Source organism: Algibacter sp. AS12 (assembly GCF_046736315.1).
Lineage (GTDB): Bacteria > Bacteroidota > Bacteroidia > Flavobacteriales > Flavobacteriaceae > Algibacter_B > Algibacter_B amylolyticus.
In genome coordinates this window covers 2782374-2897716 of record NZ_CP151841.1, presented here as the reverse complement: position 1 = coordinate 2897716, position 115343 = coordinate 2782374, and the positions used below count along the sequence as shown (strand labels likewise).

Genomic DNA, 115343 nt, shown 5'->3' with positions numbered 1-115343 from the left:
CACGTTACGTTAAAAAAATTTTTATAGCCATCGAAAAATACTTCGATAAATCGATAGACGAAACCGTGTTCCGGTCAGATTTACTCGAAGCCATCCTCTACATTATAGGAGCAGCAATTATAGCAGCACTTCTTACTTTTTTTATGAGGCAAACCATTATAAATGTGTCGCGTTATATTGAGTACGATTTAAAAAACGAAATTTATGCCCATTACCAAAAGCTATCCTTAAACTTTTATAAAAGCAACCGTACTGGGGATTTAATGAACCGCATTACCGAAGATGTATCGCGTGTTAGAATGTACGCAGGTCCTGCCCTAATGTATAGTATAAATACGCTAGCACTTTTTGTTATTGTTATTATTTATATGGTAAATGCATCGCCAAAATTAACCCTATACACTGTTGTACCGTTACCTATACTATCTATAATAATTTACAAGCTTAGTAAAGAAATACATAAGAGAAGTACAATTGTACAGGAGTACTTATCCAAATTATCCACATTCACACAAGAATCTTTTAGCGGTATTTCTGTAATAAAAGCTTATGGTATAGAGCCGCAAACATCGGTAAACTTTAAAGAACTTGCCAAACAAAGCAAAGAGAAACAAATTAGTTTAGCAAAAGTACAAGCTTGGTTTTTCCCTACCATGATATTACTTATAGGCACCAGTAACTTACTTGTTATTTACATAGGTGGTATGCAATATATAGATGGCGAAATAGAAAGTATCGGTACCATTGCAGAGTTTATTATCTACGTAAATATGCTTACATGGCCTGTAGCAACTGTAGGATGGGTAACTTCCATCGTCCAACAAGCCGAGGCTTCGCAAAAACGTATTAATGAGTTTTTAAAAATTGAACCCGAAATAAAAAACACAGTTACCCAACATACTGAAATTACGGGCGATATTGTTTTTGATAAGGTGTCATTCACCTATGGCGATACTAATATACAAGCCTTAAAAGAGGTTAGCTTTAATATTAAAGAAGGTGAAACTCTAGCTATATTAGGAAAAACAGGCTCAGGAAAATCTACAATTCTCGATTTAATTGGTCGTCTTTACGATATCGATTCAGGTTCTATAACCATCAATACTACCCAAATTGACCAACTTAACTTAAACGATTTACGAGATAGTATTGGTTACGTGCCGCAAGACGCCTTTTTGTTTTCCGACTCTATAAAAACCAATATTAAATTTGGTAAGCAAGATGCCACAGATAACGATGTTATTGAAGCTGCTAAAAACGCGCAGGTACATAAAAACATTGTTAAGTTTAATAAAGGTTACGACACCGTTTTAGGCGAACGTGGTATTACGCTTTCTGGCGGCCAAAAGCAACGTGTTTCTATTGCACGTGCATTTATTAAATCTCCAAAAATATTATTGTTAGACGATTGCTTATCGGCTGTAGATACAGAAACCGAAGAAAAGATATTAAAAAACCTCAGCAAGATCTCTAAAGGAAAAACAGCGGTTATTGTAAGTCATAGAGTTTCATCGGCTAAAAATGCAGATAAAATTATTGTTTTAGACGAAGGGAAAGTGGTGCAACAGGGCACACACGATTCCTTAATTGATGTAGATGGTTACTACAAACATTTATACCTAAAACAACTTAGCGAAACAGGCAACAATACGCCTTAATTATTTAAAACATAAGGATATAGAATTCCGTTTTCATAGAGGTCATTTTTCAAAACAATACAAAAAGCGGCAAAAATAAGAAATATCGCTACCTCTCGATTATTAAATTAAACGCAAAGAAATTTAACAATCGAAAAAGAAAATTCATTATTTATTGGTTTATATCGATTTTTTTTAGATTTTTGATACTATAATTATAAAATAAATTATGAATAACGGTATGATGGAGAAAGAGGAAATTTTTTCAAAAGTATTACGCGCAGGACGACGAACTTACTTTTTTGATGTAAGAGCAACTAAAGCAGAAGATTACTACTTAACGATTACAGAAAGTAAAAAATTCACCAACGACGACGGATCGTTTCACTACAAAAAACATAAAATATATATTTATAAAGAAGACTTCGCAGAGTTTAAAGATATATTAGCAGAAATGACTGATTATATCATTAACGAAAAAGGAGACGAAGTAATTAGTGAACGCCACCAAAAAGATTTCAAAAAGGATTTTGAAGACGACGGCTCTAGAGTTACCGAAGCCGATATTAAAACAGAACACACTGGTAGTTTTACCGATATAGATTTTGATGATATTTAATTATCATTAAAAAAGAACTAAAAAACCACAACTTAACGTTGTGGTTTTTTTTTATAGTTTAACGGCAAGTAATGCAATACATAAACTAATTAAAACATAAGCCACCGCTACGTGCCAACCTAAGGTTAGCAACAGTATTACAAATAAGCTAATTAGCCATAAGGGTGCCAATATAATAACCATAGCAAACCTAAATGTTGCTATAAACTCTATTTCTTTTATTTTGGGTTTTACCATATACCGCCATATTAAAAAAGGTAAAACATAAGCACATTTAAGCAACACTAAAAGCATCGGTTTCAAAACGCTAGAACTAACTACCTTTCCAGCAACACAATTTTGAAGGTTCGATGCTACACAAGTATTTACCGCTTTAGGATTTAAAAAATCAACCTCCAAACGCTTCAAAGCCTCTATTGTAACCTCGTAATTAGCTTTAGGAATATCTGTTGTTAATTGTCCAATTTCAGCTTGTATTTTAGCCTTTAACTTAACTACGGCAGCGTTTCTATCATTTAAATAATATGGTTTTGCTGCAATAGGTTTACCAAAATAAATAGATGCACTATCCGGAAAACTTGTTGCTTCAGCATAATTTACGCCTACAGGAACAAGTTGTAAATCGGCTGTAGGATAAGTTTCTAAAGTTTCAAAAACAATTCTTGTAAAACCTTTACTTAAGGGTCTTACCATTCTTTTTAAACTATGATTACCTTCAGGAAAAATAACCACACTAGCACCATTATTTAAAAGCTTAGAGCAGGCTTCAAAAATAGCTTCGTTATTGGATAATTTCCCCCAACCATCTCTAACTCTATAAACAGGTAGCATTTGAAAGCTCTTTAAAAGTTTTGCAACAAAAGGTTTATTAAAAACCCCTGCTCTTGTTAAAAAATACGAAAACCTTCCGCTTTTAACGGCAATTATCAAAGCATCTAATAAGGCATTTTGGTGGTTGCTTAATAATAAAGCAGGTTTGTTTTTTACAACGTTTTCAATATCATAAACCTTAATGCTTTTAAAATAGAAAAACAGTCCTGTGCCTACATAAGCGCGAATAAAATATAACCACATTAATTTCAAACCTCAACTGTTTTAATTCTTGACCAAAAGAATGCTAAAAGCAAACCAGATATAATATGCCAAATCCCCCAAAAGGCTGCTAAAATAGCCATTCCTCCTAATCCATTAAAAAATGTAAAAATTAATAACAAGCCCAAACCAGAGTTTTGTATGCCGGTTTCAATAGCCAAGGTTTTTTGATTTTGAAAAGATAATTTAAAAGCTCTCGCTACAAGAAAACCAAGTGCTAAAGCCAAAATATTGTGTCCAATTCCTACAAATAACACATGATGGATATAAGTGTTAAAAACATCCAAATTCTTTGAAAACGCAATAATAACAATAGCCACAAACACGACTATGGATAAAGGTTTAAGTAATTTTGATAATTTTATAGCCAATGCCACTTGTTTCATTCTAAACCACATACCTAAAACTAAAGGCAATCCTAAAATTAAAAGCACCAGTTTCACCAACTCCCACGAGTTAAGTTCCACAGTGTTTAATACCTGTGCTGTAGGTTCGTATAACTTACTATAAAAATGAAAATTAAAAGGCGTCATAACCACCGCCAAAAGCGTTGCAAACGCCGAAAGACTAATAGATAATGCTACATTACCCTTAGCTAATTGAGTTATAAAATTAGAAATATTACCACCAGGGCACGCTGCTACCATAAACATTCCTAAGGCAATACTTGGTTGCGGTTCTATGAGTTTTACCAATAAAAAAGTAGCCATAGGTAACAAAATAAACTGAGACAAGATACCTACAAATAATAATTTAGGTTGTTTAACGAGTATTTTAAAATCATTTACAGTAATACCTAATGCCACACCAAACATAACCACTGCAAGCGCGATATTAAGCACCCATAGCCCGTTACTGTCAAAATTAATTTGAACCTTATCTAATTCTTGCATATTTTAATTTACAGGTGTACCGTTTTTAACCTTTACTGCAGGATTTAAAAGTACTACATCATTATCTTTAACAGCGCCTAGAACTAAACATTTACTCATAAATTTTGCAATTTGTTTTTTAGGAAAATTAACCACTGCTATAATTTGTTTATTCAGCAAATCGGACTTTTTATAAAGTGTTGTTATTTGGGCCGAAGATTTTTTAACGCCTAAATCTCCAAAATCAATGCTAAGTTGATATGCTGGTTGTCTGGCCTCCGGAAAATCGTTAACTTCAATAATGGTTCCTACGCGCAAATCGACTTTAGTAAAGTCATCGAAAGTAATTGTGTTTTCCATTTTTTAAAAATACAAATTTTAACGAACTTTGAACAAATCTTTAATATGTCCGATACACCTTCAAATATGCTTCCTTTACATACCGAAGCTCCAGATTTTTCTCTTTTCGATACCGTTTCTGGTTCTGTTTTAAACTTAAGTGAGTTAAAAGGCGAAACCGGAACTGTTATTATGTTTATATGCAACCACTGCCCTTTTGTTATTCATGTAAATTCTGAAATTGTTACTATTGCAAACGCTTACGCGGAAAAAGGCATAGAGTTTATAGCCATTTCTAGTAATGATGCTGTTAATTACCCACAAGATGCTCCAGATAAAATGACGATTCACGCTAAAAAAGAAAATTATCCATTTCCTTATTTACACGATGAAAACCAACAAATTGCAAAAGCCTATGATGCCGCATGCACGCCAGATTTCTATGTATTTAACGAACAATTAAAACTAACTTATAGAGGTCAGTTGGACGATTCTAGACCAGGAAATAACATTAAAGTTACGGGTAACCATTTACGCCATGCATTAGATTGTTTAATTGAAAATAAAGAAAACATGCAATTACAAAAACCGAGTATAGGTTGTAATATTAAATGGAAAAGTTAGAGCTAATTTCGAAACCTAAATATTAAACTTTTAGTAATATTACTCAAACTTTAATTGCCAAATCCCTATATGTTGCCATTCGCCAAATTTAAAACCTACTTCTTCTAAATGCGCAACCTGTTTAAAACCAAACTTCTCATGTAGTTTTATACTAGCCGCATTGGGTATGGTTAAAACACCTAGTACGGTATGAAACTTAGCTTGTTTTAAGAGTTTTAATAATTCTGCATAAAGTGTTGTCCCTATTTTTTTACCATGAGCATTTGGTTTTACATAAACCGTAGATTCTACCACATAATAATAGGCAGGTTTAGGTCTAAACTTACTACCATAAGCATAACCTATAATGGTCTTATCTTCCTCAAAAACTATTATAGGATATTCTGTATTAATAGTTTCTAATTTATGGGTAAATGCTTCTAGAGACAAGGCTTCGAGATCGAATGTTGCCGTGGTATTTAACACATAATAGTTATAAATATCTAGTAATTGTGGTGCATCATTTAAATGAAAAGCTCTTACCATTTACAACCAATCTTTTCGTTTCATTACATTTTCAATGTGTGCGTAATGATGGTTACTATGCCACGCATAAGCACCAATATTATTGCTTAAAAAGACTTCTTTATTAGTTTCAGGATGAATAAAGCATTTATTTAAATCGGCTTCAGATAATGTTTTTAATAAATACACCAACTTAAAATGAATGGCTCTTAAATGCTGTAACGACATGTCTATGGGAGCCAATTTAGAATCAAAAAGTTCTGCCCAACGGTCTTCAAAATAAGCTTTAATAACAGGTTTATCTTCTGTTAATGCCCATTTAAAACGCGTATAACTATGGTGATGACTGTCTGATAAATGATGAACAACTTGCCTAATAGTCCAACCTTCTGGTCTGTATTGGGTATCTAGTTGCTGGTCTGATAACTGTTTTACAAGATTTTCTAAACGATTAGGAAAATGTTCTAAAATAGAGATCCAACTCTCAATATGTTGTTTAGAAATGTTTGTTGGACAATCAAACTGCCCTATTGGATATTTAAGATTTTGCAATTCTTGTTTTGTCATAGAAACAAATATATAGAATTGCTAAGAAACTTCGGCAAGTCTTTTTTCAACAAAGTTTAGAGCTTCGTAAATGGAATTAAAATGCTTAATTTTTTTAGGAAAAAATAGTTTCTCAATCATGGTATTCAAAATCCCAGATCTGTTTTGAGACACCACGCAATAGGCTTTTAAATTATAGCTTTGTTTAAAAAACTTTAACCAATCCATAGCTTGAACCGAGTAAGAGTTTATTCTATTGGATATAAACACCAAATCGTCGCCTCTACTGCCCGTAGCAGAAAAAACATCTTTTACAATTTTTTGAGCATGCTCATCCCAACCAAAATCTACATCTTCCTTTACCTCCGAAACCACACAATTTTTAAAAATAAAGACATCTCCAAAAGAATAATTAAACTCTTTAAGCACTTCAGAATATAATTCGGTTTCCTTTATACTAACCATCATGTTAATTATAATTTAGCAGTAAAATAAGTTTTTTTAATGACACAAAGTTTCATTATTACCTAAAATAAAGAAAAAGCACCTTATATAAGATGCTTTTTCGATAACATGTAAAATACTTAAGTTATATTTTAGCTTACGCCCATTAACTCAACATCAAAAATTAAAGTAGCATCTGGTGGTATAACGCCTCCAGCACCTGCACTTCCGTAAGCTAAATGGCTAGGAATTACAAAACGTGCTTTATCGCCAACTTTTAATAATCCAATACCTTCATCCCATCCTGGAATTACTTGACCAACTCCTAAAGGAAAATCTATAGGAGAGTTACGTTTGTAAGACGAATCAAAAACAGTTCCGTCAGATAATTGACCTTTATAATGCACAGAAACCGTTTGTCCTTTTTCTGCCTTTACACCATCTCCTTTTTGAAGAATTTGGTAACGTAAACCACTTTCAGTTTTATCAAAACCAGCAGCTAACTTGTTTAATTCAGCTTCGGCAGCGGCTTTAACTTCTGCTTCTCTTTTTTCTCTAGACCCTTCAAAAGTTCTAAAAGCTTCAATTGGATTAAATGCCTCGGCATCTGCTCCTACTCTTACAATTTCTAAGCTATCAATTTTATCGCCTTGAGCAATAGCATCAACAACATCTTGCCCTGTAACAACTTTACCAAAAACAGTGTGCTTACCATCTAACCAAGCAGTTTCAACGTGAGTTATAAAAAACTGACTTCCGTTAGTTCCTGGTCCTGCATTAGCCATAGATAATACTCCTGGTCCGTCGTGTTTTAAATCTGGATGAAACTCATCGTCAAACTTATAACCTGGATTTCCTGCTCCAGACCCTTGTGGACATCCACCTTGAATCATAAAATCTGGAATAACTCTATGAAACTTTAAACCATCATAATATGGTGTTCCTTGAGGTTTAACCGAGTTTTCTAAGTTTCCTTCTGCTAAAGCTACAAAATGACCAACTGTTCCTGGTGTTTTTGTATACTCTAGGTTTACAAGAATTTCTCCTTTTGTAGTATTAAATTTTGCGTATATTCCGTCTTGCATTGTTCTAATTTTTAAGATGTGCAAAGATAGGAAAGTTAGTTAAAAGTTCTTACCAAAGGAATACAAGTTTTAGAAATGCTTAACATATCGCTTTCGCGGAAAGCATAGCGTACCAAAAACAAACTTCTTTACACTTGCGTTGTATGTTTTTAAAATGGATTAAATGAAAGATTACTACTGAAGCTTAAAGTAAATCTTGTAAAGCAGGCTCTAAATAATTGTACTTAAAAGAAAATCCTTTATTCACTATATTTTTAGAACTTACCCGCTGACTTTCAAATAATAATATATGCATTTCTCCTAAAACCAACTTCATTAAACCTTTTGGAATGTTAGGCATAAATAAAGGTCTAGATAAAACATTGGCAGCCGCTTTTGTTAACTCGGTATTAGAAACCGGGTTTGGAGCAACACCATTGTAAACACCAGGTAATTTATGTTCTAAAACATATAAAAACAGGTTAGCTAAATCTTGAATATGAATCCATGATTGCCATTGCTTACCAGAACCAAATGCCGAACCTACTCCTAGTTTTATAGGTTTAACCATTTCCTTGAGCGCGCCACCTTTGTTTGATAGCACAAGGCCAATCCGGATTTTAGAAACGGGAATATTAAGCGCTTCAAAGCCATCGATAGCTTGTTCCCAAACAGACACGACTTGCCCTAAAAAGGATGTGCTAATTTCGCTAGAAGATTGATCGTAATACTTTGTTAGCGAATCGGGATAAATACCAATAGCACTTGCCGAAACCACATGTTTAACAGTATGTTTTATGGATTTTAATGTACTTATTAATAAAGTTATAGTCTCTGTTCTACTAGAAAGAATTACTTTTTTATAACTAGACGTCCACCGTTTAGAAATAGTTGCTCCAGCTAAGTTTATTATAGCATCGACACCATCAAAACAATTGGCATCGATCTCTTTTGTTTTAGGATTCCAATAGAACCCTTTATAATTTTCTTTTTGGACAATTTTAGATTTGCTAGTTGTTAAATAGTTGACTTTTATCTCCTTTTCATGACAAAGCTTAACTATTTCACTACCAACTAAACCTGTAGCTCCTGTTATTAAAACGCGCATTTTTCTTTTTTTATTAAAGTTACAAAATGCATAATCAATGTACTAGCGTTTTATATAAGGTTTAACACATTTATAGGTGGAAGACGGAAGTTCGAAGTTGAAAGACCGAAGACTCGAGGCTAAAAAATCAAAACCCCAAAAACTTTTTGCTATAAACCGCTAACTAAATACTGCTTACTGTTGACTGTTGACTGAGGACTGCATACCGCAAACTACTTACTAGCCCTTAACATTTCGCGTTTTCCTGGAGGCCCGGGAAGTCTTTCTACTTTAAACCCTACAGCTTGCATGGCTCTACGCACGCTACCTTTGGCCGAATACGTTACTAAAACGCCCTTTGGCTTTAAGGCTTTAAACATGATTTCGAAAATATCTTCTGTCCATAATTCGGGTTGAACACGTGCACCAAAGGCATCAAAATAAATGATATTATACTCCTCAACATCCTTTATTTCCGAAAAAAATTGCTGCCGCTTGGTTAATGTAAAATCATCCATTATTTTATGAGCTTCTTCCCAAGTGGTGCTATGAAGCTTATTGAAAAGTATATCGCTGTTTTCGGTTTGTAAGGTTTTGGTATAATTAAGCGCATCGATTTCCTGAGGAGAAACTGGGTAAGCTTCCACGCCAGTATAATTTATATGTAAGCCTAGTTTTTGCGCTTCTATTAAGGTAATAAAAGCATTAAGCCCAGTACCAAAGCCAATTTCTAGAATACCTATAGTTTTAGATTCTGAATCTGTTTCTTTACTGCAATATAATGTATTGTAATGCTGTAACCCATGTTTAATAAATACATGATTAGCCTCTTGTATAGCGCCATGTATGGAATGGTATTGCTCGTTCCATTCTGGAATTTGTATGGTGGTCGAGCCATCGCCTGTTATTATTATTTCGCGTTTCATGGGGTTATAGTATTAATATTATAATTATATTTTTTAATACTCGCTTCTATTTTGATGTTTGCATGACCCAATGATAGCAAATAAATAGAACTGACAGGTTGAGCATAGGTTTTAGCAAAAGGTTGCGTTAGGGATTGTAATGAAAAGCCCACAGCCCGACGTAGGAGGTGCGAGGACTTGTAATGAAAAGCCCGACCCTTGTGGTAACGCCCAAAGTATTATTAGATTATTGCGCCACTAAAACGCCATCGGCCTCGAAGGAATATGTACGTTTTGGAGTGGTTATTGCGGCAATGTCTTGAGGTGATTTTCCAGCGTCTTCGGCGTAATGCCTTTGCTCATCTACAGACACCTCGGTTACAAATGCCTTTCCGTTTATTATAACTTGCTTACCCTTAATGTCTTTCGGCACAAAAAAACCGTAGTCTTTAAATTTAACCATGACCTCGTTTTCGTTGTCTAGATTTAAACGCATCCAACAGCCTTTGGCTTGACAAACATCGTTAACCGTTGCTATAATTTTAGAGTTAATACTATCGCCACTCTTCATGGTTTTATAATGTGCCGCCATAGAAGTTGCTGCAATAGCATCGTTAGGAATTATGGCTTCTCCGAATGATGCATATTCTACTTTTTCTTGTTTTACGGTATTTTTAACCTCTTCCTTGTTTTTATTATTGCAAGAAATTAACATTAAAACGCATATTATTACTAAAGAAATTGACTTCATAGAACAAATATTTCGATTTTATTGGATTTGTGTAAATATACCGCTTTTTTAAAAACGTTTTTCTTTAAATTTGTATTAACAAATAACTTGGAATATGAATTCTATAATCAACGACATCGAGATTATAAAGACTAAAACCTCGAAAATTAACGAGGTAGATTTTGACAACTTAAAGTTTGGAAGTGTTTTTTCTGACCATATGTTAGAATGCAATTTTAAAGACGGAAAATGGCAAGCGCCAAAAGTACTGCCTTACCAACCTATTGTGTTGGATCCATCGGCTAAAATTTTTCATTATGGGCAGTCTATTTTTGAAGGCATGAAGGCTTATAAAGATGTGGATGAAAATGTCTGGTTATTTAGACCATTGGATAATTTTAAGCGTTTGAATATTTCGGCTAAACGTTTGGCAATTCCAGAATTACCTGAAAACTATTTTATGGATGGTTTAAAGGCGCTTTTGGAGGTTGACCAAGAATGGATTCCTAAAAAAGATGGAAGCTCGCTATACATAAGACCATTTGTATTTGCTTCTGGTAATGGTTTTCATGCATCGCCTGCCGATGAGTATAAATTTATTATTTGTACTGCGCCTTCTGGGGCTTATTTTGCTGGTGAAGTTCGTGTATTAATTGAAGAAAAATACTCGCGTTCTGCTAATGGTGGAGTTGGTTTTGCTAAGGCTGGTGGTAACTATGCTGGTCAGTTTTACCCAACGCAATTGGCTATTGGTAAAGGTTACCAACAGGTAATTTGGACCGACGATAATACACACGAGTATATTGAAGAGGCTGGTGCGATGAATATTTTTATTCGCATTAACGATACTTTAATTACTGGACCTACAAGCGATAGAATTCTTGATGGTATTACTCGTAAAAGTATTATTGAACTTGCTAAAAAGGAAGGTATAAACGTTGAAGTTAGAAAAATAACGGTTAGCGAAGTGGTTGAGGCCGCCAAAAACGAATCATTAAAAGAAATGTTTGGAGCTGGTACTGCTGCTGTAATTTCTCCAATAGCCGGATTTGGTTATAAGGATGAAGATTATGAACTACCTAAGTTTGATGATACATATGCTAGTTTCTTGAAAAAGCGTATTACAGATATACAAACTAATAAAGCCGAAGATATTTTTGGATGGCGTTATAAGGTTTAACCTTTATAAGTTACATATAAAATAAGGGGCCTCTAAAATTAATATTTTAGAGGCTCTTTTTATTTCTAGTTTAGACTTTCTATTTACTATTAAACTCTATATTTTTTTCAGCCAGCCATTTTTAATTCCAAATCTCATTTGATTCAGTCAAAATCATAGGGTCTTTATCTGTAATTAATATTGTTTGCTCGTGCTGAGTTACATATCCACCTTTATTACCTACCAAAGTCCAACCATCGTTTAATTCCACTGCAACAGTCGATTTTGTAGAAATGAAAGTTTCTATTGCAACCGTTGTGTTTTTCCTAAACCTTTCATGATTTGTTTTAACTCTGTAATTTAAAATATTTTCTGGTGCTTCGTGTAGACTTCTTCCAACCCCATGTCCTGCTAAATTCTTTATGACTTTAAACCCTGACTTTTTTGCTTCAGTTTCAATTATTAGTCCAATGTCAGCTATTTTCACCCCTCCCTTTATGTTAGTGATAGCTTTTTTTAAAATGTCTTTAGAAGCATTTACAAGAGATTGATGGTTATATATGTCTTTTCCAAGAACAAAAGAACCTCCATTATCTGACCAAAAACCATTCAATTCGGCCGAAACATCAATATTTACTAAGTCGCCTTCTTTAAGTATTTTATATTCCGATGGAATTCCGTGAGCAACTTCTTCATTTACGCTTATGCAAGTATAACCAGGAAAATCATAAGTTTCATAAGGTGCCGATTTAGCTCCGCACCTTTTTAAAATCTCACCACCATATTCGTCCAAATCTTTGGTTGACATACCAACTTTGGCGTATTCTCTCATTAATTTTAGTGTCGTTCCAACAACTTCACTAATTTTTTTCATTCCGATTAACTCTGATTCTTTTGTTATCGACATTTCGTTTAATATTACTTTTCTCTTTTTAATCTTACAGATGTTGCTCCTACTAAAGGTCTTACTCCGTTTAAACCATTATCGGTATAACTTGCTTTAAGAACCAATACATTATCGTCTTTTGAAGTGCTTGGTGTTATACTACCTTCTTGAGGTAATGATTTTTTATCGCCACTATTTTTTACCAACGACATAATATACGTTGCTATTTGTCTTGTTTCATCGCTAGAAATACTTGGATGTATAGGCATCATAACTTCGCCCCAAACGCCACCGCCACCATTCACAATTTTATTTTGTAAATACGGAATAATTTTTTTCTGGCGTTTATATTTTTGAGCTACGGCCAAGTAACTTGGCCCTATTGATGCTTCTTTTTCTTTGTGGCAGGCTTTGCAATCCATGGCTTGAGTTAAGGCTTTGCCTGTAATTTCGGCAGAGACTTCTTGATGTCCAAGTGCTACATTAGCTTCGTCCAAGCCTTCTAAATAATCAACCGACACAAAAATATTATCAGGGTTAATATCTGTATTGCCATCGGGATCGGTTACTGTTACTTTATACTTTATAGGTTTCCCTGAGGTAAAGGTTGATGTGTTTCCATCCAACAAATCGATATTAACTACAGGTGTTGAATTTCCTGCAACTATTGAAGATAAATTGGTATGCGTTATGCCGCCTTTATCATCCTTAACATCTAAAGCAACATTGTACTCACCAATATTGTTGTAAGTATAAGTTATTTCAGGCTCTGTGGTTTCTTTGGTTTCCCCATTACCTAAATCCCACAAAAAAGTTATACTATCACCATCGCGATCTATAGCTTTGGCTTTAGCTGTAACGGTTAACGGTATGGTTCCTGAATTTTTATTGACGGTAACGTTTTCAATTACTGGCGGTCTGTTGCCCGCATTATAAGCAATATAACCTAAAGACGAATTAAGGTTATGGCTATACCACCCGCTTCCATACTCTAAAATATAAAGTCTTCCATTTGGACCAAGTTCCATATCCATTGCCGAATTAATTTCCACATGTGGAGCAAAAGGTTCCATTTTATTAAAGCTACCATCTTCAAAATTGGTAATAGCCATCATCCAACCACGTACCCAATCGAATACAATAACTTTACCGTCGTAGTACTTTGGTAATCCGCCACCGTTAGGATACAAATCTGAATAATAGGTTGGACCAGCCATAGCATTTCGCCCACCGGTACCTAATTGCGGAAAATCGCCAGACTTAGCATAAGGGTAATACACAAAAGCAGGCATAGCCTCTGGTAATATTTTAAGTCCTGTATTGTTTCTAGAATCGTTTACGGGTTTACTAGGATTAAAGGTAATACCACTTTCTCCGGTTTCATAATCATAATCCACATACGGAATGTTATTCGCTATAAACAGCGGCCATCCAAAATTACCCGCTTTTTGAGCTTGCCCAAACTCATCGTAACCTTTTGGTCCACGATTTTTAAAATCGTCTTTTCTAGAGTCTGGACCTACTTCGCCCCAATATAAATAGCCTTTTTTAGGATCTATGGAAATACGGTATGGATTACGGTGTCCCATGGTATAAATTTCTGGCTTTGTTTTTTCAGTGCCTTCAGCAAACAAATTGCCTTCTGGAATACTATAACTACCGTCTTCATTCACTTTAATTCTTAAAATTTTACCTCTTAAATCGTTTGTGTTTCCAGATGAACGCCTGGCATCATATTGTTCATGCCCTGGTATATCGTTTAATGGCGCATAGCCACTACTTACGTATTCTACATTTTTCTCGTTAAAAGGTGTTGTATTATCTCCGGTTGAAAGATATAGTAATCCATTAGCATCAAATGCAATAGAACCTCCTGTATGGCAACAAATTTCTCTATCTGAATTGACGTCTAAAATAACTTGCTCTGATGCCATATCAAATACATCATCCTTAAACTTAAATCGAGATAAGCGGTTTACCCATGCATCACCTGTTGGGCTATAATACACGTAAATCCAATTATTGGTAGCGTAATTAGGGTCTTTCTGCAAACCCAAAACACCTTCTTCTGCGTTTACTTTAGGTGTGTTTAATGTTTTATGGTAAACATCTAAAGTGGCAACATCAATTAATTCTTTAGTTGCATCCTTGTATAATTTAATTCCTCCTCTACGTTCTGCAACAAGTACATCGTTATTTGGTAAAACTGTCATTTCTGTAGGTTCAAAAAAATCACCTTCTTTCAACGTTACTTTCGAAAAACGATCGGCATCTGGAGGGATTTGAGTCGTAGATTTGCTATAATCTAGATTTTCATTTTTCCCGATTGCATATTGAATACCTCCTAAAATATGCTTTAAGAAATCTGGTTCTTCAAAACTTTCAGCAGTATGCCCTCCACCAGTGTAAAATGCACGTCCACCATCATAATCATGATACCAAGCAATAGGATGAAAATCGCCATTTTCTCCACCTTTATAAGACGACTCATCCAGCGTTAATAGTACATTAACATCTGGGTTCATGTTTTTGTAGTTATACAATTCATCGGTTCTATGCCAAATAGTATCTTTTAAATGCTTGTTTGCTATAAAATTTTTATCTTTTACAATAAAATCGGCTTCTGGAGTGCCTCGTGGATGACTTAAAAATTGAGCGCCCGCTAATTTTGTATACCAACCCCAATCGTATTCCGTATCGGTTGCTGCATGAATACCAACGTAACCTCCACCTGCTTGAATGTATCGCTCGAAGGCTGCTTCTTGTTTATTATTTAAAACATTTCCTGTAGTACTTAAAAATATAATGGCACTATAGTTTTTTAGATTATCGTCGGTAAATAAATCGGCATTTTTTGTGGTATCTACATCAAAACCACTTTCTAAGCCTAGTTTATTAATGGCCGCTATTCCTGCTGGAATTGATTTGTGTTTGTAACCCGAAGTTTTTGAAAACACTAATACTTTTGCTACACCATCTCTTTTATTACTGCAACTGCTAATAATAAAACCGAATACAATAATTAAAACAACAACAATTTTTTTCATTTAAAATATATTTATATTCATTAATAACTTTATTTCAACTTATAAGTTTAGTAAAAATTATTTATCTAAAATAGCTTTTATATTTGGTTTAAAGTAATTTGGTCCTTTTAATACTTTTCCATCTTCGCGATAAATAGGTTCGCCATTTTCACCTAATTTACTCATATTACTACGTTGTATTTCCTCAAAAACTTCTTCTATTTTATACTGCATACCATGTTCTATAATGGTGCCACATAAAATGTAAAGCATATCGCCTAGAGCATCGGCAACCTCAACTAGATCATTATTATTTGCGGCATCAAAGTATTCTTCATTTTCTTCTTTCATTAGCTTGAAACGCAAGGTGTTTTTGTCTATCCCTAAATCGGCCTTAGGGGTTTCTCTGTGCCCTATTTTAAAAGCGGTATGAAATGCTTTTACATCTTCGATTTTATTTTTCATAAATAATTTTAATTTTTCATTTCCGTAAAGATGAAAATCTCATCCTGTTTTCATTAAATTTGCATAAAAGTAACCATATGTTTAGTAAAGGTCAAATCATTTTCGGAATTATATTCTTCATAGCGTTCGCTATTGTTATTGCCTACACTTACCGAAAGGACTTTAAACTACATAAGCGTTTTTATAGTGGTAGTATTTGGGTTTTAGTTGCCTTTATTGGTTTTATATTAATGATTTCGGCTATAAAGTTTTTCTTTAAATAGACCTTTTCTACCTGTTTAAATACTATTCATCGATTATATTATTAGTTGAAAAACATTTTGTTTTAAATTAAAAATCTCCCTTAGATTATTTTTTAGCATAGGTGGTTTCGCCTCCTATTTTTTTGTGTATGCTAAACTTAATAATCTTAATTATGAAACAACTTTTACTTTCTAAACATTTTCAATTTTTTCGAAACATAAACTTAATATTAAATTCACTCTATTTACCTTAAATTCTTTTAGCTTACCGAAATAACTAAAGTGAAATTCAAAACGATTTTATTATTTCCACGCTCTATTAAAAACACAAACACACTATTATTCAGCACATTAAAACATTCTTAAACAAAATCCCTCATGTAGCGGTTTTCTATTTTAATATTTATTGTATGTTTGAAAGCTATAATTAACCAAACCAATTAAAAATGAAAAAACTAAATTTAAATCTTTTAGTATTATTAATTTTAACTATTCCAAACCTAGTTAAAGCCCAAAGTTATGTTGGGCATTCCGTAGACAATTATTCAGGTGTACACGGATTAATTTCAAACCCATCTAATGTAGTAGACTCTAGAGTTAAAACCGATGTAAACTTGTTTTCTGCAAGTGTTTTTGGCGGAAGTGACTACTTCGGAATAAATGTAGGCGATGTAATTAAATCTGATGGCGGTTTCGATTTTGAAGCTGATGCTGAAAAGTTTCCATCTAATGCCAACAATTTCTTTTTAAATGCCGATATATTAGGCCCTTCGTTTATGTTTAACCTTACTCCAAAAAGCAGTATTGGTATGGTAAGCAGAGTTCGAGCCTTTTTTAATATTAATAATATTAGTGGAGAACTTTATGAAAACCTAGCCGATAATTTTGATACCGACGAAGATTTTATTTTTGACTCCCAAAACCTAACAGGAACCATACATGCTTGGGCCGAAGTAGGCTTAGTATATGGTCGTGTATTTATGGATAAAGAACAAAACTTCCTAAAAGGTGGTGTAACTTTAAAATACCTGCAAGGTGCAGGAGGCGTATTTATAAACAGTCCTAGCTTTACGGGTAATTACAACGCTAATGACGAAACCCTTACTACAACAGGATCCTTACAATATGGTATAAGTCAAGACTTTGATAATGACGATATTGAATTTAACAATTTAACTTCAGGTTTTGGAGCAGATGTAGGATTTACTTATGAATTTAGACCTAGCGTAGATTTAGATTCAGTATCAAGAAAGGATAACAAATACAAATTAAAGATTGGGCTTTCTATAACAGATATAGGTTCTATAGATTATAAAGAAAGTGTTGTAACCACTTATGATTTAAATGCTACAGCAGATGCATCAGATTACGATGAGGATACTGAAGATTTTTTAGATAATAATTACACAAGCACCGAAGAAACTATTGCTCAAAAAATAAACCTACCTACCGCGTTTCACTTTTTAGCAGATTATAACATTAACAATAAACTTTATGTGAGCTTACAAACCAACTTATCGTTAGTAAAGAAAAACACAGCAAGTGGTAATAACATTATTAATTCTGTAACCATAGCGCCTCGTTTAGAAACCAAATGGTTTAGCATCTATTCACCGGTAAGCTTTAGGCAATATGGAGATTTTGCTTGGGGTGGTGGCATAAGATTAGGACCATTAATGGTTGGTTCTGGATCAATACTATCTAATCTACTTTCCGACACTACAAAAACCACAGATGTTTATTTAGGTTTAAAAATTCCTATATACCAATAAACTAAAACATTATAAATATTTAAAATCCCCTTTAATGGGGATTTTTTTGTTTCTAGATTAAACTTAGTTAGAGTTTCAATAACCTATAAAATGACAGCAATAAAACCGATTATAAAAAAAATGTGTTTTTTACACGCAACCTTTTAAAGTTATTAGCATCTAGTAATTACTAAACCATACTAAAATGAATATTATATTAATTATTAGTGCTCTAATTGTTTTTAACGTCATCTTATTAGTTTTTAGTGTAAATAAAAAAACGGAGCCTTAATTACCCTTTTTTATCGATGATTTTTTTTATGTTTTTGCGATGTATTTTAAGCATGCATTCTTAAACGTTATAAATATCTTTTTAAAACTTTATTATTTACTTGTTTTAAATATAATTCTATTATTTTTTTAGTGTTAATAAATACCGTAAACACTAATTTAAACCAGGTAGTTTTTTTAGCATCATGTATTTATTTTAGCCTTAGTACATCAATTATTAAACGAAATAAAACCTTAAACCAGCAATCCATCTATCGGCTTTATTTAGTCATTTTTCTTAAAATTCTTTTAAGTAGTAAAAATCATTATATTTGATTATTAAAATCTCTCAAATAATTAATATGAAGGCTGCTAAATACATTTTATTTTTACTACTAATTGCTATAATTGGTTTAGCCATTTATATTGCTGTACAGCCTAATAATTTTGAAGTTTCACGAACAAGAACTATTAATGCTCCTGCAGCAGTAATTTATAATAACGTTATAGATTTTAAAAATTGGGAAGCTTGGTCGTCTTGGGCAGAAGCAGATTCAGAAATGACCATTACACTTGCCGAACAAACCAAAGGTGTTAATGGCGCTTACTCTTGGGAAGACAAAGATGGCATTGGAACCATGAAAACTACAGAAACCCTACCAAACAAATCGATACAACAAGAAATGCAATTTGCAGATTTTCCTGCATCGGATATTTCGTGGCTTTTTAAGCCTAACCAAAATGGATCTACCGATGTTACTTGGACTATAACCGGCAAAGATTTACCTTTTAGGTTTAAAGCCTTCGCAACTTTTACGGGCGGTATGGAAAAACAAATTGCACCTCATTACGAGCGTAGTTTAGAAAAACTAGATAGCATTGTACAAGAAAGCATGAAGGTTTACACCATTAATATTGATGATATAACCGAGTATGGTGGCGGATTTTACTTGTATAAAACCACATCGGCTACCAAAACGAACATAAGCCGAGTAATAGGTAAACAATTTGGCGAAATTATGAGTTACATGTCTCAAAACCATATTGTTGCTAATGGTATGCCGTTTACCATTTATAATGAAATGAATACCGAAAACGGTAGTGTAATAATGAGTAACGCTATACCTGTAAGAGACCGTGTAATTGTAAACGACACCAGTGAGGTGTTATGCGGCTATATACCAAAAACAACGGTTTTAAAAACAACATTAAAAGGAAATTACTCAAACTTACCAGAAGCTTGGACATCTACAATGGAGTATTTGGCTGCAAAAAACCTTGAACAGTCAGATTTAAAACCTTTTGAAATTTATGCCAACGATCCTGGTGAATTTCCTAATCCGGCCGATTGGATTACAGAAATTTATATCCCAATAAAATAACATATGAAACACATTTTATTGGTTTTTTTAGGTGGTGGTTTTGGTAGTAGTTTACGTTACATTATTGGCAAATACCTAAACAACCCCGAAACAGGAATTCCTTATGGCACTTTTGCGGCTAATATTTTAGGAAGCTTATTAATTGGCATTATTTTAGGTTTAGCGGCAAAAAACAATGCCCTATCTCAAAGCCATACATTATTGTTAGCCACAGGTTTTTGCGGTGGCTTTACAACCTTTTCTACCTTTGCTTACGAAAACCATGTATTTCTAAAATCTGGAGATTTTACAAGTTTTGCTGTGTATACTATTGCTAGTTTTGTTATAGGCTTTTTGGCGGTATTTGCAGGAATGTATTTGGTTAAATAAACACTTGACTTTATAAAAAATTTCGACTAACTTCGTTTAACGTCGGATATAAAGCATTAAAACGATTTCATATCCGTAAAAACATTGCCAATAATGCGAGAGTAAGTAAGCGTAAATAACAACAAGTAATATATTCTACGAAATTCTGTAAAATTTGAATTATCAAAAGTCCATAGCAGTCCTTCCTTTCGTCAATATGAGCAGTGATATTGATAACGAATATTTTTGCGATGGAATTACTGAAGAGATTATAAATGCACTTACAAAAGTTGACCAACTAAAAGTTATCGCAAGAACCTCATCTTTTGCCTTTAAAGGTAAGGACATTGATATTAGGGAAATTGGTAAACAATTAAACGTAAACACAATACTTGAAGGGAGTATAAAGAAATCTAACGATAAGGTTAGAATAACTGCGCAATTGATAGATGTTAGTGATGGTATACATTATTGGTCTAAAAAATATGATAGAGATCTGGTAAACATTTTCGATTTAGAAGATGAAATAAGTTTAGCAATTGCTGACGAAGTAAGAAACAATTTTGGGCATTTTGAAGTGCAAGATCATTTAATAAAACAACCCACAAATAATATTGAAGCTTACCAATTGTTTTTAAAAGGACGTTCATTACAATTAAAATGGACACCCGAAAGCATAAAAGAGGCTATTACATTTTACAACCAAGCCATTGCGCTAGATAAGAATTATGCAAAAGCATATTATGCCAATTTGCAATGCTATGGCTTATTGGCAATGTGGGGGTATATGCCTTATAAAGAAGCAATGGATTTAGCAATTAGTAATTTGTTGATCGCCAAAGAAATAGACACCTCTTTACCAGAATATCCATTATCTTTTGTAGGTAAGTTTTTCTGGGAAGAATGGGATTTTAAAAATGCTTACCTACATATAAACAAAGTCTTAGAGATAAACCCAAATCACATAGATGGTTTAGAGGCGATGGCAGAATTATGTATTGCGCTCGGTTTTTTTAATATAGCGTTACAATATGCCAACAAATTATTAGAGGTAGATCCGCTTTCGGCGAACAATCATTACACCTTAGCTCATATTTACTACTACCAACGTCAATTTGATAAAGCATTAAAAGCAATCAACTACGCGTTAACGTTGAACTCTCACCTAGAATTGGCACATCATTTAAAATGCTTTTGTTTAATATGGCTTAACAAAAAGCATGAGTTTATTACTCATATTCAAAACTCTACACTCATCGAAGAAAAAGAAATGCTGTTTAACCTTATCAATGATAATGCAATTACAGTTCCGCAACAAATTATTGATAAATGGAATATAAATAGCCATAATCAAACGATGCTAGTACCCTATGATGCATTTATTTTAAGCAACTCAAATCATAGCGATAAAGGGTTTTTACGTTTAAAGGAAATGATTAATCACAGACGAGGTCAAGTCATCAACTTTAGGCAAGAACCTTTTTTTAAACGCTTGCAAAATTTCGATGGATTTTTTGAATTGCATCAGTCAAATTTAGTTGTAGAAGATGTGAAACCCCTTCAACAAGCGCAAGAAGAACCATCTTCAATTCTATTGGATAACCAACAAATAGAAGGCCTTAAGGTAAAACTGCTCTCTTATTTTAAGGAAGACGAACCGTATTTAAATCCGCAATTAACATTAAAATTTGTAGCAAATGTTTTAGGGTTAAATACAAATAAAATGTCTTATTTAGTTAACCAAGCATTTGATGTTAATTTCAATGACTTTGTCAATTCGTATCGTTTAAATCATTTTAAAAACATAGCTTTAGATCCTAATAATGCACACCTAACCATTCTTGGATTGGCTTATGATAGTGGCTTTAATTCTAAAAGTGTATTTAATACCTACTTCAAAAAAACAGAGGGCATTACTCCTAAAGCTTGGTTAAAAACCAATTCGTAGCAAATCTTATTCAGTTCGTTTCATATTATAATTCAGAACGATTGCTTTAGTTATCTGATGAATCTTTGCATCATCATTTAATTAATAATCAAAAAACGAACAGTTATGACAACTTTACACAAAACTTTAGTAGCATTTATGGTAACTACCATAATACTTTTTACATCTTGTTCAACAGATGATGACAACAACGCACAACCAAACAATTACACAACGGTTGAAAATTTACTAACTGAAATTGATTTTCAAGGGTACGCCATTGTAACCAAAAACGGAAACGATTTAGTGAGACAAGGATTTAGACTAGCAAACCAAACCACAGCTTTGGCACAAGATTACAATCTTGATTATCGCATCGGGTCAGTGAGCAAAACATTAACCGCAGCTGGCATTGTCCAATTAAAACGTGATGGCTTAATCAATAGTTTTAATCAAACTTTAGATGAATTTGACCCTGAATTTCCAAACGGTAGTCAAATTAGTATTGCACAATTATTATCGCATCATTCGGGTATTCCAAATTATCAACTTATCGTAGAGGAGGCTTACAATCAAGGAGAAACTTTGGATGAAGAAGATATATATGAAGTAATCAAAGAATTAGTTACTGAAAATGGTCTCGATTTTACACCAGGTTCAAGTAAACAATACAGCAACTCAAACTTTCTTATTGCTGCTTTATTAATTCAAGAAGTATCTCAAATGTCTTACCACGACTATATTCAACAAAAAATACTTACACCTTTACAAATGACGGCTACTTATAAAGGCACAAATATAGTAGATGAAAATACACACGCTCAAGGCTATTTAAATGGTAGTGCGAATAGCACCTATCCAATGACAATCGCTTTTGGTGCAGGCGATTTTAGTAGTACCCCAAAAGATATGGAAACTTGGGTAAATGCAGTAAAAAACAGTTGGTTTTCAGAGGCTGAAAAAGCCGAAATATTTACTCAAAACGTACCAAGCGGTTATACCGATTTTGGCTTGGGTTGGTTTACCACCCAAGAAGGAAATACAGCAATGTATTGGCACGGTGGTGATATTAATGGCTATTGGAGTATGATTGGTTTTATTCCGGAATTTGATGCTACAATTGTACTATTAAGCAATCAACAAGACGATACAGGTATGCAACGCAATACCATTATTGAGCAATTATTAACAAATGAGTTTAATTAAAATCATAGTAAACTTATAGTAATGAAACATACCAACATATTATTAGCAGGAGCTACAGGGTATTTGGGTAGTTATTTGTTGAAAGCATTAATCGAAAATAAAAATCAAGTTCTTGCCATTGTACGAAATCCAAAAAAACTAAAAAATGATAATGAAAATTTTTTAGAGGTTAAACAAGCTAAAGTCACAAAACCTGATACCCTAAAGGATATCTGTAAAGGTATTCATACCGTAATTTCTACCGTAGGTATTACCAGACAAAAAGATGGACTTACCTATATGGATGTCGATTATCAAGCCAATATGAATTTACTTGAAGAAGCTAAAAAAGCAGATGCAAAGCATTTTGTTTATGTTTCCGCCATCAACGGAGACAAATACCGACACCTGAAAATTTTTGAAGCCAAAGAAAAATTTGTCGATGCCTTAAAAGCTTCAGGGCTGAACTATACCATAGTGCGGCCGAATGGATTTTTCTCGGATATGAAAGATTTTTTGCACATGGCTAAATCGGGTCGGGTCTATTTGTTTGGATCAGGTCATCAAAAATTTAACCCAATTCACGGTAAAGATTTGGCAACATTTATTGTGGACAATGTAGAGGAAACCAATAAAGAATTAACCATAGGAGGTCCCGATGTGTTAAGTCTGAATGAAATTAGTGAATTAGCTTTAAATACATTGAACAAACCCATAAAAATCATTCATTTACCAGATTGGATGCGAAAACTAACTATTAGGAGTTTAAGAACATTTACCTCTGTTAAAACCTATGGTCCTATTGAGTTTTTTCTAACCTTAATGGCAGAAGATAATATTGCACCAACGTATGGCCATTATTATTTAAAAGACTATTTTAGGAAAGAAGCTAATAAACTAGAAATATGAACATTCCAGATCCAAATACCGTTTTTCCATTAGCAGACTACAATAAGCTTTGTTTTCTAAAAAACATCATTAAGAATCCGAATATTATCGTGGGTGATTTTACCTATTACGATGATGTTGAAGATGTGTCTAACTTTGAAAAGAACGTCAAATACCATTTCGATTTTATAGGAGACAAACTCATTATTGGGAAATTTTGTATGATTGCTTCAGACGCTACATTTATTATGAATGGAGGTAATCATTTAGCCAAAGCCACATCTGGTTACCCATTTGCCATTTTTGGTGGTGCTTGGCAAGATGCTATGAAAGGCAAAACCTATCCAACAAAAGGAGATACTATAATTGGTAATGATGTATGGATTGGTCACGATGCTACTATTATGCCTGGTGTTCACATTGGTGATGGTGCTATTATTGCAACAAAAGCGGTGGTTACAAAAGATGTAGAACCTTATACCATTTTTGGAGGTAATCCTGCGAAACCCATCCAAAAAAACGTTTTTCTGAAGCTACCATTTCAAAGCTATTACAGTTAAAATGGTGGGATTGGGATATTAAAAAAATCACTAAAAACGTAGAAAAACTTACGTCTCATCCTGAAGCATTGCTTTAAGATAAAACCCTAAGAACTAATAAAAGGCTTAACTCTAAAATGTTAAGCCTTTTTTATGCCACTTTGTTCTGTTTGTAAAAAATACACATAGCACTCAATAGGTGCTAAATTATAATCTAAAACGATGGAAACTACTTTTCAAATCATCTTTGTCCTAGTAACGTAAAAACAATTAAAATGACTATTAAATCTACTTTATTAATATTTCTAAGTGTATTTATGTATAACATGAATGCGCAAAATATAGAAAAGGAACCTCAAAAAATAGATACATCCTACTTTGTAAAAATTGGAGGTATCGACCAATACATTAGTCTTAAAGGTATAAAGGATAAACCAATAGTATTGTATTTACACGGTGGTCCAGGAGCAGCGGCATCTGCTCATAGCGAAAAAATAACAGCATCATTAGAACAGGATTTTTTAGTGATGCATTGGGATCAAAGAGGTGCAGGGAAAACCTTAAAGCAAAATGGCTTAAAAAAAAGTCCAACATTAGCATTAATGCAATCAGATGCTGAAGAGTTGCTCGCTTATATTTTAAAGACGTTTCATCGTCAACAAATTATTTTAGTGGCAAATTCTTGGGGTACTTCGTTAGCTTTTCATTTATCAGAAACACATCCTGACAATATTTCAACATTGGTGGTCATAAGTCCAATCATAAATCTTTTGTCAAGTCAAAAAAGTCTGAATAAAACGCTTATTAGTCACTTCAGAAAAACTAAAAACCAAGAAGCGATTGAGCAGTTAAAAGCTATTAATATACCATATCATAATGCAAAGGATATGGCTATTCAATTCAAATGGCTAACTGAGTTTCAAAGACAACCAATTAGTGATAATGCCTTTAGCCAATACTTAGCGTTTTTTGAGCAATGGTACACTCAATGGGGTTTATTGTATAACCAACTTTATGAGATAAACAAACTAAAAAATAAACCTTTAATACCATGTAGAACGATTATTTTTTATGGAGATAAAGACTATACAGCTAATTATAAGTTATCCGAAAAATTCTTTAAAAGGCTAAAAGCTAAAGAAAAGGAAATTTATAGGTTTAAAGATGTAGGTCATCAAATACCAATGGAAGCATCCAATAGTATGCAAGAGCTACTTCTTAAAGTTCTGCTTAAAGGAAATTACAATTAAATAAAACTATAAGTAAAAAGGTTTGAAATCATAATTCAGGACGATAGACCTTCATTTCTGATACATCTTTGCATTATCAAATTATAAATCAAAAAACGAACTACTAAATACTTAATAAAAATGAAAAAACTATTCATCATCGGCTTAACATTTTTTACACTAAATGTTTTTGCACAAAACAACACAGAACCATCAAAACACAGTGACACGGATTTAAAATACAGAGTTAGCTTTCCTGCTATTATACTAGGAAATATTGGTAAAGGAGGAGAAAGAACCAATACCCAACATTTTGAGTTGCACATAAAAAAAGAATTAGATGCTAAAAATATTGTTGGAATTAAGTTGGCTACTTGGCGTTTATTTCAGCCTATGGGTATCCAGTGGTGGGATGGACTTACAGACAAAATAGATACGGAAACTGAATTTTATCCTGGTTATTTACGCGAAACAGGTATAGGAATATCCTATCAACGTATGCTTTGGAAAGGCTTATTTGCCTCAGTAGAAGTGTTACCACAATACAAAACCTATTTAGACCTTGACAATAAAAAAATAGCAAACGGTTTTAAGCTTTACAATTCGTTCCATCTTGGTTATCATTTTGCATTTGGTAAGAATAAACGCTTTTTTATCGAACCTCAGGTTCATTCTCAATTTTGGGTTTTTGACACCAATACACCTGATGCATTTAAACAATTAGATAATAGATGGAAAAACTATTTCCTTTTTGAGCCCAACCTTTATATAGGTATAAAATTTTAAAAAATTTAAATCAATCAAAAAACGAACAATTATGAAATCAATTAAAACACAAATCCGATTAAAAATGACATTTATGGTGTTAATCCTAATGTCAACATTAAGCTTTGCACAAAACAATTCAACATTCGATTCAACCTCAAAACGCGATGGTTTTATTTTTGAGTTTAGTCTTGGAGGTGGAGTTATAAGTATAGAAGATAGCGAAGGACTTCAAACCTTTGATAAATCTCAAGGAGCCATCAGTTTTCCTGAATTAAAATTTGGTTATATGCTCAACGATAAGTTAGCATTAACGTTATCTATGCCAGGAAATATATACGAATTTCAGGATAATGATAGACATTTTGGCGGTTTTATTCCCTCTGTGCAATACTGGGTGAAAGACCGTTGGTGGATTCATGGCGGTGTTGGTTTAGCTATAGATTCACCAGCACTTTACGACATTAAAGACAATGTTAATGACGATTGGAATTTTGGATGTGCAGTTATGGCAAGCACTGGCTACGCGATTTATAAAAAGAACAACTTTGCACTGAATGTACAATCTAAATTGATGATGGGTAGAGCGTTTTTAAAAGGTGATGCACATAGAGATGCCGTAACCTTTAATATTGGTCTAGGCTTTAGTTGGTTTTAAAAATAAAACTAACTTTATAGTAATTTTAATGGTATAATAATCAACTGATTATGAAACAAAGTACAATACTTACACTGTTAATTTTTATTTCAATGGGTGCTTTTGGTCAGCAAGACATCAAAAAGGACATTGCGCTATTATTGAATGCCGAACTTCAAAACGAGAACATAAAAAGTGGAATGCTACATGTGTATTCTGAAACTCGGGGAATCGATATGCAATTGGCTGAAAGCAAAGAAGATTCTATTTCAATACTTAGTCCATTTTACACAGCTAGTGTTACCAAAATGCTCACAGCTACATCTATTGGTATTTTAAAAGATCAAAAAAAGTTAAATTTTGAAGACAACATCGCTCAATATTTAACAGATTCATTAATGAGTAATCTTCACGTTTTAAATGGTAAAGAGTATTCAAACGACCTCACCATAGCTCATTTATTACAACACACTTCTGGTTTACCAGATTATTTTACAGATACAACCATTGATAGAAGTCCAAATATCATCAATCAATTACTCATTGACACTAGTAAATCTTGGTCAGCCCAAGAAATGATTGAGTTTACTAAACAGAAGATGAAACCTCACTTTGCACCCGGTAAAGGCTATCATTATACAGATACAGAGTATGTACTTTTAGCTTTGATTATTGAAAACGTAAGTGGTTTATCTTTAGATAAGTTCTTTAAGCAACATATTTTTCAACCATTAAAAATGCATAGTTCTTACATCAATTTAAAATCTTCTGCGATAGACAATTCACTTGATATAGCTAAATTTTATGCAAGTGAATATGAATTATCGTCTCTTAAAAGCCTAAGTGCCGATTGGGGCGGAGGCGGTTTGGTGTCAACTACCCAAGATTTAATAGGTTTTTTAAAAGCGTTCAATGAAGATCTAATTGTAACAAAAGAAACTCGTTTAGAAATGCAAAACTGGGTGAATGAAACTAAAGGGATGGAATACGGTTTTGGTATAAGAAAAGTTTCTATTGATAAGTTAACAGAAACAGAAAGCGATTTGCAACTTATTGGTCATTCTGGTAGTACAGCATCTTTTTTATGGTATTGCCCACAACTAGATATATACATATCTGGTACATTAAATCAGTTAGAAGCTTCTAAAAGTGCAATGATTTTGGTTTGTGAAATATTAAAAATAATAGAAAACAAATAAGGATATGGATTTATTTCGAAAAACAATAATTTGTTTTTTAATTGTTATTGCTTCGATGTTTAATATAATGTTAGCTCAAACAACAAATGCAATAAACTGGAAAGAGGATCTTAAAATTTATAAGACTTCATTAGAACAAAAACATATAGATATATATCATTCGATTACTAAAGAAGATTTTTTAGAAGAATGGTTTAAGATTTATAATAATGTTGAGTCATTAAGTGATTTTGAAATCATTTTAAAATTAATGCGTTTAACAAGGCGTATTAATGATGGTCATACTTCTGTATCACTGAGAAATATGTCAACGCACCGTTTTCCATTTGAGATAGAATGGATCGAGAACAAATGGTATGTTGTAAAAACATTGAATAAGAATAAACAAATTCTAAAAACTACTTTGGAATCTATTAATGGTATTCCGATTGATACAGTTACTCAAAAAATATCAGAAATAGCGCAATTTGTTGAAAATGAATATTCTTTAAAAGATAGAACAGGTAGGTATTTAACTATATCAGAAGTACTTTTTCATCTTAATTTGATTGACGCAACAAATAAAGCCACATTTAGTTTTCGTAAAAATAATAATGAATTAATAAATCTGGAATTGAACACAATTACTAATGATATTTGGGAGAATAGTAATCTTTCAATGGTAACCTTAACTGTACCAGAAATCACAATTCCCAATAATATCAATCGTGATTTATTGTTTACATCAATTTCTGACACAAAAGCGGTATATATAAATTTTGAAGGTTATCCAACTTTTGAAGAAATGCAAGTGTTTGGTGAACAATTAATATCATATATTCAAGAAAATAAAACGAAGCAGGTAATTATTGATATGCGAGAAAATGGAGGAGGCGATTTATATGTAGGAACAGTTTTGGCCTATGCACTTAATCTTGCAGATAGTATTGATTGGAAAAATGGTGTGTTCGTATTAACAAGTCATAAAACCTTTTCTGCAGCAACAAGTAATGCAGCTCTGTTTAAGCAATTGTTAAATGCAAAAGTTATTGGTCAGCCTACAGGCTCAAACCCAAATGGGTATCAAGATATGGATAGTTTTATCTTGCCAAATTCAAAATTGGTAATAACCTATTCTAAAAGATTATTTCGATTATCTAATCAAGTAAATACAGCACTTCAGCCTGATATAATAATAAATCAAAAAAAGAGTGATTTAGTTAATAATATAGACACTGTTTTGAGGGTATTATTAAATAGGTTTTAAAGGCAGGTAATAAGATGTTCGTCAGTTGTTCCATTTTGTTCCATAAAGCATAATCACAAAGCGGATTATTATATATTACAAACACTGCAAGAGTAATACCAGTTTTGCTTTAAAATTAGGCAATAAAAAGGCAGTTATTTTTTCTTTAGTCAAAAAAGAAAATGCAAGCATAGCCATAGCTACGGTTACATTTTATTTTGAAGAATAAAGGAAAAAGCCCAAGTTTTTGTGGGTAAATTTAAAGTGAAAATGGTATAACACATTTAATCAACTAGAGGCTTCTAAAAGTGCAATGATTTTGGTTTATGCTATTCTTAAAACAATTGATAACAAGAACCAACAGTAGAAATCGACTAATTATACTCAAACTTTGATTATACTTTAGGATCGTAAATATAAAAATTAAGCACTATTGGCAACAATGTGTAAAAATAATTGCTTGTGACTTGCCTACTTGGAAATTCCTGCGGAATTTCCAATGGTTCGGTTCATTTTTAGTAAGTTAGTAGCTAAACCACGCAACTATCCTTACACAAACACGTTAAACGAACCCTCCAAAATTCAAAGTATACTTAATCCTAATTAAAAGCTTTAACGCCTGCTTCTACTCTAGTTTTTAAATAATTTTTTCTTGGTACTATAGGGCAAGAATACTTATCGTTATAAGCACAATAAGGGTTGTAAGCTTTATTAAAATCGATTTGCATGGTGTTGCCTATTGGTATTCTAGCATCTAGATAACGGCCGCCGCCGTAACTTTCTAGTCCGTTAGTTTCGTCTAGAAAAGGCAGGAACAAATAGTCTTCGAAGCCTTCTTTTTCCATGAGTCCTTGATTTTGGTATATATTTAATTTAAATGCTTCACCTTTTAAATTAAAACTTAACTCGCCGTATTTCACATAAATTGGACGGCGGTCTGTTGTGGTTTTCATTTTAAAAGATTTTTCGTTTGGTGTTCTTTTAAAATTGGCGATTATCACATACGTAGAATCGAACTTAAAAAAATCTAAGCCTTTAAAGTTTTTACTGTCCTTGGCTTTTAAAGGTGATTTGCTAGCATCTTTATATTCGGCATTTAATTCTTTTTGAAATTCGGTTTCGCCTTGTATTGGGCGTTTATCTTGAGCGCAACTTGTGCATACTACAAACAAAGCTAGTAATGCCAACCATTTGCCTTTACTTTTAACTGGCTGAAATGCCCGCGTTAGGGATTGCAGTGTAAAGCCCACAGCCCGACGTAGGAGGTGCGCGGACTTGTAGCGTAAAGCCCGCCCCTTGTGGTAACGCCCAAATAATTTTAAGCTTACTGCTTGGTTACTTCCTATGGATTTAAGCATTAGTTTATGGGGTTGAATGAAGGGTTAAGATTTGTATTATAGGACTGTAATAAATCGTTTGAAAAGGCATTAAAGGTTTCGCGATCTGAAAATGACTTAATTTTTTCGGGATCGAAATTGCCCTGTAAATAATAAGCTGTAGTTTCGGTGGCAGTGCTATTAAAAATAATAGCGTGGGTTACTACAGCGCCTAATTCTACTACAGAAATAATTCGGGTATTATCGACTTCGTTTTGCCTAAAAATATCGGTATAGCCACTATTGGTTACGGCATTCATTTCATCGAGTAACGTGTTGCGCTTTAGTGCGTTTGTGTTTTGGAACTTTATGTATTTAAAATCTGAAATATTGCCAATGGCGTTTTTTACCTCGGGAGATATGTTACTTAAAACCGCCTTCATAAAATTAGGTACTTGAAAAGATGTTGCTCCCATATCGGCTTTATGATTATTATAAAAGCTTTGAAAACTACTACCACAAGACACCAGTAGAATGCTTAACAGGAGAACTAAACTTAGCTGTTTCATTTTAAAAATTTACGGTTATAAAATGCAAGTTAAAATTATTTTACCTAGATTTGAAGTATAAAAGAAATTAAAATGCGTAATAACGTCACTATTTATGGAAAGCAATGGACTTCTTGTTTAAAGACAAGTTGTTGGGCTGGTTATATATTGTGTTGATGTTTATATAAGATATTACAATATTAAAAAGTCCGACTTCGTAGTCGGACTTTTTATTTTTATACCAAATATAAATCCATTTAAATATGCAGAATAGAACACCTAGAACTTATGAAAAAACTATTACACAATTATATAGAAACGTTTAAAGGCCTATCGGAAGAAGTTTGGTGGCTTGCGTTAATCACGCTTATAAACAGGGCTGGAACCATGGTAATCCCTTTTTTGTCACTGTATTTAACCGAAGATTTAGAGTTTTCGTTAACCAATGTAGGTTCTATTATGATGTGTTTTGGATTAGGCTCTGTGGCGGGCTCATGGTTAGGTGGTAAACTAACCGATACTATTGGCTATTACAAAGTAATGGTTAGGAGTTTAATTGGCACAGGCATTCTATTTATTGCCTTACAGTTTTTAACCACTTTTTATGCCTTTTGCTTGGGTATATTTTTGGTTATGTTGGTCGCCGATATGTTTCGTCCGGCTATGTTTGTGGCATTAAGTGCTTACAGTAAACCCGAAAATAAAACACGAAGTGTAACCCTTATTAGGTTAGCCATAAACTTGGGGTTTTCGGCAGGACCTGCAGTTGGCGGTATTATTATAACAACCTTAGGTTATAGTGGTTTATTTTGGGTAGACGGCATTACATGTATACTTGCTACAGTTGTGCTTTTTAAAGTTTTAAACCCTAAAAAAATTATGGAGTTAGATAATGTGGTAGTGACTAATCCAGATTCGGCGTATAGAGACAAAGCATTCGTTATTTTTTTAGTTGCCATGTTTTTATTTGGTGTTATATTTTTACAATATTTTTCTACCATGCCTATTTATTACAGAGAGGTACATATTCTATCTAAACTAGATATTGGCTTGCTATTAGGTGCTAATGGCTTTTTAATTTTCTTGTTAGAAATGCCGCTTATAAAATGGTTGGAAAACAGTAAGTTTTCTAAAACAGACCTCATGATATTTGGGGCATTGTTAACGGCATCGAGCTTTATTATTTTAAACAGCACAACATGGTCTGGCATATTAATTATTGGTATGTTTTTAATGACTATTGGCGAAATGATTGCCTTTCCGTTTTCAAACGCATTTGCTATGGAACGGGCTAAAAAAGGGAACCAAGGCGAGTATATGGCATTGTATTCCATAGCGTTTTCTATGGCGCATATTTTTGGTCATAAAGCCGGTATGCAAATGGTTAACGATTGGGGATTTAATAACACGTGGTATATGGTTACAGCTATTGGTGCTTTTTGTGTAATATTATTACTAATTTTAAAAAGTCATTTAAATTTAAAAGTAAAATTATTAAAATGAAAGATGTTATAATTATAGGTGGTGGCCCAATTGGAATTGCTTGTGCCTTAGAGTGTAAAAAAAGAAACTGGAATTATGTTATTATTGAAAAAGGCGCACTTACCAACTCACTTTTTAATTATCCTAAAAACATGACGTTTTTCTCTACTTCTGAGAAATTAGAGGTTGACGATATTCCGTTTATAAGTAATAACCCGAAGCCAAATCGAGATGAAGCTTTGGAGTATTACAGGCGTGTAGCGACCTCTAACAAAGTAAACATTAACTTGTTTGAAACCGTTGAAACCCTAACTAAAAAGGGAAAACATTTTACAGTATCTACCAACAAAGCCAATTACGACACAAAACATATTATTTTGGCAACTGGCTTTTACGATATACCTAATTTATTAGTTGTACCGGGTGAAAACTTACCAAAAGTAACACACTATTACAAAGAAGCGCACCCTTACGCTATGCAACATAGTGTGGTGGTTGGCGCCAGTAACTCATCGGTAGATGCGGCATTAGAAATTTATAGAAAAGGCGGTCATGTTACCATGATAGTTCGTGGCGATGCTATTGGGCAACGTGTAAAATATTGGGTAAGACCAGATATTATAAACCGTATTGAAGAAGGCAGTATAAAAGCGTATTTTAATTCTGAAATCACAGAAATTAAAGCCCATGAATTAACGTTTAAATCGCCGGAAGGTTTAAAAACGATTCCAAATGATTATGTAGTGGCGCTTACGGGCTACAAACCAAATTTCGAGCTCCTAAATCAGTTAGGAGTTTCACTTAGTAACGATGATAAAAAACGACCGGAATATAACCCAGAAACCATGGAAAGCAATATTAAGGGTGTGTATTTAGCTGGTGTAATTTGTGGTGGAATGGAAACCCATAAATGGTTTATTGAAAATAGCCGTATTCATGCGAAACAAATAACAACACATATTGAAAAGACATTAAGCTAGCAGCGCCTGAAACTAAAACAGATTACAATACCGTCTTTGGAATTAGAAGAAGCAATAGAATTCTATAAAGCTTTAGGGTTGAAACTTATTGTAGTTGAAATCTCGAATTTATATGTTGCCAGGAAGAACAGAAACAATCCGCCTTGGCGTGTATATCAAACCACTATTTTATAGGAATGATACCTTTCTGTTTAACCACTCTAGACAATACAATTTGGGTTTTAGATTCGCCGTAAGTAATAAGTTGGTCTATAAAAGATTCCAAATGCTTTTGATTTTTTAAAACCACTTCCATAACAATGTTTTCGTCGCCAGTTATACGATAGCAATTAATAACCTCATCGTAGGTTTTAACCTTATCTAAAAAAGGCTTTAATTTTCCCATAAAGGCACGTAATGTAATGATGGCTTTAAATTGATATCCCATTTCGTAAGGCGAAATAATGGCCTTATAATCTTCAATAATTCCAAGATCTTCCATTTTTTTTATCCGTTCGGAAACAGCAGGCGAACTGATACCTACTTGCCTGCCAATTTCGGCATTGGAGAGTCTTGCATTTAGCTGTAAACAGCTTAGAATCTTACTGTTAATCGAGTCCACTTTCATTTAAAGGAAAATTAACACAAATAAATTAAAATTTAAAGCAAATATACGTTTTTACTTTAAATTTTAAAGTCAAATGTCATTTCTTGTGAGTAATTTTGATACAATTGCTATTAGAAAAAGATTATGTTACACAATACCCCACCAAATCTATCAGATTTACCGGTTTATCAAAAAGCACTTGAGATTTTCGCCCTATCTCAAAACATATCCACGTACCTCAATCACGACCTATCTAATTTAAAACCAGATGGTTCGGAAGATAATGATATTTATTTTTCGGGAGATATTGTGCAACAGTCCGTTTCATTAGTTCCTGAAATTTTGAATGCTGAAAGGGAGCGTTACTCAGATAGGAAGCATAGACATCTTGCTACTCTTAAACGATTAACCAATAAACTTTACAAAAACTCTTATAGATTAGAACGTTCTAACAGTAACGGAAAAGATTTTTTACCGATTCTTAGAAGCGAATTGAAAAAATTTAAAAAGCTACAAAGTAATTGGATACTCACTTTGTAATTATATTCTAGACTTACTTAATGACACATTTTACAATCTGCCTTGTCTTTAACTTCGCCTACTAAAAAGCCATCATCGTTAATTACAAAATCACAACAATCTACAAAGCCTTGTGCTATTAGTTTTCTGCCACGTTGTATTTGAGATTTTACAGTAGGTAATGGTAAATGTAATTGTTCTGCAACTTCCTGTTGCTTAAGCCCTTTTATATCGCTTAAAAACAAAGGATCTCTATATTTTTTAGGTAAACTTTTAATAATACCACGTAAGCAATCAGCCTCGGAATGTTCTAATTTTTGTTCTTCAAAAATAAAATCTTCATCGGTGGTTTCGTAAACCAATTTCTTGCTTTTAAAATAATCTAAAACCGCATGTCTAGCTATAGAAAATAACCAAGACTTCATTTTATTGTCGTCTTTTAACGTATTGAGCTTAGTATGTACTTTTATAAAAGTTTCCTGCACCAAATCATCTGCAATAGCGGTATCCTTTACTTTACTTAAAGTAAAGTATTTAATATCGTTTGCATGTAAGGTCCAAATATCTTGAGTATTCATAACTAATTATTAAAAACAACGCTAATTGTAGTATAAAGTTACTAAAATTAGCGTTGTTATTACTTGATTTAAGTCTTACTTAACAGTTGCAATTTGCACAGCTACAATTCTCGCAGGTACAATTTTTACAATTTCCTTTTGAGCAACCTTCGCAGTTGCAAGTACATTCTTTATTTTTCATGATATCTAATTTATAGGTTCATATAATAGACGAGTTCATTCTAAAAAAGATGCAAAATAATTGAAGTTTTTTTTAACTGAAGTATTTAGCTTATAGTAAGCCATCATTATAGCTGGAATTCAGGTTTTATTATTTAGCTTTAAATTTTACTGAATTTTTGCCCACAGCCTTCTATACAGGGGTACCAAAGAATTAAGTTACCACTTACTGGTAAAGTATAATATATTCTTGCGAAACGGGAATTACATGTATTTGGAATTATCTCTCCATCAAATTGTGTATCAGAATCGGTTATGGCTATATAAGTTCCCGTTTCTTTATCTCCTACGTCACCCGACATATAACATAACACACCATTTATTATTACCGTACCATCACTGAGAAATTCAATAACACGGTTGCTAGAAATGGGAGTAAATTCACCACTTCCATCTCCAGGATCTGCATATTGCTCAATAAGTTTCCATTTACCAATTAGGCCTGTATCTTGTCCTTCTTTTGGCTTACTATCATCTGTTGAGCAACTAGAAATTATAACGAGTAATACAATAAATAAATATTTTTTCATTCTAAATGAATTTTGGTTCTGCTTTATAGATGAATAAATTTAGTAATGGTTGCGTATACAACTAGTTTTAAAAAATACCGAGATAAACTCAGGATAAGCGATTCACTCACTTTTTACTAGGGCCAAAAGTGGTTTCAAAAACATTATATTCATAATAAAGATCCCGAGTTTACACTCGGAATAAGCGATTCACACACTTTTTGCTAAGGCAAAAAGTGGTTCTCTACTTACATATTTCTTCTGTACTGACCGCCTACTTCAAATAAAGCGGAAGTAATTTGCCCTAAAGAACACACCTTACAAACTTCCATTAAGGCATCAAAAATATTTTCGTTATTAATGGCTTTATGCTGCAAATCTTTCAATAAAACTTCAGAATCATTTGCTTTATGAAGATTGTTAAGGGTTTTTATTTGAAACTCTTTTTCCTCTTCGGTAGCTCTTATTACTTCCGCAGGTAAAACGGTTGGCGAACCCTTGCTACTTAAAAAGGTATTTACACCTATAATTGGAAACTTCCCATTATGCTTCAACGTTTCGTAATACAAACTTTCTTCCTGTATTTTAGAGCGCTGATACATAGTTTCCATAGCGCCTAAAACACCTCCGCGTTCGGTAATTCTATCAAACTCCAACAACACAGCTTCTTCAACTAAATCGGTTAATTCTTCAATTATAAACGATCCTTGTATTGGATTTTCGTTTTTAGCTAGCCCTAATTCTTTATTGATTATAAGCTGAATAGCCATAGCACGACGCACAGATTCTTCGGTTGGCGTAGTTATCGCTTCATCGTAGGCATTGGTATGCAATGAATTACAGTTGTCGTAGATAGCGTATAACGCCTGAAGTGTGGTACGAATATCGTTAAAATCAATTTCTTGAGCATGTAAACTTCTTCCTGAAGTTTGAATGTGATATTTAAGCATTTGCGCTCTAGCATTAGCCCCATATTTGTGCTTCATGGCTTTTGCCCAAATTTTTCTTGCCACACGCCCAATAACCGCATATTCTGGATCGATACCATTTGAGAAAAAGAAGGATAGATTAGGTCCAAACTTATTAATATCCATGCCTCTGCTTAAATAATATTCCACGTAAGTGAAACCATTGGATAACGTTAATGCTATTTGAGTAATTGGGTTCGCTCCTGCTTCTGCTATATGATAACCAGAAATAGAAACGCTATAAAAATTACGCACATTATTTTCAATAAAATATTCTTGGACATCGCCCATTAAACGCAGCGCAAATTCCGTTGAAAAAATACAGGTATTTTGCGCTTGGTCTTCCTTTAAAATATCGGCTTGCACAGTGCCTCTAACTTGAGCAATGGTGTTCTTTTTAATTTCTAAATAAATACCTTCTGGTAACACCTGGTCTCCGGTAACCCCTAAAAGCATTAAACCCAAGCCATTATTACCTTCTGGTAAATTACCATTGTATTTAGGGCGCTCTTTATGCTTATAGATCTTAGCAATTTTTGCTTCAACTTCTTTTTCTAAGCCATTTTCAAAAATATATTTTTCGCATTGTTGATCTATGGCCGCATTCATAAAAAAACCAAGTAACATTGGTGCTGGCCCATTAATGGTCATACTTACCGATGTCATAACATGGGCTAAATCAAACCCAGAATACAATTTTTTAGCATCGTCTAAACAACAAATTGATACGCCCGCATTTCCTATTTTACCATAAATATCTGGACGGTAATCGGGGTCGTTACCATATAGTGTAACACTATCAAAAGCAGTAGATAAACGTTTAGCTGGCAAACCCGCACTTACATAGTGAAAACGCTTGTTTGTGCGTTCTGGTCCACCCTCGCCAGCAAACATTCTAGCAGGATCTTCGCCCGTTCTTTTAAAAGGATATAATCCTGAAGTATATGGAAATTCTCCTGGAACATTTTCTTGTAAACACCATCTTAAAATATCTCCCCAAGCTTGGTATTTTGGCAACGCTACTTTAGGTATTGCTGTGTGCGATAAGGATTCGGTATGCGTTTCAATTTTTATTTCTTTATCTCTTACCTTAAATGTATAAATTGGATTTTTATATTTATTTACTTTCTCGTCCCAACCCGTTATTACCTCCCAGTTATAAGGATCTAAATCTAGCTTAACTCTATCAAATTCAGCAATAAGAAGTTTTACAAACACCTTATTATCCTCTTTAATTTGTTTTAGAATGCCTTCACTATTCAAGCCGTGTTTATCAAGTAGCGTTTGCTTTGTTTCAGTAAGACTTATATTAAGGACGGATTCTAAGGTTTTATAAATACCGTATAATTTTTGAGCCACTTCAACTTGCGTATCTGCTTTTTTATCGTAAGCTCTATTACTTTCTGCTATTTCAGATAAATAACGCGTTCGTGATTGCGGAATAACAAAAATCTTTTCGCTCATTTCGTTTGAAATGGTGAATGTCGATTTTAAATCTGAATCCACTTTTTCAACCAACTTATCCATAATCGCTTTGTAAAGCGTATTCATTCCTGGGTCGTTAAATTGAGACGCTATGGTTCCAAAAACAGGTAAATCATCTTGATGCACATCCCAAAGATTATTGTTGCGCATGTATTGTTTTTTAACATCGCGTAAGGCATCAAGCGAGCCCCTTTTATCAAATTTATTTATGGCTACCAAATCGGCAAAATCAAGCATGTCAATTTTTTCTAATTGTGTAGCGGCCCCAAATTCTGGAGTCATTACATATAAGGACACATCAGAATGTTCAATAATTTCTGTATCCGATTGTCCAATACCAGAAGTTTCAAGAATAATTAAATCGTATTCCGCAGCTTTTAAAACTTCAACAGCTTCATTAACATGTTTAGATAATGCTAAATTAGATTGACGTGTAGCCAAACTTCGCATATACACTCTAATGTTGTTAATGGAGTTCATTCTAATTCTATCTCCCAATAAAGCACCTCCTGTTTTTCTTTTAGAAGGATCGACCGAGATAATTCCTACGGTTTTATTAGCGAAATCTATTAAAAAGCGTCTTACTAACTCATCTACCAAACTCGATTTACCAGCACCACCAGTCCCTGTAATTCCTAATACAGGCGTTTTTGATGTTTTATTTTTAGCATGAATTGTATCTAAAATGTCTTTGGCTATTTCCGGAAAATTTTCAGCAGAAGAAATAACACGTGCAATATCCTTTGAATCTTTATTTTTTAAGTTTTTTACATCAACATTTATTTTATCACCAATAGCAAAATCAGATAACTCGACCAAATCATTAATCATGCCTTGTAATCCCATTTCACGACCATCGTCTGGCGAATAAATTCGTGAAATACCATATTCCATTAACGCTTTAATTTCTGAAGGCAAAATAACGCCGCCTCCGCCACCAAAAATCTTGATATGTTCTGCACCCTTTTCTTTTAGTAGGTCGTACATATATTTAAAGTACTCATTGTGTCCGCCTTGATAAGATGTCAGGCAAATGGCATTTACATCCTCTTGAATAGCAGTATTTACAACCTCTTCTACACTTCTATCATGTCCTAAATGAATCACCTCAACTCCAGTAGCCTGAATAATACGACGCATAATGTTAATAGAAGCATCATGACCATCAAAAAGTGATGCGGCGGTAACAATTCTAACTTTATGTTTTGGCTTATATATAGTTTGATGGTTCATTCGTAAAGATTATAGGATATTAGTCTTGCAATTTACGAAATATTCAAAAAATCTAACAGTTTACAACAAATATTATAATTTTTAATTCTCTAGTATTGCTTGAATCTTTTTTAAACTAAATTTATTGCCAATAAAAACTATTTATGAATAAGATTACCATATTAATACATTGTAAGGACAGACCTAATATTATTGCTTCGGTTACCAATTTTATAGCTAAAGAAGGCGGTAATATTGTATATATAGATCAACATGTTGATAGAGAGCAAAATATTTTCTTTATGCGTTTGGAAAGTGAGTTTGCTTCGGAATCTTTTTCTACTAATACTTTTAAAGGTGTTTTTAAAAGTGAGTTAGCCGATACCTTTGAAATGAAATGGAGAATTTACTCCTCTGAAAAGAAACCAAAAATGGCCTTATTCATTTCTAAATACGATCATTGTTTATATGATTTACTAGGGCGTTATAATTCTGGCGAACTTAATTTAGAGATACCTTTTATAATAAGTAATCATTTAGATTTAAAAACGATTGCCGATAATTTTAAAATTCCTTTTTACCATATCCCAGTAACTAAGGCCACCAAAGCTGAAGCCGAAGACCAACAGTTAAAGCTATTAGAAGCTCATAACATAGACTTTATAGTGTTAGCGAGATACATGCAAATTGTTTCTGGAAAACTTATAAATAAGTATCCAAACAAAATTATTAATATACATCATTCCTTCTTACCAGCCTTTGTAGGTGCTAAGCCTTACCATTCCGCTTATAAAAGAGGTGTGAAAATTATTGGAGCTACAAGTCATTATGTAACAGAAGAATTGGATGCGGGTCCTATAATAGAACAAGATGTAACAAGAGTAACTCATGCTCATGCTATTTCCGATTTAATTTCTAAGGGTCGCGATTTAGAAAAAATTGTGCTAGCAAACGCTGTGAAGCTACACGCAGACCGTAAAGTCATGGTGTTCAACAATAAGACTGTTATTTTTTCTTAAATTTTTGTTAAAGAAATTTCGTATTTTTTGGTTAACCAAATTTTTATTCACTAATTTTGTGACTTATTAATAATATATGTGTCTTACATATGTGGATTAATTAACCCATTAACTAAATTTTAATTTTTATGAAAACAAATTTATTTTTATGCCTAACTTTTTTATTAGGCTTAGGTTTTGCTCAAGCTCAAAACTTACCAACTAGCCCAGAACCGGGAAAATGTTATGTAAAATGTATTACTAAGGACGAATTCAAAGATGTTCAAGAAACTATCGAAGTTTACCCATCTTACACAACTTTAGAAATTGTACCTGCTACATACAAAACTGTAGAAGATCGTGTTCTTATTAAAGAAGCTTCTAAAAAATTAGTATACATCCCTGCAGTATACGAAACTGTAGAAGTTCCTTATACTAAAAAAGAAGGAAGAAGTGATTTAAACATCATTCCTGCTACATTTGGTACTAACTCAAGAACTTTTGAAACTTACCCTGCAACTTCAGGATGGGAATATAAAGAAACTGCTTGTGACTCTCCAAACAAAGAAGATTGTATGGTAGCTTGTTTTGTTGGTTATCCAGCACAATACAGAGATGTATCTTTCACTACTTTAGCTAAAGATGCTACTGTAACTAATACTCCAGTAAACGAAGTTCCTGGCACTTACACAAAGCAAGTTGTTAAGACTCCAGCTCGTATGGATCAAATTGACATTCCTGCTCAATATGCTACTATCAAACGTCAAGTTTTAGCAACTTCTGCTACTACAAGATCTAACACTATTCCTGCTAAAACTCAAACAGTAACAAGAACTGTATTAGCTAAAAAAGGTGGAATTACTACTTGGGAAGAAGTTGATTGTGGATTATTTGAAGCTAACGCTTTACCAATCTTTTACGAAACTGGTAGTGCACGTATCACTCAAGCATCTCAAAAAATCATTGACGATAACTTATTAGCTTTATTAAACAGTAAGCCAGTAAATGTTGAGATTATGTCTCATACAGATTCTAGAGGTAATGATGATTTCAACATGTCTTTATCACAACAACGTGCTAATTCTGTTGTAAACTACTTAGTATCTAAAGGTATCTCAAGAAGTCGTTTAACTGCAAGAGGATTTGGAGAATCTAGATTAGTTAACCGTTGTTCTAACGGAGTTGACTGTTCTGCTGATCAACACCAAAGAAACAGAAGAACTGAATTTAGAGTTATCAATAACTAATTCAAGTTTTTCTATAGGATATCCAATAAAGATATTTTTAAAATATATAAAGCCTGTGAAATTATTTCACAGGCTTTTTTTATGGATATAACTTAAGTATTCTACTTATCTCCTATCTCACTCTATAATAAAAAAGCAACACGATTAAAGTGTTAAGAATACGCTGTTATATTAGAAATGAATAATTACTGTAAGCCAATTAAGAACCTTAGATTGTAGAAAGAAGAAAGCAAAACATCATCACCGCTAACTAACTAACTAACTAACTAACTAACTAACTAACTAACTAACTAACTAACTAACTAACTAACTAACTAACTAACTAACTAACTAACTAACTAACTAACTAACTAACTAACTAATACAATAAATATAGCATTAGCACTAGTAACACCTCTAGAACAAAACATATAATTATTTAATAATAGGACAATCTGTAATTAAGCTATTAAAACAACAGCTTTTACATTTACGCACGACCTTTCAATAGGCACACATAAGCTTAACATATTGAATAATAATAATAATAATAATAACAATCTAGTAGGGCAGAAAAACACGAGAGCATATACACCTAGAGCAGGTATACAAAAGAATAAATTAGCAAAACGTATAGGAAAGTGATAGCTACTAAAAGAAACCTCTTTTAGTTATCACATACTTAGGATACTTAATGCTTTTCTTGGCCACATCAATACCATAACTATCCCACATTCCAGACACCATTAAATCGAAATATTTGTAGTGTATATCCCAATCATGCACAAGTTTCACATCAATATTATCATGACGCAATACTATAGGCGTATCTAACAGATTAATAAGTTTGTACTTCACTTCTTCTAAACTAACACCATCTGCTTTAATTTCGGAATCTCCTATTAAAAATTTAGGTGTATCTGGTCCCCAATCAATTTCATTATCTCCCCAAAAACGAGGATCTTTAATATCGAACACAATAACTTCGCCCTCTAATTCAGTATCCGTTTTCTTTAGTTTCAACTTCTTTAAAAGCATTTTAGTTTGCTCAAAATAAGCACGAGAATCAAGTTTAAATCGTATTTCGTAAGATTTGTTTAACTCATCTGGAATTTCAATTTGATTTCTATGGCTATTTAAAGTATAAGCAAGTATAGCTTTTAGATCACCTTTAAGTTCTAAATAAGATTTATGTTCACTTGTTCTTAATTCGCTATTATCTTCAACAAAATTTAAATTGGTAATAATAAGTTCATCTTCTTGAATCTCCTCTTCTACAACAACAAATTTCTCATATTCATGTAGCTTAATCATTTCGGACACTGGAATTGTTTTTTTGTTCTTATTTAAAAAACCACCAATTTGATAGCCTTTTAAATCGGCCGGATGTCCTTTCCAAAGTTCGTCACCATAGGCATTATAAAGAATACCATAAGGTAAACTACGTACATTATTTTTTTTGAAAGTTTCACCTTCATAATCAATAGCTACTGCTAAATTCATTTTATGCTTTTTCATAAAACGATCTACTATATCTGGACTTTCCTTAGTTAAGGACACCACATAAAAATTATTTGGGTATTGCTCTTGCAAGGATTCTAAATATTTAGACACATGAATACATGGTCCGCACCATGTTGCCCAAAAATCGACAAAATACAAAGCATTAGCATCTTGCTTAGCTAATGAGGAAGGCTGAATTTGTTCAGAAATATTTATTTGTCCAAAACTAATTTTGGCACATAATAAAAATAAAAAACTAAGCGTGATTTTATTAAATTTCATTTTTAAAGGCGACTTAATGCTATAACAATATAAACATTGCAAATATTATGCTAAAATAGTATTTTATAAATATACTTTAAAAACTAAAATATATATTTGCCAAAATATAAAACCCAAAACCATGATACGTAAAATTTTAGCTATTATTTTAGTACTTAATTTCACTGCTTGCGCAGAATTACAACAAGTTGTAAACCAATTACCACAAAGTGGGACTATTGGAAATACTGAAATAGCATCTGGCTTAAGACAAGCATTAGATTTAGGAATTGATAAACAGGTTACAAAACTAACTCAAACTGATGGTTTTTTTAAAAACGACCTAGTTAAAATTTTATTGCCAGAAGAATTAGCCAAAGTAGATAAAGCGTTACGCGATATAGGATTAAGCAATTTAGCCGATGAAGGTTTAAAAGTATTAAATAGAGCTGCTGAAGATGCTGTAAAAGAATCTACTCCAATTTTTGTTGATGCTGTAAAAAGCATAACGTTCGATGATGCAAAAAATATTTTATTAGGAGATAATGATGCCGCTACGCAGTTTTTAACATCAAAAACTCAAGATGCGCTTTACGCTAAATTTAACCCGGTAATTAAAAACTCTTTTAGTAAAGTTGGTGCCGACGAGATTTGGTCTAATTTAATTAACAAATACAACAGCATTCCATTTACAAACAATGTAAATCCTGACTTAACGGATTATGTAACAGGAGAAGCTTTAAAAGGTGTTTTTACTATGATTGCTGTTGAAGAAAAAGATATTCGAACCAAAGCATCATCTAGAACTACAGACTTATTACGTAAAGTATTTGCTTTACAAGATTAAGTTTTTACCCAAAAAAATGAATTAAAAACCGAATACACGTTATTCGGTTTTTTTTCGCCGTTATTTTAATGATTTTTTAACGTATCGATAACGTCTAAAAGCTTCATTTACACGTACTTTATACAAAAGAACGTATATGAATACACAATTTTGTAGAGTTGGTAAAATAAAACCAAACCTTAGTAAAGCCATAAGCTTAAAAGAAATAGAAAGAAGAATAGCTAATTTTGTAGATGATACTACTAAAGTGCAGTATTCTGAAGACTTAAACGGAGCGATTTAAAATAAGTAAACGCTTTTGTAAGTCTAGAACCGTACCAAGAAAACATTTCGCCATCAACTAAAACGACTTTGGCATTAGGATAATTTTCTTGCAACTCCTTTTTATGCGTTTCTTTAAACGGAAAAGGTTCAGATGAAAGTAAAACAAGGTCTACGTTTTCATTTGATGCAGGATCTAAAATATCAATTTCTGGGTATCGCATTTTTGATGCGAAAACATTTTCAAAATGATTTAGCTTAAGCAAATAGTCTATAAAAGTATTATTGGCTGCAACCATCCACGGGTTTTTCCAAATAAAATAAACGATTTTTAAAACGGGCTTATTTAGAATAAACACGTTGAAACTTTCCATTTCACTTTCAATTGTATTAGATATTAAAAGTGCTTCTTGCTTTTTATTAAATATAGAACCGTATTGCTTAATGAGCGCTACGCTATCTTCAACATTAAAAATATCCGATACATGCACGGTACAAATTAATTGGCAGGCTTCCACAATAGCCTTAGTATTTTCTTCCTTATTACAAAGAATAATATCTGGCTTAAGTGCCTTAATTTTTTCTATTTGAATTTGCTTCGTGCCACCAACCACAGCAACTTTAGTTTTAATATGATGCGGATTCACACAAAATTTAGTAACGCCCACTAAATAAGGTTCTAGACCTAAATCGCAAAGTAACTCCGTTTGACTTGGCACTAAAGATATAATGCGTTTAGGCGCGTCTTTAAAATAAATAGTTCTGTTGATTTGATCTACAAGTTCCATAGGTGGGTTCCTGACGCCACAGGAATGATAAAGATTAAAATTAATTACTTAAAATAATTTCTGTTTTTTTATCGCAAAGCCACTGGAATTCAAAATAAAATTTAGAAGTCGTCTTAACTATTTTAAAATCAAAGCCATTTCTTTTTGCAGTGCTTCAGCTTTATGGGCCGCCATTTGAGCAAAATCTTCATTATTTGAAGCGTAAATAATACCTCTTGATGAATTAATTAGCAACCCAACATTATCGTTCATTCCGTATTTACACACGTCTTGCAAATTTCCGCCTTGAGCGCCAACACCAGGAACTAAAAGAAAACTATCTGGAATAATGTTTCTAATATCTGCCAGATACTCTGCTTTTGTAGCGCCCACCACATACATTAAGTTCTCTGCATTTTTCCATAATTTAGAAGTTTCTAAAACATGCTTATACACTTCTTTACCATCAATTTGTTTAGTTTGAAAATCGAATGCACCTTCGTTGGATGTTAAGGCCAACATAATGGTATGTTTATCGTTGAAGGCTAAAAACGGCTCTACCGAATCTTTACCCATATACGGTGCAACAGTAACAGAATCGAACGCTAAATCCTCAAAAAAAGCTTTAGCATACATGGTACTCGTATTCCCAATATCGCCTCGTTTAGCATCAGCAATTGTGAATATTTCTGGGTGATTTTCGTTTATATAATTAATTGTTTTCTCTAAAGCTTGCCAACCTTTAATACCGTAAGCCTCGTAAAAGGCTGTATTAGGTTTATAAGCCACACATAAGTGATTTGTAGCATCAATAACAGCTTTATTGAAAGCAAAAATGGGATCATCCTCCTTTAAAAGATGCTGTGGTATTTTATTTAAATCTACATCCAATCCAATACATAGAAAGGATTTCTTTTTTTTGATTTGCTGAACTAATTGGCTTGTTGTCACTTAGTTGTTTTTTAAATTTGATCACTTCCAGCCTTCAACTTCTCAGTATTGTCAGCTAATTGTAATTCATCTATAATTTTTTGAATATCGCCATTTACGATATTAGACAAGTCGTAAAGTGTTAATCCGATTCTGTGATCTGTAACACGTCCTTGTGAATAATTATACGTTCTAATTTTAGCACTTCTATCACCACTAGTTACCATGGTACCACGTAAGGCAGCATCTTCTTCTAATTTCTTAGCAAGTTCTAAATCGTATAAACGAGAACGTAATACTTTAAATGCTTTCTCTTTATTTTTATGCTGCGATTTTTGATCTTGACATTGCGCCACTAAACCTGTTGGTATATGTGTTAAACGCACCGCTGAATACGTCGTATTTACAGACTGACCTCCAGGACCAGAAGAACAGAAAAAATCGATTCTTACATCTTTAGGGTTTATTTCCACATCAAACTCTTCGGCTTCTGGAAACACCATTACCGTTGCTGCACTTGTATGCACACGACCTTGAGTTTCGGTTTGAGGTACACGTTGCACACGATGTACACCGGCTTCAAACTTTAAAGTACCGTAAACATCATTACCAGTAACTTCAAACTGAATTTCTTTAAAACCACCATTGGTTCCTTCACTAAAATCTACAGTATCTACTTTCCAGCCTTTACTCTCACAGTATTTAGTATACATTCTAAAAAGATCGCCTGCAAAAATACTCGCTTCATCTCCACCGGTTCCTGCACGTAACTCAACAACCGCATTTTTAGAATCTGTTGGATCTTTAGGGATTAATAGTACTTTTATCTCTTCTTCTAATTTAGCAATGCTTTCTTTAGCTTCATCATACTGCATTTTGGCCATTTCTACCATTTCTGCATCACTGCCATCAGAAATTATTTCTTCTGCCTCAGCCAAATTATTGGTAAGTTCTATATATAACTCGCGCTTATCCATTAATAAACGTAAGTCTTTGTACTCTCTATTTAGTTCAACATAGCGTTTTTGATCTGTAATAATATCTGGTTGAATAATTAAATCACTAACCTCATCAAAACGCTGTTTTACTATTTGTAATTTCTCTAACATCTGCCTTTTTTAATTGGATATCAAAAATACGATAATTTATGAATTTATCATTATTAAAAATTTCTTTACCACTTTGAAAAATATATTCAGTTACACAAACGTTATGCGCTATATGTTACAGCAGTTTAAAGCCATATTAATATATTACAAAGCACTTGCCATGTGGTCTTTTTTCGCTACTATTATCCTCACCGCGGTAGTACCACAAATATTACCTGCGCTTTTAACTAAGCTCTTTTTAATGTTTATATACTATTGGATTATAAACGATATAAATATGAGAAAAAGAATAGGATTCTATAAAATGGTTGGTGTTTCTAATTTAAAACTAGTAGCGCAGCTTTATATAATTGACAGTATTTTAACCTGTAGTTTCTTGGTAGTGATTAAGTGTTATATTTAGTTTTTTACGGCTTGATTTATAGCGTAAGGTACTATAAAATTTAAACAATTAGCACAATGTGCTTTTGTATAGAACTCTAAAAATCTACAGCAAAACCAACTCCTAAAAATTGTTTCCATTGCACTTTTGCACCTGCCTCGTCAAATTCCCCTTCAATTTCTGTTGGAACTTGAGTTTTAACATCGTCGTCGTACCTAATATGCGATCCTAGAGTAGCCCTAACAAAAGAGTTTACTTTAAAATCAAAATCTATTCGCCAATCTAAATCTACGTTTCCAAAGTTATTAACGTAATCGGAATATAAACTTACTTGGTTTTTTACGTTAATGTTTTCAATGATTTCCATTTCGTAACTATTGGTAACCAAAACACCAACTTCCTTTCTAACCTTATCTCCTGGAACAATAATATTTCCTTCAGAATCAAGAACCGCTGGTGTAACACCAAAGGATCCTGCGTTAGCCAAATCTTCATCTAAAACAAAAGTAGCTTTTAAGGTAATTGGCGAAAAGTAAAACGATAACTTATCGATGTTTTTACCGTACTCCATACCACCTCCAAAAAACAAATATCCTGGAGCTAGCAGTCTTGAAATAGGATCTTTTTTATTGGGATAATTAAAACCGTTGGTTAGCTGTGTTCTAAAATTAAGACGCGCGGAGTAAAACCAGTTTGAAATACCATCGTTTGGGTTATATCCCAAATTAGAATTTACCTCAAATAAATCGTCGGTTTTTCTAGTTTCTCTTGCCTCTTGCTTATTTATTCCGTAACGAATGTTAACGTTATTTTTCCAGTTGAAGAATTTATCTGTGTAATTTAAAGACGACACCAAACCTAACAAACCCGAAATAGATGTACTACCACCAGAATTCCAATTAGTAAATGAGACTTGATTAATATCGACTGTACCTTTATTTTCTTGTTTCCACTGTGGGCCAACATATTTAACCTTTTTTTCTTTTATAAAAAGAGAATCTGGTTGTGCATTTGAAAACTGAAAACAGAGCGTAATTAAAATAACTAATAAATACTTCATTGTTGTTGGGTTAGCATTAAATTTTTTTTAGCATCAAAAACTATTCCGTAATTGACTAAAATTGAATAATTTTAATACTTAAACTCCCCAAACTCCGATTTTATTGTAAGCTGTTTATTTTTTGAAGCTTCTACCCTACCAATAATTTGAGCATTTACATTAAATGATTTAGAAATTTCGATAATACTATCGGCTACTTCTGGTGAGACATATAATTCCATTCGGTGTCCGCAATTAAACACTTGGTACATTTCTTTCCAATCGGTTTTAGATTGTTCTTGTATTAATTTGAATAGTGGAGGAATTGGAAACATATTATCCTTTACAATATGAAACTCATCAACAAAGTGAAGAATTTTAGTTTGTGCTCCTCCCGAGCAATGTACCATACCATGTATGGAATCGCCATTATACTCTGATAATATTTTCTTTATAATTGGGGCATATGTTCTTGTTGGCGATAATACTAGTTTACCAGCATCAATAGGTGCATTTTCAACCGAATCGGTTAATTTAACACCGCCAGAATATACCAAATCTTCAGGTACCGAAGAATCAAAACTTTCTGGATATTTTTCGGCCAAATATTTACTAAACACGTCGTGGCGGGCAGAAGTTAATCCGTTACTTCCCATACCACCGTTATATGCTTTTTCGTAAGAGGCTTGACCAAAACTTTCTAAACCAACAATAACATCGCCAGCTTTAATATTGGCATTATCAATAACATCGGCACGTTTCATTCTTGCCGTTACTGTAGAATCTACAATAATAGTTCGCACTAAATCGCCAACATCGGCAGTTTCGCCTCCTGTAGAATGAATGGTTACACCAAAGGATTTTAAATCAGCAAGCAGCTCTTCTGTTCCATTAATAATAGCCGAAAGCACTTCGCCAGGAATTAAATTTTTATTTCTTCCTATGGTTGACGATAGCATAATGTTATCTGTTGCGCCTACGCAAAGTAAATCGTCAATATTCATAATTAACGCATCTTGAGCAATACCTTTCCAAACCGATACATCGCCAGTTTCTTTCCAGTACATATAGGCTAAAGACGATTTTGTACCAGCACCATCGGCATGCATGATTAAGCAATAATCATCATCGTTGGTTAAATAATCTGGAACTATTTTACAGAATGCCTTAGGAAATAATCCTTTGTCTATATTCTTAATAGCATTGTGAACATCTTCTTTTGATGCCGAAACACCTCGTTGTGCGTATCGTTTTGAAACTTCTTGACTCATAATGTTGTATTGTTTTGCAAAAGTAAAGCAATATTTTAAAAATAACAGGCATTAATTGAAATATGAAACAGGTTTTATTAACCGGTTTTAAACCATTAAGAAAACACTTTGTTGGCGTAAGAAAAATTATTCATACTTACAAGATGTGAAACATATAGGCAACACTACAACAAATTATTGCCAATGTGGAAGCAACATTTCTGAATAGAGTAAAACATGAATACAAGACCGAGAATAGAATTAAAATTAACAAAACCTAGCAATCAAACCAGCGTTAGGGATTGAAACGGCATCCTTTTTTTAAACTAATAAACATAGACTTTATTTATGTCTTTAATATAACAGATAGGCACGTCCTTTTTGCTGGCTACACCATTTAAAAAAAGATATAGTGAAAAGCCCGACTCTTTTCGGGTAACGCCCAACTTCTTGATACATCTCAGAGTAACAACAAACTACCTAGTAAAAAGCATTTCGCGGTACTTGGTTAGTGGCCAAATCTCGTCATCGACCAACAACTCTAGTTTATCGCAATGGTAACGAATATCATCAAACAAAGGTTTTACTTTATGGCAATAAGCGTCTGCTTTCTTTTCTATATCTTTTAAGGCATTGGCTGCTTTTCGGGCGTCAATCATTTTATTTACATTAACGTTAATGCCCTCTATATGGCTCGATATATCCTCTATAAGATTTATTTGCTCCTTAGATACGCTGTTGTATTTTTCTTCGAAAATCTCCTTTAATCCGCGTACGTTTTCAACCAAAATATTTTGATATTTTACAGCTGTTGGCACAATATGGTTTCGTGCAATATCGCCTAAAACTCGACTTTCTATTTGTATGTGCATAATGTAGGCTTCAACCTCGATTTCGTATCTAGCTTCGGTTTCTATTTTACTCATGACATTCATTTCTTCAAATAAGGCAATGGATGCTTTCGACACTCTTGCTTTTAAGGCTTCGGGCGTGTTTCGGTTATTACTTAATCCGCGTTTTTTAGCTTCCTTTTCCCACTCGGCACCATAACCGTTACCTTCAAATAAAATAGGGCGACACGATTTAATATATTCTCTTAAAACATTAAAAACAGCTTCGTCCTTTTTTAAATCTTTTTTATCGATAAGGGCATCCACCTCTATTTTAAAATCCTGAAGTTGTTTGGCTACTATAGTGTTTAAAACCGTCATTGGGTTACCACAATTAGCCAATGAACCTACGGCTCTAAACTCAAATTTGTTACCCGTAAATGCGAATGGCGACGTACGATTTCTATCGGTATTATCCAATAAAACATCGGGTATCTTACCTACTACATTTAGTTTTAATTCGGTTTTTTCTTGAGGCGATAATTTACCTTTTGTAACACCTTCTAGCTCCTCTAAAACTTTAGTTAATTGCTCGCCAATAAACACTGATATTATTGCTGGTGGCGCCTCGTTTGCCCCTAACCTATGATCATTACTAGCCGATGCTATGGCTGCTCTTAACAAGGCCTCGTGCGTATGTACCGCTTTTATGGTATTTATAAAAAAGGCTAAAAATTGCAGGTTGCTCATTGGTGTTTTTCCTGGTGCTAATAAATTTACACCGGTATCGGTTGATAAGGACCAGTTATTATGCTTCCCAGAGCCATTTACGCCTGCAAAAGGTTTTTCGTGTAATAGCACTTTAAAATTATGGCGCGATGCTATACGCCCCATAATATCCATTAATAAGGAATTATGATCGACAGCCAAATTAGCCTCCTCATAAATAGGCGCCAACTCAAATTGGTTTGGTGCTACTTCGTTATGTCTAGTTTTTACAGGGATTCCTAAAAGCATACACTCGGTTTCCAGTTCGCGCATAAAATTTAAAGCGCGTGTAGGGATAGAACCAAAATAATGATCGTCTAACTGTTGCCCTTTTGCTGCAGAATGCCCAAGCATAGTACGACCTGTTAATGCTATATCTGGCCTGCTGGCAGCCATTAATTTATCTATTAAAAAATACTCCTGCTCCCAACCTAAAGATGAGCTTACTTTTTTTACGTTTTTATCAAAATATTTACAAACTGCAGTTGCGGCATTATCTACCGCATTTAAAGCTCTTAAAAGTGGTGTTTTATAATCTAAAGCTTCACCCGTATAAGCCACAAAAATAGTAGGAATACATAGGGTTGTACCATAAATAAATGCTGGCGATGTTGGATCCCAAGCTGTATAGCCTCTAGCCTCAAAAGTGTTTCTAATACCTCCATTAGGAAAGCTTGACGCATCGGGTTCTTGTTGCACCAATTGCGAACCACCAAACTTCTCTACCGCCATGCCATCGCCAATAGTTTCAAAAAAGGCATCGTGCTTTTCTGCAGTTGTTCCTGTTAATGGCTGAAACCAGTGTGTGTAATGCGTAACACCTTTTGTTAAGGCCCAATCCTTCATGGACGACGCTACTTGGTCTGCTATATTTCTATCAATCTTTTTACCATACTTAATCGCATTCATAACCCCCTTAAAGGCATCCTTTGTTAAGTAATGACGCATAGCGTTTTCATTAAACACATTTTTTCCAAATAAATCCGAACGACGCTCCTTCTCTTCAACCAAAATAGGTTTAATTTTAAGCGACTCTTTAATGGCGTGAAATCTTAATGTAGACATTGGCGTAGTAATTTAATTAGTTTGATAATAAATTGTTAGACAAAAATAAACAGCTTGCAGGTAAAAACGCTACTCCTAAAATAAACTTTTAAGCTTTTTTCAGTATTTTTATTAAAAAATCATCTTTTTTTAAAATAAAGCTGAATTTAATAGGGTATAAATAAAAATAAGTCATCAATTTATTAAAACACCCCCTATAAATATGAAGTAAAAATATAAAAATATATATTTGTGATATTATTATCAATATTTCATTTATAAAATATTCATTATGGCAAAAATTAAATTAGAATATCTTTGGTTGGATGGTTACTTCCCAACACAGAATTTAAGAAGTAAAACCAAGGTTGAAGAGCATGAAAACTTTCAAGGAACTTTAGAAGAAATAGGAAACTGGTCTTTTGATGGTTCGTCAACAAGACAAGCTGAAGGAGGTTCTTCTGATTGTTTATTAGTTCCTGTAGCTATATACCCAGATCCAGACAGAATCAACGGTTACTTAGTTATGACTGAAGTTATGAATGCAGATGGTACGCCTCACGTTTCTAATGGAAGAGCTACCATTGATGATGATGATAATGATTTCTGGTTTGGTTTTGAGCAAGAGTATTTTATCATGGATACTAAAACTCAATTACCTTTAGGTTTCCCAATTGGAGGATACCCTGCACCACAAGGTATGTACTACTGTTCTGTTGGTGGTAAAAACACACACGGAAGAGATTTAGTTGAAGAGCACGCAGATTTATGTATCGAAGCTGGCTTAAACTTTGAAGGTATTAACCAAGAGGTTGCTTCTGGACAATGGGAATTCCAATTATTTGCAAAAGGCGCTAAAAAAGCGGGAGACGAAATTTGGGTTGCTAGATATTTACTAGACCGTTTAACTGAAAAATACGGATACTATATTGAGTACCACCCAAAACCATTAGGTAAAGATATGGATTGGAATGGTTCTGGTATGCACGCAAACTTCTCTAACGAAGTTTTAAGAACTTGTGGTTCCAAAGAAACTTACGAAGCTATTTGTGAAGCTTTCCGTCCTGTAGTAAAAGAACATATTGCTGTTTACGGTGAGTTTAACGATCAACGTTTAACAGGATTACACGAAACTGCAGCTATTACAGATTTCTCTTATGGAGTTTCGGATAGAGGTGCTTCAATTCGTATTCCAATTATTACAGTTGAGAAAGGTTGGAAAGGTTGGTTAGAAGATAGAAGACCAGCATCTAACGGAGATCCTTACAAAATTGCAGGAAGAATTATTAAAACTGTTAAATCTGCTAAAATATAATTATTTTAGATTCAGTTTTGTTCATACAAAAAACGCCAACATTTATTTGTTGGCGTTTTTTTTTTCACTTAAAAATATATCGAATGTAACACGTAATGTATTAAAATTTTGGCGCCTGCCTGCCGGAAGGTAGGTTACCACAAGGATCGGGCTTTCACTACTCGCTCCTTCCTAAAAAGTCAGGGAGCTAAAACATGCCGTTCAATCCCTAACGCGGGCTTGTTTGCTAACATGAGGTTACTGGAATGAAAGTCTAGTAGTTTTTGCAGGGTGTATTATCCTGATCAACTCGATTAATATCTAAAAAACAAGAAAAATTATAAAGAGAACTTGCATAGCTTAAAGCTGTCCATGTGTAAACACCAAAAACATAAAAACACCATAACAAATCACTAAAAAGAATCCTTTAAGTCTACTTATCTGCAAACGTTTTGGTAAAAATATAAGCGGTATTAATACTGCCGAAAAACCAAGCATCCAAAAAATATCGCTCGATAATATTTGCGGTTCTGTAACCGGAATAGGTTTTACCATAGCCGTTAAACCAAGCACAGATGCAATATTAAATATATTGGAACCAATTAAATTCCCCAACGAAATAGCTTTCTCTTGCTTTGCTGCCGCAATAACCGATGCCGCTAATTCTGGCACACTTGTACCTATAGCTATTAAAGACACTCCTATTACAGCTTCGCTAACACCAACAGACGTAGCAATATCTTTTGCTCCAAAAACAAGCCATTCACTTCCAAAATAAAGCGCTGCAGCTCCTATTAATAACCATAAACCTATTTTAAAGTTTGAAACTGTAGATAAAGTATCATCAACTTCTTCTACAACCACATCTTTTTTTGCTGTCTTAATAAGGTAAACTAAAAAGACAATAAGTCCCGAAAACAAAATACCACCTTCAATGGCAGATAATACATTATCATTCTTCAAAAAATAATACAATACCATCGAAAAGACCATCATTACAGGCCAATTAAGCTTATAAAACGACTTATCTACTGCAATAGCACCAACCATAGCCGTAATTCCTAAAACTAAACCTATGTTAGCTATATTAGAGCCTACAACATTATTTATAGCAATAGCTGGCGACCCAGAAAGCGCCGCTTGCAAACTCACCAATAATTCGGGTGCAGAAGTGGCAAACGAAACCACCGTCATACCAATTACCATTTTTGAAATGTTAAACTTAAATGATAAGGCTACAGAAGATCTTACTAAAAACTCGCCCCCTACCACTAACAAAACAAAACCAAGGATAACCCAAAGAATACTCATAAATAATATTTTTTTTTGCGAAGATAAAAGAAAGTAAAAAGCTAAAAGTGATTTTTTTTTAAAACTTAAATTTTAGTTTTAAAACAAGTAAGATAACCTTGATAAAATTATAAACTAAAAATCATTTTCTATTCTTAAAATGATGAAACACAATAAAATCTATACTTTATAAACAAAACACCCCTTGAAACATAAAAATTGTTTCCAAAACAGTCTATAATTATTACATATAATCATTAAAGTTACCTTTTTTAATTTCATATTAAAACTCATATAAAGGAAGTCACACAAAAATTAAAACCAAAAGCATTATTTAACTTACAAATACGCATTTAAATTCATTGTTTTTACAAAAAATTCTTGGTAGACATAACACCAAACCTATATCTTCAAAAAACATTGAAATAAATACCCCTTTTAACTAACTTTTAAAACGCTAAAATATGATTACACTTGCCAAACTATTAATTGATATAATAATTTATATTGTTTCGATTATTTAAACCAAAAACAAAGTAGAGCTTAGTCTAGAATAAGTTTTACTATTTTTGTACCTTAATAATGAAAAAAGTGAAAAAGCAAGTATTCAAGGTTTTAGCCAAGGTTAACAAAATTATCTTACCAAGTTACACTAAAAGTAAATTAGATATTACCAAAGCAACAAAATTTCAACTAGCAATTATAGGCTGGAGAGCGTATATAACCAAAAATGCTTTAGGTTAATAGGTAAAAAATGCATTTTGGCTTAATTTTTGCATTTTTTTATTTACATACAGTACATTTACACTAATTATTAATTGTCCTACAAATCTAAACCCTCCCTATGGTTAAGTATTTTTACCTATCGCTCCTAATATTTATTAGCTTCTCCGTTCAGCTTTACGGTCAAGAAGAAGCTAATATTTCAACAAAATTCTCCCAAGACGGCAAAATCTATAAATCAGAATCTAACGGTTCTGAAATTATTGCTGAGTTTAACGAAAACCAAAAATGCATAGTAACAGCATTTTTAGGCAACTTTACTTATAAGGTAAAATATAAAGATTTCGTTGGTTTTGTAAAAGACCAATACCTATTTGTTAACGAGCAAATGATGGATTTATATTTTGATCATGAAGAAGAACAGCGTGAAAAAGCCATTCAGGAACGAAAGCAAAGACAAGAAAAATCGCAATCTTATATAAGAGAAGAGCAAGAGAAATTGCAACAGATTGAACAAAGACGTTTAGATTCTATTGCAAAAATTGAAGAAATTAAGCAACGAAAAATCCTTGAAAACAAACGAAACGACTCTATAGTTAAGGCGGCTCAAGAAGCTAAGAGACAACACGAAATTTTAAAACAAAAAGAGGCACAAGCTAGAGCTGAAGAAGAAGCTAAGCGACAGCTATTAGAAATTCAAAGACAAAAGAAAGCCGCTGCTAAAGAAGCACTAGAAGCTAAAATGCTACTAGAACTTAAAAAGCAAAAAGAAGCTGAAGAAAAAGCCGCTCTTGAAGCTAAAAGACAACTAGAACTTCAAAAACAAAAAGAAGCCGAAGAAAAAGCGGCACTAGAAGCTAAAAGACAACTAGAACTCCAAAAGCAAAAAGAAGCGGAAGAGAAAGCTGCACTAGAAGCTAAAAGACAACTAGAACTTAAAAAGCAAAAAGAAGCCGAAGAAAAAGCTGCTCTTGAGGCTAAAAGACAACTAGAACTTAAAAAGCAAAAAGAAGCCGAAGAAAAAGCTGCTCTTGAAGCTAAAAGACAACTAGAACTCCAAAAGCAAAAAGAAGCCGAAGAAAAAGCTGCTCTTGAGGCTAAAAGACAACTAGAACTCCAAAAGCAAAAAGAAGCCGAAGAAAAAGCTGCTCTTGAGGCTAAAAGACAACTAGAACTTCAAAAGCAAAAAGAAGCCGAAGAAAAAGCGGCTCTTGAGACTAAAAGACAACTAGAACTTCAAAAGCAAAAAGAAGCCGAAGAAAAAGCGGCTCTTGAGACTAAAAGACAACTGGAACTTCAAAAGCAAAAAGAAGCTGAAGAAAAAGCCGCTCTTGAAGCTAAAAGACAACTAGAACTTCAAAAACAAAAAGAAGCCGAAGAAAAAGCTGCTCTTGAGAATAAAAGACAACTGGAACTTCAAAAGCAAAAAGAAACTGAACAAAAAGCGGCACTAGAAGCTAAAAGACAACTAGAAATTCAAAAGCAAAAAGAAACTGAACAAAAAGCGGCACTAGAAGCTAAAAGACAACTAGAAATACAAAAGCAAAAAAAAGAAGCTGAAGAGAAAGCTGCACTGGAAGCTAAACGAAAATTAGAAAAACAAAAAAAGACTGCGGCTACAACCGAACTTGAAACTAAAAAGCAGTTAGAGATTAAAAAGCGTAGGGTATCAGCCATTAAAGCGGAACGCGATGCCATTAGAAAACAAGTAAACGAAGCGAGCAAATACAACTCTATAGCAAAAGCAAGAGAAAAAGAAGAACAACAATTAATAGAATTAAGAAGACAGAACGATTCTATTGCTAAAATGATAGAGAAGGAAAGACAAGAACTTGAAGCTTTAAGACGAAGTACCGCTTTAGCTCTAAACACTATGAATTCTGAACCTGAGGAACAAGATGCCGAAGCCATTGCTTTAGCAGAAAGAATGAAATATAGAAATGAGTGTCACTATCAAATTAATGACTATGATAGATTCTATAACATAACAACCAAAAGAACAGAAGAATATAGTATTTCTAATAAATTAACAGCCGAATTATATCAACAAGGTGTTAAATCAAATCTATTTTTTAATTTATCTGAAGATTTAGGTTGCGCTTCATACCTTCCTAATCAGCGTTCTAGTTTAAAAATAACTCTGGAAAATAATCGTACCGTTATGTTTTATCATTCATGGGATATTGAATGTGGTGAAATCTTTCATTTTAAAGCCATTTTAACTAACGATCAAAAAAGTGCATTAAAAAGTTCGCCAATTAAATCTATCATTTTAAAAGGAACTAAGGGCACCAAAGACATAAACTTTATAGAGTATAAAGAATTTTTTATAGATAAATTAAAATGCATCGATTAAATTTTAATTTCTAGTCTTATACTAGAATACAAAAACTTAACACCATAAAAATCAAGCCGTTTAAAATAAATAACTTTTTAAACGGCTATTTTTTGTTCTTAAATTTGCCACCTTTCAAAATCAATATTTATATAAAAACGCTAGTCTTAAAATTAAATTTTCATTTACTTGTAACATTTTTAAATTTTAAACTACTTATAGAGTAACTAAACCACACCATTGAATAAAGAGCTAGAACATAGTTTTGTAGAATTGCTAGAAAAGCATCAAAATATTGTGCACAAAGTTTGCCGTTTGTACACCAATAATTATGACGCCCATAACGATTTATTTCAAGAAATAACCATACAGCTTTGGCGCGCATATCCAAAATTTCGTGGTGATGCCAAATTTAGTACTTGGATGTATCGCGTAGGATTAAATACAGCAATTACACTCTACCGAAAATCTAAACGCACCATAAACACGCAAGATTACGCTGGTGTAGAATTTAAAATAAAGGCAGAAGATTATGATGATACCGAAGAACAGCAATTAAAAACCCTATACAAAGCAGTACATCAACTAAACGATATTGAAAAAGCATTGGTCTTTTTATATTTAGAAGACAAAGACTATAAAGAAATTAGTGAAACACTTGGTATAAGTTCCGTTAATGCTCGTGTAAAAATGAACAGAATTAAAACGAAACTTAAAGCCATACTAAATCCGTAACATTATGGATGAATTAGATTTATTAAAAAAAGACTGGAAAAAGGGTAACAGCAATTACCCTAAGCTTTCCTATAACGATATTTACAAGATGATTTTAAAAAAATCGTCCTCAATCGTAAAATGGATATTTATAATCAGCCTCCTCGAATTCGGGTTTTGGCTATCCATCTCATTTGCCTTTAAAGGAAGTGTATATTCTAACAAAATAGACGAGCTAAACATTAACCATATTTTAATCCCAATAACTATAATAAGCTATGCGGTACTAATCTATTTTTTCTATTTATTCTATAAAAACTACAAAAACATCTCAACTACCGATAGCTCCAAAACCCTAATGGAGAACATCTTAAAAACCAGAAAAACCGTAAAACATTACGTCATTTTCAACCTGGCATCACTTTTTATTGGTGCATTTATAGGTGTTTTTTATAACTTTAATCATAATGCCGAATTTTCAAGCAAGCTAGAACTAGCATCGGCAAGTGGCGAAGTATTTAAATTTTATGCCGTTATTTTTATGGTAACCTTATTGGTAATAGGCGTTGTAATAGGTGTATTACTATTATTTTATTGGCTTATTTATGGTATACTTTTAAAGCGCTTAAACCACAATTATAAAGAGCTAAAAAAGTTAGAATCTTAGAGTATTTGGGCGTTACCACGAGGGTCGGGCTTTACGCTACAAGTCCTCCCACCTCCTTCGTCGGGCTGTGGGCTTTCCACTGCAATCCCTAACGCGGGTAAGTCTGCTTTTATCTAGAATAAACGTAAAGCTTCAGCAGTTCCGCTACACTTCAAATTTTACAAGTCAAACTCGGTAACCTCAATAACCTCACCAGCATCCATAGTGTTTATATGAACACCTCCTACTCTAACCCTAACCAAACGTAACGTAGGAAAACCAACCACCGAAGTCATTTTTCTAACCTGTCTAAACTTCCCTTCATTTAAAGTTATAGACACCCAACTGGTTGGTCCATGTCTGTCATCTCGTATCTTTTTAGCGCGTTTAGGCAATACAGGAGTTGTGTCTAGTTTAAAGGTTTTACACGGCTTCGTGCTATACATCTCACCTTCTACCCGAATATCCACACCCGTTTGTAATTGGGCAATAGCAGCCTCGGTAATATCGCCATCAACCTGAGCGTAATATTCCTTATCAACTTTCTGGCTGTTAATATGCGCACTCATTTTACCATTGGTGGTGAGTAGCAACAAACCTTCCGAAGCTTCGTCCAACCTACCAATAGCCATAATCCCTTCCGGAAAATCATTTAAACTCCCTAAAAAATTTTTCGATTGTTGTTTGGAGTCGTTACTCGCAAACTGACTTAAATACCCAAAAGGCTTAAAGATTATAAAATGCCTATGCTCCTTTTTAAATACTTCCATTCAAAATACTATGCACAAGCGCTTTAGTTGGTGTTTGTCCGTTCATTTTCGTTCTAACATCATCAAAAGTGACTTTAAAGTCGCAACCCGATTTATAAGCACTACAGCCATAAGCTGTTTTCCCTTTTAGAACTGTTCCTTTTTTACATTTCGGACAAGCTAACTCATCAGGTTTAGCCTTCGATTTTACCTGCTTTGGCTCTAATTTCAGTTTAAAATTTTCATCAAAACGCAACAAGCCTTCAACAGCTCCATTCTCCGTTTTAAAACCTTTTAAATTAACCGTCGAGCCTTTTGTAAGCAACCTTAAAAACTGTTTTTCAGATACTTTTTTATCTAAAAAACTAAAAGGCATTACAAAATTACAACCCGATTTGTAAGCACTACAGCCATAAGCCGATTTCCCTTTAATAATTTGTCCTTGTTTGCATTTCGGGCAACTTTCAGCCATAATACCAGCGCCTTTTTTAGCCTCAACCTTAGCAGCTCGTTTTTTTATAGTTGTAGCATACGATATGTTAGCGCGTTTTGTTTCACTACGCACTTCATAAACTAAAGCATCAACCATGCGCTTCATATTTTTTATAAAAGCACCAGCACTATATTCACCCTTTTCAATATCTTTTAATTGCTTCTCCCAAGAGCCAGTTAATTCCGCCGATTTTAGCAAATCATTTTTAATCGTATCTATCAACTGGATACCTGTTTCGGTAGGCAAGACCTGCTTTTTGTTACGTTTTATATATTTTCTTCTAAAAAGCGTTTCAATAATATTAGCACGTGTAGATGGTCTACCAATACCGTTTTCCTTCATTAAATCGCGTAACTCATCATCATCTACCTGTTTACCTGCAGTTTCCATAGCTCGTAATAAAGAGGCCTCGGTAAATTGATTTGGCGGCTTGGTTTCTTTTTCTAAAAACGAGGGCTCATGTGGCCCTTTTTCGCCTTTTTCAAACGTTGGTAAAATACCCGACTCCTTTTGTTTTTTATCAGGATCTTCAAAAACAACTCGCCACCCTTTTTCTAAAATTTCTTTTCCAGTAGTTTTAAAAACCACTTTTGACGCATGTCCTAAAACTGTTGTGTTGGACACCATACAATCATCATAAAACACAGCAATAAAGCGTTTTACAATAATATCGTAAACCTGTTGTTGGTTGTATTGTAAGTTGGTCTGCATGCCAGTTGGAATAATGGCATGGTGATCGGTTACTTTTTTATCATTAAAAACACGCGATGTTTTCTTTATTTTTTTCCCTAATAAAGGTTGTGTCAACTTCGAGTAATTAGTTAATTTTTGAAGAATCCCAGACACCTTAGGGTAAACATCATTTGGTAAAAATGTGGTATCTACTCTAGGATAAGTCACAACTTTACGCTCGTACAAAGCTTGTACAATTTTTAAAGTTTCATCGGCCGAAAAGCCAAACTTAGTATTACAATACACCTGTAAACCTGTTAAATCGAACAGTTTTGGAGCATATTCTTTTCCTTTCTTTTTGCTAATGGATTTGATTTCAAAATCGCTTTCTTTTACCTTACTTGCTAAGGCCTCGCCATCTTCTTTTTTAAGAAAACGTCCTTCTTCATAGCTAAACAAGGTATCTCGATACAAGGTTTGCAATTCCCAATAGGGTTGCGGTTTAAAATTTTCAATTTCCTTAAACCGATTAACAACCATGGCCAAAGTGGGTGTTTGCACACGACCAACCGATAGCACTTGCTTGTAACCGCCGTGTTTTACAGTGTATAATCTTGTAGCGTTAATACCCAATAGCCAATCGCCAATAGATCTAGAAAAACCAGCATAGTATAAATTATCGTAATCCTCTGATGGTTTTAAGTTTTGAAAACCTTCTTTTATAGCCTCGGTAGTTAAGGACGAAATCCAAAGGCGTTTTACTTCGCCTATATAATTAGCCTCACTCATTACCCAACGCTGAATAAGTTCTCCCTCTTGCCCTGCATCCCCACAATTTATTACAAGTTCTGCCTTGTCAAATAAACTTTTTACAATATTAAATTGCTTTTTTATCCCAGAATTTGAAGACACTTTAACTTCAAACTTTTCTGGAAGCATGGGTAAATTATTTAAATCCCAACTTTTCCAATAGGGTTTATAATCAACCGGTTCTTTTAAAGTACATAAATGTCCAAAGGTATAAGTTACCGCATAGCCATTACCTTCATAATAGCCATCGCGCTTTGTATTTGCTCCTAATACAGTAGCAATTTCGCGGGCAACACTTGGCTTTTCAGCTATACAGACTTTCATGTGTCGATATCGTTTTTTTTTAATTAGTCACATGTAGCTTCCATACAATCTATAACTTTAGTGTTAAGTTCTTGTAATAGAAGTTTCACTTGTTCATTTTTAAATGCAAGGTGCAAAATATAACTTTTAACTCCGATTTTAAAGGAGAATTGTTAGTAGTTATTAACTAGAAAAAACAAATTAAGGAAACCGCTTTAATTTATTTCATTATTAGTTGCCTATCTTTGTAAAAACATATAATCAGTATTTTTTCAGTTCTCCCTCAGTATGAAAAAAAATATTTTATTAGTATGCATACTATTACTTAGTATGCACTCTATCTCTTGTCAAGTAGGTATTGGAACCACCAATCCGGACCCCTCATCCATCCTAGATGTAGAATCTGTTACACAAGGTTTTTTACCTCCTAGAATGACTACAGGCCAAATTAACGCTATAGCAAATCCTGCGGAAGGTTTATTTATTTATAATTTAGATGAAAGTTGTTTTAAATTCTATAATGGATCGTCGTGGTCTGGATGCTTAACAGAAGCTGCAACAAATTCTTTAGATTGTAGTTCTCCAACGGCCACAGGAGCGTTTGCCAGCGGCACCAACTTAAACAGCACTTATACCATAACTATTGATGTTCTTGTAAATGTTATAGAAACTTATACTATAAGTACAAATACAGTAAACGGATACAGTTTTTCTGCCTCTGGAGCATTTAGTAATATAGGCTTAAACAGAATAACATTAACAGGCTCTGGAACACCCATTCTAGAACAAACAGATACGTTTACAATTACTTTTGCAGGTAAAAATGATACTTGTAACATTGACATTACTGTAACAACTGTTTTATCAAATTGTTTGGAGTATTTAAACGCTGGTTTTACAACAGATGGGGTTTATACCATAGATCCAGACGGAAATGGCTCCAACCCTGCTTATGATTGTTATTGCGATATGACTAACGATGGCGGAGGATGGACCCTCGTATTTAACCATAATACAGTAGGCGGTTATTGGACTAATGATGCTGAAGCTAATGAGTTTAATGTAGCAACACCAAACATAACCACTAATAAATATTCTATTTTAACTAAACTAGATGAATTAAAAAATAATACACCATACGAATTTAGGCTTCACTATCCTGGTTTGGGAATTACCAATCATTGGACTCAAACTTTTGATCCTAGAAGTGGGGCTTCACCAACTAGACCAGTAACAGGATATGTGGCAATAAATATTGATGCATCGGGGAGCTTTTGGGGTGGTCTAGAATTATCCTTAGGAAACACGTATTTAGACGGCTCTGTTAATAGCCCTAATTGGTGGTACTCCTTAGGAAGTATAAACCCATATAGCGGAGGCATTCCAGGGCCAAGTACAGTGGCTAATAATGTTCAACTTTTTGTTAGATAAAAGTGTAGAACCTAGACCTTTTCAATAACACTTAAGGCTAATCTAATTTTAAAATAATCTAAGTCTTCATTAAAGTACTCAAAATAAGGCCTCAATGCTTTGGGACTATCTAATTTATCTTTAGCCTTTTTAACGGCTTCAACTTCACTTTTAGAAACAAAATCGAAAATATTTATAGCCTTACCGGAACTATACAATTTAGCAATATGTGAGTAAACAGTTGTTGTAGCAATTTTTCGCTCTGATGAAATCTCTTCAATGGAACGCCCTAGTTTGTATAAATCGTAAGTTATCAATGTGGTATCTCTCTTTTTAGGCTTCTTAATTTTAGATCCTAAAAAACGGGTAATTTCTGCTATAAACTCATCGCCGTAAACCTCTAATTTTCGTTGCCCTACTCCACTAATATTTAAAAAATCGGCATCACTTAACGGACGTTCACGTTCTATTTCTTTTAATGTAGCATCACTAAACACTAAATAAGCAGGTATATCTTCTTCTTGAGCAATTTTATAACGCAATAATCGTAAGCGTTCAAACAAACTATCATCACTCTTTTTCTGTCTTAACTTAGGCTTAGCCAGTTTTGTTCTCGTTTTCTTGCCTTTTTTGGCCGTTGCTTTAAGTTCTGGAATTTCAACAGGTTTTGTTAAGGCCACTTTGGCTCCATCAAATAACACATTTTTTGAAAACTGGGTTAACTGTAAGGCATTGTGCTTATGAAATGCTATTTCGCAAAACCCTTGATTTATAAGTTGAATGATTAAATGTTGCCAATGTTTCCATGAAATTTCTTTACCAATACCGAAGGTTCTAATATTTTGATACCCTTTTTCTATTACAGCAGCATTTTGCGAACCACGAAGCACATCGATAATCATACCCATAGCTTCTTTTTCCTTTAAACGATAGATGGCCGAAAGGATTTTTTGAGCAATTATAGTCCCATCAAAAAACTGTGGTGGATTATTACAAACATCGCAATTGCCACAATTTTCGGCTAATAATTCGCCAAAGTAACTTAAAAGAATTTTACGTCTGCATGTTGTGGCTTCTGCAAACTGTTTCATACGGTCTAACTTAGCGATCTGAACGTCTTCGTTGGCAGCGCCACTAGCAAAATTTCGCAATTGAATAACATCGGCATAGCTATGAAACAATAAGGCATGAGCTTTTAGCCCATCTCTACCTCCACGACCTATTTCTTGATAGTAACCTTCTATATTTTTAGGCATATTATAATGCACTACCCAACGCACATTCGATTTATCAATACCCATCCCAAAAGCTACGGTAGCACATACAATTTGAGTTTTATCGTAAACAAAAGACTCTTGTATTTTACTACGTTTATCAAAATTTAATCCCGCATGATAAGCTTCCGCAGGAATTTTATTAGTTTTTAATTTTTTAGCTAATTGCTCGGTTGTTTTTCGACTTAAACAATATATAATTCCCGATTGATTAGGCCTACTTTTAATAAACTTGACAATTTGCGCAATTCTATCGTTTGCTCCCCGTACTTCTAAAGCTATATTTTGCCTATCGAAAGATGATATAAATTGCTGCGCATGCTCAATACGAAGTTGTTTTTTAATATCATCTCGTGTTGCCTTATCGGCAGTAGCTGTTAATGCTATAAATGGTGTATTAGGAAGTGTAGATTTTAAAAAACCTAATTGCTGATATGATGGTCTAAAATCATGCCCCCATGATGATATACAGTGCGCCTCATCAATAGCCACACAACTTACATACGTTTCATTTAAAATATTTTGAAGACCTGCAAGACTTTCTGGAGCGACATAAAGTAATTTTAAATCGGCATTAATAACCCTGTCTATAATTTGTGATTGCTCTTCTGAAGATTGACTACTATTAAAAAAAGATGCAGCAATACCATTGGCTAGTAAGCCATCTACTTGATCTTTCATTAAAGCTATTAAAGGAGAAATAACAATAGTTACCCCTTTAAACATGAGCGCCGGAAGCTGGAAACATATGGACTTACCACCTCCTGTTGGCATAATAACCAAACAATCTTCTTTATTTAAAACCGACTCAACAATATGTTGCTGATTTAACCTAAAACTATCGTAGCCAAAATAAGTTTTTAGATTATTAAATAACTGAGTATTAATTGCTGCTTTGGGCATGAAGGCATCCTGAAGTAAAAAACATTAACAATTTAATGTTTTACCACTCTCTTTTTTTATTTAATTCATCTAGCGCTTCCAATTCTTTCTTTGAAATAACCTTTAAAAATGAAGGATGTTGTTCTATAGCGTATTCTATTTTTTTCACAATATCATCAAAAGATTCATTCTCATAGTCAATGTCTAAAGGCTTCTTTATTTCAAAAGATTGTAGGATGTTTTTCTTTTTAATTCGCAACCCTTTTTTATCAAAAGACCTTCTAAAACCATCAATTACTATAGGAACTACAATAGGTTTGTATTTTTTAATAATATGAGCAGTACCTTTTCTTACTGGCTTAAAAGGGGTTGTTGTACCTTGCGGAAAGGTTATTACCCAGCCATCATCAAGCGCTTTACCAATACTTGATATATCACTCATTTTAACTTGGCGCTTTACATCCTTACCTTCAGATCGCCATGTACGCTCAATACTAATAGACCCCATATAAGCCAAAATTTTAGGTAATAATCCCGCTTTCATGGTCTCTTTAGCCGCAACGTAATAGATATTTAATTTAGGGTTCCAGATGTAACCTAAGTTTTTAATTGAATCTGTACGACCACTTAAACTCGCGTTAAACACATGAAACATAGCAACCACATCGGCAAAATAAGTCTGGTGATTAGAAATAAACAAAACGTTAGTATCTGGTAAATCTTTTATGATTTCAGACCCTTCAATTTGCAACTCATTAAACCCTCTAAAACGCCTATGCGTTAAAGCTCCAAAAAGTCTAATTAGCCATTTTTTTAAAAACAATATATGTCCGAATGGATTTTTTTTAAATAATCCCATAAATCTTGCTTCAGGTTTTGTTAGTAAGTTACTTAATTTATATAATATTCCGATTGCAAATGTAATAAAACTACCATACTACAAAAGTTGTTTTAGCAAGTCTTTAATTTCACTAAGCATCATTGCGGTTGCTCCCCAAACTATATAATCATTTAATTTAAATGCAGGCACCTCTACTTCAACACTATAAGAGGTCTTTACTTTTTTTAAAATTAGTGAACGCTCATCTAAAAAATGTTCTAAATCTACCTCTATAACGGCCTCAACTTCGTCATCTTGCTTAATAAACTGTGGTGTATTTTCTGTAATTCCAATAAAAGGCTGCACATAAAAATTACTTGGAGGAATATAAACTTGAGATATTTTTTTTACTATTTGAACGGTTTCGGTTTGCACACCAACTTCCTCGAAAGTTTCCCTTAAAGCAGTATCCTGCAGTGTAGCGTCTTGGTTTTCTAATTTACCACCAGGAAATGCTATTTGTGCAGAATGTACGCCTTTATAAGTATTTCTTAATATTAAAACGAACTTAGTATTTTCAAATTTATCTGGATAAAACAATGCCAACACGCCGGCTTGTTTAGCCTTTTTAATTGCTTTTTCCTGTTCTTTTAATAACTCTTGCCTAAACTCTGGTACCATTTTAAAGTGAGAAGCTTCGGCTGGTAGCGGTATATTTTTTATTTTTGAAACTGATTTTAAAAATTCTTCAAACTTCATAGTCTATGCGCGCCGTATTATTTTTCTGTTTTTTTGCTATTTTTCTGAATTGTGAAGATAAACAAACTAAAAAGAAAAATACACCTAAAACCGAGGTTGAAAAACCAATTAAAAAAGATGTTGAAGAAGATTCTAATGAAGAACCAGAACGCGAGTTTCCTAGGCTAAACTCTAGAAGCGCTATGGAATTCTTTTTGGAATACGACAAACACCACAAAGAAAACAAAGTACGGCTAACAACAGATTTTGGAGAAATTGATATTCTCTTGTACAACGAAACCAAGTTTCATCGCTCTAACTTTATTTGGCTAACAAAACAAGGCTATTTTAATGACACACAGTTTTATCGTGTTATTGATAATTTTATGATACAAGGCGGAAATAGCGATGATATAAAAACGGCTAGGAAACGTGGCTATATTGGAAAATACCTGCTACCTCCAGACACTAAACGTGGTTTTAAACACGACCGTGGCGTTATTTCTATGCCGAGTAGCGATATTAGAAATCCGCATAAACTAGCCTCGCCTTACGAGTTTTTTATTGTATGCCAAAAAGGGGGCGCTCACTTTTTAGACGGCGATTACACTATTTTTGGCCACGTTACACGTGGTATGGATGTGGTTGATAAAATTGCAGCTGTTGAAACCGACGATGGAGATTGGCCAGCACAAAACATTTATATTAAGAAAGTAGAAATTATTGATTGAGGGAATAGCGGAGACGGAAGCAAAAAAAACCTGATTTAATAATTCTCCTTAGGCTATTTCCAATAAATCACATTTAACCCGAATAAATTCTAGGCAATGCTATTTTAAATTTAACTGCCAACAATCTTGTTACAATAACCACAATTCCTGCAATTACAAAAACATAATTGTACTGTATTGGAAATTCACGCAAAATAAAATAAGTAACACCACCCAAAATACAGGCTGTGGCATAAATTTCCTTTCTAAAAATTACGGGTATTTCATTACAAAGTATATCGCGAATTACACCTCCAAAACTAGCTGTCATGGTACCTAAAGCAATACAAATTATAGGGTGCAACTCTGCGTTAAGACCTTTTTCTATACCCACAACAGTGTATAACCCTATGCCAATAGTATCAAATAAAAACAGCGAGGTCCTTAAATAATTAATCTTGCTTCTTAACAAAATTGCAAACACCGAAGATCCTAAAATAACATAAGTATATGTAATGTCTTGCATCCAACCAACGGGTGTATTTCCAATTAGCAAATCGCGCAATGTACCACCTCCTACTGCCGTAACAAAGGCAATAATAAGAATACCAAATAAGTCCATACGCTTATTAATAGCTATTAACACGCCCGAAATAGCAAAAGCTATTGTTCCTAAAATATCTATGGTGTAAAACATTTCTTTGAATTGGATGTAAAATTTTATTTCTTCTTAAAAATATTAATTATAGTTACTGTTTGCGTTAGGGATTGAGGCATTTATTGAAGCTCTTTTTGTGTTGTTGCACATATGCAACACAAAAAAGCGACTGCCGAAAGCCCGACCCTTGGGTAACGCCCTAAAAATGAATTTAGTTTTCTTATTATTAGATCCGGAGACTATGCTCAGGATGAGTGATTCGCACACTTTTTTAAAAATAAAAAGTGGCTCACTAACTACATACTCTGAGTATAAAAATTATAATCCTTTAAAATAACATCGATAAACTCAACGTCATTGCTCTGGATTACTGTTTTTATACCAACTACTTCTATAATTTTTTGACGTAACTTAATTAGCGTTTGATAATCGCGAGCAACTCGGGCCACCTGAAAGGTTTCTTTTATTATTCGAGCGTCGTTATCGGACAATTTAATAACGTTAGGGTACGTAGGCTTGTAATTATCTTTTAAATTTTCGAGAATAGTATGACTAATATTCACATTGTTTTTTAATGCTATTACGGCTGTTCCGGCAGCCATATCTCCAATACGTTGCCCCTTTTTATTAAATAGCATAACAAAAAAACCGAGTCCGAAAATATAAACATCCACAATTCTAAAAAACCAACGCACCACGTAATCTGAAAATGAGGCTTGATACCCATCTATTTTTACAACTCTTATTTTTAATAAGCGCTTGCCAATGGTTTGGCCTTGTAAAACGGATTCTAATACCAAAGTGTACAGCATTACAGGAAAACTAAGCATGGTATTTATGGCTATTTGCGACCATTGATCCATATTATCGAAGGCTCCGAAAGTCCAATTTAAAACTAACATATAGCCAATTTTAATAGCCATATCTATAATAAAAGCCAATAAACGCTCGCCAGCTCCTGCGGCATTGAACGTTATTTTTACATTTTGAGTCGTGTTAATTTGTAACTCTGACATTTTATATTTTAATTTATCAAATATATGAGAGAAGTTGCATTTATCAAGCAAAATAAGGAAAAATGGTTGAGTTTCGAAAAAGCAATCGTTAATAATGATTTTGACAATCCCGATGAATTGGCTTCGCAATACATTCATGTTATTAACGATTTGGCTTACGCACAAACCTACTACCCTAAAAGTAAGGTTATTGCGTATTTAAATCAGCTATCGGCAAACGCTTACCAGAAAATTTACAAAACAAAAAGTACAGATACCAATCGAATTATTGAGTTTTGGAAAACCGAGGTGCCTTTACTTTGCTACCAATACCGAAAAATTATTTACATCGCTTTTATTATTTTTTCGGCATTTACCTTTATTGGAGCTATTTCGGCTGCTAACGATGGGGAATTTGTGCGCTCCGTTTTGGGCGACAACTATGTAAATATGTCGTTAGAAAATATTGAAGCCGGCGATCCTGTAGCGGTTTATAAAAGTGGAAGCAATTGGGGCAGCTTTATTGGCATAACCATAAACAATTTAAGAGTTGGCATTATCGCCTTTGTTTTAGGCGTATTTTTGGGCATTGGCACACTTTATATTATGTTTAAGAACTGTATTATGTTAGGCTCTTTCCAATATTTCTTTTACGATAAAGGTGTGCTTTGGGAAAGTGTTCGAGGTATATGGATACATGGCGCCATGGAAATTTTTGCTATAGTAATTGAGTGTGCAGCGGGTTTAATTTTAGGAGCAAGCATTTTGTTTCCGGCAACACATTCTAGATACACTTCTTTTAAACTGGGTGCCAAAACTGGTATTAAAATTTTAATTAGCACCTTTCCTTTTACTTTTGCTGCTGGTTTTTTAGAGGGGTTTATTACCCGATACTCTAACATTATGCCGCATTGGCTATCGGTTGCTATTATTTTAATTACGCTTAGTATTATTAGTTATTACTATTTAATTTATCCGTTTAAAATACAAAAACAAATTACTAAAACCCCAAATTTAAGTCTGTCTCATATTTGAAAACAAAATACCTACATATCTTGATTTTACTATGTCTTTCAACTTGTGTTTTTCAGGTATCGTTTGGATTAAACCATACGCAAACTCCAGAACATATTAGAACTTTTGATGACGACTTTAAATCCCGTTACAACAGCAGCAAATATAATTACGAAGGTGACGAAGTGGTCTCGAAAACACCAACGGGCTCTGGTGAGTACGAAGATTTTAAAAACGGCGAAGTAAAAAGAGAAGAACAAAATAACACAGATGCTTTTAGCTTAAATCTGGGGCCGCTTTCTTGGTTGTTTTACTTAGCGATTGCGCTTGCTGTAATATTTTTAGTTTATATTTTACTTAACGAAGGAGGTACAGGTTTATTTACATCAAACCGAAATAAAGTCATTAATACATACAGCGAAATAACAGCCGAAAATATTGAAAATGCCGATATTAACACCTTAATTAAAAATGCTGAAAACGATAAGGATTACCGACTAGCTATTCGATATTATTACCTATTGGTTTTAAAAACACTAAGCCTAAAAAACCATATAAAATTTGAAGACGATAAAACCAACAACGAATATTTAAACGAGGTAAGCAATCAACCCTTTAGTAAAGATTTTGAGTACACCTCGTATTTGTATAATTACATTTGGTATGGCGAATTCCCGCTAAACCTAGACAAATACAATAAGGCTAAAGGGAATTTTTCTAACTTTTTAAAACAGGTAAATTAATGAAAAAGATACTGCCTGTTATACTTATTATCGTGTTGCTAGTTATTACAGCATCGGTTGTTATTGGTGTAAAACGCACCAAAGTGGTGGATTGGGAAGAGTCTTTCGATGAAAAAAGCAACAAACCTTATGGTGTTAGCGTACTTTACAAAGAGCTTCCTAAACTATTTAAAGATTATAAATTAAGAACCGTTTACCACCAACCATCGAGTTACTTAAGTGCCAATTCTGAAGATGGCTATGGCGAACATGTTGCCCAAGGAAACTATATTATTATTGGAAATTCTGATTATTTAGAAGACGACTCTATTGATGAGTTACTAAATTTTGTTGATGCCGGTAACACCCTATTTCTTTCGGACTATTACTTTCCTCAAAAACTTCACGACACACTTGATGTAAGCGTTAAATACATTGATAATGAAACCGATAGTATTTCAGTTTTATCATTAAAACATTTAAACATACCAGAAATAACGCTCAATAGAAATGTAAGCGACCAATATTTTTCTGATTTCGATTCTATAAATCACTCCGTGTTAGGATACTCTAAAATAGATTACAAGCACCCTAACTTTTTACAGGTGCCCTTTGGAGATGGCACTATTTATTTGCATTTAGAGCCTAAAATATTTACAAATTATCATCTTTTAAAAGAAGACCGCTACCAATATATTGAAGGCGCATTGTCGTATTTACAAGATAACGATGTGTATTTTGACTCGTATACCAAAATACAAACAGGTTACGATGGCGATGTTGAGCAGGAATCTAATCTGGGTTGGTTTTTAGAGCAATTATCCTTTAGATGGGCATGGTTTACGGCTATCGTATTTGGTATATTGTTTATGATTTTTAACGCGAAACGTAGGCAACGTATTATTAAGATAGTTAAACCGTTGCAAAACACAACGGTAGCCTTTGTTAAAACGGTATCCAATTTATACTTTGACACTAAAGACCATAAAAATTTAATCGATAAAAAAATAACGTACTTTTTAGAAAAAATTCGTCACGATTTAAATTTAAACACCGATGTTTTAGACGAGCAATTCACCGAAAAACTAGCTGCTAAAACCGGAAAAAAATTAGACGACATAAAAAAGCTAGTAAACTATATTAATTTAATGCGAGCTAAAAATGAGTTTTTTGAAGAAAATTTAATAAAACTCAACAGACATATTGAAGCATTTTACACCAAATAATTATGGACGAGAATAACGAACAACTAGAACCACAAAATACACCAATTCAGCCGGAAGATGCATTATTAGCTATTGATAGTAGTGCGTTGAACACAAATGAAGATTTAACATTTAAAAACCGCTTAGATTTATCGGAACTTCAAGAAAGTGTTGAAAAAATAAAGCTAGAGGTTGGCAAAATTATAGTTGGCCAAAAGGATATGGTAGATATGCTTATTGCATCGCTACTAGCCAAAGGACACGCCCTTATTGAAGGGGTTCCTGGTGTTGCAAAAACGGTGACAGCCAAATTATTAGCAAAGTCTTTAAGCGTTGGCTTTAGTAGAATACAATTTACGCCCGATTTAATGCCGAGTGATATTTTAGGAACTTCGGTTTTTAATCTTAAAGATTCGGAATTCGAATTTAAAAAAGGTCCTATTTTCTCTAACATGATTCTTATTGATGAAATTAATAGAGCACCTGCAAAAACTCAAGCCGCCTTATTTGAGGTTATGGAAGAGCAACAAATTACTATTGATGGTAATAAGTTTAATTTAGATTCGCCTTTTATGGTTTTAGCAACACAAAACCCTATAGAACAAGAAGGTACTTATAGATTACCAGAAGCTCAGCTAGATCGATTTTTATTTAAAATAGATGTTGACTATCCTAATTTAGAAGAGGAAATTGAAATTCTATCGCGCGAGCATGCCTTAAGAGATGGCGTTAAAACCGATAAAATAGAATCCTTTTTAACGGCTAAGCAAATAACAGAATATCAAAATTTAGTAACTCAAGTTTTAGTTGAAACACATTTACTAAAATACATTGCTCAACTGATTGTAGCCACACGAAGCAATCAGTTTTTGTATTTAGGTGCTTCTCCAAGAGCATCCATAGCCATTTTAAAATCGAGTAAAGCATTTGCAGCCATGAGCGGCAGAGATTTTGTTACACCCGAGGATATTAAACGTGCAGCTATACCTGTTTTACATCATAGAGTTATTGTAACTCCAGAGCGCGAAATGGAAGGCGTTTCTAGCAAACAAATTATTAAGCAAATTATTGAAACGGTTGAGATACCACGTTAATAGTGTTCAGTCGCAGTCACAGTTTGCAGTCTTACTCAAACGTAACAACTAACAACTAACAACTAACAAATTTGAAACTTTTCAAACCCTTCTACATACAACCGCGTTTCTTCTATGCTGGCATTGCCATTGTAGTTTTGTTTGCATTAAGTTATTTTATTCCTGTTTTATTTAATGTTGCCCAACTATCTATTTTAGTTTTAATCTTACTTTTTATCATAGATTTTCTAATTGTTTTCATGGGTAAACATAAAATTGATGCCACAAGAAATCTGCCTGATAAATTTTCGAATGGCGATAAAAATCAGATTCATATTGATATTACTAACAATTACCCATTTACCATTTATCTGGAAGCTATAGATGAAGTGCCCGAGCAATTTCAAATAAGAGATTTTAAAATTAAAGAATCTGTAACTTCTCGTAAAACTAGAAGCATTCAGTATCATTTAAAACCAACCGAACGCGGCGAATATTATTTTGGCGATTTAAATGTTTATGCATCATCTGTTTTAAATTTAGTGGCTAAACGCTTCACTTTTAATAGCGGTGCCATGGTACCAACCTACCCAAGCTTTAAACAATTAAAAAAGTTTGAGCTTTTAAATATCAATAAAAACTCGTTAGAATATGGCTTAAAAAAAGTACGCCGACTTGGTCATTCCATGGAATTCGAGCAAATTAAAGATTACGTTTTAGGCGACGATTTACGCACCATTAACTGGAAAGCTACGGCCAAGAAAAACCAGCTAATGGTAAATCAGTTTCAAGACGAAAAATCGCAACCCGTTTATTCCATTATCGACAAAGGCCGTATTATGAAAATGCCTTTTAACGGCTTAAGTCTTCTAGATTATGCCATTAATGCGACCTTAGTAATGAGCAATGTGGTTTTAAAAAAGCATGATAAGGCTGGTATGTTGTCGTTCTCTAAACGTATTGAAAATGTTGTCGTTGCCGAAAGGCGTAGTTCGCAAATGCAACTCATACTAGAAGCGCTTTATAACGTAAAAACCGATTTTTTTGAAAGCGATTTTAGTCGTTTATACGCCAGCATAAAACGCCATATTACCCAACGTAGTCTTATTTTAATGTACACCAATTTTGAAACTTTAGATGGTTTAGAGCGTCAACTCCCCTATTTAAAAGCCATTTCAAAAAGTCATTTATTAGTGGTTGTGTTTTTTAAAAACACCGAACTTAATAACCTTATAAACAACAAAGCCGAAACTATCGAGCAAGTTTACGATAAGGTTATTGCCGAAAAATTTGCCTTCGAAAAACGCCTTATTGTAACCGAGTTAAAAAAATATGGTATTTATTCCATTTTAACCACGCCAGAAAATTTAACCATAGACACCATTAATAAATATTTAGAAATTAAGGCTCGTGGCTTATTATAAAATTTAATTTGAGCGTTACCACAAGGGTCGGGCTTTCCAATACAAGTCCTCGCTCCCCCGATGACAATCGGGAGCGCTGTGGGCTTTCCTTTTCAATCCCTAACGCACACATTAGCCAACCAACTGTTTTAGCATAGGCTTAAAGACATATTTACTTAGTTCTGTTAAAATTATTAATGCTATTTTTGAGGCTTCAAAACAATATTTTATTAAACCTTAGTTTATGCCATATCAAGAAACCTTTATTGAATTCTGGGAACAAGTAAAAGAAAGTTACCAAGAAGGTCGTTTTGCCAAATTAACCTTGGCTAAAACTATTGGTAAACCTAACTTAAAAAACATATTTGTTAGACCATTATCTTCCGATAAGGGCCTAAAAGTTTTAGTGAAATTACGTTACCAATCAAGAGAAACCGAAGATGAGGAAAGTGAACTTACGCTAGATGAGGCTTTCACTTTATTAAAACCCTACCTTAAAACTCATTTTTCGTCTGTACTTTTATTTACAACAACCAAAGATGTGACTTTAAAAATCAATAAAAAAGGCATAGGAAAAATTACCGAAAACGCACCTACATTCCAAAATGTAATTATTGCTGAAAGCGGTTTCTAACCATTCAAAACGTAATTTAAAGATTTTTTACCCTAAGGCTATATAGCTTTAAATAACATACGTTCACACCTCTTGTTATTCTTTATATCCTACATATTTCAATAAAAAATCTACAATTGGTTTAGGATCTTCCAAACTGTGTGGATGATGCCCAACACCTTCTTTTTTAATTAATTCAATATGTCCACCTGCTTCTTTATATTTTTCGGCTAATAACGCTGTGTTTTCTTTGTAAGGTACGGCTTCATCTATATCACCAAACACATGCAAAACAGGGACACCAGCTTTTGCAAGATGCACACTATTTTTAATTGGGATATTTTTAAACGTCTTAACCGAGATGGTATCTAAACTATAGGCATTTAAACAGGCTTTCCAAGCTTTAGCATTCCCTTTTCCTTTAAACATACCTCCTGGCCAGCTTTTTATATCGCAAACAGGAGCATCAGCATAAATACAGAAAACCTTATCTGTGTTTTGCGAAGCCCAATTATAAACTATTAATCCGCCACGGCTCATCCCCTCTAAAACAGTTTTTTCATTTAGGTTATACTCCGAAACACAAAATGCATAAAAATCATCCCACAAGTCTACTGCTTCTTGGTTTCCAAACAAATTTGCCACATCTACATAAACCAAGTGAAATCCTTTTTCTAATAATGCCTTGTCTACTTGCGGTTCTGTACCCCAAAATCTTGCTCTCCAAATCCAGAGATTGTCTTCGTGTTTTTTATTAGGAAATACAATTTTAGCCGCATGGCCTTGAAATGAAAACTCTTTCATTTCATATTCACTAAATATTTTATCGTTCTCACTTCGGAAAGATGACAACAGAATAAGAATTGAAAATAGGACTAAAATGGTTGTTAATTGTTTCATTCTTGTTTTTCTTAGTTTAAAAAATACTAATGCTTCCGCTAAAATGAATTCATTTTAACACTAAAACAGCTTCACATTTTGTGGCGATAATGATGAAAAACGAATGTACCTGAAAATTTTAATAAAGTCAAATTATCAATTAGAAAGACACCATTTTTTTTTGCAGTTAAGAAGTTGAATTAGTTGATTAATACAATAATACAGTCTTCAATTTTATAAAAAATGACAATTCATCATATAGAAATTACAGTTCGGTAACATCAATTATAAAAACCTCATCTCATGTTAGATATTTGGAGTGTAAAACAAATAAAACCATATATTATGAAAGCTTTAACTTTAATCATCGCATTAGTATTATCAGTAACTTTTAGTAACGCTCAAGAAAACAAAAACGGAAAAAGTATTACCGTAATAATTGAAAATATTAAAAACAATAACGGAACTATTATGTTATCGCTGCATAATGAAACTACCTTTATGAAAGGCCAAGGCATTCAAACTGTAGAAAGTAAAATAGTTGATGGTAAAGTAAAAGTAACTTTTAATAATGTAGAAGCGGGAACTTATGCTATTATGGCGTTACACGACGAAAACGAAAATAAAAGAATGGATTTTGAAGATACTGGAATGCCTAAAGAATCTTATGGTGTATCGAATAATGCGATGAGTTTTGGACCACCCACATATAGCAAAGCAAAATTTGAAATTAGCACTGAAGATTTAGAAATGAAAATCATACTCTAAGTTTAATTTTTACTTAATACATATAAAAAAAACAGCTATGAGTTTTTAAACTTATAGCTGTTTTTAATTAAAAATTGAATAATTACTATAATATCATAAAATTAATAACCTGGGTTTTGTAATAAGGCATCCACTAAATTAACTTGAGATGTTGGTAAAGGAAACAAATAATTATCTCTAGAAAAATTTCGAATTGATGACGGCTGAACAATTACAGCTCTTCTTTCTCCAATACCTGTTTCTGCTACCCCTTCTCCATAACCATAGGCCGATTCGTTGTATATATCAGAATTGTTTTCGTAAACCGTTCCTTCAACAACCGCTCCGAAAATAGTTTCACCTAACTCATCTTCGGCAATACCCCAACGTTTAAGATCGTTAAATCGAGTTGCTCCTTCTGCATATAATTCAATGGTACGCTCTCTTCTTATCTCGTTTAGCATATCTAAGTTGTTTGCAGCTACAAATGCATTGATTAAAGCTGGTAAACCTGCTCTATCCTTCACTAAATTGATAGACTCATTAAGTTGTCCGTCAGTAATGGCACCGTTTAATAGTTTTTTTAATTTATGTTTTTTTCTTACAAATCTCTATACCCAAATAAATTATAATCGATAATTAACACCTATAATCGAATTAAAAAAAAACGCAGTTTAAGAATGGGATTAAATTACAAATGACTAACCATTAAAGACTAAAACAAAATGTTACATTTAGTAACATAAATCTATTAAAAAAGCAGACCGATAAGCAAAAAAAAGTGACCCATTAACATCACTTTTAAGTGTGTTTTTTTTAATTGCATTTAAGTTATACCTGAATACAGTTAAAAATTAAAGCATAATTACTAATCGTACTTTCTTTTATTAAACCAGTTACCTATAAAGCTTAAGTTAAGCGTTATTTTATGAAAATTTTCTTGAACTAAACTATTACTTGTAGATCCTTCTCTACCATAAGAATATGATATATTTAGTTTAGAATGGTTAGACATAGGTAAACCTAAACCAACAGATGCAAAGTAACTATCAATTTTTTGGTTAGAGATATTTAAAAACCCTGTATTATAGTTTAAACCAAACCTATATTTAACCAAACTCCAATACTTATTTTTATCGGTTGGTAAATACTCTGCACCAAAAGCATAAATATCTTGGTTATTATAACTCTCGGTATTTTGAACCTGATTGGTATTATCCCAATATAGCTTGGTAAAATCGAAGCTTGTAGTTAACGAGCTGTTTAGCTTTGTTTTTAACCCTAAACCAAATGTTAACGGTAATTCGAAATCTTCTAGATCACTTTCAACATTTTCATCTATAAGCACTTTAGTTCCTCCTACCGATGTTTTATACGAATTGCTAACCTGATCGCCTCCTAAATTAGCAGGCAATTCTAGAATAGCACCTAATGTAATTTCTTTATTCGTGTTTTTAATAAGGTTATACTGCACCCCTGTTTTAAGTTTAAAACCGCGATAATAATTAACATCTGTAATGTTTACAAAGGAGTCGTAATACAAATTGGTTTCTTGGTTTATAGACCCGAAAAGATAAGATAAATCTACCCCAAAGGATAGCTTATTAAATACCTGAACACCACTAGACAGGTAAAACTTATTTAATCCACCAGAACCAGTTACTCTAGAAATATAAGTATCTGTTGAGCCTTCAATAGGGTTTTCGAAATCTATATCGTAGCCTACTTTAGTATATGGTAATAGCCCAAAACTCATTCCTACATTTTTGGTAATAGGAAACGCCATAACGGCATGCGACATATTAAAATCATAAGTAGTATCGCTTATATTATTGGTTTTTAGTATAGAATATACGCCATTTATACCAAACTCATATAAGAACGTTTTTTGCTGAATGTTACCTAAACTAGCAGGGTTTATTAAATTTATTTCTCCTGAATTGTTTTGAGAGATCCCTGTGTTTCCTAACCCTGTTAATCCTCCTGTAGCTGTTTTATTTTCTACTCCTAATCCAAATAACGAATATGGCGTACTCGTATCATTTTGAGAAAAACATGATGGTATAACAACTATTAATACTAGTAGTGTTTTTATTTTATACATTTAAAAGGCTATTTAATAATTTAAATAAGTTACGCTTAGCTTAATTTTGTCGTTGTTTTCATTAAGGTTATCAATTATTAATGCATCAACAACGCTATTATAGTCTTCAAATTGAATCATGATAGCATAATCCAAATCGAATTCAGAATTCCATATCATTTCAACAAAACCACTCATATCTATACTGTAATAAGTGTTTTCATCAAACTCATTATTTTCTTGATTTAAAACGGCATAACTTACATTGGAGTCTAAGTCGGTTAGTTGGCTAACTATTCTGTTTTGACCGTCAACAACATAAACCAAAAGCGATTCCTTTAATGGCTTTGATGCATCGTAACTTTCCTTAAGTGGTTTAAAAGTTAGTTCTGCATTTAGTGCTGCACTATCATTAGAGAGTGATTTTAAATCTTTTACTGTAGGCATTTCAATTCTTGCCGAAATACCTGTACCAGCTTGGGCAAATATTAATTGATTGGTATCATCACTAGATATTGTTGTACCTGTTGTAGAAAGACCGTTAATAGTTGTCGCATCTAAATTGGCCGAAATACTATTAAATTGCATGCCTGTATTTGGTATAAAGAAATCGATAACCTGGTTATTATCTTCACTACTATCGGCGTTATCTTCTGTATAGAAAATGCGCATTGAAGTGTTATCGTCTAAATCGGAATAGGATTTAAAATTAAAACCTAAAACATGGCTATTAGTTGTCTCGTCCGGTATAACCGTTAAGCCATAAAAATATTGAACAAAATCGTCGGTAGTATTAATTTCATTATCTCTAATTTTATTAAAAATGTCTTCACCTAAAGAAGTATCTAAAGAAATATAAATAGAATCTGTAGTACTATTAGGTCTTGGTGTAAAGGTTACTTCGCCTAAAGCTTCTTCATAATAATCAGGCATTGACGTATTTTTAAGTATTGAGGTATTGTAGTAATCACTACCTTCATAAGGCTCAAAATATTCCAATAACCTATGCACCTTATAGGTTTGTTCTTGCAATGTATCACCATAATAATACGTATCGTAGTTTAATACTAAGCCAATAGAATCATAAACCGCATTGGAACTTATTGAAAAATCGGAATTATAAACTTGAAAATAAGTTTGCGCTTTTAAGTCTCCAAAATAATCATCCTTTAAACTTCCTAATAACAAACGACTTGTTCCGGATGTTGCTAGTGAATCAATTTTATAAGTAGCAGCCTTAATTGAAAAAGTGTCTACTATTACAATATTTAAATCATTATCAATAAAATCGGTACCTACCGGATAGTTATTTACTTCCTCACTACAGGAAAACATAAATAACAAACTCAAACTACTAATTAAAAACAACCTCATTTCTCTTATTTAGAGTGCAAACCTATTTAGTAGTACAAGCTAATACACATCAAAATAGACTAATCGGGTTATTTTATAGATGAATATGTAAAAATTATGTTAAAATGTTAATATTCAGTTAATTAAATACTTTATAGATATAAATGCGCCCAACATAGACAAAAAACTAATGTTGGTCTATTTTGTGATGATTTAAAACCATGTAGCCTATAGATTTGCCACGTATTTAACGAAGAATTAATTATAAATATAAACAGTAACAATAATGAATGTATTAAAAAAGAGCAGCATTTTAGGTCTTGCAATCCTATCCGTTTTATTTGTTGGATGCAGTAGTGATGATGAGGATTCTGATGAGTATGGAAACTGGGTAGAAAGCTCATCGTTTGATGGAGATTCTAGAGGAAACGCTGTAAGCTTTACAATAGGCGACAAAGGCTATTTAGTAACAGGATATGATGGTGACGACTATTTATCTGATACTTGGGAGTACAATTCTGAAAGCGATTATTGGATACAAAAAGCAGATTTTCCTGGTATTGCGCGTAGCGGAGCTGTAGGTTTTACCATTGATGGTAAAGGTTATATAGGGACTGGATATGATGGTACCGATGAGTTAAAAGATTTTTGGGAGTACAACCCAGACTCCAACCAATGGACCCAAAAAGCAGATTTTGCTGGTACTGCAAGATATGGCGCCATAGGTTTCTCGATTAACGGTTACGGTTATATTGGTACAGGCTACGATGGTAGCGAGCAAAAAGATTTTTACAAATACGATGCTAGTACAGATTCCTGGGAACAAGTTGTTGGGTTTGGTGGTCAAAAACGCCAAAATGCATCGGTATTTGTTATTGATGATATTGCCTATATAGGTACAGGAATACATAATGGTAGTGTAGAATATGATTTTTATTCTTTTGATGGTACAACCTGGACCAGCTTAACCGATTTGGATGATGACGACGACGATGAGTACATAACATTTACAAGTAGCGTTGCTTTTTCATTAAACGGAAAAGGTTACTTAACCACAGGTATTAGCGGTTCTATTACAAATGTTTGTTGGGAATACTCTCCGCTAGCCGATACTTGGGAAGAAGTACCTGAATTTGAAGGCTCGTCTAGACAAGATGCCTCAGCTTTTTCTTTTGATACTAAAGCATTTGTTTTAATGGGAAGGAGTAGTAATTATTATTTTGATGATGTTTGGGAATTTAGACCAGACGAATTAGAAAACGAAGATGATTAATAGTAGGTTTGATTAATGTTGATAATAAGGTTAAACTAGACATACAATTTGTGTTATAAATTAACAGCCTGTTTAGCCTTATTTCTTTTATCAAAACAATAACACTTCTTAGCATTTTATTAAGAATAAAGCGCCTTAGTTTTGAACAAATATTTAATATTGAGTCAGTTTAAAAAGATACCTTCAACAGTTATTCATATTCTTATATGGATAATTTTTTTGGTTATAATGGGTAGCCAAATTTATTTTAAAATTGGTATCATCCCGAAAGACTTCTTAATACGATCTAGTCTTTTAATATCTGCCTTTTATCTAAATTATAGCCTACTAGTACCACATTTATTATTAAATAAAAAAACAACGCTTTTTTTTATTGTGCTATTTGCTTTTGGCCTGTTCTATATATATATAATAGAGACCATTTTACCAAAGCCAAATTTTGTGCCACCCAATAATTTTCATAGACCGGAAAACCCAAATTTAAGACCCAACCATCAATCGCCGTTTCTTATAAATTTTAGAGGCTTTTTTCCGTCTGGAGGTTTACTACTCTTAATTTTTGCACTAAGCACCAGTATAAAATTAGGTTTAGAATGGTTTAAATCTGAAAAAGAACGTGTTGAAATCGAGTCGCAAAAAGTAAACTCCGAGTTATCGTTTTTAAAAGCACAACTTAATCCGCATTTTCTATTCAACTCATTAAACAGTATTTATTCGTTAGCCCATAAACAATCAAAAAACACTGCAAATGCCATTGTTATTTTGGCAGATTTAATGCGTTATATGATTTATGAAGCCAATAAAGACTTAGTGCCTCTAGAAAAAGAAATCGATTATATAAGGAATTACATGTCGCTTCAATTACTTAGGTTAAAAGATTCTAGCAATGTAAAAATTAATATACATGGTAATTTAAACTTTAGTATCGAGCCCTTGCTATTAATTTCATTTATTGAAAACGCTTTTAAATACGGAACAGATTTTAAAGGCAATACTAATATTTTAATAAAAATCACTATTGAGGACGCCTTGTTAAAACTATATGTGCAGAATTCTGTATCGCACCAGCAGCAAAAAACAGAAAACTCTGGTGTTGGATTGCAAAATATTAAAAACAGACTAAATCTCCTCTACCCCAACCAACATACCATTGCTATTAAAAGTGAGCAAAACAGTTACGAAGTTAATTTAATTTTAAAACTAAAAAACCTATGATAAGCTGTATTATTATTGATGACGAACCACTCGCTTTAGAGTTATTAGAAGATTTTATTTCAAAAATATCCTTTTTAAAGTTAGTGGCTACATGCTCTAACGGGTTCGAGGCTACCAACATATTACATACACAAAAAATAGACTTAATATTTACAGATATTGAAATGCCTAATTTTTCGGGAATCGATATTATAAAATCTTTAGAGTATAAGCCACACTTTATTTTCACCACCGCTTATTCACATTATGCCGTTGAAGGTTTTAACTTAAACGCTATAGATTATTTAGTAAAACCAATACCCTTTCATCGATTTTTAAAAGCAGCAACAAGAGCATTAAATATAATAACCGAAAAAGTAGAACCAGCAACCACCATAATTGAAAAACCAAGTAACGAACCGGAATATATTTTTGTAAAATCGGAATACGAAAACATAAAGATTAATGTTAACGAAATAAAATATGTTGAGGGTTTAAAGGATTATATTAAAATACATACAGCAAACAAAAAACCTATTTTAACTTTAAACAGCCTTAAAAATTTTGAAGAAAAATTGGGGTTATCCAATTTTATTCGGGTTCATAAATCGTACATAGTATCCATAAGCCACATTCACTCGGTACAACGTAATCGCATTATTATAGACGAAAAATGGATACCAATAGGCTTTAGTTACAAAAACGACTTTATCAAAAAAATTAATTGTTAGTGCTACCAATCCCTTTAACTTTTTACAACAAAAAAAGCGACCTTAAAATAAGATCGCTTTAATAGCTAGTAATCAAAGTTGTAAATTGTAAAAACCAACTATTTATTTAGACGGTTTCATTTAACCAAGCTTTCATCATCCAAACAGTTTTTTCTTGTTCAGTAATAAAATCACTCATCATTGAGTTTGTTCCTTCGTCATTTGCATCTCCTGCTTTTTCTAAAAGTGCTCTTTCAATACTTAGAAGCTCGGTAAGCGATTCTACTATTAAACGTACTGCTTTTTCATCTTCCGAAATATTTTTTCCAACAGGAACTCTTGCCTTAGCCGAATAATCTTCGAATGTGTGTAACGGCGTTTCACCTAAAGTTAATATACGTTCGGCAATTTCATCTACTTTCATATTTGCATCTGTGTACAACTCCTCAAATTTAACGTGTAAATCAAAAAATCGTTTTCCTTTAATATTCCAGTGAATGCCTCTTAAATTCTGATAATAAATTTGAAAATTAGCCAATAAACTATTTAAATCTTCAGCTAATCCTTTTGTCTTGTTGGTATCTAAACCAATACTATTTAATGTTGTCATAATCTTTGTTATTTTCTTACAACAAATTTAAATTATAATTAACACGTGTTTCAATAAGTTTTATTGATACTTTTTATATTTTTATAGCCTAAACTGATACTGATGACTATTACCCAATTATACTATGTTTTGGCTGTTGCCGAAAACCAAAACTTTACTAAAGCAGCCGAAAAATGCTTTGTTACGCAACCAACATTAAGCATGCAAATTCAAAAGCTTGAAGACCAGTTAGATGTTTTAATTTTCGACCGAAGCAAAAAACCTATTGAGCTTACCGAGGTTGGTAAAAAAATAGTAAATCAGGCTAGAAATATTGTAAATGAATCGTACCGCATACAAGATATCGTCGATCAACAAAAAGGATTTATTGGTGGCGAATTTAAATTAGGAATTATTCCAACGGTTATGCCTACTTTATTGCCTATGTTTTTAAAGAGTTTTATTAAAAAACATCCTAAGGTAAAACTTAAAATTGAAGAGCTAACTACCGAAGAAATTATAACAAGACTTAAAGATGGCCACTTAGATGCTGCCATTGCTGCAACACCTTTAGAGGATGACAGCATTAAGGAACGTGTACTTTATTTTGAACCTTTTGTTAGCTATATACCAAAAGGACATCGTCTCCATACAAATAGCAAAATTGATGTTACCGATTTAGATATTGATGATATGCTGCTATTAGAAGATGGGCATTGTTTTAGAGATGGCGTTATTAATTTATGTAAAGTACTTAAAAATCAACCTGATGATAATTTTCAATTAGAAAGCGGAAGCATTGAAACGCTTATAAAATTATCGAACGAAGGGCTAGGAATGACTTTATTGCCATATCTACATACTTTAGATATTAATGAAACTGAAAAAGCCAATTTACATTACTTTAACGAACCTACACCTGCTAGGGAAGTAAGTTTACTGTATCATAAAAGCGAATTAAAAATGCAGATTATAGAAGCCTTACAAGATGTTATTTCTGGTATTATTAGAGGTGCTATTGCCTTTCAAAATGTAAAAATAATAAGTCCGTTACCTAAAAAATAAAAGATAAAAACCGCGTCCTAATTAACATCAATAACGATTTTAATATTAGGAAAATTTAAAAAAAAGCAAGACCTTTACACCGTGAAAACAGCAGCACTTATATTCGCTTTATTCTTGCTTGTCAAGCCTATAATTCCAGTATTGGAATATGCTGCATTTTACGATTATATAAAAAATGAACTGTGTATAAACCAAGACAAACCAGAGTTAGCTTGTAATGGTAAATGTCACCTTAAAAAGGAATTAGCTAAAGCTTCAAATTCTGAAACAGGCAATGAAAACAGTCATTCTATCACGGTAGAACAATCTATAGTGTTCTTTCAAAACACAATTAATTATTATGATTTTGTTATTCTTAAAGAACAAAATCCAAAAATAAACGCGTCATACAATGCGATATACAAATATCATTATATGAACTTTATTTTTCACCCACCTCTTATATAGTTTCTTCATAAAATAAGGGACTCAAAAAAAATCCAGAATAGTAAACTACCATCGTATTCTATTAATTTAAAAATTAATAAGAATAAAATTACTTAACACGTAAAAAACGCGCGCTTAATAAGGTGACCTTTGGTGTATTCTCATAGTTTAATGTGTTCCCTTAATGATTTCATTTGGCGGTAAAACGTACAATTATATTAATTGTACAAATCTAACTAAACACAATACCTTAAACAGTATACTTTAGTTAGGCACAACCTCTATCATTTTTAAATAAAAATCAATAAACAATGAAACTTATACAATTTACTGTATTTGTACTTTTTGTTGTGGTTACTTCTTGTACACTAGACAAAACAGATTACGAAGCAGAATTGGTTACCGAAACTACCGAATACATAGAGTATGAAGAAGTAACAGCCATAGTTAGCGAGAATTACACCATTAGTATTGAGGCTTTAAACGGCACGTTATATAAAGGATACAACGAAATTCACCTTAAAATTAACAATAGCCAAACAAATGAAAATTTGAATGATGCCGAGGTTACTTTTTTACCTATTATAACCGATGCCAATGGAAATAAATCCTCTTGCCCACATGCTTATAATTTAGTTTATAATGCCAATGAAGGGTACTATACTGGCTATGCAGTTTTTACTAGCGAAAGTGACTCGACAGTAAATTGGGAGATATACATTGATATTACTGATAATGGCGAAGTAACATCTGTTAATCATGCTATTACTATTGCGGAGCAAAACAATTTAAATTTAAACATGACGGCTTTTACAGGTAACGATGGCGAACACTATTTTATAGCCTTAGTAGCCCCACAAAGTCCAAGCGTGTCACAAAACGATTTGGTCGCAGGTATATACAAATACAACAAGCCAACTAGTAACGCTGGCACATTTCCTGATGCATCACAGTACTCTTATAGCGTGGTTGAAAATCATACGTTATTATTAGACCCAAGAATGCCTGAACCATCTATGGGAAATCACTCATCGCCTAACAACCAAGATCTTACTCAAGAAAGTGATGGTTTATATTACGGCGTTGTTAACTACACCATGACAGGCAATTGGACCTTGAATTTTATTTTAAAAAATGAAAATGATGACATCATAAAGGGAACCGAAGTATCAACGGAGTTTACACCAGGAATTGAGGGTGAAAAAGGCGAATTACACATCGACATATTATTCTAAAAAAATGAAAGGATTTACAATACTAATACTTTTGTTTGGCACATTTGCGAGCGCTCAAAATTTACAAATGCAACAGGATAGTGTGGACGTACAATTGGATGAAATTGTGATTATTGCGGCTAAGAAAAAGAAAATTGAAACCGAAATGAAAATGGCGGTTTCTGTTGATGAATTTTTAGCCTCGTCTGATAATATTAGCTTTATAAAACGTGGTGCTTACGCATGGGAACCTTTACTCAATAATATGAGTACAGAGCGTTCTATTATTACTATTGATGGTATGCATGTGTTTGGAGCTTGTACAGATAAAATGGATCCCGTTACGTCGTATGTTGAAAGCAATAATCTTGCGGAAATTGATATTCAATCAGGACAAGCAGGAGGCTTAAATGGCTCTACTGTTGCTGGAAGTATCGATTTGAAAAGGAAAAGCACATCGTTTGGCCTGAGTAAAAAATGGAATGCTGCCTACCAAACTGGCTTCGAATTTAATAACAATCAATTCTTTAACCTTGGTAATGCTTCATATTCAGGAGAAAAACTAGTAGCCGAAGGTAGTATATCGTATAGAAAAGCAGAAAATTATTCTGATGGAAATAACGATGAAGTTAACCACTCCCAGTACGACAAATTCAATACATCATTGGGCTTAGCGTACAAAACGAGCGACTTATCAGCCCTAAGGGTGGATGCCATTTTCGATAAAGCGAAAGATGTTGGTTTCCCAGCGCTTCCAATGGATTTATCTTTATCGAGAGCACTTATAACCTCAGTGGCATACAAAAAGTTTTTTGAAAACGGAATTGTTAAAGTATGGGACACTAAATTATATTATAACGCGGTTGAGCACTATATGGACGATACCACCCGTCCAGAAAACTTAGTACATATGGATATGCCTGGTTGGAGTACAACCTACGGTTTGGTTTCTAAAATTAATCTTAAAAAAGAAAAATTTGCTTCAGAAATACAGCTAAATGCATATGATAATTTATCTATTGCAGAAATGCGTATGTATCCACAAGACCGCAGCAAGCGTACTATGTTTGCTTTTAGTTGGCCCTGGGTTACCACACAATACGCAGGACTTTCAACGAGTAACACTTATGATATCTCGGAAAAAAGTCAACTAAATTTTGGAGGCTCTTTAGGTGTTAATTACAACTATTCAAAATATGTTGAGTTTAACCGAATTTTTCATCCGGGTGCATCGCAAGGAAAAACACGGTTTTCACCAAGTTTACATGCGGGTTACAACCTAGATATCAACCAATTTAATTTTTCAGTTGGTGGTGGCTATGGCCATAGGGCACCTTCGGTTTCAGAAGGTTATGGGTATTATATTTATAACAGTTTTGACCGTTATGATTACATTGGAAATCCAGATTTAAAAAACGAGGTGTCTTATGAGGTTAATGCTAGTGCAGGTTATAAAACTAAAAAAGGTGGCATTTTGGCAAAGGCAAATTACTTTTACATACAAGATTATATTATAGGAAGAATATTAAGTGCCGGAAGTCCTATGAATTATCAATCGGTTGGTGTTAAGGGCTACACGTCTTTAGACAATGCTACCCTATTTAACTTTTCATTGAATGGTAACTATACCGTTTTAAAGGATTTACACTGGAAAGGAACCCTTACGTATGCTCGAGGGCTAGATGACAATAAAAATAATTTACCGTTTATTCGTCCGCTAAGCTACCAAACGTCTTTGCATTATGCATATCAAAAATTCGGATTCTCAACGTCCCTTAATGGCGATTATAAGCAAATTAATTACAGTCCAGAATATGGTGAAGATGAAACACCTTCTTATACCAATTGGGATGCCTCGGCAAATTACTCCTTTTATATAGAAGGCTACAAAACAGTATTCCAAGTAGGTGCCGAAAATATTTTAAACGAATACTACAGCACCTATGCCGATTGGGGAAATATCCCTAGAATGGGACGTAACATCTTTACGTCCTTAAAAATAAACTTTTAAACAAAATCAATAACAACAAACAAAATCAAAATGAAAAATTTTAAAAAGTACCTAATATTATCTCTTAGCGCATTAGCAATAGTTTCTTGTAGTGATGATGATGCTCCTGTAGCTAACAATGTAACCCTAGAGTTTAATAACACTTTTGGAAACGAAACTATAGTACTTGGTAATGCCACTTCAACCGAGGCTACCACAAATACTTCTGCCGAAGGACAAGTACACCACTTTGAAGAGTTAAAATACGTAATTAGTAACATCCGCCTTATTAAAGTAGATGGTACCGAAATACCATATAATGTGAACGATTTAGATAACGGTGCTACTGTAATAAACCAAGCTAAAACTGAAACTTTACAATATGTTTTAAATGATATTCCTACTGCTGATTACAGTCAAATAAAATTTGGTTTAGGAGTTAAAACATCATTAAATACTCTAGACGAAGTTAGTTTCCCTAACTTTTATGCAGCAGCGGGCGAGAACGACACGCAAATGCACTGGGAATGGGGAACAGGATACCGTTTTACTAAAATTGAAGGTTTTTATGACAGTGATAATAAAGTATTGTCTTTCCACTCTGGTAGCACGATAGACGAAGACCCAGATGATACTACTGGTGAAAGCTTTATTCAAGGTGTTGATGCATATCGAGATATTACATTAAGCCTTCCAACTATGGCAACTGTAGGGAATAGCGCACCTAAAATTGTTATTAAAGCCGATTTTAATAAATTTTTAAGCGGAGATATTCATACTATTACTTTAGTAACAGCAGAAAATATTACTAACAACGCAACACCAAGTGCGCATACTGCAACAGAAATGATGAGGTTTGTTGACAATATTGGAGGAACCGGAGATACTAATACTACAGGTATGTTTTCAATTACTAGCGTAGAAAACTAAATATAAATACAGCTTCGGCTTGACATTTATATCGAGCTGAAGCTTATTATTAATGCCTCTAAAAGCGTTTACAAAATGAAAAATTTAATAAGAAATATGTGTGTGGTATTAATACTTGCGTCTTGTAGTAATGATGACTACCAACCCATTTCTTATGATAATCCGGAAATCACGCTAAACATTCCGGAAGGTTTTCCAGATTTAAACATTACTGCTACCACTAATGCACCAACAACATATGGTGTAGAGCTAGGAGAAAAATTATTTAACGACAAAAGGTTAAGTGCAGATAATACCATTGCGTGTGCTAGTTGCCACATACAAGCAAACGCTTTTACCGATAACTTATCCAAAGCCATAGGTATTGAGGGTAGAGTCGGGTTACGCAATACGCCACCCATTCAAAATATGGCATTCATGCAATTTTATAACTGGGATGGAAATAAATTAGTTTTAGAAAACCAACCTTTAGTACCTATTATAACGCACGAAGAAATGGATTCCTCTATTTTAGAAGTTATTGGTAAAATTGAAAACGATCAAGAGTATATTGAATTATTTAATAAAGCTTTTGGTGATGAGGCTGTTACAAACGAAAGAATATTTAACAGTATTGCTCAGTTTGAATACACTTTAATTTCTGCAAATAGCAAATACGACAAAGTTATACGAGAAGAAGTTGAAACTTTTACTGAAAGTGAAGCACAAGGTTATCAAGTTTTTAAAGATAAATGTATAAGTTGCCACAGCACAGAATTATTTACAGATCAAAGCTTCAGAAACATTGGCTTTCCTATTAATCCAGATAGCGAAGAAGGTGGCCGATCGAGAGTTACTAGAGAAGTAGACGATTACTTGCGTTTTCGTGTACCTTCATTACGAAATATTGAATACACAGCACCCTATGGTAGTTTTGGACAATTTAATACTTTAAAAGACCTCCTAGATTATTTAGATAACGGTGTTGTAGATGCCGAAAACTTAGACCCTATTTTAAAAGATAATGGCAATAAAATCCCTCTCACAGAAGAGGAAAAAACCCATCTCATTTCATTCATGAAAACACTAAGTGATAATGAGTTTATTGAGCAATAAATTATAATACCAGAACTTACGTTGAATACACCATTCAATAAACCTACCTATTTAATGCAAAAAAGCGACCCTAGAGTCGCTTTTTTATTATGTTTTTAAATAAATTAAACATTGATTTAAATCGGGATTTTGCAATACCAGAGAATGAATATAAATTTTAAGCTCTTCAATCTCATAAGGCAACAATCTATTTAATGCCTTTTGTACTTCTTTGCAAAACAACGATGTGTCAAAACTAACTTTATTAAGTATAGTTTTTGTGTAATCTAGCATTGCTCTTGCCATGATTTTTACAGGGTTTTAGGTTTTAATAATAAGTAGATTTATAGTATAGGCTTTATATTTTTGATGTTTAAATTTAGTGAAAATATAATCAAGTTCTATAATTTTAAGGAATATTAACACAAATAACTTAAAATAGAACATCAACGAATTTCTAAAAAAAAACGCTAATCACTTAAACTAGAGCCTTCATCTTTATATTATACTTTATTAATTATCAAAAAAAAATCCTGTATAGCGAACTACACAGGATCAATTTAATGAGTTAGATGCTATTAATCAAATTTAACTAAACCGAATTACCGCTTAATTTACTTTGTTTTCTACTCAATTATTATTTTCTGACTATACACTTTATTCTCATTTTTCACTTTTATAAAATAGAATCCACTTGTGTTATTTTTTAAGTCAATAACGGTATTGTTACGATCAATTGTTCCAGAAGACACCCTTTGACCAATGTTGTTATAAATTTCGAAATCGAATTTTGAGTTAGGGTTGTTCAACTTCACATTTACAAACCCTTGTTTAACAGGATTAGGATGAAACCTAGGAGCTTCAGATGCTAACATAGTATTTTCATTAGCTTCTAAAGTAGTAAAGTCTATACTTGTTTCCCATGAACCTCTACCGTAAGTAGCAGCTCTTAACTTTGCACTTGTTGCCGATGTATAAAAAACCTCTAAATCTTGAACTGAGTTTCTAGGTAAATTGGTTGCTTCTTCTGTCCAAGCACTTTGAGAATCATCAATGTAATACACTCCTATATCTGCACCAATAAACACACCATTTTGAGTACTGTTTTTAAGGTGTACAATTGTATTTATAGGTAAGTTTGGTAATGTACTAGAGTAAACATCTGTCCATGAGGTTCCGCCATTATTAGTTTTAAATACTTTACTAGACGCGTTATATCCAGAAAACACAACCCACACCTCATCAGAATTAGAATTTGATATGGTTAAGTTTTTTAGTGATGCAGACCCAACAGGTAATGTTCCTGTTACATCAGTCCAGTTAACTCCAGCATCTGTAGATCTTGAAAGTTTATTTTCTGTAATCGCATACATGACTTGATTATTAGTCGGTGCAATTTCAAAACGTAAAATATTTTTACCAACAGCAGGCGTTCCTAGGGCAGTCCAATTTGGAGCCGAATCACCATTTGGTTTCGTTAGCATATCTGTACTTTTATACAGTGCTGGTCTTCCTCCTAAATAAACCCAATCCGCTTCAATTGGATCTTGATGAATCGGGCTAAACCACTCGCCATTTGTTGAAGGAAAGTACGATACCACACCGTAACTTGTGCGGTAAAATTGTCCGTTTGTTGTAGATGAAATAATGATATTATCATCTGTACGATCTATAAAACCATCTTCACCATCACCACCACTTAAAACAGACCACATACCTGCACTAGTTGCCATAATAGAACCTATATCTTGTAAACCTGCAAAATATTTATTTGGGTCTGTAGCAGAAAGTGCGATATTTGTTTGCTGACCAACAGCTATGTTATTCGTAATATCTTCCCATGCCGATTGCCCGTTAGAAATTCCTTTTGAAATCCCTCCATCGCAAGTTGTATATAAAGTAGTATCATCGTGTGGAGAATACGCAATGTATTGGATATCTGCGTGGATATAAGGTTTGGTTTCAGTTGAAGGGTATTGAGACCCCGGAAAACCATCTTTTACACCCAACCAATATGTAATTCTTTCCCAACTTGTACCACCATTAGTGGATTGCCATTGGTTTATTCCTCCAATGGTTACTAAATTGGCATCTAAAGGAGACACTGCAATTGCTAAATCATGGTCTGCTTGTCCGCCATTCCAACCTTCAGTTGGTGCTGACGGCGGATTATCACTAGCGTGCAAAATATTAGGAGTACTAGCTGTTGTTTCATAAACTAATGAGAAATTAGAGCCACTATCGGTCGATTTATAAACGCCCTTTAAACCTCGCTCTAAGTTTCCAGCAATAGCGTATACCACATCTTCATCATTAGCTGAAACTGCCATTTCAATTCTACTTACATCAGAGGTTGGAATACCTGAAGCAATAGTCCAATTTGCACCATTATCCGTTGATTTATAGATATAACCTTCAGTGTCATTATACACACTAGCAGCATAAACTGTATTAGAGTTTCCAACGGCCGTTCCTGGTTTAAATTCAATATCATAAAATGCTTCTGCACCCGTTGTTAATGTATGTGTTGCCCAACCATCGGTAGTTCTAAAAACACCACCATCTGTAGCAACCATCATCGTAGATGGCGTATTTGGGTCCATAACAATTTTAGTAATTCTGTAGTTATCGGCCGCTGTCCAAGTTAATCCTGTAGAATTCCATGATGCTCCACCATCTGTAGATTTTAGGACGCCTATACTTCTTCTATCATCCGCTCTATCTCCTGTTGCTAAGTACATTGTAGATGTTGTTGTTGGGTGTATAACCAATCCAGAACATCCTATTACTGCTAAAAAATCAGTATTAGTTGTCCAATTATTGCCACCATCAGTGGTTTTCCATAAACCACCATCTGGAGCACCAACATAAAAGGTAGATGCGTCTAATGGATCGAAAGTTATAAATGATAATCTACCAGAACCTGTATCGTAACCTGATGCTACTGAATTACCATTTAAAGAAGACCAGCCTGAAGCATTGGACTTTGCACTATTTTTATTTAAAACTTTATTAGAAGTAGACCACTCCATATAATTGGAATAGTTAGATGATAAAAGTGACATATCGCCTGAAGGATATACCTTATCGGCCACCTTTTTTTCCCAACGTTTAAAAATATTATAACCCTGTCCTTTTGCGGGTGTTTTAGTTTCCCAGTATTTGTCAAATTTTGCTTGGACATTATAAAAAGTTTCCTTTTTACTCGTTCCTTTTTTACTCCAACTTTTACCGTTTTGTCCAAATGATAAAACAGAGAAAAGCACAGTAAATAAAATTGTGTAGATTTTTTTCATTTTTTTATTTAATTAAATTTAAGATAGATTGTTGTTCTATTTTTGCATCAACTAAACTATGTTTAGGGTAGCGTATATTATAGGACAACAAATATCAAAAACTTTATAAAACGAGCGCTATAAATCACTACACACCCACTACACGCATTGCGTTTAATAGTATAATATTATCTGTGGCTAATTAAAAAACCTTTGGCTATAAATTTTTAAATTCTTTATTTAAAAAATCTACCAAAGTGTATTCGCTTTCCTGAAGATTCATTTTTTTGGAAATACGATAACGCTTACCTTCAACAGCACGCGTAGTGGATTTTAAAAACACAGCTATTTCTTTACTTTTAAAACCCACAAATAAATAATAGCATATTATAATTTCGGAATCTACTAATTGAGGATATTCCTTCTTAATTTTTGTAAAAAAATCAATATTAAGTTCGTTTACCAATTTTAAATGATCCTCATTTTTATCTAAAAGAAGTGGCGCATTAATATGTAAATTTTTATATAATTCTTTTACCTTATTTTGCTGATTTCCGCTTCCATCAAGAGATGAAATACTCTTAATTTCCTTTTTAACATCACTTATATATTCTTCTAAACCATGAACTTTTAATTTCAGCTTTTCATGATTGGATTTTAAGTAAGTGAACTCGTCATTATTTTTCTCATAACTATCTACGATTTTTGAAGCGCGCCTATGTTTAATAACATAAAAAACAGACACCACAAAAACTACTATAATTAACACAATAATCCATAGCTTATTTATATTTTTCCACTTCCGTTCTTCACCTAATTCAGTTTCAGACTGCATTAACGAATCTCCCAAAAGCAGGCTCGCACTCATTGTTTTGTTTAACACCTCATTTTCTAAAATTCGTAGAGAGTCTACGTAGCTATTTTTAGCCTTAAAATCTTTTTTAAAATCGTAATAGTCAATATAAAGATTATAGTAATTCCTTTTATCATTATCATTCATTCCGTCTTTAACGCCTGCGGATTTGGACAAATACAATAATGTTGAATCGATTGCCTTTTTATTAAAATGAAATTCACCCAAACTACCATAGACTGTAGCTAAATGTCGTTTGTACAATAAAGGCTGAATAGTAGTATTATTTTTTAAAGCTTTTAAGGTATTAAAATGCTTATGCGCCGCATTTAAATTATTTAAATCAAGGTAATTGGTAGCTAATAAAAACTGAGCATACATGTGGTAATATGCATCATCCTTTATGCTTTTATAACGTTCTAAATTATCTAATAATATCTTATTACTCTGCGCGTATTTTTTGTTTCCTAAGGCTTCTAAGGCCTTCATTTGGGTAACTTCAATAATGCCATCATTATTATTAGCTAACTTATAAAATTTTTCAGCTTTTGCGAGATACTCATAAGCACTAGTATCTTTTTTTACGATATAAGAATTATAAAAAAGCTCTAATGAAGCCCAACCTGCTACATTATAATTTTTTTCAAGCTCGGCATATTTTAATGCCAAAATGCTATTTTGATACCGCTTTACGGTTTCGTTATTTTTATCGTTAATTAATACTTTTAACTCGTAATAACAGGCAAGATGCCCCTTTATTTTTTCGTTTAAGGGTAGCGTAATTGAATCTAAAAATAAAGCTGCTTTTTTAGGGTTTTTATCGATTATATTATTTGCCGAATCAATATATTTCATATTTGGACCTTTATGATCATTTTGAGAAACAACAGGATTACTAAATAAAAAAACAGCTAAAAATAATAGATTAAATAATAATTTTAAATTCAATGGTCTTAAGGTTAAAGTCTATATTTTATTACATGCTAAAATATAAAAAGGCTGCATCAAATGATGCAGCCTTTAACAAAAATCTTTTTTTATAAATTTAGAATCTATTATCGCCATCAAGTAAATCGCCAAGGCCTCCAAGTACACTTCCTTCGCCTTTACTCTTTCCTCCTGCTCTAGGTGCCGATGCCAACACACGACCTGCCAACCTACTAAAAGGTAGGGACTGAATATATACGGTACCAGGACCTTGAAGTTTAGCAAAAAATAAGCCTTCGCCTCCAAAAACCGTGTTTTTAATGCCACCAATAAATTCGATATCATAATCTACCGTTTGATCGAAACCTACAATACAGCCAGTATCTACGCGTAATGTTTCGCCTGCTTTAAGTTCTTTCATAGCCATGGTTCCTCCTGCATGAACAAATGCCATACCATCGCCTTCTAGTTTTTGCATAATAAAGCCCTCGCCTCCAAAAAGTCCGCGTCCTAGTTTTTTAGAAAACTCAATACCTACGCTTACACCCTTTGCTGCGCATAAAAAAGCATCTTTTTGACAAATAAATTTGCCGCCAAAACGCGATAAATCTATTGGGATTATTTTTCCTGGATATGGTGATGCAAAGGATACATTACGTTTACCGACTAGATCGTTATAAAAAGCTGTCATAAACAAACTTTCTCCTGTTAAAATTCGTTTTCCAGCACCTAATATTTTACCTAAAAACCCTGTATCGTTTTGCGAACCATCACCAAAAATGGTTTCCATTTTAATGCCATCGTCCATCATCATAAAACTTCCGGCTTCGGCTACAACGCCTTCTTGTGGGTCCAATTCAATTTCTACGTATTGCATTTCTTCGCCGTAGATACGATAGTCTATTTCGTGTGAAGTCATTTTGTTCGGTTTTTTTGTTGATTCGCTTATATGTTGATTTGTTTTGAGTTTTGTTACAGTTTTTCTTTACTGTTTGTTGTTTAGCTGTTTGCTTTTAGTTGTAAATCAACTATACGACTTTACGGCAAACGACTTAACTCTTTAATTTTACACTCCACTCAAAACCAAAGGTAGATACCACTACACCCTCTTCGTTTACACCAACAGATTCCATCCAAAGGGTCTTTCCTTCGCCAGTTTCTATAGCTTTTTTTAGTACTTCGTCCACAGCCTTACCATCTGTACAAGTAAATGTTATTTTACCTAATGCTTTTTTAGTAAATGTGGCTTTATTGGATGTTACTAACATAGATATACGTTTACCAGAGTCTTGAATTTTAGAAATCATTAATGCACCGGTTGAAAACTCTGCTGCCATACCTTGTACTGCCCAAAACATAGACTTAAATGGGTTTTGATTTATCCATCTAAATTTAACACCTACTATACATTTTTCTGTATCTATATATTTTGTTCTTACGCCACAAAGGTATGCCGATGGCAGCTTGAACATGGTGTAAGTATTTAATTTCTTTGGTGTTAACGCCATTTTATATGTTTTAATTTTTTACTAAGTTATGAAAATAATTCACATTCCTAAATGTTAATTTTATGTTAATTTTTAGTACTATGCGTAACAAAGTACCTTTTTTTAGACATATATTTGCATAGGAAACTATTATATGTTTTAAATCAATCGAAAAAAATCATGTTAGACAATCACCAAAAAAACATTGCCACTTTTATTCACTTATCTACGTTTAGTAGGTTCTTTATTCCGTTTGGGAATTTTATTGGCCCTATTCTTTTATGGAGTGTGAATAAGGGGAAATCGGAATTTATAGATAGAAACGGGAAAGCGATTATTAATTTTCAGTTAAGCGTGTTTTTGTACGCTATTATTTTAGGCACGTTAACCATTCCGTTTTTTGTTTTTAAAATTTTTAGTGGTATTGATTTTATAGATTTTAATGCTTTTGAGAGTTTCCATATTACTATTGGTAAGCCTTCGCCTCTACTATACATTGGTGGCGCTTTAGGTGCTATAGCAGTAATTGGTTTTATTATTGAATTGGCCTTAATAGTTGTGGCTAGTTTAAAAGCTAGAGATGGCGAGGTGTATAAATACCCGTTTACTATTAATTTTTTGAAATAATTTAAATTTTGAATTTAGCTGTGAACATTAACACACCCCTTAATCCCCTCTTTTTAGAGGGGAAACTGAAACCTTTAAAAGAAAACCATGAATACTACAGAGCAGCTAAAACTGCAGACTAACCCGCGTTAGGGATTGTAATGGAAAGCCCACAGCCCGACGTAGGAGGTGCGAGGACTTGAAAAGTAAAGCCCGACCCTTGTGGTAACGCCCAACTAGTCGAAGTGACAAAATAAAATTTCATCAATAATCAATCAATCAAATCAATCAAAAAATGAACAGTTTCACAACATTAAAACGCCTTAGAACATGAAGATAGAAAACACAAAAGCACAAATGCGTAAAGGGGTTTTGGAATTCTGCATACTATCGGTCTTAAAAGACGACGATGCTTATGTAGCAGAAATTTTAAGCACCTTAAAAGATGCCAAGTTGCTGGTGGTTGAAGGTACCATTTACCCTTTACTTACCCGACTTAAAAACGCAGGACTTTTAAATTACAGATGGGAAGAATCGACCTCTGGACCACCAAGAAAGTATTACGGTTTAACCGAAACCGGAAAATTATTTTTAAAGGAATTAGATACCACTTGGAGTGAATTACATAACGCAGTAACTATAGTAACAAGCCAAAAAACACCAAAGAAATGAATAAAACAGTCAACATAAATTTAGCAGGTATATTTTTTCATATAGATGAGGATGCGTACTTAAAATTGCAACGCTATCTGGAGGCTATAAAACGTTCGTTTACGGACTCGCAAGGGCGATCTGAAATTATAGCCGATATAGAAGCGCGTATTGCCGAACTTTTTAATGAGCGCGTGCAAAACGACAAGCAAGTTATTAGGATTGCAGAGGTAGATGAAGTGATTTCGGTAATGGGACAACCTGAAGATTACTTGGTAGACGACGAGATTTTTGAGGATGAGCCACAGGCCAGTTACAGAACAAAATCTACTACTTCGAGAAAGCTTTTTAGAGATACAGACAACTCTTATGTAGGTGGCGTATCGTCTGGGTTATCCCATTATTTTGGTGTTGATGCTATATGGATTAGATTAGCATGGATACTTTTAATTTTTGGTGCTGGTACCGGTATTTTACTTTATATTTTACTTTGGATTTTAGTTCCGGAAGCTAAAACTACAGCCGAAAAAATAATGATGACGGGCGAGCCTGTTAACATTAGTAACATTGAAAAAAAAATTAAAGACGGCTTTGAAACCGTAACAGAAACCGTTGGTGATGTGGCCAAAAATGTATCGGACTCGGTATCGAACGCGGCTAAGAATATAGATGTTAAGAAAACGGGGAATTCTATAAAATCGTCTTCTAGATCTTTTTTTGAAACCATAGGCGACATTATTATGTTTTTCTTTAAGGTGTTCTCAAAATTTATTGGCGTGCTGCTAATTATAGCTAGTGCTGCAACGTTAATTGCGCTTATTGTAGCCTTATTTTCTGTTGGTATTGCCGATGTAATTCATATACCTGGTTTAGACCTTGTAGAGATTGCCAACACCGGCGAAACCCCAATTTGGTTAGTGTCTTTATGTGCCTTTTTTGCCGTTGGAATTCCTTTCTTTTTCTTATTCTATTTAGGACTAAAGATTTTAATAAACAACTTGAAATCCATTGGCAACCTTGCTAAATTCTCGTTACTTGGCTTATGGATTATCTCGATTATAGCGCTTATTATTTTTGGTGTAAGACAAGCTAGCGAACATGCCTACGAGGAGAGCTATACCGAAAAAACCGAGCTTCCAATTACAACTAAAGATACGCTTACTATTAAAATGGTAAACAACGATAATTTTAACTCGGATTATGGGCGTCATGATAATTTTAAACTAGCCTATAACGACAATGGTGATAAGGTACTATACTCTGCGGATATTGATATTATTGTAAAATCGACTACAGACTCGGTAGCTAGAGTAGCTATTAGAAAAAAAGCTGATGGTAGAGATTATGATAGCGCTATTGAGCGTGCAAAAAACATTAATTATAATTTCGATTTTAAAAACAACACCTTGTTACTGGACTCGTACTTAACCACACATCCAGATAATAAATTTAGCGACCAAGAGGTTGATGTTGTTCTTTATTTACCAGAAAACGCAGTAACATATTTTAACAATAGCGCCAAAGGACATTTGAATTACCGCACGTATGATGGCAATATAATTTCTAGAGATGATACCAATCATTACATGAAAATTATGTATGAAGATGCCGTATGTTTAGACTGCCCAGAGGAAAATATTAAAATTAAAGTGAATACACCTAGTGTTAAAATTAATGACGATGGTATTGAAATTCATTCCAACGAAGGCCATTTAAAAATAGATAAAAATGGTATTAAAGCCGAATCTGAGGAAGTAAACCTAAACATAAATGCCGAAGGTGTTGAAATAGACGCAGAAGATTAAATAATAAAACAAAAATCCCGATATCATGTCGGGATTAGTTTACCTAACAATTCATCAATAAAAATCGACAATTCAGATATTTAAGTTTCTAATTAATGTTATTTAGAAGGATATTTGTACAACAGTTAATCATCAATCAAAAAATGAACCGTCATGACTACACTAATCAAATTCATTGTTGCCACCGTATTAAGTTTAACCCTTTTTTCGTGTAATTTCGATATGAATTACAACACTGGTGTTCGCGGAAACGGCGAGATTACCGCTCAAGACCGCAGTATTACCGAACTTTTTACCGCCATTAAGGCTACCGAAGGTTTAGATGTTTATTTAACCCAAAGCGATATTGAAAGTATAAGCGTTGAAGCCGATTCTAACTTACACGACATTATTTTAACCGAGGTTGAAAATGGTGTTTTAAAAATTCACACCAAAGAAAACATTGGTAAAGCCAAAGCCAAAAAAGTACATATTAGCTTTAAAGATATATCGAGTATTACATCTACTAGTGGTAGCGATGTGTATTCCACAAACACCATACATGTTGAGCGCTTAGATTTAAAATCGACCAGCGGAAGTGATATGACTCTTGATGTAAATACATCGGTTTTAAATTGCAAATCCACCAGCGGTAGTGATTTAAGACTCTCAGGAAAAACAGTTAAATTACTTGCTGAAGCTACCAGCGGAAGCGACATTAAAGCAGCCGATTTAATGGCAGAATCTAGCGAAGTAAAAGCAACTAGTGGTGCAGATATTACCGTAAACACATCAAAAGAATTAATAGCTAGAGCTACAAGTGGTGGCGACGTTAAATATTATGGCAACCCACAAACAGTCGATAAAAGTGATAGTTCTTCTGGAAGTATTAAACAAAAATAACCAACCAAACCAACTAATGCTTAAACCATTTCAATCTTTATTAAAGGATTGAGATGGTTTTTGTTTTATATTTGATAGTGACTTATTTCACCTATTATTGTCTAACAGATATAGAGTATTACATATAAAAACAATTAATCCGTTTACAAATGAAAAAATTCCTCTCCATATTTTTTTTAAGTTTACTATCTATTGCTCTTTGTGAAGCACAAAGTACAGAAAAAGTTAAGGGAAATAGAACTGTTACTATTCAACAAACCAATATTGAATCTTTCCATACTATTATCTTAGATGAAGATTTTGAAGTTGAAATAATTTATGATGCCAACCCTTTTGTTGAAGTTGAAACCGATGAAAACTTACATGAATATATCGACTTCCAGGTTGTTGACAGCGTCCTTACATTTAATAAAAAAGCAAGAATTACTTCGAAAAAGAAACTAAATATTAAGGTTACTTATAATGATGTTTTAAAACATATTGAAACGACTGATGATGCTGAAATACTATCGCTAGCTACAATGGATATAGAAAATGGATCCTTAAAAACTAGAGGTTCATCTAAGGCAGGATTAACTATAGAATCGAATGTTTTTTCGGTTGATATGGATGATAAATCTAAAGTAAAGTTAAATTTAACTAGCGAAAACTGTTTACTTTCTATGAGCGGTAACAGTAAGATTGATGCCTTAATAAACACCTCGGTATTTACAACAAATTTATATCAACGTGCTACAGCAAATATTGAAGGCTCTAGTAAAAGGGTTAAAGCAGAACTAGATAACAATACTGCGTTTAATGGAAAAAACTTTACAATAAATACGTGCGAAGTAATTTGTAATATAAGTAGCGATGCACACCTAGAAGTTTTAGACGACATCATTATTGAAGCCTCTGGAGCGAGTTCTATTTATTTATATCAGAACCCTAAGATTATAATAAACAAGCTTGCTGACACGGCGAAACTTCAAAAGAAGGTTAAATAATTTTTCCTTCGTTAATTCTTAAACATAAAAAAGCCAAAGTAAATTACTTTGGCTTTTTTTGTTACGATAAGAGAAGGCGTTTATTTTTAGTGCTCTTATGGTTTGCTCCTTTCTTATAACGACCTCAATTTAACTTTATTTAAATACCAAAACAAAAGTCATTTAAAATATATTTATGCAAACGTTTGCATAAAACTAATAAATTATTAATTTTGATGAAGTTATTTCTAATTCTAAAAACCGAACATAGAACCCTTGTGGTCTATTTTAGAAAAAAGAAACAGCTAACCATAGTATTATTGGTTAAAAATTAAAATTATATATCCTTATAAACACAAAGTAATAATGCCAAATTTAAACCAAAACATACATGTTTTTCCAACCAAAGAACAAACTGGAAATGCCGCAGGAAAGGCTATAGAAACTTGTATTGTAAACTTGCAAAAAATAAGAAACGATATTAGAATAATATTTGCAGCCGCACCTTCACAAGACGCCATGCTAAACTACCTATCAAGCTCAAAATTAATTGATTGGAGTAAAATAACAGCATTTAACATGGACGAATATATTGGTTTAAAACCTGGTGCACCGCAATTATTTTCATCTTATTTACAACGAAATCTTTTTTCTAAAGTTGATTTAAAGGAAATTAATACTATTAACACAAACCATGATATCCCTAATGAAATTGAACAATACGAGCAGTTATTAACGGCTGCACCAATAGATATAGTTTGTTTAGGAATTGGTGAAAACGGACACATAGCATTTAATGATCCACCGGTAGCCGATTTTAATGACCCAAAAACCATTAAAGTAGTGGAATTGGACCATGCTTGTCGTGCGCAACAAGTAAATGATGGTTGCTTTAAAACAATTTCTGATGTACCTAAAAAAGCGATAACGTTAACGATACCAACACTAAATAATGGGACTCATTTATTCTGTGTTGTTGTTGGTAATAAAAAAAATGAGGCCGTAAAAAACACCTTATCCGGTATAATATCTACAGCGTGTCCAGCATCAATACTCACAAAACATCCAGATTGTAGTTTTTATTTCGACGCGCAAGCATACAAAGGCATCTAGGTTTACCCTATTCTCGAAGATTCTCTAATAATTAATTCTGTTTTTAAAGTTATTATTTCAGAATCTATAATATCATTATTATCTTCTATTTGACGTATCAAAAGTTTTGCCGAGGCTACTCCCATTTGAAATGCACGATCATTAACCGTAGTTAAATTAGGCTCTATAATTCGAGATATAGGGTAATTACTAAATCCTACAATGGCCACCTGTCGTGGAATTTTTATTTCATTTTTTCTAAAAACTTGAATGGCACTAACTGCTGTATAATCATTAGCACAAAACAATCCATCGGGCAATTCTGGAAGGCTTAAATATTTTTTAGCACATGCAACACCTTCGTCATAACTTAAGCTATTGGTTTGCATAATTAAAGTTTCATCTACAGGTAAATCATAACTTTTTAGCGCTGCTTTATAACCTTCCAATCGGGCTTTAAAAATATTAGTTTTTTGATTTCCAGCTATATGTCCTATTCTTTTACAGCCGCTTTTTATAAGATGCTCAGTTGCTGTGAAGGACGATTCAAAATCGTTAATTACAATTTTACTTGCATCAAAATCGGTAGGAACGCGGTCATAAAAAACAAGAGGCACACCAAGCTTATTGAATTTTTTAAAATGTTTACAATTAGTTGTTTCAATACTTAAACAACTAATAATACCATCTACCATTCTTGTTTGTAATATTTTAGTGATTTCTTGTTCTCTTTTTAATGCGTCTTTAGATTGATAAATAGTTATGTTATAATTATTTTTATATGCAAAATCTTCAATACCGCTAATTACAAGCGAGTGAAAATGAATATCAATCCTAGGAACAATAACACCAAGAGATCTCGTTTTTTTCATTCTAAAACTAGAAGCTATAGAATTAGGAGTAAACCCCTTCTCATCGGCCTTTTTCTGAACTCTTTTTTTTGTAGCATCACTTATTGCAGGATGATTACCCAAAGCTCGAGAAATTGTTGAAGGAGATAAATTAAGATCTTTTGCTAAATCTTTTAATGTAATTCTGTTTTTCATAAAAAAATAAACAAACGTTTGCTACCCATATTTTTTATCGAGATTAACTTTCGATATTTCTTATTTGAAACACTTAAAAACGTATTTCATTAAATTAACACTTTATACCACCCTTAAGTTATATTTAGTATAATTGGGTGATTTATATTAAATGACAATTATTATTTTCCGGCTTGAAGCCAATCCACAATTAACAAAGTTAAATATATATAATAATTAGCAATAATTATACATATCACAAATTTTTATGCAAACGTTTGCATAAATTTGTATTTTTATTTAAGTTTGTGACCTTAGGTTGATAAATGAGTTTCTAAATTAGATACATTCGTTTATTGCATTAACTTCTAAAAACACACCAAAATAAAACAACAACTATATGCAATTACTAGATTGGATAGTACTGGCTTTTTACTTTATTCTATTATTATCAATTGGCTTATGGGCCTATTCTCGAGTAAAAAATTCTGCAGATTTTTATACCGCAGGTGGAAAATTACCTTGGTGGCTATCTGGTGTTTCACATCATGTTTCGGGTTATAGCGGAGCCGTATTTGTAGCGTATGCTGGCATAGCATATACACACGGTTTTACATTATATGTTTGGTGGGCTTTTACAGTTGCTATCGCTACCCTACTCGCCGCTTTTTATATCGCACCAAGATGGGCTAAACTTAGAAAGTTCGCAAATATTCAGTCGCCAACGGAATATCTACTAACGCGATACGATCTTAAAACCCAACAACTAATTGCGTGGGTAGGTTCTATTATAAAAGTATTTGATACTGGAGGTAAACTTGCTGCAATAGCCCTTTTGCTAAATGTTTTTAGCGGAACCTCAATAACTTTTGGTATTCTATTAGTGGGGGTTGTATCCTTAATTTACATAACTATTGGAGGTTTATGGGCAGATGTTTGGAATGATTTTGCTCAGTTTATTGTGCAGTTATTAGCTGGAATAACCATGTTTGTTATAATCATCATTAATTCTGAAGATGGATTAATGAGTGTTGCAACAGTTTGGGATAAACTTCCTGAAGGCAACTCAGACTTTTTTAACGACCCTTACACTATTACTTTCGCGTTTACCATGCTACTAATTAATTTCTTTAGTTATAGTGGCGGTACCTGGAATCTTGCCACACGTTTTATATCATCGTCTTCAGCAAAAGTTGCAAAAAAAGCTGGAATATTATCTTCAATTTTATATCTTATTTGGCCTTTAATCCTATTATACCCCATGTTTGTGGCACCCATGTTTTTAGAAAATCTTTCGGATCCAACACTTTCGTACGGATTAATGGCTAAAAAGTTTTTACCCGCTGGTTTACTTGGTTTAGTATTAGCATCTATGTTTGCTAATACGCTTTCCATGACATCATCAGACTCTAACACCATATCTTCTGTGATATGTAGAGATATTTTACCTAATCTATTTCCTAAATTCCGAAAATTATCGCAAAAAAAAGAATTAAGATTAGCTAGAATTTGTACCTTTTGTTTCACAGCAATTACAATTATCGTGGGGTTAAACGCTAGTAGTTTTGGTGGTATTTTTGGTTTAATAGTAACTTGGTTCGGTGCTTTATTAGGCCCAATATCAGTTCCTATGATTCTTGGCTTACTTCCAGCATTCAAAAAAAGTGGTAGCAGCGCTGCAATGGCATCAATTATAGGTGGTTTATTAGTTTTTATAATTTTAAAACTAGTAGAACAAAAATCACTTGCCTTAGAAATGGGAGGCCCTATATTAGCATCATTAGTTATTTTTACACTAGTTGGTTGGTTAAACAAAAAACCTATTCCTCAAAAAATAACTGAACTCCATTTGAGTTTAAACAAGAATCCGAACGATTAACAGCATGAATTTTAAAGCTTTAGATTATAGAACAAATGAGCCCATTACAGTCGAGGTTGAGGGTGGTTACATTAAAAGCATATCTAAATGCGAACAACGCCTTGAGCATTCCTATTACATAGCACCAGGATTAGTAGATCTTCAAGTTAATGGGTTTAAAGGTATTGATTTAAACAGTTTAGACTTAAAAGTTGCCGACGTTAACAAAATATGTGAAGATCTCTTAGAAGAAGGCATAACAAGCTTTCTTCCAACTATAATTACAAATAGTGATGAAAGCACAACCTATTTATTAAAAATAGTTTCCCGCGCCTGTAATGAATCATTTAAAACAAATGAATCTATAGGCGGCATCCATTTAGAAGGTCCATTTATATCTTTAGAAGATGGACCAAGAGGCGCACATTCCAAAGCATTTGTAAAGGCACCCAATTGGGAACTTTTTACTAAATGGCAAAACGCCGCGAATGGAAAAATTCGAATAATAACCCTATCTCCCGAATGGCCAGAATCGATTGAATTTATTAAAAATTGTGTTGCATCAGGAATAATTGTTTCTATTGGCCATACTGCTGCAAGTCCAAAACAAATTCAAGACGCAATTAAAGCAGGAGCCACAATGTCTACACACCTAGGAAATGCTTCGCACGCCATGTTACCTCGCCATAATAATTATATTTTTGAACAATTAGCTTCTGATGATCTCTGGGCTAGTATTATTGCCGATGGATTCCATTTACCAGATGCTTTGCTGAAAATTTTTCTAAAAACAAAACCAGATAAAAGTATTTTAGTTAGCGATACAACATCTTTCGCTGGTCTTCCTACAGGAAACTATACAAGTCATATTGGTGGCGAAATCACACTAGATGCTTCAGGAAAATTACACATGCAAGGAAATCCTTATATGCTAGCAGGTTCTGCACAATCTTTACTTTGGTGTGTGAACCAATTAATTAATAAAAACATCGCATCATTAAAAGACGCATGGCATATGGCGTCAATTAAACCTACAGAAATATTATTTGGCACATCCAATAACTTACTACAAGTTGGACAAAAAGCTAATTTGGTGATTTTTGAAAAAACCAATAATGGTTTAGAAGTAATAAAAACTATTCAATCTGCAGATATCGTGTATTCTAATCCTAATAAAAACTATTTGTCGGGATGACAGGATTTGAACCTGCGACCACATGACCCCCAGCCATGTACGCTAACCGGACTGCGCCACATCCCGTTTAAAACAATACCAAAGAACGTATTTTTTAAAATAATTACAAAACAAAAAAAGCCGAAGCAAATGCTCCGGCTTAATATTATTGTAAATTCTACAAGTTAATTATAACTAGACGTAGACACCTCGAATGTAGAGTCTTTAGCTGCTAAATAACGTTCTGCATCTAAAGCTGCCATACAACCTGTACCAGCTGCTGTAACCGCTTGTCTATACACGTGGTCTGCTGCATCACCAGACACAAAAACACCTTCAATATTAGTTTTAGACGTTCCTGGAGTATTTATTATATATCCTGTTTCATCTAATTCTAAAAAGCCTTTAAATATATCTGTGTTTGGTTTGTGACCAATAGCTACAAAAAACCCAGTGGCTTCAATGTCGTGCTTTTCGTTAGTTTTATTATTAACCACACGAACGCCTGTTACCACTTGTCCATCACCTAAAACCTCATCGGTTTCAGTGTTAAATAAGATTTCTATATTTTCGGTGTTTTTAACACGAGTAGCCATAATTTTTGAGGCTCTAAACTCATCCCTACGCACAAGCATAGTTACCTTTTTACAAAGCTTAGATAAATAATGTGCTTCTTCACAAGCTGAATCTCCCGCACCAACAATTACAACTTCTTGATTTCTGTAAAAGAAGCCATCACACACAGCACATGCCGAAACACCACCTCCTAATTTTAAATATTTCTGCTCAGAATCTAAACCTAAATATTTAGCAGATGCTCCAGTTGAAATAATAACGGTATCACAATGAATTTCTTTCTCCTCATTAACCCACACTTTATGTACATCACCCGAAAAATCCACTTTTGTTATCCAACCATCGCGAATATCAGCTTCAAAACGTTGTGCTTGTGCTTGTAATTGCATCATCATTTCTGGTCCAGTAATACCATCGGGATAACCCGGAAAGTTTTCAACCTCATTAGTAGTTGTTAATTGTCCTCCAGGTTGCGTACCTTGATATAAAACAGGACTCATATTTGCTCTAGCAGCATAAATGGCGGCTGTATAACCTGCTGGTCCAGAACCTATAATTAAGCATTTAACTTTTTCTATTGTATCAGACATAATTCCTATTAATTTTAGTACTACAAAAGTAGAATTTTTGATTGAAACCTTACTGTTAAGTTATCAACAGTTTCTATAACCACATAACACTTCATTATAAAAAAAATTGCTATCTGTTTTTTTCGTAACTTAAGTAGCGTAACCTCCTAATACTTAACATTATGAAAAAGCTCACATTATTTATTTGTATTATTCTATTATGTTCTTGTAATAACAAACCAAAAGTTGATAACATAGAAAAAACACCATCTATTACTGTTAACGCCAATAATACTTTAGAAGGCGCTTGGAAACTAGTAAGTTTTATAAATTATGGCGAAACCGGAATAGCAGACACCATATTAACCTCGGATACTAATAAACAGATAAAAATGTATTCGAAAACAAAGGTGATGTGGAGCAGGACTAGAATTTTCGATACTATTGACTGGTTTGCTTATGGAGAATATAAAATTGAGAACGGTATTTTAACTGAAATTTTAGAATACGGTTCTAAATCGATGAACGAAGTTATAAAGGAAAAAACTGAATTTAGTTTTAATATAACTATTAGCGAAAACGAATTTAGCCAAACCGAAATTGATGATTTAGGACACCCTATTATCTCTGAAAATTATATTCGATTGGAATAAAGACTCTTCTTCTTAATCAAATTAATCTAAAAAGAAATAGGGACTATAATTGCTTATAGTCCCTATTGTATAGCTTTAAAGTAAAAATTACTGATTTTTACAGGTCAAACAAAGTTGGTAAATACATTGATATTGCCGGAATATAAGTTATTAGCAATAATACTATTACCATAATTAGTAAAAATGGCAGTAAAGGCTTAACAACCTGAGTTACCGATACATTGGCAACACCACTACCCACAAAGAGTATAGTTCCAACTGGAGGCGTACATAAACCAATACATAAATTTAATACCAATACAATACCAAAATGTACAGGATCCATTCCTAAAGCCACTACTACAGGTAAGAATATAGGTGTAAATATTAATACCGCTGGCGTCATATCCATAAAGGTTCCAATAATTAATAACACGATATTGATTACTAAAAATATAACTATTTTATTACTGAATTGCTCCAATAAAAAGCCACTTATAAGTTCTGGAATACCTTCAAAAGAAAACAACCAAGACATCGCCATAGATGTACAAATTAAAAACATAACTACGGCTGTTGTTTTAGCACTAGTTAGTAATATATCTGGAAAATCCTTTGTACTAACATCTCCATATACTAGAGCTAACACTGCAGCATATAACACAGCAATTGCAGACGCTTCGGTTGCTGTAAAAATACCAGCTACAATACCACCAACAACAATAACCAATAATAAAAGGCTAAAAAATGCTTTTCTAAAATAGGTCCATATTAATGATAAAGGCGCGCGATTTCCTTTAGCAAATTTTCTAGTTATAGCCACAAAAGCTATATACGCCATAATAGCAAGACCTAATAAAATACCTGGTAAATAACCTGCAATAAATAAAGCTGCTACCGAGGCTGTTCCGCCACTTGCAAGCGCGTAAACAATTAAAATATTACTAGGTGGAATTAGCAAACCTGTTGTTGCCGAAGTGATATTAACCGAGGCACTAAACTCTCTTGGGTAACCTTCATCTTCCATTCTATCTGTCATAATACTTCCAATGGCAGATGTTGCAGCAATTGCAGACCCTGAAATGGCTCCAAACAACATAGAAGCTAATACATTTACATAAGCTAAACCTCCCGGTAAACTCGCTACTAAAGATTTAGCAAAATTGATAAGGCGGTTAGCAATACCTCCACGTTTCATAATTTCGCCTGCCAACACAAAAAACGGTATGGCTAATAGCGCGAAACTATCAATACCTGTTGTCATTCGTTGTGCAATAGTTGTTAGTCCTGGCAGTTTATCAATATTAAGCAGTAAACTTAACGTAGTAGAAATACCAATACTATATGCTACTGGTACTTTTAACATTAATAATGTAAAAAAACTTGCAAATAAAACGATAATACTTATTACTTCGATACTCATGTCTATTCGGTTATTTTGTTAGCACTAATTTGTGTGATGTGATAAATTGAAAACCACATAATAAGCAAACCACTTATAGGTAAAATGGCATAAATATAGCCTAACGGAATTCTTAACGTACCTGATAATTGCCCTAAATATAATGTGGTATATACTAAATTAAAACCACCTATTACCATAACTATTAAAGCAAATAAAAAGACACAAATCTCTATAAAATACAATGCTTTTTTCCGTCCACTTGGGGAAAACTTCTGATAGAGAAAATCCATTGATAAATGCTGTCTTTTAGCATTAAGATAGGCTGCTCCTAAAATAGACAACCAAATTAGCGAGAATCTTGCAAGCTCTTCTGTAAAGGCAAAAGAAGTATTTAGAATATACCTAGAAAACACTTGACCTAAAACATCTACAACCAACACTCCAAAAATAGCAACCAGGATAACCTCCATGATTCTACATACTTTGTTAAAAAGAACATCTGCTGTTTTCATAATTATTGATTTTTAATTTTATTAATTAAATCATCCATTTCTGGGTGCTCCTTTTGAAAAGCTTCTAAAACCGGTTTAGACTTTTCTTGAAATAAGGATTTCTCCGGAATAATAATTTCTACACCAGCTTCTTTAGCAATAGCCATAGACTCTTCAACGGAGTCACTCCAAAATTTCTTTTGGGCTTGACTCGATATATCTGCCGCTTCCTGTACCCAAACTTTTTCTTCTTCGGTTAAACTTTCCCAGTATTTTGTACCTATTAACAATACATCTGGAACCGATGAGTGCTGATCTAGAGTATAATACTTACTAACCTCATAATGATTTGATGACACAAACGATGGTGGATTATTTTCAGCACCATCAACCACACCCTGTTGGATAGCTGTATATAGTTCGCCATAAGCCATAGGTGTTGGCGAACCACCTAAAGAGTTTACCATGTTAATAGCCATTTGGTTATTCATAACTCTAATTTTAAGACCTTTTAAATCATCGGGTGTACGTATGGGTTTATTTGAAGTGTAAAAACTTCTGCTTCCTGCATCATAATAACACAATCCTCTTAACCAAAATTTACTTCCTTTTTCTAAAATAGATTTTCCTACTTCGCCCTCTAAAACATCAAATTGGTGTTGCTTATCTCTAAATAAATAAGGAATTCCTAAAATATGGTATTCAGGCACAAAATTAGATAAGGTCGCTGCACTTACTTTAGTAACAGCTACACTTCCTATTTGCAATAGCTCGAGAGTTTCACGTTCGGAACCTAATTGGCCGTCTGGAAAAATCTTGATATCCATTTTTCCTCCCGACTTTTCGGCAAGAGCTCTTTTAAACTCTAAGATTCCCTTATGAACTGGGTGCGATTGCGGCAAAGTATGTGCTAGATACATAACTTTTACACCGCTATTTCTTTTACACCCTGTAAAAATAAAGACCAGTAATAGGCAATAAAAAATTCTATTCATCATAATTGTGGTGGTGTTTTTTTCTTAGTTTAGTTTTTAAATTTAAAGTAGTTTACTGCGTTATTATAACAAATATCTTGAACCATTTCCCCTAAAAACTCTATGTCGTTTGGCACTAAGCCATTATTAACATCTTCGGCAAGAAGATTACATAAAATTCTTCTAAAATAGTCGTGTCTAGGGAAAGACAAGAAACTTCTACTATCCGTTAACATACCAACAAAACGGCTTAATAAGCCCATATTTGATAAGGTGTTAAGTTGTTTTTCCATACCATCCTTTTGATCTAAGAACCACCAACCAGAACCCCATTGCATCTTCCCGGGAGCATCAGAATTTTGAAAGTTCCCCATCATAGTAGCAAACACTTCGTTTTGCGATGGGTTTAAATTATAGGTAATAGTTTTTGCTAATTGATTGGTTGCATTTAGGGTATCGAACAATTTTGACATAAACTCGGCCATCGGAAAATCGCCAATAGAATCTACACCTGCGTCTAGTCCTACTTGCTCTAATAATAGTGAATTATTATTTCGAATAGGTCCTAAATGATATTGTTGGATCCAATCGTATTCGTGGTATTTCTTACCTAAGAAAACAAACAAAAATGAGCGATATTTATTAACCTCGTTCTCGCTTAAGCTACTTCCATTTAATTTTTTAGTAAATATTTTGGAAACTTCAGCTTCATTATAATCCACCATAGTAAGCGCTTCTCCTATACCAAAATCGGATAAGCGACAGCCATGACTATTAAAGAATTCTATTCGTGTATCAATAGCATTTAAAAAATCATTAAATGTGTTTATTTTTATAGTGGTACTAGTTTCTAGTTTTTTTAAATAGCTTAAAAAGTTATCTTTATTTATAAAAAACAAAGCATCGGCTCTAAAAGTTGGCAGTACTTTTGTTGAAATACAAGCGTTTTCAGAAATTTGTTTATGATATTCTAAATCGTCCGTTGGATCGTCTGTTGTACAAACTACCTCAACTTTCATATCTTCCAATAATTGGGCTGGAGTTTTGGTTTCTAAAACTGCATTAGCTTTTTCGTAAACAGCTTCGGCTGTTTTAGGACTAAGAAGATCCTCAATACCAAAATAAGCCTTTAACTCTAAATGGGTCCAATGAAACAATGGATTCCTTAACGTATAAGGCACTGTTTCTGCCCATTTTAAAAACTTCTCCTTTTGCGAAGTATCAGAACCCGTTATATACTTTTCTTCAATACCATTTGCTCGCATACCTCTCCATTTATAATGGTCGCCATGTAACCAAGCTGTAGTAATGTTTTTTACAGGTACATCTTCAGCTATTTCTTTTGGAGATAAATGATTATGATAATCAATTATTGGTAAATCCTTAGCATACTCATGGTATAACACTTGAGCCACTTCAGACTGCAATAAAAAATTTTCTGTAATAAAAGGTTTTGAATTCATAACGAATTACTACTGCAATGAAACTTCTAATGGATTATTAATTTTTAAGGTGAAATCTTTTATGTAGTTTTCCCAAGATTCTTTTGTAGTAAACTCATTGGCCTCTTTCCATCCGAAACCTGAATAGAAAACAGCTTTTCCTTGGTTTACTTTTATTTGAGCGTATAAATTACTTTGATCTGTTAAACCTGTTACGAAAAACTCTGAAGACATCATATTTCCATGAGGCACCAATACCGCTGTACCTAACTCTGAATCGCCATGTGGCTCCCAATACGATATCCACCCTTCGTTTACATTTTCTGTTGGCACACCATCATTTTCATGTAAGGTTAAACCTGAATAAATAGAATTTGT

The 115343-nt window shown here is 33.3% G+C and carries 105 protein-coding genes, 1 tRNA gene and 1 pseudogene (2 of these 107 cut by a window edge); 55 read left to right on the top strand and 52 right to left on the bottom strand.

Annotated elements, in window-relative coordinates:
• Both AAFN75_RS12045 and AAFN75_RS12040 read left to right on the top strand, forming a co-directional pair.
• Nucleotides 1-1658, top strand: partial view of an ABC transporter ATP-binding protein gene (locus tag AAFN75_RS12045; protein WP_411806550.1) — the 3' portion only. Its footprint begins 106 nt before the window's first position; only the last 1658 of its 1764 coding nucleotides appear in the window; its start codon lies beyond the left edge, outside the window; its stop codon occupies nucleotides 1656-1658.
• Nucleotides 1659-1866: 208 nt separating this feature from the next.
• Nucleotides 1867-2256 carry a PUR family DNA/RNA-binding protein gene (locus tag AAFN75_RS12040; RefSeq protein ID WP_221279766.1) on the top strand — a complete coding sequence of 130 codons (390 nt, stop codon included), beginning with the start codon at nucleotides 1867-1869 and terminating at the stop codon, nucleotides 2254-2256.
• Nucleotides 2257-2307: 51 nt separating this feature from the next.
• Here AAFN75_RS12040 and AAFN75_RS12035 read toward each other — a convergent pair whose 3' ends face one another.
• The 3 genes from AAFN75_RS12035 to AAFN75_RS12025 are packed head-to-tail and all read right to left on the bottom strand — an operon-like array spanning nucleotide 2308 to nucleotide 4580.
• Nucleotides 2308-3330, bottom strand: a complete 1023-nt coding sequence (locus AAFN75_RS12035; protein WP_411806549.1) for a lysophospholipid acyltransferase family protein — start codon at nucleotides 3328-3330, stop codon at nucleotides 2308-2310.
• A 5-nt stretch (nucleotides 3331-3335) separates the two neighbouring features.
• On the bottom strand, nucleotides 3336-4241 hold the full coding sequence (locus AAFN75_RS12030; RefSeq protein WP_411806548.1) for a bile acid:sodium symporter family protein: 906 nt from the start codon (nucleotides 4239-4241) through the stop codon (nucleotides 3336-3338).
• 3 nt (nucleotides 4242-4244) lie between these two features.
• Nucleotides 4245-4580, bottom strand: a complete 336-nt coding sequence (locus tag AAFN75_RS12025) for a tRNA-binding protein (protein ID WP_411806547.1) — start codon at nucleotides 4578-4580, stop codon at nucleotides 4245-4247.
• A gap of 45 nt (nucleotides 4581-4625) precedes the next feature.
• On the opposite strand from AAFN75_RS12025, the gene AAFN75_RS12020 reads away from it, so the two are divergent.
• Entirely contained in the window at nucleotides 4626-5183 is a 558-nt protein-coding gene (locus AAFN75_RS12020) for a thioredoxin family protein (RefSeq protein ID WP_411806546.1), read from the top strand.
• Nucleotides 5184-5222: 39 nt separating this feature from the next.
• Here the strand turns inward: AAFN75_RS12020 and AAFN75_RS12015 are convergent, their stop codons facing one another.
• The 7 genes from AAFN75_RS12015 to AAFN75_RS11985 all read right to left on the bottom strand — a co-directional run bounded on the left by AAFN75_RS12015 (nucleotide 5223) and on the right by AAFN75_RS11985 (nucleotide 10484).
• The gene (locus tag AAFN75_RS12015; protein WP_411806545.1) at nucleotides 5223-5708 is read right to left on the bottom strand and encodes an N-acetyltransferase family protein; all 486 of its coding nucleotides are present in this window, start codon (nucleotides 5706-5708) and stop codon (nucleotides 5223-5225) included.
• A complete protein-coding gene (locus AAFN75_RS12010; protein ID WP_411806544.1) occupies nucleotides 5709-6254 on the bottom strand; it encodes a YfiT family bacillithiol transferase in 546 nt (181 codons plus the stop codon).
• A gap of 21 nt (nucleotides 6255-6275) precedes the next feature.
• On the bottom strand, nucleotides 6276-6701 hold the full coding sequence (locus tag AAFN75_RS12005) for a hypothetical protein (protein ID WP_411806543.1): 426 nt from the start codon (nucleotides 6699-6701) through the stop codon (nucleotides 6276-6278).
• Nucleotides 6702-6829: 128 nt separating this feature from the next.
• Complete coding sequence (locus AAFN75_RS12000; protein ID WP_411806542.1) at nucleotides 6830-7762, bottom strand: peptidylprolyl isomerase; 933 nt, start codon at nucleotides 7760-7762, stop codon at nucleotides 6830-6832.
• A 184-nt stretch (nucleotides 7763-7946) separates the two neighbouring features.
• A complete protein-coding gene (locus tag AAFN75_RS11995) occupies nucleotides 7947-8849 on the bottom strand; it encodes a TIGR01777 family oxidoreductase (protein ID WP_411806541.1) in 903 nt (300 codons plus the stop codon).
• Nucleotides 8850-9061: 212 nt separating this feature from the next.
• Entirely contained in the window at nucleotides 9062-9754 is a 693-nt protein-coding gene (gene mnmD, locus AAFN75_RS11990) for a tRNA (5-methylaminomethyl-2-thiouridine)(34)-methyltransferase MnmD (RefSeq protein WP_411806540.1), read from the bottom strand.
• Nucleotides 9755-9980: 226 nt separating this feature from the next.
• The gene (locus tag AAFN75_RS11985) at nucleotides 9981-10484 is read right to left on the bottom strand and encodes a DUF4920 domain-containing protein (protein WP_411806539.1); all 504 of its coding nucleotides are present in this window, start codon (nucleotides 10482-10484) and stop codon (nucleotides 9981-9983) included.
• 94 nt (nucleotides 10485-10578) lie between these two features.
• On the opposite strand from AAFN75_RS11985, the gene AAFN75_RS11980 reads away from it, so the two are divergent.
• Nucleotides 10579-11643, top strand: a complete 1065-nt coding sequence (locus AAFN75_RS11980) for a branched-chain amino acid aminotransferase (RefSeq protein WP_411806538.1) — start codon at nucleotides 10579-10581, stop codon at nucleotides 11641-11643.
• A gap of 121 nt (nucleotides 11644-11764) precedes the next feature.
• On the opposite strand, the gene map is transcribed toward AAFN75_RS11980, so the two are convergent.
• The 3 genes from map to AAFN75_RS11965 are packed head-to-tail and all read right to left on the bottom strand — an operon-like array spanning nucleotide 11765 to nucleotide 15999.
• Nucleotides 11765-12529 (bottom strand): type I methionyl aminopeptidase, encoded by a 765-nt coding sequence (gene map, locus AAFN75_RS11975; protein ID WP_411806537.1) that lies wholly within the window; start codon nucleotides 12527-12529, stop codon nucleotides 11765-11767.
• A gap of 11 nt (nucleotides 12530-12540) precedes the next feature.
• Nucleotides 12541-15555, bottom strand: a complete 3015-nt coding sequence (locus AAFN75_RS11970; protein WP_411806536.1) for a ThuA domain-containing protein — start codon at nucleotides 15553-15555, stop codon at nucleotides 12541-12543.
• 57 nt (nucleotides 15556-15612) lie between these two features.
• A complete protein-coding gene (locus AAFN75_RS11965) occupies nucleotides 15613-15999 on the bottom strand; it encodes a hypothetical protein (RefSeq protein WP_411806535.1) in 387 nt (128 codons plus the stop codon).
• A gap of 688 nt (nucleotides 16000-16687) precedes the next feature.
• Here AAFN75_RS11965 and AAFN75_RS11960 point away from each other — a divergent pair.
• From AAFN75_RS11960 to AAFN75_RS11905, 12 genes and pseudogenes are all read left to right on the top strand, one after another.
• Nucleotides 16688-18013, top strand: coding sequence for a DUF5723 family protein (locus AAFN75_RS11960; RefSeq protein ID WP_411806534.1), 1326 nt, complete (start codon nucleotides 16688-16690; stop codon nucleotides 18011-18013).
• A 581-nt stretch (nucleotides 18014-18594) separates the two neighbouring features.
• Nucleotides 18595-19644: an SRPBCC family protein gene (locus AAFN75_RS11955; RefSeq protein WP_411806533.1), complete on the top strand. Its 1050-nt coding sequence runs from the start codon at nucleotides 18595-18597 to the stop codon at nucleotides 19642-19644.
• A 3-nt stretch (nucleotides 19645-19647) separates the two neighbouring features.
• A complete protein-coding gene (gene crcB, locus AAFN75_RS11950; RefSeq protein ID WP_411806532.1) occupies nucleotides 19648-20013 on the top strand; it encodes a fluoride efflux transporter CrcB in 366 nt (121 codons plus the stop codon).
• Between the two features lie 196 nt (nucleotides 20014-20209).
• Entirely contained in the window at nucleotides 20210-21940 is a 1731-nt protein-coding gene (locus AAFN75_RS11945) for a helix-turn-helix domain-containing protein (protein WP_411806531.1), read from the top strand.
• Nucleotides 21941-22045: 105 nt separating this feature from the next.
• Nucleotides 22046-23125 carry a serine hydrolase domain-containing protein gene (locus AAFN75_RS11940; RefSeq protein WP_411806530.1) on the top strand — a complete coding sequence of 360 codons (1080 nt, stop codon included), beginning with the start codon at nucleotides 22046-22048 and terminating at the stop codon, nucleotides 23123-23125.
• Nucleotides 23126-23146: 21 nt separating this feature from the next.
• Complete coding sequence (locus tag AAFN75_RS11935; RefSeq protein ID WP_411806529.1) at nucleotides 23147-24013, top strand: SDR family oxidoreductase; 867 nt, start codon at nucleotides 23147-23149, stop codon at nucleotides 24011-24013.
• Nucleotides 24010-24629, top strand: a pseudogene (locus tag AAFN75_RS11930) (CatB-related O-acetyltransferase). Before AAFN75_RS11935 ends, AAFN75_RS11930 begins: the two are co-directional and overlap by 4 nt.
• A gap of 177 nt (nucleotides 24630-24806) precedes the next feature.
• Nucleotides 24807-25781 carry an alpha/beta fold hydrolase gene (locus AAFN75_RS11925; protein ID WP_411806528.1) on the top strand — a complete coding sequence of 325 codons (975 nt, stop codon included), beginning with the start codon at nucleotides 24807-24809 and terminating at the stop codon, nucleotides 25779-25781.
• Between the two features lie 120 nt (nucleotides 25782-25901).
• Complete coding sequence (locus AAFN75_RS11920; protein ID WP_411806527.1) at nucleotides 25902-26546, top strand: hypothetical protein; 645 nt, start codon at nucleotides 25902-25904, stop codon at nucleotides 26544-26546.
• A 31-nt stretch (nucleotides 26547-26577) separates the two neighbouring features.
• Nucleotides 26578-27183, top strand: coding sequence for a hypothetical protein (locus tag AAFN75_RS11915; protein WP_411806526.1), 606 nt, complete (start codon nucleotides 26578-26580; stop codon nucleotides 27181-27183).
• 50 nt (nucleotides 27184-27233) lie between these two features.
• Nucleotides 27234-28361, top strand: a complete 1128-nt coding sequence (locus AAFN75_RS11910; RefSeq protein WP_411806525.1) for a serine hydrolase domain-containing protein — start codon at nucleotides 27234-27236, stop codon at nucleotides 28359-28361.
• Nucleotides 28362-28365: 4 nt separating this feature from the next.
• A complete protein-coding gene (locus AAFN75_RS11905; RefSeq protein WP_411806524.1) occupies nucleotides 28366-29607 on the top strand; it encodes a S41 family peptidase in 1242 nt (413 codons plus the stop codon).
• Between the two features lie 578 nt (nucleotides 29608-30185).
• Here AAFN75_RS11905 and AAFN75_RS11900 read toward each other — a convergent pair.
• Together AAFN75_RS11900 and AAFN75_RS11895 are read right to left on the bottom strand one after the other, a co-directional pair.
• Nucleotides 30186-30944, bottom strand: a complete 759-nt coding sequence (locus AAFN75_RS11900; RefSeq protein WP_411806523.1) for a DUF1684 domain-containing protein — start codon at nucleotides 30942-30944, stop codon at nucleotides 30186-30188.
• Nucleotides 30944-31471: a DUF4252 domain-containing protein gene (locus AAFN75_RS11895; RefSeq protein ID WP_411806522.1), complete on the bottom strand. Its 528-nt coding sequence runs from the start codon at nucleotides 31469-31471 to the stop codon at nucleotides 30944-30946. Before AAFN75_RS11895 ends, AAFN75_RS11900 begins: the two co-directional genes overlap by 1 nt.
• 267 nt (nucleotides 31472-31738) lie before the next feature.
• Between AAFN75_RS11895 and AAFN75_RS11890 the strand changes: the two genes are divergently transcribed.
• Together AAFN75_RS11890 and AAFN75_RS11885 are read left to right on the top strand one after the other, a co-directional pair.
• Entirely contained in the window at nucleotides 31739-32953 is a 1215-nt protein-coding gene (locus AAFN75_RS11890) for an MDR family MFS transporter (RefSeq protein ID WP_411806521.1), read from the top strand.
• Nucleotides 32950-33912, top strand: coding sequence for a YpdA family putative bacillithiol disulfide reductase (locus AAFN75_RS11885; RefSeq protein WP_411806520.1), 963 nt, complete (start codon nucleotides 32950-32952; stop codon nucleotides 33910-33912). Before AAFN75_RS11890 ends, AAFN75_RS11885 begins: the two co-directional genes overlap by 4 nt.
• A 163-nt stretch (nucleotides 33913-34075) precedes the next feature.
• Here AAFN75_RS11885 and AAFN75_RS11880 read toward each other — a convergent pair whose 3' ends face one another.
• Nucleotides 34076-34519, bottom strand: coding sequence for an Lrp/AsnC family transcriptional regulator (locus AAFN75_RS11880; RefSeq protein ID WP_144116873.1), 444 nt, complete (start codon nucleotides 34517-34519; stop codon nucleotides 34076-34078).
• Nucleotides 34520-34642: 123 nt separating this feature from the next.
• Here AAFN75_RS11880 and AAFN75_RS11875 point away from each other — a divergent pair, with 123 nt between their 5' ends.
• On the top strand, nucleotides 34643-35038 hold the full coding sequence (locus tag AAFN75_RS11875; RefSeq protein WP_144116872.1) for a hypothetical protein: 396 nt from the start codon (nucleotides 34643-34645) through the stop codon (nucleotides 35036-35038).
• A gap of 17 nt (nucleotides 35039-35055) precedes the next feature.
• On the opposite strand, the gene AAFN75_RS11870 is transcribed toward AAFN75_RS11875, so the two are convergent.
• The 3 genes from AAFN75_RS11870 to AAFN75_RS11860 form a co-directional block, all read right to left on the bottom strand.
• On the bottom strand, nucleotides 35056-35595 hold the full coding sequence (locus AAFN75_RS11870; protein WP_411806519.1) for a sigma-70 family RNA polymerase sigma factor: 540 nt from the start codon (nucleotides 35593-35595) through the stop codon (nucleotides 35056-35058).
• A gap of 320 nt (nucleotides 35596-35915) precedes the next feature.
• Nucleotides 35916-36344 (bottom strand): hypothetical protein, encoded by a 429-nt coding sequence (locus AAFN75_RS11865; protein ID WP_411806518.1) that lies wholly within the window; start codon nucleotides 36342-36344, stop codon nucleotides 35916-35918.
• A gap of 227 nt (nucleotides 36345-36571) precedes the next feature.
• On the bottom strand, nucleotides 36572-40009 hold the full coding sequence (locus AAFN75_RS11860; protein ID WP_411806516.1) for a methylmalonyl-CoA mutase family protein: 3438 nt from the start codon (nucleotides 40007-40009) through the stop codon (nucleotides 36572-36574).
• A 143-nt stretch (nucleotides 40010-40152) separates the two neighbouring features.
• On the opposite strand from AAFN75_RS11860, the gene purU reads away from it, so the two are divergent.
• Nucleotides 40153-41007, top strand: coding sequence for a formyltetrahydrofolate deformylase (purU, locus tag AAFN75_RS11855; protein ID WP_411806515.1), 855 nt, complete (start codon nucleotides 40153-40155; stop codon nucleotides 41005-41007).
• Nucleotides 41008-41135: 128 nt separating this feature from the next.
• Entirely contained in the window at nucleotides 41136-42233 is a 1098-nt protein-coding gene (locus tag AAFN75_RS11850) for an OmpA family protein (protein WP_411806514.1), read from the top strand.
• A gap of 630 nt (nucleotides 42234-42863) precedes the next feature.
• Here the strand turns inward: AAFN75_RS11850 and AAFN75_RS11845 are convergent.
• A complete protein-coding gene (locus AAFN75_RS11845; protein WP_411806513.1) occupies nucleotides 42864-43997 on the bottom strand; it encodes a TlpA family protein disulfide reductase in 1134 nt (377 codons plus the stop codon).
• Between the two features lie 121 nt (nucleotides 43998-44118).
• Between AAFN75_RS11845 and AAFN75_RS11840 the strand changes: the two genes are divergently transcribed.
• A complete protein-coding gene (locus AAFN75_RS11840; RefSeq protein WP_411806512.1) occupies nucleotides 44119-44823 on the top strand; it encodes a DUF4197 domain-containing protein in 705 nt (234 codons plus the stop codon).
• A 136-nt stretch (nucleotides 44824-44959) separates the two neighbouring features.
• A complete protein-coding gene (locus AAFN75_RS11835) occupies nucleotides 44960-45106 on the top strand; it encodes a hypothetical protein (RefSeq protein ID WP_172625888.1) in 147 nt (48 codons plus the stop codon).
• On the opposite strand, the gene AAFN75_RS11830 is transcribed toward AAFN75_RS11835, so the two are convergent.
• The 6 genes from AAFN75_RS11830 to AAFN75_RS11805 form a co-directional block, all read right to left on the bottom strand.
• Nucleotides 45066-45872 carry an ABC transporter substrate-binding protein gene (locus AAFN75_RS11830; RefSeq protein WP_411806511.1) on the bottom strand — a complete coding sequence of 269 codons (807 nt, stop codon included), beginning with the start codon at nucleotides 45870-45872 and terminating at the stop codon, nucleotides 45066-45068. The genes AAFN75_RS11835 and AAFN75_RS11830 overlap by 41 nt on opposite strands.
• Nucleotides 45873-45989: 117 nt before the next feature.
• The gene (gene pyrF / locus AAFN75_RS11825) at nucleotides 45990-46802 is read right to left on the bottom strand and encodes an orotidine-5'-phosphate decarboxylase (RefSeq protein WP_411806510.1); all 813 of its coding nucleotides are present in this window, start codon (nucleotides 46800-46802) and stop codon (nucleotides 45990-45992) included.
• A gap of 11 nt (nucleotides 46803-46813) precedes the next feature.
• Entirely contained in the window at nucleotides 46814-47890 is a 1077-nt protein-coding gene (prfA, locus tag AAFN75_RS11820) for a peptide chain release factor 1 (protein WP_144116862.1), read from the bottom strand.
• 479 nt (nucleotides 47891-48369) lie between these two features.
• Nucleotides 48370-49332: a DUF3078 domain-containing protein gene (locus AAFN75_RS11815; RefSeq protein ID WP_411806509.1), complete on the bottom strand. Its 963-nt coding sequence runs from the start codon at nucleotides 49330-49332 to the stop codon at nucleotides 48370-48372.
• 71 nt (nucleotides 49333-49403) lie between these two features.
• Nucleotides 49404-50582: an AIR synthase related protein gene (locus AAFN75_RS11810; protein WP_411806507.1), complete on the bottom strand. Its 1179-nt coding sequence runs from the start codon at nucleotides 50580-50582 to the stop codon at nucleotides 49404-49406.
• Between the two features lie 455 nt (nucleotides 50583-51037).
• The gene (locus AAFN75_RS11805) at nucleotides 51038-53224 is read right to left on the bottom strand and encodes a glutamine synthetase III (RefSeq protein WP_411806506.1); all 2187 of its coding nucleotides are present in this window, start codon (nucleotides 53222-53224) and stop codon (nucleotides 51038-51040) included.
• A 271-nt stretch (nucleotides 53225-53495) separates the two neighbouring features.
• Between AAFN75_RS11805 and AAFN75_RS11800 the strand changes: the two genes are divergently transcribed.
• Nucleotides 53496-54518 (top strand): glutamine synthetase beta-grasp domain-containing protein, encoded by a 1023-nt coding sequence (locus AAFN75_RS11800; RefSeq protein WP_411806505.1) that lies wholly within the window; start codon nucleotides 53496-53498, stop codon nucleotides 54516-54518.
• 339 nt (nucleotides 54519-54857) lie between these two features.
• Here the strand turns inward: AAFN75_RS11800 and AAFN75_RS11795 are convergent, their stop codons facing one another.
• Entirely contained in the window at nucleotides 54858-55808 is a 951-nt protein-coding gene (locus AAFN75_RS11795) for a calcium/sodium antiporter (protein ID WP_411806504.1), read from the bottom strand.
• Between the two features lie 570 nt (nucleotides 55809-56378).
• Here AAFN75_RS11795 and AAFN75_RS11790 point away from each other — a divergent pair.
• The 4 genes from AAFN75_RS11790 to AAFN75_RS11775 all read left to right on the top strand — a co-directional run bounded on the left by AAFN75_RS11790 (nucleotide 56379) and on the right by AAFN75_RS11775 (nucleotide 60226).
• Nucleotides 56379-56531 (top strand): SsrA-binding protein, encoded by a 153-nt coding sequence (locus AAFN75_RS11790; protein ID WP_144117365.1) that lies wholly within the window; start codon nucleotides 56379-56381, stop codon nucleotides 56529-56531.
• 100 nt (nucleotides 56532-56631) lie between these two features.
• The gene (locus AAFN75_RS11785) at nucleotides 56632-58866 is read left to right on the top strand and encodes a hypothetical protein (RefSeq protein ID WP_411806503.1); all 2235 of its coding nucleotides are present in this window, start codon (nucleotides 56632-56634) and stop codon (nucleotides 58864-58866) included.
• Between the two features lie 219 nt (nucleotides 58867-59085).
• The gene (locus tag AAFN75_RS11780; RefSeq protein WP_092851761.1) at nucleotides 59086-59580 is read left to right on the top strand and encodes an RNA polymerase sigma factor; all 495 of its coding nucleotides are present in this window, start codon (nucleotides 59086-59088) and stop codon (nucleotides 59578-59580) included.
• Between the two features lie 4 nt (nucleotides 59581-59584).
• Entirely contained in the window at nucleotides 59585-60226 is a 642-nt protein-coding gene (locus AAFN75_RS11775) for a hypothetical protein (protein ID WP_411806502.1), read from the top strand.
• Between the two features lie 158 nt (nucleotides 60227-60384).
• Here AAFN75_RS11775 and AAFN75_RS11770 read toward each other — a convergent pair whose 3' ends face one another.
• Nucleotides 60385-60975, bottom strand: a complete 591-nt coding sequence (locus AAFN75_RS11770; RefSeq protein ID WP_411806501.1) for a pseudouridine synthase — start codon at nucleotides 60973-60975, stop codon at nucleotides 60385-60387.
• Nucleotides 60962-63253, bottom strand: a complete 2292-nt coding sequence (locus AAFN75_RS11765; RefSeq protein ID WP_411806500.1) for a DNA topoisomerase 3 — start codon at nucleotides 63251-63253, stop codon at nucleotides 60962-60964. Before AAFN75_RS11765 ends, AAFN75_RS11770 begins: the two co-directional genes overlap by 14 nt.
• A gap of 267 nt (nucleotides 63254-63520) precedes the next feature.
• Here AAFN75_RS11765 and AAFN75_RS11760 point away from each other — a divergent pair, with 267 nt between their 5' ends.
• Entirely contained in the window at nucleotides 63521-64663 is a 1143-nt protein-coding gene (locus tag AAFN75_RS11760) for a fibrinogen-like YCDxxxxGGGW domain-containing protein (RefSeq protein ID WP_411806499.1), read from the top strand.
• A gap of 11 nt (nucleotides 64664-64674) precedes the next feature.
• On the opposite strand, the gene recQ is transcribed toward AAFN75_RS11760, so the two are convergent.
• The 3 genes from recQ to AAFN75_RS11745 form a co-directional block, all read right to left on the bottom strand.
• Nucleotides 64675-66819, bottom strand: coding sequence for a DNA helicase RecQ (gene recQ / locus AAFN75_RS11755; RefSeq protein WP_411806498.1), 2145 nt, complete (start codon nucleotides 66817-66819; stop codon nucleotides 64675-64677).
• Nucleotides 66820-66859: 40 nt separating this feature from the next.
• Complete coding sequence (locus AAFN75_RS11750) at nucleotides 66860-67657, bottom strand: lysophospholipid acyltransferase family protein (RefSeq protein ID WP_144116848.1); 798 nt, start codon at nucleotides 67655-67657, stop codon at nucleotides 66860-66862.
• A 78-nt stretch (nucleotides 67658-67735) separates the two neighbouring features.
• A complete protein-coding gene (locus AAFN75_RS11745) occupies nucleotides 67736-68377 on the bottom strand; it encodes an NUDIX hydrolase (protein ID WP_411806497.1) in 642 nt (213 codons plus the stop codon).
• 5 nt (nucleotides 68378-68382) lie between these two features.
• Here AAFN75_RS11745 and AAFN75_RS11740 point away from each other — a divergent pair, with 5 nt between their 5' ends.
• The gene (locus AAFN75_RS11740; protein ID WP_411806496.1) at nucleotides 68383-69087 is read left to right on the top strand and encodes a peptidylprolyl isomerase; all 705 of its coding nucleotides are present in this window, start codon (nucleotides 68383-68385) and stop codon (nucleotides 69085-69087) included.
• Between the two features lie 73 nt (nucleotides 69088-69160).
• Here AAFN75_RS11740 and AAFN75_RS11735 read toward each other — a convergent pair whose 3' ends face one another.
• Both AAFN75_RS11735 and AAFN75_RS11730 read right to left on the bottom strand, forming a co-directional pair.
• The gene (locus AAFN75_RS11735) at nucleotides 69161-69763 is read right to left on the bottom strand and encodes a trimeric intracellular cation channel family protein (protein ID WP_411806495.1); all 603 of its coding nucleotides are present in this window, start codon (nucleotides 69761-69763) and stop codon (nucleotides 69161-69163) included.
• Nucleotides 69764-70020: 257 nt separating this feature from the next.
• The gene (locus AAFN75_RS11730; RefSeq protein WP_411806494.1) at nucleotides 70021-70740 is read right to left on the bottom strand and encodes an RDD family protein; all 720 of its coding nucleotides are present in this window, start codon (nucleotides 70738-70740) and stop codon (nucleotides 70021-70023) included.
• Nucleotides 70741-70764: 24 nt separating this feature from the next.
• Between AAFN75_RS11730 and AAFN75_RS11725 the strand changes: the two genes are divergently transcribed.
• The 6 genes from AAFN75_RS11725 to AAFN75_RS11700 all read left to right on the top strand — a co-directional run bounded on the left by AAFN75_RS11725 (nucleotide 70765) and on the right by AAFN75_RS11700 (nucleotide 76770).
• A complete protein-coding gene (locus tag AAFN75_RS11725) occupies nucleotides 70765-71754 on the top strand; it encodes a stage II sporulation protein M (RefSeq protein WP_411806493.1) in 990 nt (329 codons plus the stop codon).
• A 20-nt stretch (nucleotides 71755-71774) separates the two neighbouring features.
• A complete protein-coding gene (locus tag AAFN75_RS11720) occupies nucleotides 71775-72476 on the top strand; it encodes a hypothetical protein (RefSeq protein ID WP_411806492.1) in 702 nt (233 codons plus the stop codon).
• Nucleotides 72476-73681 (top strand): DUF4350 domain-containing protein, encoded by a 1206-nt coding sequence (locus tag AAFN75_RS11715; RefSeq protein WP_411806491.1) that lies wholly within the window; start codon nucleotides 72476-72478, stop codon nucleotides 73679-73681. Before AAFN75_RS11720 ends, AAFN75_RS11715 begins: the two co-directional genes overlap by 1 nt.
• Nucleotides 73682-73683: 2 nt before the next feature.
• Nucleotides 73684-74754 (top strand): AAA family ATPase, encoded by a 1071-nt coding sequence (locus tag AAFN75_RS11710; RefSeq protein ID WP_411806490.1) that lies wholly within the window; start codon nucleotides 73684-73686, stop codon nucleotides 74752-74754.
• A gap of 71 nt (nucleotides 74755-74825) precedes the next feature.
• Nucleotides 74826-76157, top strand: a complete 1332-nt coding sequence (locus AAFN75_RS11705) for a DUF58 domain-containing protein (protein ID WP_411806489.1) — start codon at nucleotides 74826-74828, stop codon at nucleotides 76155-76157.
• Nucleotides 76158-76380: 223 nt separating this feature from the next.
• Nucleotides 76381-76770, top strand: a complete 390-nt coding sequence (locus AAFN75_RS11700) for a hypothetical protein (protein WP_411806488.1) — start codon at nucleotides 76381-76383, stop codon at nucleotides 76768-76770.
• A 75-nt stretch (nucleotides 76771-76845) separates the two neighbouring features.
• On the opposite strand, the gene AAFN75_RS11695 is transcribed toward AAFN75_RS11700, so the two are convergent.
• A complete protein-coding gene (locus AAFN75_RS11695) occupies nucleotides 76846-77649 on the bottom strand; it encodes an alpha/beta hydrolase family protein (protein WP_411806487.1) in 804 nt (267 codons plus the stop codon).
• Nucleotides 77650-77973: 324 nt separating this feature from the next.
• Between AAFN75_RS11695 and AAFN75_RS11690 the strand changes: the two genes are divergently transcribed.
• On the top strand, nucleotides 77974-78396 hold the full coding sequence (locus AAFN75_RS11690; protein ID WP_411806486.1) for a DUF2141 domain-containing protein: 423 nt from the start codon (nucleotides 77974-77976) through the stop codon (nucleotides 78394-78396).
• A 101-nt stretch (nucleotides 78397-78497) separates the two neighbouring features.
• Here AAFN75_RS11690 and AAFN75_RS11685 read toward each other — a convergent pair whose 3' ends face one another.
• From AAFN75_RS11685 to AAFN75_RS11675, 3 genes are all read right to left on the bottom strand, one after another.
• Nucleotides 78498-78938 (bottom strand): RagB/SusD family nutrient uptake outer membrane protein, encoded by a 441-nt coding sequence (locus AAFN75_RS11685; protein ID WP_411809281.1) that lies wholly within the window; start codon nucleotides 78936-78938, stop codon nucleotides 78498-78500.
• A 305-nt stretch (nucleotides 78939-79243) separates the two neighbouring features.
• Entirely contained in the window at nucleotides 79244-80479 is a 1236-nt protein-coding gene (locus tag AAFN75_RS11680) for an OmpP1/FadL family transporter (RefSeq protein WP_411806485.1), read from the bottom strand.
• Between the two features lie 12 nt (nucleotides 80480-80491).
• On the bottom strand, nucleotides 80492-81793 hold the full coding sequence (locus AAFN75_RS11675; protein WP_411806484.1) for a DUF4270 family protein: 1302 nt from the start codon (nucleotides 81791-81793) through the stop codon (nucleotides 80492-80494).
• A gap of 304 nt (nucleotides 81794-82097) precedes the next feature.
• Between AAFN75_RS11675 and AAFN75_RS11670 the strand changes: the two genes are divergently transcribed.
• The 3 genes from AAFN75_RS11670 to AAFN75_RS11660 all read left to right on the top strand — a co-directional run bounded on the left by AAFN75_RS11670 (nucleotide 82098) and on the right by AAFN75_RS11660 (nucleotide 85009).
• Entirely contained in the window at nucleotides 82098-83084 is a 987-nt protein-coding gene (locus tag AAFN75_RS11670; RefSeq protein WP_411806483.1) for a Kelch repeat-containing protein, read from the top strand.
• 441 nt (nucleotides 83085-83525) lie between these two features.
• Nucleotides 83526-84299: a sensor histidine kinase gene (locus tag AAFN75_RS11665; RefSeq protein ID WP_411806482.1), complete on the top strand. Its 774-nt coding sequence runs from the start codon at nucleotides 83526-83528 to the stop codon at nucleotides 84297-84299.
• Nucleotides 84296-85009, top strand: a complete 714-nt coding sequence (locus AAFN75_RS11660) for a LytR/AlgR family response regulator transcription factor (RefSeq protein WP_411806481.1) — start codon at nucleotides 84296-84298, stop codon at nucleotides 85007-85009. The genes AAFN75_RS11665 and AAFN75_RS11660 overlap by 4 nt, the downstream gene beginning before the upstream one ends.
• Before the next feature lie 106 nt (nucleotides 85010-85115).
• Here the strand turns inward: AAFN75_RS11660 and AAFN75_RS11655 are convergent, their stop codons facing one another.
• Nucleotides 85116-85598 carry a Dps family protein gene (locus AAFN75_RS11655; RefSeq protein ID WP_144116830.1) on the bottom strand — a complete coding sequence of 161 codons (483 nt, stop codon included), beginning with the start codon at nucleotides 85596-85598 and terminating at the stop codon, nucleotides 85116-85118.
• 102 nt (nucleotides 85599-85700) lie between these two features.
• Between AAFN75_RS11655 and AAFN75_RS11650 the strand changes: the two genes are divergently transcribed.
• From AAFN75_RS11650 to AAFN75_RS11625, 6 genes are all read left to right on the top strand, one after another.
• Nucleotides 85701-86642 carry a LysR family transcriptional regulator gene (locus AAFN75_RS11650; RefSeq protein ID WP_411806480.1) on the top strand — a complete coding sequence of 314 codons (942 nt, stop codon included), beginning with the start codon at nucleotides 85701-85703 and terminating at the stop codon, nucleotides 86640-86642.
• Between the two features lie 81 nt (nucleotides 86643-86723).
• Nucleotides 86724-87089, top strand: coding sequence for a hypothetical protein (locus AAFN75_RS11645; RefSeq protein WP_411806479.1), 366 nt, complete (start codon nucleotides 86724-86726; stop codon nucleotides 87087-87089).
• 290 nt (nucleotides 87090-87379) lie between these two features.
• On the top strand, nucleotides 87380-88303 hold the full coding sequence (locus AAFN75_RS11640; protein WP_411806478.1) for a hypothetical protein: 924 nt from the start codon (nucleotides 87380-87382) through the stop codon (nucleotides 88301-88303).
• Between the two features lie 4 nt (nucleotides 88304-88307).
• Complete coding sequence (locus AAFN75_RS11635; protein WP_411806477.1) at nucleotides 88308-90293, top strand: TonB-dependent receptor; 1986 nt, start codon at nucleotides 88308-88310, stop codon at nucleotides 90291-90293.
• A 30-nt stretch (nucleotides 90294-90323) separates the two neighbouring features.
• Nucleotides 90324-91202, top strand: coding sequence for an MbnP family protein (locus tag AAFN75_RS11630; protein ID WP_411806476.1), 879 nt, complete (start codon nucleotides 90324-90326; stop codon nucleotides 91200-91202).
• A 75-nt stretch (nucleotides 91203-91277) separates the two neighbouring features.
• On the top strand, nucleotides 91278-92297 hold the full coding sequence (locus AAFN75_RS11625) for a cytochrome-c peroxidase (protein WP_411806475.1): 1020 nt from the start codon (nucleotides 91278-91280) through the stop codon (nucleotides 92295-92297).
• Between the two features lie 87 nt (nucleotides 92298-92384).
• Here the strand turns inward: AAFN75_RS11625 and AAFN75_RS11620 are convergent, their stop codons facing one another.
• The 5 genes from AAFN75_RS11620 to AAFN75_RS11600 all read right to left on the bottom strand — a co-directional run bounded on the left by AAFN75_RS11620 (nucleotide 92385) and on the right by AAFN75_RS11600 (nucleotide 98839).
• On the bottom strand, nucleotides 92385-92582 hold the full coding sequence (locus AAFN75_RS11620) for a hypothetical protein (protein WP_411806474.1): 198 nt from the start codon (nucleotides 92580-92582) through the stop codon (nucleotides 92385-92387).
• 320 nt (nucleotides 92583-92902) lie between these two features.
• Nucleotides 92903-95572 (bottom strand): T9SS type A sorting domain-containing protein, encoded by a 2670-nt coding sequence (locus AAFN75_RS11615; protein WP_411806473.1) that lies wholly within the window; start codon nucleotides 95570-95572, stop codon nucleotides 92903-92905.
• Nucleotides 95573-95768: 196 nt separating this feature from the next.
• Complete coding sequence (locus AAFN75_RS11610) at nucleotides 95769-97352, bottom strand: helix-turn-helix transcriptional regulator (RefSeq protein ID WP_411806472.1); 1584 nt, start codon at nucleotides 97350-97352, stop codon at nucleotides 95769-95771.
• Between the two features lie 97 nt (nucleotides 97353-97449).
• The gene (locus AAFN75_RS11605) at nucleotides 97450-98250 is read right to left on the bottom strand and encodes a TIGR00266 family protein (protein ID WP_144116819.1); all 801 of its coding nucleotides are present in this window, start codon (nucleotides 98248-98250) and stop codon (nucleotides 97450-97452) included.
• Between the two features lie 133 nt (nucleotides 98251-98383).
• Nucleotides 98384-98839 carry a DUF4442 domain-containing protein gene (locus tag AAFN75_RS11600; protein ID WP_411806471.1) on the bottom strand — a complete coding sequence of 152 codons (456 nt, stop codon included), beginning with the start codon at nucleotides 98837-98839 and terminating at the stop codon, nucleotides 98384-98386.
• A gap of 159 nt (nucleotides 98840-98998) precedes the next feature.
• On the opposite strand from AAFN75_RS11600, the gene AAFN75_RS11595 reads away from it, so the two are divergent.
• The 6 genes from AAFN75_RS11595 to AAFN75_RS11570 all read left to right on the top strand — a co-directional run bounded on the left by AAFN75_RS11595 (nucleotide 98999) and on the right by AAFN75_RS11570 (nucleotide 104840).
• The gene (locus AAFN75_RS11595) at nucleotides 98999-99445 is read left to right on the top strand and encodes a DUF4870 domain-containing protein (protein ID WP_411806470.1); all 447 of its coding nucleotides are present in this window, start codon (nucleotides 98999-99001) and stop codon (nucleotides 99443-99445) included.
• 309 nt (nucleotides 99446-99754) lie between these two features.
• Entirely contained in the window at nucleotides 99755-100096 is a 342-nt protein-coding gene (locus AAFN75_RS11590) for a PadR family transcriptional regulator (RefSeq protein WP_092851718.1), read from the top strand.
• The gene (locus AAFN75_RS11585) at nucleotides 100093-101880 is read left to right on the top strand and encodes a PspC domain-containing protein (protein WP_411806468.1); all 1788 of its coding nucleotides are present in this window, start codon (nucleotides 100093-100095) and stop codon (nucleotides 101878-101880) included. Before AAFN75_RS11590 ends, AAFN75_RS11585 begins: the two co-directional genes overlap by 4 nt.
• Before the next feature lie 153 nt (nucleotides 101881-102033).
• On the top strand, nucleotides 102034-102762 hold the full coding sequence (locus tag AAFN75_RS11580; protein WP_411806467.1) for a head GIN domain-containing protein: 729 nt from the start codon (nucleotides 102034-102036) through the stop codon (nucleotides 102760-102762).
• Between the two features lie 149 nt (nucleotides 102763-102911).
• Complete coding sequence (locus tag AAFN75_RS11575; RefSeq protein WP_411806466.1) at nucleotides 102912-103748, top strand: GIN domain-containing protein; 837 nt, start codon at nucleotides 102912-102914, stop codon at nucleotides 103746-103748.
• 345 nt (nucleotides 103749-104093) lie between these two features.
• Nucleotides 104094-104840, top strand: coding sequence for a 6-phosphogluconolactonase (locus tag AAFN75_RS11570; protein WP_411806465.1), 747 nt, complete (start codon nucleotides 104094-104096; stop codon nucleotides 104838-104840).
• A gap of 2 nt (nucleotides 104841-104842) precedes the next feature.
• Here the strand turns inward: AAFN75_RS11570 and AAFN75_RS11565 are convergent, their stop codons facing one another.
• Entirely contained in the window at nucleotides 104843-105865 is a 1023-nt protein-coding gene (locus tag AAFN75_RS11565; protein ID WP_411806464.1) for a LacI family DNA-binding transcriptional regulator, read from the bottom strand.
• Between the two features lie 379 nt (nucleotides 105866-106244).
• Between AAFN75_RS11565 and AAFN75_RS11560 the strand changes: the two genes are divergently transcribed.
• Both AAFN75_RS11560 and AAFN75_RS11555 read left to right on the top strand, forming a co-directional pair.
• Complete coding sequence (locus AAFN75_RS11560) at nucleotides 106245-107723, top strand: sodium:solute symporter family protein (RefSeq protein WP_411806463.1); 1479 nt, start codon at nucleotides 106245-106247, stop codon at nucleotides 107721-107723.
• Between the two features lie 4 nt (nucleotides 107724-107727).
• Entirely contained in the window at nucleotides 107728-108897 is a 1170-nt protein-coding gene (locus AAFN75_RS11555) for an N-acetylglucosamine-6-phosphate deacetylase (protein ID WP_411806462.1), read from the top strand.
• On the opposite strand, the gene AAFN75_RS11550 is transcribed toward AAFN75_RS11555, so the two are convergent.
• Nucleotides 108889-108963 (bottom strand) — tRNA-Pro (locus AAFN75_RS11550). The two genes, AAFN75_RS11555 and AAFN75_RS11550, sit on opposite strands and share 9 nt — an antisense overlap.
• Nucleotides 108964-109061: 98 nt before the next feature.
• Nucleotides 109062-110042 (bottom strand): thioredoxin-disulfide reductase, encoded by a 981-nt coding sequence (gene trxB / locus AAFN75_RS11545; protein WP_411806461.1) that lies wholly within the window; start codon nucleotides 110040-110042, stop codon nucleotides 109062-109064.
• A gap of 161 nt (nucleotides 110043-110203) precedes the next feature.
• Between trxB and AAFN75_RS11540 the strand changes: the two genes are divergently transcribed.
• A complete protein-coding gene (locus tag AAFN75_RS11540) occupies nucleotides 110204-110674 on the top strand; it encodes a hypothetical protein (protein WP_411806460.1) in 471 nt (156 codons plus the stop codon).
• A 97-nt stretch (nucleotides 110675-110771) separates the two neighbouring features.
• Here AAFN75_RS11540 and AAFN75_RS11535 read toward each other — a convergent pair whose 3' ends face one another.
• The 5 genes in view from AAFN75_RS11535 to AAFN75_RS11515 are tightly spaced (at most 26 nt apart) and all read right to left on the bottom strand, a layout consistent with a single transcriptional unit that may run on beyond the window.
• Nucleotides 110772-112076: a TRAP transporter large permease gene (locus tag AAFN75_RS11535; protein ID WP_411806459.1), complete on the bottom strand. Its 1305-nt coding sequence runs from the start codon at nucleotides 112074-112076 to the stop codon at nucleotides 110772-110774.
• A 2-nt stretch (nucleotides 112077-112078) separates the two neighbouring features.
• On the bottom strand, nucleotides 112079-112570 hold the full coding sequence (locus AAFN75_RS11530) for a TRAP transporter small permease (RefSeq protein ID WP_411806458.1): 492 nt from the start codon (nucleotides 112568-112570) through the stop codon (nucleotides 112079-112081).
• Nucleotides 112571-112572: 2 nt separating this feature from the next.
• Nucleotides 112573-113547 carry a TRAP transporter substrate-binding protein gene (locus AAFN75_RS11525; RefSeq protein ID WP_411806457.1) on the bottom strand — a complete coding sequence of 325 codons (975 nt, stop codon included), beginning with the start codon at nucleotides 113545-113547 and terminating at the stop codon, nucleotides 112573-112575.
• A 26-nt stretch (nucleotides 113548-113573) separates the two neighbouring features.
• Complete coding sequence (uxaC, locus tag AAFN75_RS11520) at nucleotides 113574-114986, bottom strand: glucuronate isomerase (RefSeq protein WP_411806456.1); 1413 nt, start codon at nucleotides 114984-114986, stop codon at nucleotides 113574-113576.
• A gap of 9 nt (nucleotides 114987-114995) precedes the next feature.
• Nucleotides 114996-115343 carry the 3' end of a DUF4861 family protein gene (locus AAFN75_RS11515; protein ID WP_411806455.1) on the bottom strand. The gene runs 834 nt beyond the window's last position, so only the last 348 of its 1182 coding nucleotides appear in the window; its start codon lies off the right edge, out of view; the stop codon is at nucleotides 114996-114998.

Coding starts and splice junctions, on each gene's coding strand:
- AAFN75_RS12040 (WP_221279766.1), top strand. CDS start 1,867: ATGAATAACGGTATGATGGAGAAAGAGGAAATTTTTTCAAAAGTATTA.
- AAFN75_RS12035 (WP_411806549.1), bottom strand. CDS start 3,330: ATGTGGTTATATTTTATTCGCGCTTATGTAGGCACAGGACTGTTTTTC.
- AAFN75_RS12030 (WP_411806548.1), bottom strand. CDS start 4,241: ATGCAAGAATTAGATAAGGTTCAAATTAATTTTGACAGTAACGGGCTA.
- AAFN75_RS12025 (WP_411806547.1), bottom strand. CDS start 4,580: ATGGAAAACACAATTACTTTCGATGACTTTACTAAAGTCGATTTGCGC.
- AAFN75_RS12020 (WP_411806546.1), top strand. CDS start 4,626: ATGTCCGATACACCTTCAAATATGCTTCCTTTACATACCGAAGCTCCA.
- AAFN75_RS12015 (WP_411806545.1), bottom strand. CDS start 5,708: ATGGTAAGAGCTTTTCATTTAAATGATGCACCACAATTACTAGATATT.
- AAFN75_RS12010 (WP_411806544.1), bottom strand. CDS start 6,254: ATGACAAAACAAGAATTGCAAAATCTTAAATATCCAATAGGGCAGTTT.
- AAFN75_RS12005 (WP_411806543.1), bottom strand. CDS start 6,701: ATGATGGTTAGTATAAAGGAAACCGAATTATATTCTGAAGTGCTTAAA.
- AAFN75_RS12000 (WP_411806542.1), bottom strand. CDS start 7,762: ATGCAAGACGGAATATACGCAAAATTTAATACTACAAAAGGAGAAATT.
- AAFN75_RS11995 (WP_411806541.1), bottom strand. CDS start 8,849: ATGCGCGTTTTAATAACAGGAGCTACAGGTTTAGTTGGTAGTGAAATA.
- mnmD (WP_411806540.1), bottom strand. CDS start 9,754: ATGAAACGCGAAATAATAATAACAGGCGATGGCTCGACCACCATACAA.
- AAFN75_RS11985 (WP_411806539.1), bottom strand. CDS start 10,484: ATGAAGTCAATTTCTTTAGTAATAATATGCGTTTTAATGTTAATTTCT.
- AAFN75_RS11980 (WP_411806538.1), top strand. CDS start 10,579: ATGAATTCTATAATCAACGACATCGAGATTATAAAGACTAAAACCTCG.
- map (WP_411806537.1), bottom strand. CDS start 12,529: ATGTCGATAACAAAAGAATCAGAGTTAATCGGAATGAAAAAAATTAGT.
- AAFN75_RS11970 (WP_411806536.1), bottom strand. CDS start 15,555: ATGAAAAAAATTGTTGTTGTTTTAATTATTGTATTCGGTTTTATTATT.
- AAFN75_RS11965 (WP_411806535.1), bottom strand. CDS start 15,999: ATGAAAAATAAAATCGAAGATGTAAAAGCATTTCATACCGCTTTTAAA.
- AAFN75_RS11960 (WP_411806534.1), top strand. CDS start 16,688: ATGAAAAAACTAAATTTAAATCTTTTAGTATTATTAATTTTAACTATT.
- crcB (WP_411806532.1), top strand. CDS start 19,648: ATGAAACACATTTTATTGGTTTTTTTAGGTGGTGGTTTTGGTAGTAGT.
- AAFN75_RS11945 (WP_411806531.1), top strand. CDS start 20,210: ATGAGCAGTGATATTGATAACGAATATTTTTGCGATGGAATTACTGAA.
- AAFN75_RS11940 (WP_411806530.1), top strand. CDS start 22,046: ATGACAACTTTACACAAAACTTTAGTAGCATTTATGGTAACTACCATA.
- AAFN75_RS11935 (WP_411806529.1), top strand. CDS start 23,147: ATGAAACATACCAACATATTATTAGCAGGAGCTACAGGGTATTTGGGT.
- AAFN75_RS11925 (WP_411806528.1), top strand. CDS start 24,807: ATGACTATTAAATCTACTTTATTAATATTTCTAAGTGTATTTATGTAT.
- AAFN75_RS11920 (WP_411806527.1), top strand. CDS start 25,902: ATGAAAAAACTATTCATCATCGGCTTAACATTTTTTACACTAAATGTT.
- AAFN75_RS11915 (WP_411806526.1), top strand. CDS start 26,578: ATGAAATCAATTAAAACACAAATCCGATTAAAAATGACATTTATGGTG.
- AAFN75_RS11910 (WP_411806525.1), top strand. CDS start 27,234: ATGAAACAAAGTACAATACTTACACTGTTAATTTTTATTTCAATGGGT.
- AAFN75_RS11905 (WP_411806524.1), top strand. CDS start 28,366: ATGGATTTATTTCGAAAAACAATAATTTGTTTTTTAATTGTTATTGCT.
- AAFN75_RS11900 (WP_411806523.1), bottom strand. CDS start 30,944: ATGCTTAAATCCATAGGAAGTAACCAAGCAGTAAGCTTAAAATTATTT.
- AAFN75_RS11895 (WP_411806522.1), bottom strand. CDS start 31,471: ATGAAACAGCTAAGTTTAGTTCTCCTGTTAAGCATTCTACTGGTGTCT.
- AAFN75_RS11890 (WP_411806521.1), top strand. CDS start 31,739: ATGAAAAAACTATTACACAATTATATAGAAACGTTTAAAGGCCTATCG.
- AAFN75_RS11885 (WP_411806520.1), top strand. CDS start 32,950: ATGAAAGATGTTATAATTATAGGTGGTGGCCCAATTGGAATTGCTTGT.
- AAFN75_RS11880 (WP_144116873.1), bottom strand. CDS start 34,519: ATGAAAGTGGACTCGATTAACAGTAAGATTCTAAGCTGTTTACAGCTA.
- AAFN75_RS11875 (WP_144116872.1), top strand. CDS start 34,643: ATGTTACACAATACCCCACCAAATCTATCAGATTTACCGGTTTATCAA.
- AAFN75_RS11870 (WP_411806519.1), bottom strand. CDS start 35,595: ATGAATACTCAAGATATTTGGACCTTACATGCAAACGATATTAAATAC.
- AAFN75_RS11865 (WP_411806518.1), bottom strand. CDS start 36,344: ATGAAAAAATATTTATTTATTGTATTACTCGTTATAATTTCTAGTTGC.
- AAFN75_RS11860 (WP_411806516.1), bottom strand. CDS start 40,009: ATGAACCATCAAACTATATATAAGCCAAAACATAAAGTTAGAATTGTT.
- purU (WP_411806515.1), top strand. CDS start 40,153: ATGAATAAGATTACCATATTAATACATTGTAAGGACAGACCTAATATT.
- AAFN75_RS11850 (WP_411806514.1), top strand. CDS start 41,136: ATGAAAACAAATTTATTTTTATGCCTAACTTTTTTATTAGGCTTAGGT.
- AAFN75_RS11845 (WP_411806513.1), bottom strand. CDS start 43,997: ATGAAATTTAATAAAATCACGCTTAGTTTTTTATTTTTATTATGTGCC.
- AAFN75_RS11840 (WP_411806512.1), top strand. CDS start 44,119: ATGATACGTAAAATTTTAGCTATTATTTTAGTACTTAATTTCACTGCT.
- AAFN75_RS11835 (WP_172625888.1), top strand. CDS start 44,960: ATGAATACACAATTTTGTAGAGTTGGTAAAATAAAACCAAACCTTAGT.
- AAFN75_RS11830 (WP_411806511.1), bottom strand. CDS start 45,872: ATGGAACTTGTAGATCAAATCAACAGAACTATTTATTTTAAAGACGCG.
- prfA (WP_144116862.1), bottom strand. CDS start 47,890: ATGTTAGAGAAATTACAAATAGTAAAACAGCGTTTTGATGAGGTTAGT.
- AAFN75_RS11815 (WP_411806509.1), bottom strand. CDS start 49,332: ATGAAGTATTTATTAGTTATTTTAATTACGCTCTGTTTTCAGTTTTCA.
- AAFN75_RS11810 (WP_411806507.1), bottom strand. CDS start 50,582: ATGAGTCAAGAAGTTTCAAAACGATACGCACAACGAGGTGTTTCGGCA.
- AAFN75_RS11805 (WP_411806506.1), bottom strand. CDS start 53,224: ATGTCTACATTAAGATTTCACGCCATTAAAGAGTCGCTTAAAATTAAA.
- AAFN75_RS11800 (WP_411806505.1), top strand. CDS start 53,496: ATGGCAAAAATTAAATTAGAATATCTTTGGTTGGATGGTTACTTCCCA.
- AAFN75_RS11795 (WP_411806504.1), bottom strand. CDS start 55,808: ATGAGTATTCTTTGGGTTATCCTTGGTTTTGTTTTGTTAGTGGTAGGG.
- AAFN75_RS11785 (WP_411806503.1), top strand. CDS start 56,632: ATGGTTAAGTATTTTTACCTATCGCTCCTAATATTTATTAGCTTCTCC.
- AAFN75_RS11775 (WP_411806502.1), top strand. CDS start 59,585: ATGGATGAATTAGATTTATTAAAAAAAGACTGGAAAAAGGGTAACAGC.
- AAFN75_RS11770 (WP_411806501.1), bottom strand. CDS start 60,975: ATGGAAGTATTTAAAAAGGAGCATAGGCATTTTATAATCTTTAAGCCT.
- AAFN75_RS11765 (WP_411806500.1), bottom strand. CDS start 63,253: ATGAAAGTCTGTATAGCTGAAAAGCCAAGTGTTGCCCGCGAAATTGCT.
- AAFN75_RS11760 (WP_411806499.1), top strand. CDS start 63,521: ATGAAAAAAAATATTTTATTAGTATGCATACTATTACTTAGTATGCAC.
- recQ (WP_411806498.1), bottom strand. CDS start 66,819: ATGCCCAAAGCAGCAATTAATACTCAGTTATTTAATAATCTAAAAACT.
- AAFN75_RS11750 (WP_144116848.1), bottom strand. CDS start 67,657: ATGGGATTATTTAAAAAAAATCCATTCGGACATATATTGTTTTTAAAA.
- AAFN75_RS11745 (WP_411806497.1), bottom strand. CDS start 68,377: ATGAAGTTTGAAGAATTTTTAAAATCAGTTTCAAAAATAAAAAATATA.
- AAFN75_RS11740 (WP_411806496.1), top strand. CDS start 68,383: ATGCGCGCCGTATTATTTTTCTGTTTTTTTGCTATTTTTCTGAATTGT.
- AAFN75_RS11735 (WP_411806495.1), bottom strand. CDS start 69,763: ATGTTTTACACCATAGATATTTTAGGAACAATAGCTTTTGCTATTTCG.
- AAFN75_RS11730 (WP_411806494.1), bottom strand. CDS start 70,740: ATGTCAGAGTTACAAATTAACACGACTCAAAATGTAAAAATAACGTTC.
- AAFN75_RS11725 (WP_411806493.1), top strand. CDS start 70,765: ATGAGAGAAGTTGCATTTATCAAGCAAAATAAGGAAAAATGGTTGAGT.
- AAFN75_RS11715 (WP_411806491.1), top strand. CDS start 72,476: ATGAAAAAGATACTGCCTGTTATACTTATTATCGTGTTGCTAGTTATT.
- AAFN75_RS11710 (WP_411806490.1), top strand. CDS start 73,684: ATGGACGAGAATAACGAACAACTAGAACCACAAAATACACCAATTCAG.
- AAFN75_RS11700 (WP_411806488.1), top strand. CDS start 76,381: ATGCCATATCAAGAAACCTTTATTGAATTCTGGGAACAAGTAAAAGAA.
- AAFN75_RS11695 (WP_411806487.1), bottom strand. CDS start 77,649: ATGAAACAATTAACAACCATTTTAGTCCTATTTTCAATTCTTATTCTG.
- AAFN75_RS11690 (WP_411806486.1), top strand. CDS start 77,974: ATGAAAGCTTTAACTTTAATCATCGCATTAGTATTATCAGTAACTTTT.
- AAFN75_RS11680 (WP_411806485.1), bottom strand. CDS start 80,479: ATGTATAAAATAAAAACACTACTAGTATTAATAGTTGTTATACCATCA.
- AAFN75_RS11675 (WP_411806484.1), bottom strand. CDS start 81,793: ATGTTTTCCTGTAGTGAGGAAGTAAATAACTATCCGGTAGGTACCGAT.
- AAFN75_RS11670 (WP_411806483.1), top strand. CDS start 82,098: ATGAATGTATTAAAAAAGAGCAGCATTTTAGGTCTTGCAATCCTATCC.
- AAFN75_RS11660 (WP_411806481.1), top strand. CDS start 84,296: ATGATAAGCTGTATTATTATTGATGACGAACCACTCGCTTTAGAGTTA.
- AAFN75_RS11655 (WP_144116830.1), bottom strand. CDS start 85,598: ATGACAACATTAAATAGTATTGGTTTAGATACCAACAAGACAAAAGGA.
- AAFN75_RS11650 (WP_411806480.1), top strand. CDS start 85,701: ATGACTATTACCCAATTATACTATGTTTTGGCTGTTGCCGAAAACCAA.
- AAFN75_RS11640 (WP_411806478.1), top strand. CDS start 87,380: ATGAAACTTATACAATTTACTGTATTTGTACTTTTTGTTGTGGTTACT.
- AAFN75_RS11635 (WP_411806477.1), top strand. CDS start 88,308: ATGAAAGGATTTACAATACTAATACTTTTGTTTGGCACATTTGCGAGC.
- AAFN75_RS11630 (WP_411806476.1), top strand. CDS start 90,324: ATGAAAAATTTTAAAAAGTACCTAATATTATCTCTTAGCGCATTAGCA.
- AAFN75_RS11625 (WP_411806475.1), top strand. CDS start 91,278: ATGAAAAATTTAATAAGAAATATGTGTGTGGTATTAATACTTGCGTCT.
- AAFN75_RS11620 (WP_411806474.1), bottom strand. CDS start 92,582: ATGGCAAGAGCAATGCTAGATTACACAAAAACTATACTTAATAAAGTT.
- AAFN75_RS11615 (WP_411806473.1), bottom strand. CDS start 95,572: ATGAAAAAAATCTACACAATTTTATTTACTGTGCTTTTCTCTGTTTTA.
- AAFN75_RS11605 (WP_144116819.1), bottom strand. CDS start 98,250: ATGACTTCACACGAAATAGACTATCGTATCTACGGCGAAGAAATGCAA.
- AAFN75_RS11600 (WP_411806471.1), bottom strand. CDS start 98,839: ATGGCGTTAACACCAAAGAAATTAAATACTTACACCATGTTCAAGCTG.
- AAFN75_RS11595 (WP_411806470.1), top strand. CDS start 98,999: ATGTTAGACAATCACCAAAAAAACATTGCCACTTTTATTCACTTATCT.
- AAFN75_RS11590 (WP_092851718.1), top strand. CDS start 99,755: ATGAAGATAGAAAACACAAAAGCACAAATGCGTAAAGGGGTTTTGGAA.
- AAFN75_RS11585 (WP_411806468.1), top strand. CDS start 100,093: ATGAATAAAACAGTCAACATAAATTTAGCAGGTATATTTTTTCATATA.
- AAFN75_RS11580 (WP_411806467.1), top strand. CDS start 102,034: ATGACTACACTAATCAAATTCATTGTTGCCACCGTATTAAGTTTAACC.
- AAFN75_RS11575 (WP_411806466.1), top strand. CDS start 102,912: ATGAAAAAATTCCTCTCCATATTTTTTTTAAGTTTACTATCTATTGCT.
- AAFN75_RS11570 (WP_411806465.1), top strand. CDS start 104,094: ATGCCAAATTTAAACCAAAACATACATGTTTTTCCAACCAAAGAACAA.
- AAFN75_RS11565 (WP_411806464.1), bottom strand. CDS start 105,865: ATGAAAAACAGAATTACATTAAAAGATTTAGCAAAAGATCTTAATTTA.
- AAFN75_RS11560 (WP_411806463.1), top strand. CDS start 106,245: ATGCAATTACTAGATTGGATAGTACTGGCTTTTTACTTTATTCTATTA.
- AAFN75_RS11555 (WP_411806462.1), top strand. CDS start 107,728: ATGAATTTTAAAGCTTTAGATTATAGAACAAATGAGCCCATTACAGTC.
- trxB (WP_411806461.1), bottom strand. CDS start 110,042: ATGTCTGATACAATAGAAAAAGTTAAATGCTTAATTATAGGTTCTGGA.
- AAFN75_RS11540 (WP_411806460.1), top strand. CDS start 110,204: ATGAAAAAGCTCACATTATTTATTTGTATTATTCTATTATGTTCTTGT.
- AAFN75_RS11535 (WP_411806459.1), bottom strand. CDS start 112,076: ATGAGTATCGAAGTAATAAGTATTATCGTTTTATTTGCAAGTTTTTTT.
- AAFN75_RS11530 (WP_411806458.1), bottom strand. CDS start 112,570: ATGAAAACAGCAGATGTTCTTTTTAACAAAGTATGTAGAATCATGGAG.
- AAFN75_RS11525 (WP_411806457.1), bottom strand. CDS start 113,547: ATGATGAATAGAATTTTTTATTGCCTATTACTGGTCTTTATTTTTACA.
- uxaC (WP_411806456.1), bottom strand. CDS start 114,986: ATGAATTCAAAACCTTTTATTACAGAAAATTTTTTATTGCAGTCTGAA.